Source organism: Streptomyces africanus (genome assembly GCF_030816955.1).
Taxonomy (GTDB): domain Bacteria; phylum Actinomycetota; class Actinomycetes; order Streptomycetales; family Streptomycetaceae; genus Streptomyces; species Streptomyces africanus.
In genome coordinates this window covers 1,531,145-1,645,083 of the sequence record NZ_JAUSYP010000001.1, presented here as the reverse complement: position 1 = coordinate 1,645,083, position 113,939 = coordinate 1,531,145, and the positions used below count along the sequence as shown (strand labels likewise).

Annotated in this window: 105 protein-coding genes and 1 pseudogene (2 of these 106 running past the window's edge); 76 read left to right on the top strand and 30 right to left on the bottom strand. The window is 71.3% G+C overall.

All coding sequences use genetic code 11. The features are described from left to right. Both QF034_RS07735 and QF034_RS07730 read right to left on the bottom strand, forming a co-directional pair. On the bottom strand, nt 1–774 hold the 5' portion of the coding sequence (locus QF034_RS07735; protein ID WP_307174218.1) for an MIP/aquaporin family protein. The gene continues 18 nt to the left of window position 1, outside the view; only the first 774 of its 792 coding nucleotides appear in the window; it begins with the start codon at nt 772–774; its stop codon lies beyond the left edge, outside the window. Nucleotides 775–1,052: 278 nt separating this feature from the next. Beyond that, nucleotides 1,053–1,826 (bottom strand): IclR family transcriptional regulator, encoded by a 774-nt coding sequence (locus tag QF034_RS07730; protein ID WP_307174217.1) that lies wholly within the window; start codon nt 1,824–1,826, stop codon nt 1,053–1,055. 340 nt (nt 1,827–2,166) lie between these two features. Between QF034_RS07730 and metH the strand changes: the two genes are divergently transcribed. The 4 genes from metH to QF034_RS07710 all read left to right on the top strand — a co-directional run bounded on the left by metH (nt 2,167) and on the right by QF034_RS07710 (nt 10,255). Further along, a complete protein-coding gene (gene metH, locus QF034_RS07725) occupies nt 2,167–5,679 on the top strand; it encodes a methionine synthase (RefSeq protein WP_307174216.1) in 3,513 nt (1,170 codons plus the stop codon). A 170-nt stretch (nt 5,680–5,849) separates the two neighbouring features. Next, nucleotides 5,850–6,551: an HAD family hydrolase gene (locus QF034_RS07720; RefSeq protein ID WP_307174215.1), complete on the top strand. Its 702-nt coding sequence runs from the start codon at nt 5,850–5,852 to the stop codon at nt 6,549–6,551. A 408-nt stretch (nt 6,552–6,959) separates the two neighbouring features. Then, nucleotides 6,960–8,564 (top strand): ABC transporter substrate-binding protein, encoded by a 1,605-nt coding sequence (locus tag QF034_RS07715; protein ID WP_307174214.1) that lies wholly within the window; start codon nt 6,960–6,962, stop codon nt 8,562–8,564. 107 nt (nt 8,565–8,671) lie between these two features. Further along, nucleotides 8,672–10,255, top strand: a complete 1,584-nt coding sequence (locus QF034_RS07710; protein WP_307174213.1) for an ABC transporter substrate-binding protein — start codon at nt 8,672–8,674, stop codon at nt 10,253–10,255. A gap of 75 nt (nt 10,256–10,330) precedes the next feature. Here QF034_RS07710 and QF034_RS07705 read toward each other — a convergent pair whose 3' ends face one another. Continuing rightward, the gene (locus QF034_RS07705) at nt 10,331–11,002 is read right to left on the bottom strand and encodes a response regulator (RefSeq protein ID WP_010045368.1); all 672 of its coding nucleotides are present in this window, start codon (nt 11,000–11,002) and stop codon (nt 10,331–10,333) included. A 14-nt stretch (nt 11,003–11,016) separates the two neighbouring features. Further along, nucleotides 11,017–12,058 (bottom strand): annotated as a pseudogene (locus QF034_RS07700) (RecB family exonuclease). 809 nt (nt 12,059–12,867) lie between these two features. Between QF034_RS07700 and QF034_RS07695 the strand changes: the two are divergent. From QF034_RS07695 to QF034_RS07685, 3 genes are all read left to right on the top strand, one after another. Then, on the top strand, nt 12,868–14,469 hold the full coding sequence (locus tag QF034_RS07695; RefSeq protein ID WP_370880934.1) for a site-2 protease family protein: 1,602 nt from the start codon (nt 12,868–12,870) through the stop codon (nt 14,467–14,469). Nucleotides 14,470–14,518: 49 nt separating this feature from the next. Further along, complete coding sequence (locus tag QF034_RS07690; RefSeq protein WP_020274881.1) at nt 14,519–15,421, top strand: tRNA (adenine-N1)-methyltransferase; 903 nt, start codon at nt 14,519–14,521, stop codon at nt 15,419–15,421. Nucleotides 15,422–15,763: 342 nt separating this feature from the next. After that, complete coding sequence (locus tag QF034_RS07685) at nt 15,764–16,342, top strand: hypothetical protein (RefSeq protein ID WP_307174211.1); 579 nt, start codon at nt 15,764–15,766, stop codon at nt 16,340–16,342. Between the two features lie 59 nt (nt 16,343–16,401). On the opposite strand, the gene QF034_RS07680 is transcribed toward QF034_RS07685, so the two are convergent. Continuing rightward, entirely contained in the window at nt 16,402–16,707 is a 306-nt protein-coding gene (locus tag QF034_RS07680) for a ferredoxin (protein WP_307174210.1), read from the bottom strand. Between the two features lie 246 nt (nt 16,708–16,953). Between QF034_RS07680 and arc the strand changes: the two genes are divergently transcribed. The 5 genes from arc to prcA all read left to right on the top strand — a co-directional run bounded on the left by arc (nt 16,954) and on the right by prcA (nt 22,885). Continuing rightward, a complete protein-coding gene (gene arc / locus QF034_RS07675) occupies nt 16,954–18,720 on the top strand; it encodes a proteasome ATPase (protein ID WP_037671286.1) in 1,767 nt (588 codons plus the stop codon). 234 nt (nt 18,721–18,954) lie between these two features. Next, a complete protein-coding gene (gene dop / locus QF034_RS07670; protein WP_370880771.1) occupies nt 18,955–20,466 on the top strand; it encodes a depupylase/deamidase Dop in 1,512 nt (503 codons plus the stop codon). A 178-nt stretch (nt 20,467–20,644) separates the two neighbouring features. Next, nucleotides 20,645–20,863 carry a ubiquitin-like protein Pup gene (locus QF034_RS07665; protein ID WP_010045349.1) on the top strand — a complete coding sequence of 73 codons (219 nt, stop codon included), beginning with the start codon at nt 20,645–20,647 and terminating at the stop codon, nt 20,861–20,863. Nucleotides 20,864–21,199: 336 nt separating this feature from the next. Continuing rightward, nucleotides 21,200–22,045, top strand: a complete 846-nt coding sequence (gene prcB, locus QF034_RS07660) for a proteasome subunit beta (protein ID WP_307174208.1) — start codon at nt 21,200–21,202, stop codon at nt 22,043–22,045. A gap of 69 nt (nt 22,046–22,114) precedes the next feature. Then, complete coding sequence (gene prcA, locus QF034_RS07655; protein ID WP_307174207.1) at nt 22,115–22,885, top strand: proteasome subunit alpha; 771 nt, start codon at nt 22,115–22,117, stop codon at nt 22,883–22,885. 342 nt (nt 22,886–23,227) lie between these two features. Here the strand turns inward: prcA and QF034_RS07650 are convergent, their stop codons facing one another. Next, nucleotides 23,228–24,244: a LacI family DNA-binding transcriptional regulator gene (locus tag QF034_RS07650; protein WP_307174206.1), complete on the bottom strand. Its 1,017-nt coding sequence runs from the start codon at nt 24,242–24,244 to the stop codon at nt 23,228–23,230. Nucleotides 24,245–24,332: 88 nt separating this feature from the next. On the opposite strand from QF034_RS07650, the gene QF034_RS07645 reads away from it, so the two are divergent. The 17 genes from QF034_RS07645 to QF034_RS07565 all read left to right on the top strand — a co-directional run bounded on the left by QF034_RS07645 (nt 24,333) and on the right by QF034_RS07565 (nt 41,784). Then, nucleotides 24,333–25,592 (top strand): MFS transporter, encoded by a 1,260-nt coding sequence (locus QF034_RS07645; RefSeq protein WP_307174205.1) that lies wholly within the window; start codon nt 24,333–24,335, stop codon nt 25,590–25,592. Nucleotides 25,593–25,601: 9 nt separating this feature from the next. Further along, complete coding sequence (gene pafA, locus QF034_RS07640) at nt 25,602–26,963, top strand: Pup--protein ligase (RefSeq protein ID WP_086564699.1); 1,362 nt, start codon at nt 25,602–25,604, stop codon at nt 26,961–26,963. 192 nt (nt 26,964–27,155) lie between these two features. Then, entirely contained in the window at nt 27,156–28,136 is a 981-nt protein-coding gene (locus tag QF034_RS07635; protein ID WP_307174204.1) for an FKBP-type peptidyl-prolyl cis-trans isomerase, read from the top strand. 56 nt (nt 28,137–28,192) lie between these two features. Beyond that, nucleotides 28,193–28,564, top strand: coding sequence for an FKBP-type peptidyl-prolyl cis-trans isomerase (locus tag QF034_RS07630; protein WP_020274869.1), 372 nt, complete (start codon nt 28,193–28,195; stop codon nt 28,562–28,564). A gap of 129 nt (nt 28,565–28,693) precedes the next feature. Beyond that, on the top strand, nt 28,694–29,671 hold the full coding sequence (locus QF034_RS07625) for a helix-turn-helix transcriptional regulator (protein ID WP_307174203.1): 978 nt from the start codon (nt 28,694–28,696) through the stop codon (nt 29,669–29,671). 18 nt (nt 29,672–29,689) lie between these two features. Next, entirely contained in the window at nt 29,690–30,745 is a 1,056-nt protein-coding gene (locus QF034_RS07620; protein WP_307174202.1) for a helix-turn-helix transcriptional regulator, read from the top strand. A gap of 100 nt (nt 30,746–30,845) precedes the next feature. Beyond that, nucleotides 30,846–31,139, top strand: coding sequence for a hypothetical protein (locus QF034_RS07615; RefSeq protein WP_307174201.1), 294 nt, complete (start codon nt 30,846–30,848; stop codon nt 31,137–31,139). Nucleotides 31,140–31,184: 45 nt separating this feature from the next. Next, nucleotides 31,185–31,379: a hypothetical protein gene (locus QF034_RS07610; RefSeq protein ID WP_059419435.1), complete on the top strand. Its 195-nt coding sequence runs from the start codon at nt 31,185–31,187 to the stop codon at nt 31,377–31,379. Nucleotides 31,380–31,638: 259 nt separating this feature from the next. Continuing rightward, on the top strand, nt 31,639–31,920 hold the full coding sequence (gene tatA, locus QF034_RS07605; protein ID WP_020271424.1) for a Sec-independent protein translocase subunit TatA: 282 nt from the start codon (nt 31,639–31,641) through the stop codon (nt 31,918–31,920). A 47-nt stretch (nt 31,921–31,967) separates the two neighbouring features. Next, the gene (tatC, locus tag QF034_RS07600) at nt 31,968–32,930 is read left to right on the top strand and encodes a twin-arginine translocase subunit TatC (RefSeq protein WP_307174200.1); all 963 of its coding nucleotides are present in this window, start codon (nt 31,968–31,970) and stop codon (nt 32,928–32,930) included. A 31-nt stretch (nt 32,931–32,961) separates the two neighbouring features. Continuing rightward, entirely contained in the window at nt 32,962–33,852 is an 891-nt protein-coding gene (locus QF034_RS07595; protein WP_307174199.1) for a diacylglycerol kinase, read from the top strand. A 56-nt stretch (nt 33,853–33,908) separates the two neighbouring features. Then, nucleotides 33,909–36,755, top strand: coding sequence for a DEAD/DEAH box helicase (locus tag QF034_RS07590; protein WP_307174198.1), 2,847 nt, complete (start codon nt 33,909–33,911; stop codon nt 36,753–36,755). 396 nt (nt 36,756–37,151) lie between these two features. Beyond that, complete coding sequence (locus tag QF034_RS07585) at nt 37,152–38,792, top strand: sensor histidine kinase (protein WP_307174197.1); 1,641 nt, start codon at nt 37,152–37,154, stop codon at nt 38,790–38,792. Then, nucleotides 38,789–39,196 carry a roadblock/LC7 domain-containing protein gene (locus QF034_RS07580; protein WP_031141974.1) on the top strand — a complete coding sequence of 136 codons (408 nt, stop codon included), beginning with the start codon at nt 38,789–38,791 and terminating at the stop codon, nt 39,194–39,196. The genes QF034_RS07585 and QF034_RS07580 overlap by 4 nt, the downstream gene beginning before the upstream one ends. After that, entirely contained in the window at nt 39,193–39,585 is a 393-nt protein-coding gene (locus QF034_RS07575; RefSeq protein ID WP_307174196.1) for a DUF742 domain-containing protein, read from the top strand. The genes QF034_RS07580 and QF034_RS07575 overlap by 4 nt, the downstream gene beginning before the upstream one ends. Continuing rightward, a complete protein-coding gene (locus tag QF034_RS07570) occupies nt 39,566–40,186 on the top strand; it encodes a GTP-binding protein (RefSeq protein ID WP_010045315.1) in 621 nt (206 codons plus the stop codon). Before QF034_RS07575 ends, QF034_RS07570 begins: the two co-directional genes overlap by 20 nt. Nucleotides 40,187–40,251: 65 nt before the next feature. Beyond that, nucleotides 40,252–41,784 carry a cytochrome P450 gene (locus QF034_RS07565; RefSeq protein ID WP_307174195.1) on the top strand — a complete coding sequence of 511 codons (1,533 nt, stop codon included), beginning with the start codon at nt 40,252–40,254 and terminating at the stop codon, nt 41,782–41,784. Here the strand turns inward: QF034_RS07565 and QF034_RS07560 are convergent. After that, nucleotides 41,778–42,764 carry an RluA family pseudouridine synthase gene (locus tag QF034_RS07560; protein WP_307174194.1) on the bottom strand — a complete coding sequence of 329 codons (987 nt, stop codon included), beginning with the start codon at nt 42,762–42,764 and terminating at the stop codon, nt 41,778–41,780. The two genes, QF034_RS07565 and QF034_RS07560, sit on opposite strands and share 7 nt — an antisense overlap. An 80-nt stretch (nt 42,765–42,844) precedes the next feature. Between QF034_RS07560 and QF034_RS07555 the strand changes: the two genes are divergently transcribed. Beyond that, nucleotides 42,845–43,426, top strand: coding sequence for a GNAT family N-acetyltransferase (locus tag QF034_RS07555; protein WP_307174193.1), 582 nt, complete (start codon nt 42,845–42,847; stop codon nt 43,424–43,426). Nucleotides 43,427–43,890: 464 nt separating this feature from the next. On the opposite strand, the gene QF034_RS07550 is transcribed toward QF034_RS07555, so the two are convergent. Together QF034_RS07550 and QF034_RS07545 are read right to left on the bottom strand one after the other, a co-directional pair. Next, nucleotides 43,891–44,733, bottom strand: coding sequence for a siderophore-interacting protein (locus QF034_RS07550; RefSeq protein ID WP_307174192.1), 843 nt, complete (start codon nt 44,731–44,733; stop codon nt 43,891–43,893). Nucleotides 44,734–44,858: 125 nt separating this feature from the next. Next, complete coding sequence (locus QF034_RS07545; protein WP_307179826.1) at nt 44,859–45,788, bottom strand: 5'-3' exonuclease; 930 nt, start codon at nt 45,786–45,788, stop codon at nt 44,859–44,861. 169 nt (nt 45,789–45,957) lie between these two features. Here QF034_RS07545 and QF034_RS07540 point away from each other — a divergent pair, with 169 nt between their 5' ends. The 4 genes from QF034_RS07540 (at nt 45,958) to QF034_RS07525 (ending at nt 51,315) form a co-directional block, all read left to right on the top strand. Next, nucleotides 45,958–47,049 (top strand): quaternary amine ABC transporter ATP-binding protein, encoded by a 1,092-nt coding sequence (locus QF034_RS07540; RefSeq protein ID WP_307174191.1) that lies wholly within the window; start codon nt 45,958–45,960, stop codon nt 47,047–47,049. Continuing rightward, the gene (locus QF034_RS07535; protein WP_307174190.1) at nt 47,042–49,660 is read left to right on the top strand and encodes an ABC transporter permease/substrate binding protein; all 2,619 of its coding nucleotides are present in this window, start codon (nt 47,042–47,044) and stop codon (nt 49,658–49,660) included. Before QF034_RS07540 ends, QF034_RS07535 begins: the two co-directional genes overlap by 8 nt. Nucleotides 49,661–50,029: 369 nt before the next feature. Continuing rightward, nucleotides 50,030–50,599, top strand: coding sequence for a helix-turn-helix domain-containing protein (locus QF034_RS07530; protein WP_307174189.1), 570 nt, complete (start codon nt 50,030–50,032; stop codon nt 50,597–50,599). Then, on the top strand, nt 50,596–51,315 hold the full coding sequence (locus QF034_RS07525) for a helical backbone metal receptor (protein ID WP_307174188.1): 720 nt from the start codon (nt 50,596–50,598) through the stop codon (nt 51,313–51,315). Before QF034_RS07530 ends, QF034_RS07525 begins: the two co-directional genes overlap by 4 nt. Here QF034_RS07525 and QF034_RS07520 read toward each other — a convergent pair. Beyond that, on the bottom strand, nt 51,227–52,387 hold the full coding sequence (locus QF034_RS07520) for a TDT family transporter (protein ID WP_307174187.1): 1,161 nt from the start codon (nt 52,385–52,387) through the stop codon (nt 51,227–51,229). The genes QF034_RS07525 and QF034_RS07520 overlap by 89 nt on opposite strands. Nucleotides 52,388–52,458: 71 nt before the next feature. Between QF034_RS07520 and QF034_RS07515 the strand changes: the two genes are divergently transcribed. Then, nucleotides 52,459–53,388 (top strand): LysR family transcriptional regulator, encoded by a 930-nt coding sequence (locus QF034_RS07515; protein ID WP_307174186.1) that lies wholly within the window; start codon nt 52,459–52,461, stop codon nt 53,386–53,388. Between the two features lie 356 nt (nt 53,389–53,744). On the opposite strand, the gene QF034_RS07510 is transcribed toward QF034_RS07515, so the two are convergent. From QF034_RS07510 to QF034_RS07500, 3 genes are all read right to left on the bottom strand, one after another. Continuing rightward, nucleotides 53,745–54,437, bottom strand: a complete 693-nt coding sequence (locus tag QF034_RS07510) for a gamma-glutamyl-gamma-aminobutyrate hydrolase family protein (RefSeq protein WP_307174185.1) — start codon at nt 54,435–54,437, stop codon at nt 53,745–53,747. A 22-nt stretch (nt 54,438–54,459) separates the two neighbouring features. Beyond that, a complete protein-coding gene (eat, locus tag QF034_RS07505; RefSeq protein WP_307174184.1) occupies nt 54,460–55,905 on the bottom strand; it encodes an ethanolamine permease in 1,446 nt (481 codons plus the stop codon). Nucleotides 55,906–56,029: 124 nt separating this feature from the next. Further along, nucleotides 56,030–56,764 carry a FadR/GntR family transcriptional regulator gene (locus tag QF034_RS07500; protein WP_307174183.1) on the bottom strand — a complete coding sequence of 245 codons (735 nt, stop codon included), beginning with the start codon at nt 56,762–56,764 and terminating at the stop codon, nt 56,030–56,032. 84 nt (nt 56,765–56,848) lie between these two features. On the opposite strand from QF034_RS07500, the gene QF034_RS07495 reads away from it, so the two are divergent. From QF034_RS07495 to QF034_RS07480, 4 genes are read left to right on the top strand one after another with little or no spacing between them, the layout of a single operon-like run. Next, nucleotides 56,849–58,213, top strand: coding sequence for a glutamine synthetase family protein (locus QF034_RS07495; protein WP_307174182.1), 1,365 nt, complete (start codon nt 56,849–56,851; stop codon nt 58,211–58,213). Between the two features lie 8 nt (nt 58,214–58,221). After that, nucleotides 58,222–59,595: an aldehyde dehydrogenase family protein gene (locus QF034_RS07490; protein WP_307174181.1), complete on the top strand. Its 1,374-nt coding sequence runs from the start codon at nt 58,222–58,224 to the stop codon at nt 59,593–59,595. Continuing rightward, nucleotides 59,592–60,377 (top strand): 3-oxoacyl-ACP reductase, encoded by a 786-nt coding sequence (locus QF034_RS07485; RefSeq protein ID WP_307174180.1) that lies wholly within the window; start codon nt 59,592–59,594, stop codon nt 60,375–60,377. Before QF034_RS07490 ends, QF034_RS07485 begins: the two co-directional genes overlap by 4 nt. A 49-nt stretch (nt 60,378–60,426) precedes the next feature. Further along, nucleotides 60,427–61,338, top strand: coding sequence for a DUF2510 domain-containing protein (locus QF034_RS07480; protein ID WP_307179825.1), 912 nt, complete (start codon nt 60,427–60,429; stop codon nt 61,336–61,338). Nucleotides 61,339–61,341: 3 nt separating this feature from the next. Here QF034_RS07480 and QF034_RS07475 read toward each other — a convergent pair whose 3' ends face one another. Beyond that, nucleotides 61,342–62,544 (bottom strand): amino acid deaminase/aldolase, encoded by a 1,203-nt coding sequence (locus QF034_RS07475; protein ID WP_307174179.1) that lies wholly within the window; start codon nt 62,542–62,544, stop codon nt 61,342–61,344. Nucleotides 62,545–63,854: 1,310 nt separating this feature from the next. Here QF034_RS07475 and QF034_RS07470 point away from each other — a divergent pair. The 3 genes from QF034_RS07470 to QF034_RS07460 all read left to right on the top strand — a co-directional run bounded on the left by QF034_RS07470 (nt 63,855) and on the right by QF034_RS07460 (nt 66,699). Beyond that, nucleotides 63,855–64,667 (top strand): hypothetical protein, encoded by an 813-nt coding sequence (locus QF034_RS07470; RefSeq protein ID WP_307179824.1) that lies wholly within the window; start codon nt 63,855–63,857, stop codon nt 64,665–64,667. Nucleotides 64,668–64,744: 77 nt separating this feature from the next. Next, nucleotides 64,745–65,890 carry a type VII secretion-associated serine protease mycosin gene (gene mycP / locus QF034_RS07465; RefSeq protein ID WP_307179823.1) on the top strand — a complete coding sequence of 382 codons (1,146 nt, stop codon included), beginning with the start codon at nt 64,745–64,747 and terminating at the stop codon, nt 65,888–65,890. A gap of 80 nt (nt 65,891–65,970) precedes the next feature. Further along, nucleotides 65,971–66,699: an SseB family protein gene (locus tag QF034_RS07460; RefSeq protein ID WP_307174178.1), complete on the top strand. Its 729-nt coding sequence runs from the start codon at nt 65,971–65,973 to the stop codon at nt 66,697–66,699. Nucleotides 66,700–66,715: 16 nt separating this feature from the next. On the opposite strand, the gene QF034_RS07455 is transcribed toward QF034_RS07460, so the two are convergent. After that, nucleotides 66,716–67,072, bottom strand: coding sequence for a DUF1844 domain-containing protein (locus tag QF034_RS07455; protein WP_082319848.1), 357 nt, complete (start codon nt 67,070–67,072; stop codon nt 66,716–66,718). Nucleotides 67,073–67,468: 396 nt separating this feature from the next. Between QF034_RS07455 and infC the strand changes: the two genes are divergently transcribed. The 10 genes from infC (at nt 67,469) to QF034_RS07405 (ending at nt 78,240) form a co-directional block, all read left to right on the top strand. After that, nucleotides 67,469–68,125, top strand: coding sequence for a translation initiation factor IF-3 (gene infC / locus QF034_RS07450; RefSeq protein WP_307179822.1), 657 nt, complete (start codon nt 67,469–67,471; stop codon nt 68,123–68,125). 109 nt (nt 68,126–68,234) lie between these two features. Continuing rightward, nucleotides 68,235–68,429 (top strand): 50S ribosomal protein L35, encoded by a 195-nt coding sequence (rpmI, locus tag QF034_RS07445; RefSeq protein WP_306968503.1) that lies wholly within the window; start codon nt 68,235–68,237, stop codon nt 68,427–68,429. A 95-nt stretch (nt 68,430–68,524) separates the two neighbouring features. Further along, entirely contained in the window at nt 68,525–68,908 is a 384-nt protein-coding gene (rplT, locus tag QF034_RS07440; protein WP_010045263.1) for a 50S ribosomal protein L20, read from the top strand. Nucleotides 68,909–68,999: 91 nt separating this feature from the next. Next, nucleotides 69,000–69,860 carry a TrmH family RNA methyltransferase gene (locus tag QF034_RS07435; RefSeq protein WP_307174177.1) on the top strand — a complete coding sequence of 287 codons (861 nt, stop codon included), beginning with the start codon at nt 69,000–69,002 and terminating at the stop codon, nt 69,858–69,860. 54 nt (nt 69,861–69,914) lie between these two features. Further along, entirely contained in the window at nt 69,915–71,057 is a 1,143-nt protein-coding gene (locus QF034_RS07430; RefSeq protein WP_307174175.1) for a sensor histidine kinase, read from the top strand. Nucleotides 71,058–71,186: 129 nt separating this feature from the next. Next, the gene (pheS, locus tag QF034_RS07425) at nt 71,187–72,314 is read left to right on the top strand and encodes a phenylalanine--tRNA ligase subunit alpha (RefSeq protein ID WP_307174173.1); all 1,128 of its coding nucleotides are present in this window, start codon (nt 71,187–71,189) and stop codon (nt 72,312–72,314) included. Continuing rightward, on the top strand, nt 72,314–74,827 hold the full coding sequence (gene pheT / locus QF034_RS07420; RefSeq protein ID WP_307174172.1) for a phenylalanine--tRNA ligase subunit beta: 2,514 nt from the start codon (nt 72,314–72,316) through the stop codon (nt 74,825–74,827). Before pheS ends, pheT begins: the two co-directional genes overlap by 1 nt. A gap of 129 nt (nt 74,828–74,956) precedes the next feature. Further along, a complete protein-coding gene (locus QF034_RS07415) occupies nt 74,957–75,988 on the top strand; it encodes a PP2C family protein-serine/threonine phosphatase (RefSeq protein WP_307174171.1) in 1,032 nt (343 codons plus the stop codon). A 258-nt stretch (nt 75,989–76,246) separates the two neighbouring features. Further along, a complete protein-coding gene (locus QF034_RS07410; protein WP_307174169.1) occupies nt 76,247–77,587 on the top strand; it encodes an NsdA family TPR-like regulatory protein in 1,341 nt (446 codons plus the stop codon). A gap of 107 nt (nt 77,588–77,694) precedes the next feature. Beyond that, entirely contained in the window at nt 77,695–78,240 is a 546-nt protein-coding gene (locus QF034_RS07405) for an NUDIX hydrolase (RefSeq protein ID WP_003989067.1), read from the top strand. 1 nt (nt 78,241) lies between these two features. Here QF034_RS07405 and QF034_RS07400 read toward each other — a convergent pair whose 3' ends face one another. After that, nucleotides 78,242–78,499 (bottom strand): hypothetical protein, encoded by a 258-nt coding sequence (locus tag QF034_RS07400; protein ID WP_010045250.1) that lies wholly within the window; start codon nt 78,497–78,499, stop codon nt 78,242–78,244. Between the two features lie 201 nt (nt 78,500–78,700). Here QF034_RS07400 and QF034_RS07395 point away from each other — a divergent pair, with 201 nt between their 5' ends. Next, complete coding sequence (locus QF034_RS07395; RefSeq protein ID WP_307174168.1) at nt 78,701–78,847, top strand: hypothetical protein; 147 nt, start codon at nt 78,701–78,703, stop codon at nt 78,845–78,847. Between the two features lie 22 nt (nt 78,848–78,869). On the opposite strand, the gene QF034_RS07390 is transcribed toward QF034_RS07395, so the two are convergent. Then, the gene (locus QF034_RS07390) at nt 78,870–79,745 is read right to left on the bottom strand and encodes a 3-hydroxybutyryl-CoA dehydrogenase (protein WP_307174167.1); all 876 of its coding nucleotides are present in this window, start codon (nt 79,743–79,745) and stop codon (nt 78,870–78,872) included. A 180-nt stretch (nt 79,746–79,925) separates the two neighbouring features. On the opposite strand from QF034_RS07390, the gene QF034_RS07385 reads away from it, so the two are divergent. Further along, nucleotides 79,926–81,164: a glycoside hydrolase family 10-like protein gene (locus QF034_RS07385; protein ID WP_307174166.1), complete on the top strand. Its 1,239-nt coding sequence runs from the start codon at nt 79,926–79,928 to the stop codon at nt 81,162–81,164. A gap of 1 nt (nt 81,165) precedes the next feature. Here the strand turns inward: QF034_RS07385 and QF034_RS07380 are convergent, their stop codons facing one another. Beyond that, nucleotides 81,166–81,366: a DUF1918 domain-containing protein gene (locus tag QF034_RS07380; RefSeq protein WP_150479867.1), complete on the bottom strand. Its 201-nt coding sequence runs from the start codon at nt 81,364–81,366 to the stop codon at nt 81,166–81,168. A gap of 96 nt (nt 81,367–81,462) precedes the next feature. Next, on the bottom strand, nt 81,463–82,383 hold the full coding sequence (locus QF034_RS07375; RefSeq protein WP_307174165.1) for a DMT family transporter: 921 nt from the start codon (nt 82,381–82,383) through the stop codon (nt 81,463–81,465). On the opposite strand from QF034_RS07375, the gene QF034_RS07370 reads away from it, so the two are divergent. The 3 genes from QF034_RS07370 (at nt 82,382) to QF034_RS07360 (ending at nt 84,966) form a co-directional block, all read left to right on the top strand. Continuing rightward, nucleotides 82,382–83,818 (top strand): aminotransferase-like domain-containing protein, encoded by a 1,437-nt coding sequence (locus QF034_RS07370; RefSeq protein WP_307174164.1) that lies wholly within the window; start codon nt 82,382–82,384, stop codon nt 83,816–83,818. The genes QF034_RS07375 and QF034_RS07370 overlap by 2 nt on opposite strands. A 40-nt stretch (nt 83,819–83,858) precedes the next feature. Continuing rightward, nucleotides 83,859–84,299, top strand: a complete 441-nt coding sequence (locus QF034_RS07365) for a GNAT family N-acetyltransferase (RefSeq protein ID WP_307174162.1) — start codon at nt 83,859–83,861, stop codon at nt 84,297–84,299. A gap of 73 nt (nt 84,300–84,372) precedes the next feature. Then, entirely contained in the window at nt 84,373–84,966 is a 594-nt protein-coding gene (locus tag QF034_RS07360) for a histidine phosphatase family protein (protein WP_307174161.1), read from the top strand. Here the strand turns inward: QF034_RS07360 and QF034_RS07355 are convergent. Continuing rightward, complete coding sequence (locus QF034_RS07355; RefSeq protein ID WP_307174160.1) at nt 84,948–85,406, bottom strand: DUF6314 family protein; 459 nt, start codon at nt 85,404–85,406, stop codon at nt 84,948–84,950. The genes QF034_RS07360 and QF034_RS07355 overlap by 19 nt on opposite strands. Nucleotides 85,407–85,543: 137 nt before the next feature. Between QF034_RS07355 and QF034_RS07350 the strand changes: the two genes are divergently transcribed. Next, entirely contained in the window at nt 85,544–88,027 is a 2,484-nt protein-coding gene (locus QF034_RS07350) for an alpha-L-arabinofuranosidase family protein (RefSeq protein WP_307174159.1), read from the top strand. A 75-nt stretch (nt 88,028–88,102) separates the two neighbouring features. Here QF034_RS07350 and QF034_RS07345 read toward each other — a convergent pair whose 3' ends face one another. Then, a complete protein-coding gene (locus QF034_RS07345) occupies nt 88,103–88,846 on the bottom strand; it encodes a VOC family protein (protein ID WP_307174158.1) in 744 nt (247 codons plus the stop codon). 86 nt (nt 88,847–88,932) lie between these two features. Between QF034_RS07345 and QF034_RS07340 the strand changes: the two genes are divergently transcribed. The 8 genes from QF034_RS07340 to QF034_RS07305 are packed head-to-tail and all read left to right on the top strand — an operon-like array spanning nt 88,933 to nt 96,305. Beyond that, nucleotides 88,933–89,619, top strand: a complete 687-nt coding sequence (locus QF034_RS07340) for a VanZ family protein (RefSeq protein WP_307174157.1) — start codon at nt 88,933–88,935, stop codon at nt 89,617–89,619. Between the two features lie 9 nt (nt 89,620–89,628). After that, nucleotides 89,629–90,324, top strand: a complete 696-nt coding sequence (locus tag QF034_RS07335; protein ID WP_307174156.1) for a response regulator transcription factor — start codon at nt 89,629–89,631, stop codon at nt 90,322–90,324. Beyond that, nucleotides 90,317–91,414: a sensor histidine kinase gene (locus tag QF034_RS07330; RefSeq protein ID WP_307174155.1), complete on the top strand. Its 1,098-nt coding sequence runs from the start codon at nt 90,317–90,319 to the stop codon at nt 91,412–91,414. The genes QF034_RS07335 and QF034_RS07330 overlap by 8 nt, the downstream gene beginning before the upstream one ends. 45 nt (nt 91,415–91,459) lie before the next feature. Then, nucleotides 91,460–92,488, top strand: a complete 1,029-nt coding sequence (gene argC / locus QF034_RS07325) for an N-acetyl-gamma-glutamyl-phosphate reductase (protein WP_307174154.1) — start codon at nt 91,460–91,462, stop codon at nt 92,486–92,488. After that, the gene (gene argJ, locus QF034_RS07320) at nt 92,485–93,636 is read left to right on the top strand and encodes a bifunctional glutamate N-acetyltransferase/amino-acid acetyltransferase ArgJ (RefSeq protein ID WP_307174153.1); all 1,152 of its coding nucleotides are present in this window, start codon (nt 92,485–92,487) and stop codon (nt 93,634–93,636) included. Before argC ends, argJ begins: the two co-directional genes overlap by 4 nt. Further along, nucleotides 93,633–94,556 (top strand): acetylglutamate kinase, encoded by a 924-nt coding sequence (gene argB / locus QF034_RS07315; protein WP_307174152.1) that lies wholly within the window; start codon nt 93,633–93,635, stop codon nt 94,554–94,556. Before argJ ends, argB begins: the two co-directional genes overlap by 4 nt. Further along, on the top strand, nt 94,553–95,752 hold the full coding sequence (locus QF034_RS07310; protein ID WP_307174151.1) for an acetylornithine transaminase: 1,200 nt from the start codon (nt 94,553–94,555) through the stop codon (nt 95,750–95,752). The genes argB and QF034_RS07310 overlap by 4 nt, the downstream gene beginning before the upstream one ends. A gap of 7 nt (nt 95,753–95,759) precedes the next feature. Next, on the top strand, nt 95,760–96,305 hold the full coding sequence (locus QF034_RS07305) for an arginine repressor (RefSeq protein WP_086561825.1): 546 nt from the start codon (nt 95,760–95,762) through the stop codon (nt 96,303–96,305). 162 nt (nt 96,306–96,467) lie between these two features. Here QF034_RS07305 and QF034_RS07300 read toward each other — a convergent pair whose 3' ends face one another. The 6 genes from QF034_RS07300 to QF034_RS07275 all read right to left on the bottom strand — a co-directional run bounded on the left by QF034_RS07300 (nt 96,468) and on the right by QF034_RS07275 (nt 102,259). Continuing rightward, complete coding sequence (locus QF034_RS07300; RefSeq protein WP_307174150.1) at nt 96,468–97,271, bottom strand: FAD:protein FMN transferase; 804 nt, start codon at nt 97,269–97,271, stop codon at nt 96,468–96,470. Then, complete coding sequence (locus QF034_RS07295; RefSeq protein ID WP_307174149.1) at nt 97,264–98,310, bottom strand: FMN-binding protein; 1,047 nt, start codon at nt 98,308–98,310, stop codon at nt 97,264–97,266. The genes QF034_RS07300 and QF034_RS07295 overlap by 8 nt, the downstream gene beginning before the upstream one ends. 40 nt (nt 98,311–98,350) lie before the next feature. After that, nucleotides 98,351–99,733 carry a ferredoxin reductase family protein gene (locus tag QF034_RS07290; RefSeq protein WP_307174148.1) on the bottom strand — a complete coding sequence of 461 codons (1,383 nt, stop codon included), beginning with the start codon at nt 99,731–99,733 and terminating at the stop codon, nt 98,351–98,353. Nucleotides 99,734–99,866: 133 nt separating this feature from the next. After that, on the bottom strand, nt 99,867–100,565 hold the full coding sequence (locus tag QF034_RS07285; protein WP_307174147.1) for a L,D-transpeptidase family protein: 699 nt from the start codon (nt 100,563–100,565) through the stop codon (nt 99,867–99,869). Nucleotides 100,566–100,568: 3 nt separating this feature from the next. Next, entirely contained in the window at nt 100,569–101,156 is a 588-nt protein-coding gene (locus QF034_RS07280) for a pyridoxamine 5'-phosphate oxidase family protein (RefSeq protein WP_307174146.1), read from the bottom strand. 116 nt (nt 101,157–101,272) lie between these two features. Then, the gene (locus QF034_RS07275; protein WP_307174145.1) at nt 101,273–102,259 is read right to left on the bottom strand and encodes a hypothetical protein; all 987 of its coding nucleotides are present in this window, start codon (nt 102,257–102,259) and stop codon (nt 101,273–101,275) included. Nucleotides 102,260–102,474: 215 nt separating this feature from the next. Between QF034_RS07275 and QF034_RS07270 the strand changes: the two genes are divergently transcribed. The 5 genes from QF034_RS07270 to QF034_RS07250 all read left to right on the top strand — a co-directional run bounded on the left by QF034_RS07270 (nt 102,475) and on the right by QF034_RS07250 (nt 108,461). Next, nucleotides 102,475–103,671 (top strand): argininosuccinate synthase, encoded by a 1,197-nt coding sequence (locus QF034_RS07270; RefSeq protein ID WP_307174144.1) that lies wholly within the window; start codon nt 102,475–102,477, stop codon nt 103,669–103,671. A 69-nt stretch (nt 103,672–103,740) separates the two neighbouring features. Continuing rightward, nucleotides 103,741–105,174: an argininosuccinate lyase gene (argH, locus tag QF034_RS07265; RefSeq protein WP_307174143.1), complete on the top strand. Its 1,434-nt coding sequence runs from the start codon at nt 103,741–103,743 to the stop codon at nt 105,172–105,174. Nucleotides 105,175–105,325: 151 nt separating this feature from the next. Further along, nucleotides 105,326–106,297, top strand: a complete 972-nt coding sequence (locus tag QF034_RS07260) for an aldo/keto reductase (RefSeq protein WP_307174142.1) — start codon at nt 105,326–105,328, stop codon at nt 106,295–106,297. Between the two features lie 92 nt (nt 106,298–106,389). After that, nucleotides 106,390–106,941, top strand: coding sequence for a TetR/AcrR family transcriptional regulator (locus QF034_RS07255; protein ID WP_307174141.1), 552 nt, complete (start codon nt 106,390–106,392; stop codon nt 106,939–106,941). After that, on the top strand, nt 106,938–108,461 hold the full coding sequence (locus tag QF034_RS07250; RefSeq protein ID WP_307174140.1) for an MFS transporter: 1,524 nt from the start codon (nt 106,938–106,940) through the stop codon (nt 108,459–108,461). The genes QF034_RS07255 and QF034_RS07250 overlap by 4 nt, the downstream gene beginning before the upstream one ends. Nucleotides 108,462–108,556: 95 nt before the next feature. Here the strand turns inward: QF034_RS07250 and QF034_RS07245 are convergent, their stop codons facing one another. Then, the gene (locus QF034_RS07245) at nt 108,557–109,231 is read right to left on the bottom strand and encodes a lysophospholipid acyltransferase family protein (protein WP_020269491.1); all 675 of its coding nucleotides are present in this window, start codon (nt 109,229–109,231) and stop codon (nt 108,557–108,559) included. Between the two features lie 403 nt (nt 109,232–109,634). Between QF034_RS07245 and QF034_RS07240 the strand changes: the two genes are divergently transcribed. The 3 genes from QF034_RS07240 to QF034_RS07230 all read left to right on the top strand — a co-directional run bounded on the left by QF034_RS07240 (nt 109,635) and on the right by QF034_RS07230 (nt 111,963). Continuing rightward, a complete protein-coding gene (locus QF034_RS07240; RefSeq protein ID WP_307174139.1) occupies nt 109,635–110,825 on the top strand; it encodes a glycerophosphodiester phosphodiesterase in 1,191 nt (396 codons plus the stop codon). 88 nt (nt 110,826–110,913) lie between these two features. Then, complete coding sequence (locus QF034_RS07235) at nt 110,914–111,408, top strand: RNA polymerase sigma factor (protein WP_307174138.1); 495 nt, start codon at nt 110,914–110,916, stop codon at nt 111,406–111,408. 57 nt (nt 111,409–111,465) lie between these two features. Continuing rightward, a complete protein-coding gene (locus tag QF034_RS07230; RefSeq protein ID WP_020269488.1) occupies nt 111,466–111,963 on the top strand; it encodes a GNAT family N-acetyltransferase in 498 nt (165 codons plus the stop codon). 61 nt (nt 111,964–112,024) lie between these two features. On the opposite strand, the gene QF034_RS07225 is transcribed toward QF034_RS07230, so the two are convergent. Further along, nucleotides 112,025–112,456 carry a hypothetical protein gene (locus tag QF034_RS07225; protein ID WP_307174137.1) on the bottom strand — a complete coding sequence of 144 codons (432 nt, stop codon included), beginning with the start codon at nt 112,454–112,456 and terminating at the stop codon, nt 112,025–112,027. Then, nucleotides 112,437–112,796: a hypothetical protein gene (locus QF034_RS07220; RefSeq protein ID WP_307174136.1), complete on the bottom strand. Its 360-nt coding sequence runs from the start codon at nt 112,794–112,796 to the stop codon at nt 112,437–112,439. Before QF034_RS07220 ends, QF034_RS07225 begins: the two co-directional genes overlap by 20 nt. A 69-nt stretch (nt 112,797–112,865) precedes the next feature. Between QF034_RS07220 and QF034_RS07215 the strand changes: the two genes are divergently transcribed. Together QF034_RS07215 and QF034_RS07210 are read left to right on the top strand one after the other, a co-directional pair. Next, nucleotides 112,866–113,516, top strand: a complete 651-nt coding sequence (locus QF034_RS07215) for an HAD-IA family hydrolase (protein WP_307174135.1) — start codon at nt 112,866–112,868, stop codon at nt 113,514–113,516. Nucleotides 113,517–113,902: 386 nt separating this feature from the next. Then, on the top strand, nt 113,903–113,939 hold the beginning of the coding sequence (locus tag QF034_RS07210; RefSeq protein ID WP_307174134.1) for a methionine ABC transporter ATP-binding protein. Its footprint extends 998 nt past the window's final position; the window shows 37 of its 1,035 coding nt (coding positions 1–37); its start codon is at nt 113,903–113,905; its stop codon lies off the right edge, out of view.

Genomic DNA, 113,939 nt, shown 5'->3' with positions numbered 1-113,939 from the left:
GTAGATGCCTGCCGCGATGGCGCCGCCGATCAGCGGACCGACCACCGGGACCCAGGCGTAGCCCCAGTCGGAGCCGCCCTTGTTGGGCAGGGGAAGCAGGGCGTGCACGATGCGCGGACCGAGGTCACGCGCCGGGTTGATCGCGTAGCCCGTCGGGCCGCCGAGGGACAGGCCGATGGACACCACCACGAGCGCGGTGATCAGCGCGCCCAGCGTGCCCAGGCCGTTGCCCTTGTCGTTCAGGCCCTGGGTGAGCACGGCGAGCACCAGCACGACGGTGCCGATGATCTCCGTGGCGACGTTCTGCCAGGCGACCCGGACCTCGGGCCCGGTGGAGAAGATGCCCAGCACGGGGCCGGCGGCCTTCTCCTGGGCCTCGACGGCCTTGGCCGTGTCCTGCGCGCCCGGACCGCCGACGATCTCCCGGTCGGTGAGGTGGGCGTGGAACTGGCCGTAGTAGGCGATCCAGACCAGGGCGGCACCGATCATGGCGCCGAGGATCTGTCCGGCCCAGTAGACCGGGACGTTCTTCCAGTCGCCGTCCTTGATCGCGATCGCGAGGGTCACGGCGGGGTTCAGATGGGCGCCGGACAGCGGCGCAGTCGTGTAGACCGCCGTGAGCACCGCGAAGCCCCACCCGAAGGTGATGGCGAGCCAGCCGGCGTTACGGGCCTTGGAGGCCTTCAGCGTGACGGCGGCGCAGACTCCGCCGCCGAGGAGGATGAGTATGGCGGTACCGATGGTCTCGCCGATGAAGATGTCGGAGCTGGACACCCGCGACTCCTTTGTCCTTCGTCCAGGGGTGAAGTTCTGTACCGGCCTGGCGTTGTCACACTCTAGCGCGTATTGCCGGTAGCTGTTCGACAATGTCGACCGATGGACGGGAGTCTTGCTTCGGCGTTACGAGCACGTCAAGGGCTGTGTTGTCGAAAACACGATCGTTACTGATCGCCGCGGCCTCGTGGATCTCGAGCGCAGCTCGCCGGTGGCCCGTGCGCGGGCATGCCGAGGACCGGAACGCCCTGTGGCGCCCCGGTCCTCCCGTGTCCCCGTCAGAACCGCCCGGCACCCAGATCCCGCGAGACCGCACGGGCGCAGTCCCGGACCGCCGCGATCAGCTCGGGGCGCAGCGCCCGCTCTTCGTCGGACCGGCACAGCCGCTCCATGGCGCCCGTGATGCCGACCGCGCCGACCGGCATGCGCCGCCGGTCGTGGATGGGCGCGGCGAGGGAGGCGACGCCCTCCCAGGTCTCCTCGACGTCCGCCGCGTACCCACGCGCGCGGGTGACGTCGAGGATGTGCTCGAAGTCCTCCGGCTCGCACACGGTCCGGTCCGTGAACGCCTTGCGGTCGGCCTCCAGGGCCTCGCTGTGCGCCACCGGGTCGTAGGCGGAGAGCACCTTGCCCAGCGCCGTGGAGTGCAGCGGCTGCATGGCCCCGATCTCCAGGACCTGCCGGCTGTCGTCGGGCCGGAAGACGTGGTGCACGATCAGCACGCCCTGCTGGTGCAGCACGCCCAGGTAGACGCTCTCGCCGCTGGAGCGGGCCAGGTCGTCGGTCCACACCAGGGCCCGCGCCCGCAGCTCGTGCACATCGAGGTAGGTGGTGCCCAGGCGCAGCAGCTCCGCGCCGAGCTGGTAGCGCCCGGAGGTGTCGTCCTGCTCCACGAAGCCCTCCTGCTGGAGGGTGCGCAGGATCCCGTGGGCGGTGCCCTTGGCCAGGCCCAGCGACGAGGCGATGTCCGACAGGCCGAGTCGCCGCTCGCCGCCCGCGAGCAGCCGCAGCATCGCGGCCGCCCGTTCGAGCGACTGGATGTTCCGTGCCATCGCCGTACTGCCTCCGTCCCCTTCGACCGCCGACCAGCGGCGCCCGCAGCCTTTGTTCGGCAATGCCGAACACTACCGGTCGATGCCGACCTCTCGCTAATGGCGGGTCACCATTTGTTGCGTCGGCGGGTCGTCACGAATGGCTCACCAGGGGCACAGCACTGGGACATCAGTGGCACAACGGCCGCTCGGGACGCCACGCGCGTCCGTCCCGTGGACGCCCTGCACATCCCGGGCCGCGCCCGGTTACGCTGGCGCCGTGCGCCGTTCCCCCGGATGCCCCCCGTGTGTCCGGGAAGCCGCATAGCCGACAGCCGTCGCACTCGAGGGAGCCCTTTACATGGCCTCGTTGCCACCGACCCCTTCCGACAGCCGGACCCGCGTGTCCGCCCTCCGAGAGGCCCTGGCCAGCCGTGTGGTCGTGGCCGACGGGGCCATGGGCACCATGCTCCAGGCGCAGGACCCGACGCTCGAGGACTTCGAGAATCTCGAAGGCTGTAACGAGATCCTCAACCTGACCCGGCCGGACATCGTCCGTTCCGTCCACGACGCGTACTTCGCGGTCGGCGTCGACTGCGTCGAGACCAACACCTTCGGCGCCAACCACACGGCCGCGGCGGAGTACGAGATCTCCGACCGGGTGCACGAACTGTCCGAGGCGGGTGCCCGGATCGCCCGCGAGGCGGCCGACGAGTACGCCGCCCGGGACGGCCGGCCGCGCTGGGTGCTCGGCTCGATCGGCCCCGGCACCAAGCTGCCCACGCTCGGCCACGTCACCTACGGCACCATCCGCGACGGCTACCAGGCCAACGCCGAGGGCCTGCTCGCCGGCGGCGCCGACGCGCTGCTCGTGGAGACCACGCAGGACCTGCTCCAGACGAAGGCCTCCGTCCTCGGCGCCCGCCGGGCCATGGAGGCCACCGGCGTCGAGGTGCCCCTGCTGTGCTCGATGGCCTTCGAGACCACCGGCACCATGCTGCTCGGCTCCGAGATCGGCGCGGCCCTGACCGCGCTGGAGCCGCTCGGCATCGACATGATCGGCCTGAACTGCTCGACCGGTCCGGCCGAGATGAGCGAGCACCTGCGCTATCTGACGCGCCACTCGCGCATCCCGCTGCTGTGCATGCCGAACGCCGGCCTGCCGATCCTCACCAAGGACGGCGCCCACTTCCCGCTCGACCCCGAGGGCCTGGCCGACGCCCAGCAGAACTTCGTCCGGGACTACGGCCTGTCCCTGGTCGGTGGCTGCTGCGGCACCACGCCGGAGCACCTGCGGCAGCTGGTCGAGCGCGTCCGGGACGTCACCCCGAGCGAGCGCGACCCGCAGCCCGAGCCGGGCGCGGCGTCGCTGTACCAGTCGGTCCCGTTCCGGCAGGACACCTCCTACCTGGCCATCGGCGAGCGCACCAACGCCAACGGCTCGAAGAAGTTCCGCGAGGCCATGCTGGACGGCCGCTGGGACGACTGCGTGGAGATGGCCCGGGAGCAGATCCGCGAGGGCGCGCACATGCTCGACCTGTGCGTGGACTACGTCGGCCGCGACGGCGTCGCCGACATGGAGGAACTGGCCGGCCGCTTCGCCACCGCCTCCACGCTGCCGATCGTGCTGGACTCCACCGAGGTCGAGGTGATCCGGGCCGGTCTGGAGAAGCTCGGCGGCCGCGCGGTGATCAACTCGGTGAACTACGAGGACGGCGCCGGCCCCGAGTCCCGCTTCGCCAAGGTCACCCAGCTCGCCAGGGAGCACGGCGCCGCCCTCATCGCGCTGACCATCGACGAGGAGGGCCAGGCCCGCACGGCCGAGAAGAAGGTCGAGATCGCCGAACGGCTCATCGACGACCTCACGGGCAACTGGGGCATCCACGAGGAGGACATCCTCGTCGACTGCCTGACCTTCACCATCTGCACCGGCCAGGAGGAGTCCCGCAAGGACGGCATCGCCACCATCGAGGGCATCCGCGAGCTGAAGCGGCGCCACCCGAAGGTGCAGACCACCCTGGGCCTGTCCAACATCTCCTTCGGTCTCAACCCGGCCGCCCGCATCCTGCTGAACTCCGTCTTCCTCGACGAGTGCGTCAAGGCGGGCCTGGACTCGGCGATCGTGCACGCGAGCAAGATCCTGCCGATCGCCCGCTTCAGCGAGGAGGAGGTCCAGACGGCTCTGGACCTCATCCACGACCGCCGCGCCGAGGGCTACGACCCCCTCCAGAAGCTCATGCAGCTGTTCGAGGGCGCCACCGCCAAGTCCCTCAAGGCCGGCAAGGCCGAGGAGCTGGCCGCCCTGCCGCTGGACGAGCGCCTGAAGCGGCGCATCATCGACGGCGAGAAGAACGGCCTGGAGGCCGACCTCGACGAGGCCCTGCAGTCCCGCCCGGCCCTGGACATCGTCAACGAGACCCTGCTGGAGGGCATGAAGGTCGTCGGCGAGCTGTTCGGCTCCGGCCAGATGCAGCTGCCGTTCGTCCTGCAATCCGCCGAGGTGATGAAGACGGCCGTCGCCCACCTCGAACCGCACATGGAGAAGACCGACGAGGCCGGCAAGGGCACCATCGTGCTCGCCACCGTGCGCGGCGACGTGCACGACATCGGCAAGAACCTCGTCGACATCATCCTGACCAACAACGGCTACAACGTCGTCAACCTGGGCATCAAGCAGCCGGTCTCCGCGATCCTGGACGCCGCCGAGGAGCACAGGGCCGACGTCATCGGCATGTCCGGTCTCCTGGTCAAGTCCACCGTGATCATGAAGGAGAACCTGGAGGAGCTCAACACCCGGGGACTCGCCGCCCGCTTCCCGGTGATCCTCGGCGGCGCCGCCCTCACCCGCGCCTACGTCGAGCAGGACCTGCACGAGATCTACGAGGGCGAGGTCCGCTACGCCCGCGACGCCTTCGAGGGCCTGCGCCTGATGGACGCCCTGATCGGCGTCAAGCGGGGCGTGCCCGGCGCGAAGCTGCCCGAGCTGAAGCAGCGCCGTGTGCGGGCCACCGCCCCGGCCGCGGCCGAGGAGCGCCCCGAGGAGGGGCACGTCCGCTCCGACGTCGCCACCGACAACCCCGTCCCCGAGCCGCCCTTCCGCGGCACCCGCGTGATCAAGGGCATCCAGCTCAAGGAGTACGCGAGCTGGCTCGACGAGGGCGCCCTGTTCAAGGGCCAGTGGGGCCTGAAGCAGGCCCGCACCGGCGAGGGCCCGTCGTACGAGGAACTCGTCGAGAGCGAGGGCCGGCCCCGGCTGCGCGGGCTGCTGGACAGGCTCCAGACGGAGAACCTCCTGGAGGCGGCCGTGGTCTACGGCTACTTCCCGTGCGTCTCCAAGGACGACGACCTGATCATCCTGGACGAGCAGGGCAACGAGCGCACCCGCTTCACCTTCCCGCGCCAGCGCCGCGGCCGGCGCCTGTGCCTGGCCGACTTCTTCCGCCCGGAGGAGTCCGGCGAGACGGACGTCGTGGGCCTCCAGGTCGTCACCGTCGGCTCGCGCATCGGCGAGGAGACCGCGCGGCTCTTCGAGGCCAACGCCTACCGCGACTACCTCGAACTGCACGGCCTGTCCGTGCAGCTGGCCGAGGCGCTCGCCGAGTACTGGCACGCGCGCGTGCGCTCCGAACTCGGCTTCGCCGGCGAGGACCCGGACGAGATGCAGGCCATGTTCGAGCTGAAGTACCGGGGCGCCCGCTTCTCCCTCGGCTACGGCGCCTGCCCCAACCTGGAGGACCGCGCGAAGATCGCCGACCTGCTCCAGCCGGAGCGCATCGGCGTCCACCTGTCCGAGGAGTTCCAGCTGCACCCCGAGCAGTCCACGGACGCCATCGTGATCCACCACCCGGAGGCGAAGTACTTCAACGCCCGCTGAGCCACCCCACCGGGCACACACCCCATCGCCCCCCGGCGTATGCACGGTGTGCCCGGGGGCACAGCGGTTAAACGAGGCACTTCGCCCGCACACCACGTAGACTGGTCGGTCCACTGCAGGCCGGTTCCCCCGTGGGAACCGGCCTGATCGTCCCTCAAGGAGGTAGGTGGATGACCAGTACGGTCCCCGCGCTCGGTACACGTACGGCCGAGGGCTCGGCCCTGCAGGCCGTGCTCCTCGACATGGACGGCACCCTGGTGGACACGGAGGGCTTCTGGTGGGACGTCGAGGTCGAGGTCTTCGCCTCCCTCGGCCACAGGCTCGACGAGTCCTGGCGTCATGTCGTGGTCGGCGGCCCCATGACCCGCAGCGCGGGGTTCCTGATCGAGGCCACCGGCGCGGACATCACCCTCGACGAGCTCACGGTGCTGCTGAACGACGGCTTCGAGGACCGCATCGGCCGCGACCTGCCGCTGATGCCCGGCGCCGGCCGGCTGCTGGCCGAGCTGTACGAGTACGAGATCCCCACGGCCCTGGTCTCCGCCTCGCACCGGCGCATCATCGACCGGGTGCTGACCTCCCTGGGCGCGCACCACTTCGGCCTCACGGTGGCCGGTGACGAGGTCCCCCGCACCAAGCCCCACCCCGACCCGTACCTGGCGGCCGCCGCCGGACTCGGCGCCCACCCCGCCCGGTGCGCCGTCATCGAGGACACCGCGACCGGAGTCGCCGCGGCCGAGGCCGCGGGCTGCCACGTCGTGGCGGTGCCCTCCGTGGCCCCGATCGCCCCGGCCCTCAGGCGCACGGTTGTCACCTCTCTGGAAGAGGTCGACCTGACATTTCTGCACGGCCTGATGACGGAAATGCGCTAGGTGTTCACCCAGCGTGCAGCGGTGTTAGAACGGTAATTCCGAAGGTGAATTCGAACTCCCCGGAGGATCGAATTCCCGTACCCTCGCACCCGTTTACGGGTGTGACGTTCCCCACGCAGTCCGGGGTCGACAGCCGGTCCGGCGCGTGCTGCGCACCCCCTCAAGGGGGCTGTCGGCGTGCCCTTGTGTCCCGATTGATGGAACGCTGCACCAAAGCTTCCGCTGTCGGGTTTTCGGTGCGTCCACGCCCGGTTCCGCAGCGTGATGGGCCCTCAACTCCGGTGGCGGCGAACCCTCCTGCCGACCGCGACTAATCTCGACGCGAGAACATCGCCCCACCCCCGTGATCCGCTGCGCCACCCCTGCATGCCGGGTACACGGAGTCGACAGCTCTGGAGAAACTCGAGCATGAACCGCAAGACTTTGGTGCTGCCGGCCGTGATCGGCCTGCTCGCGCCGGTGCTCGCCGCCTGCGGCGGGTCCGACAGCGGGAGCGACAACGGCGACGCGATCGTCGTCGGCACCACGGACCGGTTCACCGCCTCGAAGGACGCCCCCGCTCCTCTCGACCCGGCGTACGCCTACGACGTCGGCACCTGGAACATCCTGCGCCAGACCGTGCAGACGCTGATGATCCAGCCGCGCGGCGAGGGCGAGCCGGTCCCCGAGGCCGCCGAGCGCTGCGGCTTCACCGACACCGGCAACGAGCGCTACGCCTGCACCCTGCGCGACGGCCTGAAGTTCGCGAACGGCGACGCCGTCACCGCGGCCGACGTCAAGTACTCCATCGACCGCGCCCGTTCCCTCAAGGCCGACAGCGGCGTCTTCGCGCTGCTGTCCACCATCGACACCGTCGAGACGCAGGGCGACCGCGAGGTCATCTTCCACCTCAAGACCGCCGACGCGACCTTCCCGTACAAGCTGTCGACCCCGGTCGCCGGCATCGTCGACCCCGACGACTACCCGAAGAACAAGCTGCGCGACGGCTTCGACCTCGACGGCTCCGGCCCGTACACGCTCAAGGCCGAGGTCGAGAACAACGAGATGGTCAAGGCCCGGTTCACCCGGAACCCCTCCTACAAGGGGAGCCTGAAGGTGAACAACGACGATGTCGAGATGGTCTCCTTCAAGGACGCCGACGCCATGGGCACCGCGCTGAACAAGGGCGACATCGACCTGATGACCCGTGCGATGTCGCCGGAGCAGATCCGCAAGCTCTCCGGCGACACGGACACCGGCATCGACCTCGTCGAGATGCCCGGCCTGGAGATCCGCTACCTGGGCTTCAACACCGACGCCCCGACCGTGAAGTCCAAGGCCGTACGCCAGGCGATGGCCCAGGTCGTCAACCGCAGCGCGCTGGTCTCCAAGGTCTACGGCTCCCAGGCCGAGCCGCTGTACTCGCTCGTCCCGGCCAGCGTCACCGGCCACTCCAACTCGTTCTTCAACAAGTACGGCGACCCGAGCGTCACCAAGGCGCGTTCGCTGCTGAACCAGGCGAACGTCACCACCCCGGTGAAGCTCACGCTGCACTACACGACCGACCACTACGGTCCGGCCACCAAGCAGGAGTTCGAGGTCCTCCGCGACCAGCTGAACTCCAGCGGCCTGTTCGACGTCAGCATCAAGGGCACACCGTGGGACACCTTCCGCCCGGCTGAGAAGAAGGGCGAGTACGACGTCTACGGCATGGGCTGGTTCCCGGACTTCCCGGACGCCGACAACTTCCTCGCGCCGTTCCTGGACAAGGACAACACCCTCGGCTCGCCGTATGACAACAGCCAGATCCGGGACACCCTGATCCCGGAGTCCCGCCGTGAGGCGGACCGGCTGTCCGCCGCCACCAGCTTGACGGACATTCAGGACATCGTCGCCTCCGACGTGCCGGTGCTGCCGCTCTGGCAGGGCAAGCAGTACGTCGCCGCGCGCGACGACATCACGGGTACCGCGTACGCCCTCAACTCCTCGTCGACGCTCCAGTTGTGGGAGCTCGGCCGGGGTGTGAGCGGCTGACGGACCCATGGGAACCCCGGGGCCGGTGACCGCGGCCCCGGGGAACCGTGCCCCGGAGCCAGGGACATGCTCCGGGCGTTCTCGAGAACCGACGACAGGGCACACACGTGAAGATACGCAACCAGTGGCCGGTCCTGCCCCTCGTGGCGGGGCTCGCCTCCGGCCTGCTGACCGGCTGTGGCACGGAGACCGGAGACTCCGCGGGGGACGGCTCCAACGTGGTGGTGGGGATGTCCGACGACATCCTGGCCACCGACCCGGCCTCCGGCTACGACCCCGGCTCCTGGCTGTTGTTCAACAACGTCTTCCAGTCGCTGCTCAGCTTCCCCAAGGGCGCCACGGAACCCCAGCCGGAGGCCGCCGAGAGCTGCTCCTTCACCGACACGCAGACCACGGTCTACAAGTGCACGCTGAAGGACGGCCTGAAGTTCAGCAACGGTGACGCGCTCACCTCCGAGGACGTCAAGTTCTCCTTCGACCGCATGCTGAAGATCAACGACCCCGACGGGCCCGCGATCATGTTCCCCACGCTGGACAAGGTCGAGACGCCGGACGAGAAGACGGTCGTCTTCCGGCTCAACACGGCCGACGCCACCTTCCCGAGCAAGGTCGCCTCCGGCGCCGGCTCCATCGTCGACCACCGCCAGTACGACGCGGACGGGCTGCGCAAGGACGGCAAGGCCGTCGGCTCCGGTCCCTACCAGCTCGACTCGATCGACGACGAGCAGGCCGTGTTCTCCGTCAACGAGAACTACAAAGGCACCGCCAAGGTGAAGAACGCGGGCGTGACGCTCAAATTCTTCGACGGCGACCAGACCGCCCTGAAGCAGGCGATCCAGGCCGGGGAGGTCGACATCGCCTACCGCGGTCTGACCGCCGGCGACATCGCGGACATGGAGAAGGCCGACGACGGCACCGGCGTGGAGGTCGTCGAAGGCAGCAGCGCCGAGGTCCAGCACCTGGTGTTCAACATGGACGACCCGGTCGCCAAAAAGCCCGGCGTGCGCAAGGCCATCGCCCACCTGCTCGACCGCGAAGCCCTCATCAAGGACGTCTATCAGGGCACCGCGACCCCGCTGTACTCGATCATCCCGGCGGGAATCGCCGGCCACAACACGGCCTTCTTCGACACCTACGGCGCCCGCCCCTCCAGGTCCAAGGCGGCCGACGCGCTGCGCGCCGACGGCATCAACGGCAAGGTGAAGCTGACCCTCTGGTCCACGCCGTCCCGCTACGGCCCCGCCACCGACCAGGAGCTGAACGCCATCGCCGGCCAGCTCAACGCGAGCGGACTGTTCGACGCCACCGTCAAGTCCGTCCCCTTCGGCCAGTACGAGAAGGACATCGCCGCCGGCAAGTACGGCGTCTACGTGAAGGGCTGGGTGCCCGACTACCCGGACGCCGACAACTTCACGGCCCCCTTCTTCGGCAAGGGCAACGTGCTGGGCAACAACTACGACAACAGCACCATCACCGGCACGCTCATCCCGCGCACCGCCGCCGTGACGAACCGCGCCGCCACGGACCAGGAGTTCGGCGAGCTCCAGGACATCGTCGCCGACGAACTGCCCGTCCTGCCGGTGTGGCAGGCCAAGCAGTACGCGGTCGTCCGCGACGGCGTCTACGGACTGGAGTACTGCCTCGACGCGTCCACCGTGTTCCGCTTCTGGGAGCTGAGCAAGGACGCCTGACGCACCCGCGTGCGTGACGGAAGAGGGCGCCCCCTGCCGAGCAGGGGGCGCCCTCTGTGTCCGGCGCGCGGGTGTCTACTGCGCGCCGGGGCGCACCAGTCCGCTCTCGTACGCGTACACCGCGGCCTGCACGCGGTCGCGCAGGCCCAGCTTGGTGAGCACATGCCCGACGTGCGTCTTGACGGTGGTCTCGCTGACGAACAGGTCCGCAGCGATCTCGGCGTTGGACAGCCCGCGCGCCACCAGCTTCAGCACCTCCACCTCGCGGTCGGTGAGCGTGTGCAGCGTGTCCGGCACCGGCTCCTCGCCGGACGGCAGATGCGTGGCGTACTTGTCGAGCAGCCGCCTGGTGATGCTCGGCGCGAGCATCGCCTCGCCCGCGGCCACGACCCGGATCGCCTGCACCAGCTCGTTGGCCGGGGCGTCCTTCAGCAGGAAGCCGCTGGCACCGGCCCGCAGGGCCTCCACCACGTACTCGTCGAGGTCGAAGGTGGTCAGCACCAGGACCTTCGCCGGACCGTCCCGCCCGGGGCCGGTGATCTGACGGGTCGCCTCCACGCCGTCCATCCGCGGCATGCGGATGTCCATCAGGACCACGTCGGGCTGCAGCGCCCGCACCTGGTCCAGAGCCTGGAGGCCGTCACCGGCCTCGCCGACGACCGCGAGGTCCTGCTCGGCCTCCAGGATCATCCGGAAGCCCGTTCGGAGCAGTGGCTGGTCGTCGACCAGTAGGACGCGGATGGCCACGTAAGTCTCCTTCGCTAGTCCGGCCCCATTCTGCCCTGCGCGAGGCCGCCGGACTCAGCCGCCCTGGCCGGTCGCCCGCAGGGGCAGCGGCAGCGGGTACGGCGGGGGAGTGCCGCCGAACTCCGGGCAGTGGGCCTGGTGGTCGCACCAGCCGCACAGCTTCGTGGGGCGCGGCCGCCAGTCGCCCGTCTCGGTCGCCAGCCGGATCGCCTCCCACAGCGCGAGCAGCTTGCGCTCGACCCGCTCCAGGTCGGCGAGGACGGGGTCGTACGTCAGCACCTGGCCGCTGCCGAGATAGACCAGCTGGAGCCGCCTCGGAACCACGTTCTTCAGCCGCCAGACGACGAGGGCGTAGAACTTCATCTGGAACAGGGCGCCCTCGGAGTACTCGGGCCTGGGGGCCTTCCCCGTCTTGTAGTCGACGATCCGGACCTCGCCCGTGGGCGCCACGTCGACCCGGTCGATGATGCCGCGCAGCCGCAGCCCGGACTCCAGCTCGGCCTCGACGAACAGCTCCCGCTCGGCCGGCTCCAGCCGGCTGGGGTCCTCCAGGGTGAACCAGCGCTCGACGAGCTGCTCGGCCTCGCCCAGCCAGCGCGCCAGCCGCTCACCCTCGGGGTCGTCGGCGAACAGCTCCACGACCTCCGGCCGCGTCTCCCGCAGCCGGTCCCACTGGCCCGGGATCAGCGACTTCGCCCGGGGCGCCGTGCGCTCGGCCGCCGGGGCGTCGAAGAGGCGCTCCAGCACCGCGTGCACCAGCGTGCCCCTGGTCGCCGCCTCGCTCGGCTTCTCCGGCAGCCGGTCGATGACCCGGAAGCGGTAGAGCAGCGGGCACTGCATGAAGTCACTGGCACGCGAGGGGGACAGCGAGGCGGGCGGTATGGCCGGGGGCGCGGCCTCGGCCGCGGTCTCGTGCGGCGCGGTCCCGGCCGCCGTCTCCACTGCTGTCTCCGCCGTCTCGACGGCCGCCTCCACAGGCCCGGCCTGGGCCGGCGGATCCACCGCCGCAGCAGGGCTGCTGTCGGGCTGCGCCGCGCCCTCGGTGCTCGTCTCCATGCCCCAGACCATACGGGCCGCCACTGACAGTGACCCAGCCGCGGTCACGCCGTGGGCAGGAGTGAGGTGGCGGGACCGAGGGAAACTCAGGGGTGCCGGGGCGGAAGGCACCTCGACGGACGCATACCATCGACTCGAGACCCTCCCGTCCGGCAGGCGCGGGAGACGATGCGAACGAGGGGACACCGGTGGACGAGAGCGGCGGGCGCGGGCAGCCGCGGTCCGGCAACGAGGAGTCGGCCGAGCGCCACGCAGGGCCTCCGGCCCGGGCCACCGACCCGACCCCCGCCGACGAACAGTCCACGGACGTACGGCGGTTCACCTCCACGAGCGACGACGACGCCCCTGCCGCGACGCCGCCGACCCGGCCGGACGACCGCCCCTCCGGGCAGACACCCGACCCGGCAGCGGACGAGCCCCCCGGGCCCGACCGCCCGGCCGTGCGACCGGGACCCACCACGGACGGCCCGCCGGAAGCTTCACCCGACCCCGCCGAGGCCTCCGCCGGCGGCGGGGACGCCGACAGCCGCCGCTCGCAGGACGACCCGCACGCGGACCGCCCGGAGCGCTCCGCTCACGACGACGCCGGCAGCCACCGTTCCGGGGGCGCCGCGAACCGCCGGGAGACCGAGGCCCTTCGCGAGACTCCCGCCCACGGCGAGGACGACAGCAGCCGTTCGGCGGATGCCGCCGCGCCCGAGGACGGACCCGTGGCCGATGCCCTGCGCGAGTCCCCCGCCCGCGGCGAGGACGACGGCAGTCGCCGGTCGGATGCCGCCGCGCCCGCGGACCGACCCGCGGCCGATGCCCTGCGCGAGTCCTCCGCCCACGGTGAGGACAACGGCGGTCGGCCGGCGGACGGGGACGCGCACCCGGACCGCCCTGCGGCCGCTACCCGCGGCGACGACGACGGCAGTCGCCGGTCGGATGCCGCCGCGCCCGCGGACCGACCCGCGGCCGATGCCCTGCGCGAGGCTCCCGCCCGCGGCGAGCACGACGGCAGCAACCGGTCGGAGGCCCCCGCGCGCCCCGGCCGCCCGGAGGCCGACGCCCTGCGCAAAGCCCCCGCGCACGGTGAGCACGACGGCAGTCGGCCGGCGGAGGGCGACGCGCACCCCGACCGTGCCTATGCCGCCGGTCCGCACTCGGACGCTGCCGCGGGCAACCCCGAGGCGAACAGCCGGCACACCACCCCCGGCACCGGTGACCGCCACCTCGCGCACTCGGCCGACGGCAAGGGTCCCGCGCCCCAGCGCCCGGAGCCGCGAGGCGGGCTGCTGATGGGGCGGCCGTTCGGCGTGCCCGTCTACGTCGCGCCCAGCTGGTTCCTGGTCGCCGCGTTGATCACCTGGGTGTTCGGCGGACAGCTGGAGCGCGTGCTGCCCGAGCTCGGCGCAGCCCGCTACCTGGTCTCCCTGTTCTTCGCGGTCGCCTTCTACGCGTCGGTGCTGGTGCACGAGCTGGCCCACACGGTCGCCGCCCTCCGCTTCAAGCTCCCCGTCCGCCGCATCCAGCTCCAGTTCTTCGGCGGTGTCTCCGAGATCGAGAAGGAGGCCGAGACCCCCGGCCGGGAGTTCGTGCTCGCCTTCGTCGGACCGCTGCTCTCCCTCGTCCTGGCCGGTGTCTTCTACGCCGCCCTGCAGACCGTGGAACCCGGCACGGTTCCGGGCGTCCTGCTGGCCGGCCTGATGATCTCCAACCTCATCGTGGCCGCCTTCAACCTCCTGCCCGGCCTGCCCCTGGACGGCGGCCGCATGCTCCGCGCGGTCGTCTGGAAGATCACCGGCAGGCCCATGACCGGCACCGTCGCCGCCGCCTGGGTCGGCCGCGCCCTCGCCGTCTCCGTCCTGATCGGCCTGCCCCTGCTGACCCAGTCCGGCGCCCTCGGCACCGACGCCGTGGACAACGTCGGCATGGACACCGTCCTGGACGCCCTGCTCGCCGCCATCCTCGCCGCGATCATCTGGACCGGCGCCGGCAACAGCCTGCGCATGGCCCGCCTGCGCGAGCACCTGCCCGAACTGCGCGCCCGCGCGCTCACCCGCCGTGCCGTCCCGGTCGAGACCCACACCCCGCTCTCGGAGGCCCTGCGCCGCGCCAACGCCGCCGGCGCCCGCGCCCTGGTCGTCGTCGACGCCCACGGCAACCCCGTCTCCCTCGTCCGCGAGGCCGCCATCGTCGGCGTACCCGAACACCGCCGCCCCTGGGTCGCGGTCAGCGGCCTCGCCCAGGACCTGACCGACGGCATGCGCGTCTCGGCGGAACTGTCCGGCGAGGAGCTCCTGGACGCGCTCCGGGCGACCCCCGCGACCGAGTACCTGGTGGTCGAGGAGACCGGCGAGATCTACGGCGTGCTGTCCGCGGCCGACGTGGAACGGGCCTTCGTGAAGGCCATGGCCCGCCCCTCCTAGGGGCCGGACCGTGGTCGGAGGCCCTCTCAGGTGCCGGTAGGCTGGTCACATGTCCGAACCGACCGGTGCCGCCCGCAGGCGCGGGCCCTTCAAGGTCGGGGACCAGGTACAGCTGACCGACCCCAAGGGCCGCCACTACACGTTCACGCTCGAGGCCGGGAAGAACTTCCACACCCACAAGGGTTCCTTCCCGCACGACGAACTGATCGGCGCTCCCGAGGGCAGCGTTGTCCGCACCACAGGAAACGTCGCCTACCTCGCGCTGCGCCCCCTGCTCCCCGACTACGTCCTGTCCATGCCCCGCGGGGCAGCCGTCGTCTACCCGAAGGACGCGGGGCAGATCCTCGCCTTCGCCGACATCTTCCCCGGCGCCCGCGTCGTGGAGGCCGGCGTCGGCTCGGGCTCGCTCAGCAGCTTCCTGCTGCGCGCCATCGGCGACCAGGGCATGCTGCACAGCTACGAGCGGCGCGCGGACTTCGCCGAGATCGCCCAGGCGAACGTGGAGCGCTACTTCGGCGGCCCGCACCCCGCCTGGCAGCTCACCGTCGGCGACCTCCAGGACAACCTGTCCGACGCCGACGTCGACCGCGTCATCCTCGACATGCTCGCCCCCTGGGAGTGCCTGGAGGCCGTCTCCAAGGCGCTGGTCCCCGGCGGCATCCTGTGCTGCTACGTGGCGACCACCACCCAGCTCGCCCGGACCGTCGAGTCCATCCGCGAGATCGGCTGCTTCAACGAGCCGACCTCCTGGGAGACGATGATCCGCAACTGGCACATCGAGGGCCTTGCCGTCCGCCCGGACCACCGGATGATCGGCCACACCGGATTCCTGCTCACCGCCCGCCGCCTCGCCGACGGCGTCGAGCCGCCCATGCGCCGCCGCCGCCCCGCCAAGGGCGCCTACGGCGAGGACTACGCCGGCCCCAACGCCGACGGCGGCACCGGCCGCTGACACGGCCCGCCGCCCCGGACAACGCACAAGCGCCGTGGCGGAGTTCCCGGACCCACCGCTGGAACTCCGCCACGGCGCCTTCCTGTTGCCCCGGGCCGCCGCGACGAGTGAACCAGCGCGTGTCCCCCTTGACCTGAAACAGGTCCCCGGCGGCCCGCCCTGCCGACGTGACACGGGCGCCCGTCGGCCCCGCGACGGCACCTGCCCGCTGACACAGCGGCAGGGACCGTAACCCTTCTGACTTCCCCGGCACAGGACCTGCACACCCCGCCGTTCCCTCGAGGTGTGACGTGTGGCACCATCTTGGCCACCCACCGGCACAGCCCTCAGGAGACACTCCTAGTGCAGCCTTCCGCCGTCCCGGAGCTCGCCCACACCCACACCCGCCCCATCCACTGGCTCGCCACCGCGACGGCCGTCGCCGGCGTCGTGGCCCTCTCCTCGCTCTTCCAGCCGGGCGCGGCCACGGCGGCCCAGCCGTCCGCCCCAGAGACCAGAAGCGCACCGGCGAACGTGGCCGCGCCCGACCCGGCCGCGGTGGAGTTCCCCATCGAGTGCGGCCCGGTGAAGGCCGTGGTGGAGAAGAAGGTCTCCGGTGACCTCGACGGCGACGGCACCCCCGAGACGGTGGCCGTGGTCCACTGCGACTCCCCGATGGGCACCCCGCCGGACGGTGTCTACGTCCTCACCCGGGGCCGGGACGGCGGCGCACCGCGTGTGGTGGCGACCCTGCTCGACCCCAAGGACGGCACCACCGTCAGCGACGTCGCCGTGCGCGACGGCGCCGTCACGGCCGCGCTCCTCGGCTACTCGTCGTCCGATGTGCCGCGTTGCTGCCCCGATGTGCACAGCGACGCGAAATGGCGTTGGCGGAACGGCGCGTTCGTGCGCTCGGCACCGGCCGGTGCCCGCAGCGTGTGAGGCCCCTGCGCCCCCACGTGTGAGATATCAGACAGTAGTCACGGAACGTAGAGAAGTAGTCACTCCGCGTCCGGCCCGTAGACCTCGGCCCTGTCCGAAACTCGACGTACGTGGATGCAGTCGCCCGGACACTCCTTCGCCGAGTCGATCACGTCCGTGAGAAGCGGCAGCGGAACGGGCGTTGTCGCGCCCTTGTCCTGGAGCAACTCGTCGTCGGGGCTCTTCACATAGGCCAGACCGTCGATGTCCAGCTCGAACACCTCGGGCGCGTACTGGGCGCAGATGCCGTCGCCGGTACACAGGTCCTGGTCGATCCAGACCTCCAGCGCCTCGGTGTCGACCCCGGCCTCCTGCTGCACGCTCATGTCTCCTGCCGTTTCATGCGTCGAGCCGTATCGGGAATCCGGCCAGCTCTGACGGGTGTTGAACGCTTCGACCGTACCTGAGGCTGGGTTCCAATCATGTTCGCTGGGTATTCCCCTGGCGTGAGGGAGAGCGCAAGGGTGAAGATCGGACACACCCCGACCGTCTTTGTGATCTAGGGGTTTCAATCGACACCCGCCCAGGTAGGGTCTGGAAGCGTCCAGCTCCCCTTGGAGGAGGTGAGGACCGTGGCAGCCCACGACGACGACATGAACCGCGGCATCCGCCCGGGACGCGGGTCCGACGACCCGGCCGGGCAGATCGCCTACCTTGAGCAGGAGATCGCCGTCCTGCGACGCAAGCTCGCCGACTCTCCGCGACACACGAGGATTCTCGAAGAGCGGATCGTCGAGTTGCAGACCAATCTGGCCGGCGTGTCCGCGCAGAACGAGCGGCTCGCCAACACGCTCCGTGAGGCTCGTGACCAGATCGTGGCCCTCAAGGAGGAAGTCGACCGGCTCGCGCAGCCGCCGGCCGGCTTCGGTGTCTTCCTGACGGCCAACGAGGACGGCACCGCCGACATCTTCACCGGCGGCCGCAAGCTCAGGGTGAACGTCAGCCCCAGCGTCGAGCTCGACGAGCTCCGGCGCGGCCAGGAAGTGATGCTCAACGAAGCGCTCAACGTGGTCGACGCCATGGAGTTCGAGCGCGTCGGCGACATCGTCACACTCAAGGAGATCCTCGAGGACGGCGAGCGGGCCCTGGTGCTCGGGCACACCGACGAGGAGCGGGTGGTACGGCTCGCCGAGCCGCTGCTGGACGTCACCATCCGCCCCGGCGACGCCCTCCTGCTCGAACCCCGCTCCGGTTACGTCTACGAGGTCGTGCCCAAGAGCGAGGTCGAGGAGCTCGTCCTCGAAGAGGTCCCCGACATCGGCTACGAGCAGATCGGCGGTCTGGGCGGCCAGATCGAGGCCATCCGCGACGCGGTCGAGCTCCCGTACCTCTACCCGGACCTGTTCAAGGAGCACGAACTGCGGCCGCCGAAGGGTGTCCTGCTGTACGGGCCCCCTGGATGCGGTAAGACCCTGATCGCCAAGGCCGTGGCCAACTCACTGGCCAAGAAGGTCGCCGAGGTGACCGGCCAGGCCGCCGGCAAGAGCTTCTTCCTCAACATCAAGGGCCCCGAGCTCCTGAACAAGTACGTCGGTGAGACGGAGCGGCAGATCCGCCTCGTCTTCCAGCGGGCCCGTGAGAAGGCCAGCGAGGGCACCCCCGTCATCGTCTTCTTCGACGAGATGGAGTCCCTCTTCCGCACCCGTGGCTCCGGTGTCAGCTCGGACGTGGAGAACACCATCGTCCCGCAGCTGCTCGCCGAGATCGACGGTGTGGAAGGCCTGCAGAACGTGGTCGTGATCGGTGCCTCCAACCGTGAGGACATGATCGACCCCGCCATCCTGCGTCCCGGCCGACTGGACGTGAAGATCAAGATCGAGCGTCCGGACGCCGAGGCGGCCAAGGACATCTTCGGCAAGTACCTCACCGAGCGCCTCCCGCTGCACAGCGACGACCTCGCCGAGCACAGCGGATCCAAGGCTTCCACGGTCCAGAGCATGATCCAGACGGCCGTCGAACAAATGTACGCCGAGTCCGAGGAGAACCGCTTCCTGGAGGTCACCTACGCCAACGGCGACAAGGAAGTTCTCTACTTCAAGGACTTCAACTCCGGCGCCATGATCGAGAACATCGTGGGCCGCGCCAAGAAGATGGCGATCAAGGACTTCCTCGAGAAGAACCAGAAGGGACTCAGGGTCTCCCACCTCCTCCAGGCCTGCGTGGACGAGTTCAAGGAGAACGAGGACCTGCCCAACACCACCAACCCGGACGACTGGGCCCGGATCTCCGGAAAGAAGGGCGAACGGATCGTTTACATCCGTACGCTCATCACCGGAAAGCAGGGCGCGGACACCGGACGCTCCATCGACACGGTGGCGAACACCGGTCAGTACCTGTAAAAGGCAGGGCGGCTGCGGGTGCCCTCGGCGGGTACCCGCAGCCGACTGTTTTTCAGGCCACGGCTGGAGCAACGCAATGACGCAAATGATCTCCCCACCAGCGCAAAGGCGTTCTAGGCTCTTGCGTACCGCCAAGTCGCGCAGTGCGGGGACGGGCACCGCACACGCAACCGAGCGCCAGCGGTATCTGAGTGGCGCCCACGACCGAGGGTGCCGCCGGGCAAGGAGGGCCGCATGACCGTACGGCGAGTAATGGGCATCGAGACGGAGTACGGAATCTCCGTCCCCGGCCACCCCAACGCCAATGCCATGCTCACCTCGTCCCAGATCGTGAACGCCTACGCGGCGGCGATGCACCGGGCCCGCCGGGCCCGCTGGGACTTCGAGGAGGAGAACCCGCTGCGGGACGCCCGAGGCTTCGACCTCGCCCGCGAGGCCGCCGACTCCAGCCAGCTCACCGACGAGGACATCGGCCTGGCCAACGTGATCCTCACCAACGGCGCACGGCTCTACGTCGACCACGCACACCCCGAGTACAGCGCCCCCGAGGTCACCAACCCGCGGGACGCCGTCCTCTGGGACAAGGCCGGTGAGCGGATCATGGCGGAGGCCGCGGAACGGGCCGCCCAGCTGCCCGGTGCCCAGCCGATCCACCTGTACAAGAACAACACCGACAACAAGGGCGCGTCCTACGGCACGCACGAGAACTACCTGATGAAGCGGGAGACCCCCTTCTCGGACATCGTGCGCCACCTGACGCCGTTCTTCGTCTCCCGCCAGGTCTTCACCGGCGCGGGCCGCGTCGGCATCGGCCAGGACGGGCACGAGCACGGCTTCCAGCTCAGCCAGCGAGCCGACTACTTCGAGGTCGAGGTCGGCCTCGAGACGACGCTCAAGCGCCCGATCATCAACACCCGCGACGAGCCGCACGCGGACGCCGAGAAGTACCGCCGGCTGCACGTGATCATCGGCGACGCGAACCTGTCGGAGATCTCGACGTATCTCAAGCTGGGGACGACCTCCCTGGTCCTGTCGATGATCGAGGACGGTTTCATCGCCGTCGACCTGGCCGTCGACCAGCCCGTGCGCACCCTCCACCAGGTCTCGCACGACCCGTCCCTGAAGCGTCTGGTCACGCTGCGCAGCGGCCGTACGCTCACGGCGGTCCAGCTTCAGATGGAGTACTACGAGCTCGCGCGCAAGTACGTGGAGGAGCGGTTCGGCGCGGACGCCGACGGCCAGACCAAGGACGTCCTCTCGCGCTGGGAGGACACCCTCACCCGTCTGGAGCACGACCCGATGAGCCTGGCCGGAGAGCTGGACTGGGTCGCCAAGCGGGAGCTCATGGAGGGCTACCGGCGCCGGGACAGCCTCGACTGGGACGCGGCGCGGCTGCACCTGGTCGACCTGCAGTACGCCGACGTACGGCCCGAGAAGGGCCTGTACAACCGTCTGGTGGCCCGCGGGCGCATGAAGCGGCTGCTGGACGAGGCGGACGTCGAGCGGGCCCGTACGGCGCCACCGGAGGACACGCGCGCCTACTTCCGCGGCCGTTGCCTGGAGCAGTACGCGGACGACGTGGCGGCGGCGTCCTGGGACTCGGTGATCTTCGACCTGCCGGGCCGGGACTCCCTCCAGCGCGTTCCAACCCTGGAACCGCTTCGCGGAACGCGTAATCACGTCAAGGAGCTTCTGGACCGCTGCCGCACCGCGGAAGACCTGGTCAGGGTCCTTTCGGGCGGGTGAGCGCGTTCAACGGGTACTCGGGTGGGGCCCGCCGGACAGGGTGGAAAATCCCAGGTCCGGGAATCATCGAGGTGGTCCCCGTACGTTGAAGCAACAGCGGGGCCATTGTCAGACCCGGCGAGTAGGGTCTGATCTTGACCGAGCAACTGTGTCGGGCGAACCGAGCGGGGTGAGGGATATGGCGACCAAGGACACCGGCGGCGGACAGCAGAAGGCCACCCGGTCCACCGAGGAGGTCGAGGAGCAGGCGGCAGAGGCGCAGGCTTCGGAGGACGTCAAGGAGCGTCACGAGAAGCTGAGCGACGACGTGGACTCGGTTCTGGACGAGATCGACGACGTCCTCGAGGAGAACGCCGAGGACTTCGTGCGGTCCTTCGTTCAAAAGGGTGGCCAGTAAGGCGCCTGAGCCTTCGTTCCGAAGGTGAACGGGGTGTCGTGAGTGATGGACGAGCCGAGCGCGGAGCGCTGCGCGCGGGGCACCGCAGGACGTGATGCCCTCGTGTGCGGCGCTCCGGGCGTCGGTGGCGCCCGGGGCCCGGTGGCCCGCCGGGCCAAAGGGCCGGCAAGTGCGGCGCGGCTCCCGCGGAGTTGGTCCCGCCGGGCATGTGGATCACCGCCGCAGGACGGGTAGGGTCCGTGGCATACCGAGCCCCCGGTCGCAACCGGACCGGGATTGTTCCAAGGATCGGCCCGACGTCACAGGGCGGGCTGTCGCATACGTGGAAGGAATCGCGTGGAAGCCAACACTCGTAGCACCGGGCGTCTACCAGCTGCCTTCCTGACGCCAGGGTCTTCCTCCTTCATGGATTTCCTCTCCGATCACCAGCCCGAACTGCTGCCGGGCAACAAGAAGTTGCCGCCGGTGCAGGGCGCGATCGAGGCGCCGCACGGCACGACGATCGTGGCCGTGACGTTCCCCGGCGGCGTCGTCCTCGCCGGTGACCGGCGGGCCACCATGGGCAACGTCATCGCGCAGCGGGACATCGAGAAGGTCTTCCCGGCCGACGAGTACTCGGCCGTGGGCATCGCCGGTACGGCGGGTCTGGCCGTGGAGATGGTGAAGCTGTTCCAGCTGGAGCTGGAGCACTTCGAGAAGGTCGAGGGCGCGCAGCTGTCGCTGGAGGGCAAGGCGAACCGGCTGTCGACGATGATCCGCTCGAATCTCGCCATGGCCATGCAGGGGCTGGCCGTCGTCCCGCTGTTCGCGGGGTACGACGTGGACCGGGAGAAGGGCCGGATCTTCTCCTACGACGTCACGGGCGGGCGCTCCGAGGAGCAGAACTTCGCGGCCACCGGTTCCGGGTCGATCTTCGCTCGCGGCGCCATGAAGAAGCTCTTCCGGGACGACCTGAGCGAGGCCGAGGCCACGACGCTGGTGGTCCAGGCGCTCTACGACGCGGCAGACGACGACTCGGCGACCGGCGGTCCCGATGTCGCCCGCCGGATCTATCCCATCGTCACCGTGATCACCGAGGACGGCTTCCGCCGGATCTCCGAGAACGAGTCGTCCGAGATCGCGCGGTCGATTCTGGAGCGGCGGCTGGAGCAGCCCGACGGTCCGCGGGCCGCGCTGCTGTGAGCAGCGGGCTGTCTTCATGAGGGTGGTCCAGTGAACCGACGGAATCTTCAAGAGAGGGACGGATAACCGGTGTCGACGCCGTTCTATGTCTCACCCCAGCAGGCGATGGCCGACCGGGCGGAGTACGCCCGCAAGGGCATCGCCCGTGGTCGCAGCCTGGTCGTGCTGCAGTACGCCGACGGCATCGTGTTCGTCGGGGAGAACCCGTCCCGTGCGCTGCACAAGTTCAGCGAGATCTATGACCGGATCGGCTTCGCGGCTGCCGGCAAGTACAACGAGTACGAGAACCTGCGGATCGGTGGCGTGCGCTACGCCGACCTGCGGGGTTACACCTACGACCGGGGCGATGTGACGGCCCGGGGCCTGGCGAACGTGTACGCGCAGACGCTGGGCACGATCTTCTCCAGCGCGGCGGAGAAGCCGTACGAGGTGGAGCTGGTCGTCGCGGAGGTCGGGGAGACGCCCGAGGGCGACCAGATCTACCGGTTGCCGCATGACGGCTCCATCGTGGACGAGCACGGCTCGGTCGCGGTGGGGGGCAACGCGGAGCAGATCAGCAGCTATCTGGACCAGCGGCACCAGGACGGTATGACGCTGGCCGAGGCGCTGAGGCTGGCGGTGCAGGCGCTGTCCCGCGACACGAACGGCAGCGAGCGGGAGATTCCCGCGGAGCGGCTGGAAGTGGCGGTGCTGGACCGTACGCGACCGCAGAAGCGGAAGTTCAAGCGGATCAGTGGGCGCCAGCTGGGCCGGCTGCTGGAGGCGGACGGGGCGACCACGGCATCGGAGGCCGAGGCGGACGCCGCGGCCGAGTCGGAGGCGTCCGGCGACAGCGAGTAATCGCCCACAGCCGCGTGCTCCGGCCGTTCTGCGGCTTGGGCGCGCGGCCTTGTGCCTGCGGCGGCCTGCGCGGGTGCGCAGAGGCGTGCGTAGCGCCTGCTCGCCGGTGGTGGGTCGGGGCCGCGCCGGGGGGTGTCCGTCCTCGGAACGGCGCGATGGGGTCGGACGCCGACTGACTGTCCGTTGACGCGTCAACCGCTGCGGGCGGACACCCCCCGACACGTCCCCTTCCGTGCGTGCGGGGGTGCAGGGTGCGTCGTGGCTTAGCTGCCGCAGGCCGTCGCTGCGGGCAGTCGTGCCTCCCCCAGTGTCTTAAGGGCCCGGCCTCAGCGACAACGGGCGCTACCGCGATCCCGGCGGTGCCGTAGAGCCCCGTACCACCAGCCGCACCGGGATGTCCCCGCCCTCGGGCTCGCGGCCCTCCAGGACGGCAAGCAGCGCCGCCATACCCCGTTCACCGAACAACTCGGCGTCCAGGCGGACCGTCGTCAGCTCGGGGTCGATCGCCGTGGCCAGGGCCAGATCGTCCAGGCCGGTGACCGACAGGTCGTCCGGGACGCGCAGGCCCAGGCGGCGAGCCGCCTTGTACGTGCCGGCGGCCAGCAGGTCGTCGTCGCAGACCACCGCCGTGGGGCGGGGGCCGGGTCCCGAGAGGGCGGTTTCGGCCGCGGCCACCGCACCCTCGATGGAGATCGGTGAGCGGGCCGTACGGACGGACGTGCCGGGCACCCCGGCCAGGCGGGCCGCCAGCCCCCGGGCGCGTACGTCGAAGGTCCAGGACGGCACGTCCGCCGCCAGGTGGAGGAACCGGCGGTGGCCGAGGGACAGCAGGTGTTCCGCGACCTGGCGGACACCGTCGGCGATGTCCAGGTTGACCGTCGCCGCTCCCAGGCTGCCCGCCGGGTCACTGTCCAGCATCACCAGCGGCAGCGCCTCCCCGCGGATCGCGCTGAGCGCGTCCGCGGCCATGGAGGACGCGATGACGCCGTCGAGCGCGGCCTGCGCGGAGGCGAAGGGGTCCCGGGCGGGGCCGATGCCCTCGGGGGAGGGGTAGAGCACCACGCCGAAGCCGTGCTCGGCGGCGACGCGGGTGGCGCCCGTGTAGACGCCGGCGAAGAACTCCGTGGTCAGGGCCGGGACCACCAGGAGGACCGTGCGGGTACGGCCCAGGCGCAGATTGCGGGCGGCCAGGTTCGGCCGGTAGCCCAGGTCGCGGGCCGCCTCGCGGACGCGCTGAGCGGTTGCCTGCGAGACGCGGCCGTGCCACTTGTCCCCCAGGACCAGGGAGACCGCCGCCTGGGACACGCCGGCGGCCTGGGCGACGTCCCGGCTCGTGGGGCGGGTGCTGCCTCGTGCCACCGTCGGCCGCTCCTTCGTCTGGACGCCTGAACAGCGGCCATGGTACGTATGGAAGTCGACGTTATACGTAAAACCTAGGGCGGGGGACATGGCCACGGGATACCTGGAGATCCTTCGGGCGCGACACGCCGCCCGGCTGCTCGTCGGCACGCTCGTCGGCCGGCTGCCCAACGCCACGGCGGCCATCGCGATCCTGCTGTTCGTACGGGCCGAAGGCGGCTCGTACAGCCTCGCGGGGGCGCTCGCGGGCGTGTACGGCGTCGCCAACGCCGTGGGGCAGCCGGTGCTGGGCCGGCTCGTGGACCTGCGCGGGCAGCCGCGCGTGCAGTTGCCCGCGGCCGTTCTCTCCGGGCTCGCCATGGCCGTCTTCGCCTTCGCGGGCATCGGGTCGCTGCCCCTCGCGTATGCCGCCGTGGCCGGTGCCGGGCTCTTCACCCCTCCCCTGGAGGGCGGACTGCGGGCCCTGTGGTCGTCGGTCCTCCGCAAGGAGGAGCACGTGCACACCGCGTACGCCATGGACGCAGTGGCCCAGGAGGTGATGTTCACCGTCGGGCCGCTGCTCGTGACGCTGTGCGTCTCCCTGTGGTCCGCCCAGGCCGCGCTGCTCGTGCTGAACGCGGTCGGGGTGCTGGGGGCGCTGTCCGTGGTGGTGTCGCCGCCCTCGCGCGCGTGGCGGTCGGCGCCGCGTGAGGCGCACTGGCTGGGCGCGCTGCGCTCGCCGGGGCTGCTGGCACTGCTGGCGGCGTTCCTGTTCATCGGGATGGCGCTCGGGTCCATCACGGTCGCCTCGGTGCCCTACGCGGACGACCACGGCGGTGACGTCGTGTACGGCTGGCTGATGGCGGCCCTGGGGTTCGGGGCGCTGGTCGGCGGCGCGGTGTACGGGGCCCGGCAGTGGGCCGGTGAGCCCGCGCGGCGACTGCGGGTGCTGGTGGCCCTTCTGGTGGTGTGTTACCTGCCGCTGACGCTCATGCCGGACGCGGTGCCCATGGTGGCGCTGACCGCGCTCGCCGGGGTCTTCCTCGCGCCCGCCATCGCCTGCGCCTTCGTCCTGGTCGACCGGCACGCGCCGCGCGGCACGGTCACCGAGGCGTTCTCCTGGCTGGTGACGACGTTCACCGTGGGCCACTCGGCCGGAACGGGCGTCGCGGGGCCCGTCGTAGAGGTGGGCGGGGCCCTGTGGGGCTTCGCACTGCCGGGGGTCGCGGGTGGCGTGTCCCTGCTGGTTTTGACGGCCACGGGGCGGGTACTCGCAGCTCCCGGTGGGGGAGGGGTGGTTGCCGCCGGTTCGGAAAATGATCCAAACCGTGCCGTCGAACCCCGTTTCAGTTCAGGGGATCGGGCGTAATGTTCCCTCATGGACCGCCGCATTTTCGGGCTGGAGAACGAGTACGGCGTCACGTGCACGTTCAGGGGACAGCGCCGCCTGTCTCCTGACGAGGTGGCGCGGTACCTCTTCCGCCGTGTCGTGTCATGGGGCCGCAGCAGCAATGTCTTTCTGCGAAACGGCGCCCGCCTCTATCTCGACGTGGGTTCACATCCGGAATACGCCACACCGGAATGTGACAACGTGATCGAACTGGTCACCCACGACAAAGCGGGCGAGCGCATTCTCGAAGGACTCCTGGTGGACGCCGAACGACGCCTGCACGAGGAGGGAATCGCGGGCGACGTCTACCTCTTCAAGAACAACACCGATTCGGCGGGCAACTCCTACGGCTGCCACGAGAACTATCTGGTCGCCCGGCACGGGGAGTTCTCCCGGCTCGCGGACATTCTCATTCCGTTCCTGGTCACACGGCAGTTGCTGTGCGGCGCGGGCAAGGTGCTCCAGACGCCGCGTGGTGCCGTGTACTGCGTCAGCCAGCGCGCCGAGCACATCTGGGAGGGCGTCTCCTCGGCGACGACCCGCTCCCGGCCGATCATCAACACGCGTGACGAGCCGCACGCGGACGCCGAGCGCTACCGCCGCCTGCACGTCATCGTGGGCGACTCCAACATGTCCGAGACGACCATGCTGCTCAAGGTCGGCGCCACCGACCTGGTGCTGCGCATGATCGAGGCGGGCACCGTCATGCGGGACCTCACCCTGGAGAACCCGATCCGGGCGATCCGCGAGGTCAGCCACGACATCACCGGCCGCCGCAAGGTCCGCCTGGCCAGCGGACGCGAGGCCTCCGCCCTGGAGGTGCAGCGCGAGTACTACGAGAAGGCCGTGGACTTCTGCGAGCGCCGCGGGATCCGCACCGGCACCGTCGAGCAGGTCCTGGAGCTGTGGGGCCGCACCCTGGACGCGATCGAGACCGAGGACCTCGACCGCATCGGCACCGAGATCGACTGGGTCATGAAGTACAAGCTCCTCGAGCGGTACCGGGCCAAGCACAACATGACCATGTCGCACCCGCGAGTCGCTCAGATAGACCTCGCCTACCACGACATCCACCGCCGTCGTGGCCTGTACTACCTGCTCGAGAAGAAGGGGCAGGCGGCGCGCGTCTGCAACGACTTGAAAATCTTCGAGGGCAAGTCCGTTCCGCCGCAGACCACTCGGGCCCGGCTGCGGGGCGACTTCATCCGGCGCGCGCAGGAACAGCGCCGTGACTTCACGGTCGACTGGGTGCACCTCAAGCTCAATGACCAGGCCCAGCGCACCGTGTTGTGCAAGGACCCGTTCCGTTCCGTGGACGACCGGGTGGAGAAGCTGATCGCCGGAATGTGAGCCGGTTCCGGCCAGTCCGCGAAGCCGATGCCCGGAGGTTTTCGTACCTCCGGGCATCGGCCCTTTCCGTTCCGGACCCGCCCGTACGGGAGCGGCCCGGGTGATGTCGTGTCGCGCGGTGAGGCGAGTGAGGAGCGTGTACGCCGTAGAGTGGCGGCCATTGCCCCCACACCACCGATCCCAGTTGGACTGATGAACTACAACACGAAACGACGCGTGGCCGCGCTGCTGGCCGTTCCTGCCCTGTTGTTCACCGCCGCGTGCGGATCGGACGACGGGAACAACGGCGACACGGTGGAAGGCGTCGCCGAGGTCAAGGGGAAGGTCGGGGCGAAGCCCGAGATCTCCGTGCCCAAGGACGGCAAGCCGTCCGACAAGACCGTGGTCAAGACGGTCTCGGCGGGCAGCGGAACCCCGATCAAGGGCTCGGACTTCGTCCGCCTGGACTGGACCGTCGAGAAGTGGGGCGGTGACCAGGAGCTCGGCGGTACCTGGGCCGCGGGATCGACGGGTGACAAGGCGCCCCGACGGCAGTCCATCGAGCAGATCGGCAAGCCGAGCCAGCAGCTCCCCCCGAAGGTCCTCGACGCGGTGAAGGGCAAGAAGCCCGGCAGCCGGATCCTGGTGCAGGGCACCGCGGGCGACCTGATCGGCCAGAGCCTGAACACCTCCTCCGGGATCGCCGCGAAGGACGTGCTGATCTGGGTGGTCGACCCGGTCGGTGCCGCGAGCGTCGACTCCAAGGGTGAGGTCAAGGGCGAGCAGGTGCCCTCCGAGGCGGGCCTGCCCGAGGTGAAGTCGCCGTCGCAGAAGGCCGCGGTCATCACCGTCCCCAAGGGCGAGAAGGCTCCCAAGGACCTCAAGCAGCAGGTGCTGATCAAGGGCGACGGCAAGAAGGTCGAGGCCGGACAGGGCCTCATCGCCCAGTACACCGGGGTCAAGTGGGAGGACGGCAAGAAGTTCGACTCCTCCTGGGACCACGGCGGCGCCACCGCTTTCCAGATCGGCAACGGCTCCGTGGTGGCGGGCTGGGACAAGGGCCTCGTCGGCAAGCACGTGGGCGACCGCGTGCTGCTGGTGATCCCGCCCTCGCTCGGCTATGGCGCGAGCCCGAGCAGTGAGCTGGCCAAGAACACCCTGGTCTTCACGGTGGACATCCTCGGCACGGTCTGACCCGGCCGGTCTGTGAGACTGTTCCCGACGCAGGTCACGTAACAAGGAGAGATGAAGTGAGCATCGACAAGCCCGAGATCGACTTCCCGGGCGGCGAGCCCCCGGCGGACCTCGAGATCAAGGACATCTGGGAAGGCGACGGCCCGGTCGCGCAGGCGGGTCAGACGGTCACCGTGCACTACGTCGGTGTCGCCTTCAGCACGGGCGAGGAGTTCGACGCCAGCTGGAACCGTGGCACCCCCTTCCGCTTCCCGCTGGGCGGCGGCCGGGTCATCAAGGGCTGGGACCAGGGCGTGCAGGGCATGAAGGTCGGCGGCCGCCGCCAGCTGACCATCCCCGCCCACCTCGCGTACGGCAACCAGAGCCCGTCCCCTCTGATCAAGCCGGGCGAGACGCTGATCTTCGTGGTCGACCTGCTCGGGGTCTGAGCAGGATCCGAACAGACTCGATCACGTGGGGCCCATGCCTGTTCGGGCATGGGCCCTCGGCTTTTGCCGGGCCACCGCGGAGCGGTACGGTCATGCCTCGTAAGCACCATAGGGAGGCGAAGCGCGTCGATGGCCATTGCCAAGGCCGAGCGGCTGATGAATCTGGCGCTGTGTCTGCTCGGGACGCGGCGGCCGCTCAGCAAGCGTGAGCTGCGCGACTCCATCGAGGCCTACGTCGAGGCCTTCGGGCCGGGCAACGGCCCGGGCGGCAACGACGACTCCTTCAACCGCATGTTCGAGCGCGACAAGGACGATCTGCGCGAACTCGGACTGGTCATCGAGACCGTCGAGAGCCTCGACGGCGAGGTCGGCTATCTGGCCCGCCGGGACAGCAACCGCCTCCCGCCCATCACCCTGGACGCCGAGGAGGCCGCCGCCCTCGGACTCGCCGCCAAGGTGTGGCAGCAGGCCCGGCTCGCCGGTGCCGCCAGCGGCGCCCTCCAGAAGCTGCGCGCGGCGGGACTCCCCGAGGACGTCGACCCGTACGGGGCGCACGGCGCGCTGGAGCCGCGCATCCCCGTGCACGAGGCGGCGTTCGAGCCGCTGATGCTCGCCTGCCGGGACCGCCGGCCCGTCGTGTTCGACTACCGCAAGGCCACCGCCGCCCGCCCCGAGCAGCGGCATGTGGAGCCGTGGGCGCTGGAGTGCTGGCGGGGCCACTGGTATCTGGCGGGCTGGGACCGCGACCGGGGCGCCGAGCGGGTCTTCCGGCTGTCGCGGATCACCGGCAAGGTCCGCTCGCGCGGCGGCCGGTACACCGCTGACGTGCCGGACGTCGTCACCGTCCGTGAGACCGTCGCGAGCTGGGCCGGGGAGATCACCGATCGCTCGGCGCGGATCCGGCTGCGCTCGGCCGCGGGGTACCCCCTTCGGGCGAAGGCCACCTCGGTCCGGGAACTCGGTGACGGCTGGGACGAGTTGGAGATTCCGTACGGCCACGGGCTGGACGCCTGGCTGGTGGAGTTCGGGCCGGACGTGGTCGTCCTGGAGCCCGCGGAGCTGCGGGCCGACGTGGTGGACCGGCTGCGGGCCGTGGCCAAGGGCTGAGGGGGAGCGGACGAGACAGTGGCAGGCAAACCGGTCAGGCCCGTGAACGCCATCGACCAGACCAGACGGATGCTCTCCCTGGTGACGTATCTGAGGGAGCGCCCCGGGGCCCGGGTCGAGGACGTCGCGCGCGCCTTCGGCATCACCGAGGACGAGCTGGTCTCGGACCTCGACGTGCTGCCCATGTGCGGCACCAGCTTCCGCGGCGGTGACCTGCTCGACATCGACACCGACGGCGAGCGCATCTGGTGGCACAACCCGGCCGCCCTGGCGGCGGAGGCGGCCGAGCCGCTCAGGCTCGCCGCCGACGAGGCCACCGCCCTGCTCGTCGCCGCCCGGGCCGTGGCCACCCTGCCCGGCCTGCGCGAGAGCGACCGGCAGGCGCTGCTGCGGGCGACGGCCAAGGTGGAGACCGCGGCCGGCGAGGCGGCGGGCGCCAGCTCGCGGCTGTCGGTGACCTTCGAGTCCGAGGGCGGGGTCTTCGCGGACGTCGACCGGGCGATCGCCGAGCGCCGCCGACTGTGGATCCGCTACTACTCGCCCGCGCGCGACGAGGTCACCGAGCGGGAGATCGACCCGATCCGCCTGGTCAGCGTCGGGCACACGTATGTCGAGGCCTGGTGCCGCCGCTCGGAGGCGCGCCGCACCTTCCGGCTCGACCGGGTCGCCGAGATCAAGATCCTGGACGAGCCGTCGGCACCGCCGGAGATCGAGCTGCGGGACCTGTCCGAGGCGCTGGTGCAGCCCGCGGCCGAGGACCCGGAGGTCGTGGTCGAGGTCGGGCCGGGCGGCCGCTGGGTCGCCGAGTACTACCCGCACGACAGTGCGGATGAGCTCCCGGACGGCGGCCTGCGTATCACTTTGCGGACCCCCGAACCGGCGTCGCTGCGGCGCCTGGCGCTGCGGCTCGGGCGGGACGGCCGAATCGTGTCGCCGCACGAGCTGACGGACAGCGCCCGGCAGGCGGCCCGCGAGGCGCTGGCGGCGTACGACGGGATCGACACCGTGGAGGCGGCCGGCGGGCCGCGTGTGGTGCACGCCGTCGCGGACGGGCCGGACGGCAGACGCGCGTGAGCCGCGGGTGCCACCGCCGTCGACGGCCGGAGACGGCCGTCCCGCGACACCGGCCGTGGCGCTCCGGAGGCGAACGACCCGAGAAAGAGGAGCCAGGGCTGTGAGCGAGTCGGTGACGTCCGGTGCGATGGGCATGACGGTGGAGTCCGCGTTCGCCGGGATGAGAAGCGTGGCCCCCGTGGTGTTCCGGGCGGGCTGCCCGGACTGCCGGGAACGCTTCGAGCTCACCGCGGGCGCCCTGCGCCTCGCCATCGGCGCGACGAGCCGCACCACGTTCTACTCCTTCACCTGCCCGGAGTGCGGCGCCGCCGTCCGCAAGCCCGCGGGGGAGCGGATCGTGGAACTGCTCACGGACGGCGGGGTACGCACCCTGCGGCTGCACTCCACCGTCTAGTGGGCCGGGGAATCCGGCCCGTCGGAAGGGTCTAGGCTCGGCGTCATGTTCTGGCCGATGTTCGCGATTGCCGTGGGATTCGTGGGTCTCGCCGTGCTCGGGGTGCTCGCCGTGCGGGTCTTCGTCGAGGCACAGCGCCTGGGCAGCCAGGTCACGGACTCGGCGCGCCGTATCAACCGGGCCGCGGAGGACCTGGAACGGGCGGCGGAGAGCGCGGCCCGGTCCGTCGACGCCCTGTGAGGTGTCCGGCCGGTGGCTGTGAGTCCGGCATTGGGACACTTCGCCCTGTCACCTCGGCGGTTCGGACAGGTACTCTGCTGGTCGCGGCCCGGTTAACGAGGCACTGGCCGCGGACGGGAGTACGCACAGGGGATGCAGAGGGATTGCCCCACGTTCACCCCTGAGCGTTACGATCGCTGTCGACACGATCGTTCGGACACATGTCCGACCGGTCGGACAGCACCCCACCACAGCCGCCTCGGTGAGAAGGTAAAGACTTATGTTCGGAAGGCTCGGAGCCCCCGAGATCATTCTCATCCTCGTCGTCATCATCCTGCTGTTCGGCGCGAAGAAGCTTCCGGACATGGCTCGGTCGCTCGGCAAGTCGGCCCGCATCCTCAAGAGCGAGGCCAAGGCCATGAAGGATGAAGGCAAGTCGTCCACCACCCCGGCCGGCCCACCCAACACCGACGAGCCCTCGCAGCGCACCATCCAGGCCGCCCCCGGTGACGTGACCAGCTCGCGTCCGGTCAACGAGCCGACGGACACGACCAAGCGCTGACGCAGGGCCGGTGACCTCCGGCCCGCCGCACGAGATGGGAACGTGGGTTGCTGAAGTCTGCCCGCAAAAAGGAGAGGGATCCCGAGGGGCGGATGCCCCTCGCGGAGCACCTTCGCGAGCTCCGCAACCGGCTCGCCAAGGCGATTCTGGCGATCGTCGTCGTCACGGTCTTCGCCGCCTTCTTCTACAACGACATCATCAACTTGATCACCAAGCCGATCCTCGACTCGGTCGGCTGTGACAAGACCTTCGCGGAACTGGCCCAGTCTCAGCCGGGCTCCAAGCCGTGCGCGCAGATCACCATCAACGGCCTGCTCACCCCCTTCACGCTGGCGCTGAAGGTCTCCCTGATGGCCGGTGTCGTACTGGCCTCGCCGATCTGGCTCTACCAGCTGTGGGCCTTCGTCGCGCCCGGTCTGCACCGGCACGAGAGGAAGTACGCCTACGCCTTCGTCGGCACGGGCGCACCGTTGTTCGTCGCCGGTGCCTACTTCGCCTACACGGTCCTGCCCACCACGGCGAAGGTGCTCCTCGAGTTCACCCCGGGCGGCACGTCCAACCTCCTCCCGCTGGACGACCTGCTCGACCTGGTCATGCGGATGGTGCTCGTCTTCGGCCTCTCGTTCGAGCTGCCCCTGCTGCTGGTCATGCTCAACCTCACCGGGGTGCTCACCGGCAAGCGCATGCTCGGCTGGTGGCGCGGCATGATCATGGCCATCACGGTCTTCGCGGCCATCGCCACACCCAGCACCGACCCGCTGACCATGCTGGCGCTCGCCGGGCCGATCTGGCTTCTGTACTTCGCCGCCGTCGCCTTCTCCCTGCTCAACGACCGCCGTCGCAGCCGCCGCGACGCCCTGGGCCCCGCCGACGACGAGGCCTCCGAGCTGGACCTCACCCCCGAGGACATCGGCGAGATCGAGCCCGTGACGACCGGCCGCGCCGCCCTGCCCGAGCAGGCGAGCGGGGACCGCACGGACCGGGTCAACGGTTATGACGACGTGACCTGAAGACCGGCGGGCAGCTCATAGGGTCGGTCGCGTGACCAGCGAGATCACCCTCTTCGTCAACCCCACCGCGGGTCGCGGCCGGGGCGCCCGCGCGGCGCAGCCGGCCGCTTCCGCTCTGCGGGCGGCCGGTTTCTCGGTGCGTACGGTGCTCGGGGAGGACGCCGAGGACGCCCTCACCCGCGCGCGTGCCGCCGTCGCGGGCGGCACCGGAGCGCTGATAGCCGTCGGCGGCGACGGCATGGCCCATCTCGCCCTGCGGGCGGTCGCGGGCACGAGCACCCCGCTCGGCCTGGTCGCGGTCGGCACCGGCAACGACTTCGCCCGCGCTCTCGGTCTGCCCGTGCGCGAGCCGGCCGCCGCGGGCCGCATGATCGCCGACGCCCTCAAGTGCGGCCGGCTCCGCGACATCGACCTCGGTCAGGTGGGAGACCGCTGGTTCGGCACGGTCCTCGCCTCCGGCTTCGACTCCCGGGTCAACGACCGGGGCAACCGCATGCGGTGGCCCTCCGGCCGCTTCAGGTACGAGCTCGCGATGATCGCCGAACTCGCCGCGTTCCGGCCCGTCCCGTACCGGATCCGCCTCGACGACGGTGAGGTGCGCGAGGTCGAGGCGACCCTCGTCGCCGTCGGCAACGGCTCGTCGTACGGCGGCGGCATGCGGATCTGCCCCGGAGCCGACCTGACCGACGGGCTGTTCGACATCACCGTGGTCGGGGACTGCGACCGTACGACGCTGCTGCGGGTGTTTCCGCGGGTGTACCGGGGGACGCACGTCGAGCATCCGAAGGTGACCGTGCTGCGGGCGGCCCGGGTCGAGATCGCCGCGGAGGGGATCACCGGGTACGCGGACGGGGAACCGCTGGGCCCGCTGCCGCTGACCGCGCGCTGTGTGCGCGGGGGCGTGCGGGTCGTCGGCCCCTGAGCCGCGCTGCCCCTGAGCTGCGCCGATCCCCGGTTTCACGGGAACGGATCCGGATAATGATCGTCCTGTTGTCAGTGCGGCCCGGTACGCTCGAAAGCACGATGACAGAGGACCTCTCACCGGCCGAGCGGTACGCGGCAGCCCGTAAGCGTGCTGCCGAGCAGGCCACCGCGCTCGCCTCATTCCGCGAGATGTACGACTTCGGCCTCGACCCCTTTCAGATCGAGGCCTGCCAGGCGCTCGAGGCGGGGAAGGGCGTGCTGGTCGCGGCGCCCACCGGATCCGGCAAGACGATCGTCGGCGAGTTCGCCGTCCACCTCGCCCTTCAGCAGGGCAAGAAGTGCTTCTACACGACACCCATCAAGGCACTGTCGAACCAGAAGTACGCCGATCTGTGCCGCCGCTACGGCACGGACAAGGTGGGCCTGCTCACCGGCGACAACAGCGTCAACTCCGACGCCCCCGTGGTCGTGATGACCACCGAGGTGCTGCGGAACATGCTGTACGCCGGTTCCCAGACCCTCCTGGGCCTCGGCTACGTGGTCATGGACGAGGTGCACTACCTCTCCGACCGGTTCCGCGGCGCCGTCTGGGAAGAGGTGATCATTCACCTCCCCGAGTCGGTCACGCTCGTCTCCCTCTCGGCGACCGTGTCGAACGCCGAGGAGTTCGGCGACTGGCTCGACACGGTCCGCGGCGACACCGAGGTGATCGTCTCCGAGCACCGGCCCGTGCCGCTGTTCCAGCACGTGCTGGCCGGGCGGCGGATGTACGACCTGTTCGAGGAGGGCGAGGGCCACAAGAAGGCCGTCAACCCCGACCTCACGCGCATGGCGCGCATGGAGGCGACCCGGCCGTCGTACCAGGACCGCCGGCGAGGCCGGCTGCGCGAGGCCGACCGCGAGCGTGAGCGCAGACAGCGTTCCCGGGTGTGGACGCCGAGCCGGCCCGAGGTCATCGAGCGGCTCGACGCCGAGGGCCTGCTGCCCGCCATCACGTTCATCTTCAGCCGCGCCGCCTGCGAGGCCGCCGTCCAGCAGTGCCTGTACGCGGGGCTCCGGCTGAACGACGAGGAGGCACGCGAGCAGGTCCGCTCCCTCGTCGAGGAGCGCACGGCGTCCATCCCGCGCGAGGACCTGCACGTCCTCGGCTACTACGAGTGGCTGGAGGGCCTGGAGCGCGGTATCGCCGCCCACCACGCGGGCATGCTGCCGACCTTCAAGGAGGTCGTCGAGGAACTGTTCGTACGCGGCCTGGTCAAGGCCGTGTTCGCGACCGAGACCCTCGCCCTCGGCATCAACATGCCCGCCCGTTCGGTGGTGCTGGAGAAGCTCGTCAAGTGGAACGGCGAGCAGCACGCGGACATCACCCCGGGCGAGTTCACACAGCTGACCGGCCGGGCCGGACGGCGCGGCATCGACGTCGAGGGCCACGCCGTGGTGCTGTGGCAGCGCGGCATGAGCCCCGAGCACCTGGCAGGCCTGGCCGGCACGCGCACGTACCCGCTGCGGTCCAGCTTCAAGCCCTCGTACAACATGGCGGTCAACCTGGTCGAGCAGTTCGGCCGGCACCGCTCGCGCGAGTTGCTGGAGACGTCCTTCGCGCAGTTCCAGGCGGACAAGTCGGTCGTCGGGATCTCCCGGCAGGTACAGCGCAACGAGGAGGGGCTCGAGGGCTACAAGGCCTCCATGACCTGCCACCTCGGCGACTTCGAGGAGTACGCGCGGCTGCGCCGCGAACTCAAGGACCGGGAGAACGAGCTGGCCCGGCAGGGCGCGGCACAGCGGCGTGCGGAGGCCGCGGTCGCGCTGGAGAAGCTGAAACCCGGTGACGTCATCCACGTGCCCACCGGCAAGTACGCGGGCCTGGCCCTGGTGCTGGACCCGGGCCTGCCCGCAGGCCGTTCGAACGGCCATCGCGGCTTCGAGCACCACGACGGGCCGCGCCCGCTGGTGCTGACCGCCGAGCGGCAGGTGAAGCGGCTGGCGGCCATCGACTTCCCGGTGCCGGTCGAGCCGCTGGAGCGGATGCGGATCCCGAAGTCCTTCAACCCCCGTTCCCCGCAGTCCCGTCGGGACCTCGCGTCCGCGCTGCGCACCAAGGCCGGGCACATCCCGGCCGACCGGCACCGCAAGCGGCGCTCCCAGGCAGCCGACGACCGCGAGATCACCCGGCTGCGGACCGCGCTGCGCGCGCACCCCTGCCACGGGTGCAACGACCGTGAGGACCACGCCCGTTGGGCCGAGCGCTACCACCGGCTGCTGCGGGACACCTCGCAGCTGGAGCGGCGTATCGAGGGCCGTACGAACACGATCGCGCGGACGTTCGACCGGATCGTGGCGCTGCTGACCGAGATGGACTACCTGCGCGGTGACGAGGTCACCGAGCACGGCAAGCGGCTCGCGCGACTGTACGGCGAGCTGGACCTGCTCGCCAGCGAGTGCCTGCGCGAGGGCGTCTGGGAGGGGCTCGGCCCGGCCGAACTGGCCGGGTGTGTCTCGGCGTTGGTGTACGAGGCGCGGGTCGGGGACGACGCGCTGGTGCCCAAGCTGCCGTCGGGCAAGGCCAAGGCCGCGCTGGGCGAGACGGTGCGGATCTGGGGGCGGCTGGACGCGCTGGAGGAGGAGTTCCGGATCAGCCAGACCGAGGGGGTCGGGCAGCGGGAGCCGGACCTCGGGTTCGCCTGGGCCGCGTACATGTGGGCCTCTGGGAAGGGGCTCGACGAGGTGCTGCGCGAGGCGGAGATGCCGGCGGGGGACTTCGTGCGGTGGTGCAAGCAGGTCATTGACGTGCTGGGGCAGATCGCTGCGGCTGCGCCGCAGGGCTCCAGTGTCGTGAAGAACGCCCGTAAGGCCGTTGATCTGTTGCTGCGGGGAGTAGTCGCCTACTCGTCGGTGGGGTGAGCTTGCTGCGCGGGTGCCCGTGGTTTGTGGTTGCTCGCGCCCACGCGGCGGAGCCGCACATCGGCACAGCCCCGCGCCCCTGAGGGTGCGTTGTTCTGAAGGTCCCTCACTCGTGACGGTGAGGGACTTTCGTATACCCGTTCGCAACTACCCTTCGTATTCGAACGGTGTCGCAGCGTGTAAACGACTGAGCGTACTATCCCTTCGCGTCCGGTTTCCGGCAGTTGCTGAATATGACACAGCGATGATCCGGTCGGACTAAGCTCGCCCGCAGCGCACCGGCTTGAGCTGAATTCGTGCGTTTGTTCCCCAATGTGCGGAAGAGTCCTACAGCTTCATGACATACCCCCCTGCAAGTCCTTCCGAACCCCAGCCGACTCCTTTCAGAAGGCCCACATGGTGAGTGTTCAATCCCCTCCTGGTCGCGGTGAACTTCCCTACGCGCGCGTGCTGCTGCTGCCGGCCATAGCGATGGCCGCGGCGACCGGAGCCGCTGTCGCCCTGGTGACGGCGCCGGCCCGGCTCGCCGTCGGCTGGTGCGGTGGTATCGCCACCGTGCTGGTGATCGCGACGGCGGCCGAGGCGGTGCGCCGCGGCCGTGCCCTGCGCAAGCAGCGGGGTGAGCACGCCCGTCACACCGCGCATCTGGAACAGCGGATCGCGGCCCACGAGAACGAGTTGGTCCGCTTCTCGCGGCAGATCATCCCCGCGGCGCTCCGGCTGCTGAGCACCGGAGAATCCCCCAGGGAGGTGATTCGCAAGCTCGGCCTCGCCAACCCCGAGTACCGCGACCTGCCCGAGCCGCAGGCCGAGACGCTGCTGACGGTGCTGAAGATCGTCGACCGCGAAGTGACCATGCGTGACGCCGCCGCGCGCTCCTTCGTCAGTGTCGCCCGCCGCGTCCAGGCGATCATCCATCAGCAGGCCGAGGAACTCAGGGAGATGGAGGAGGACCACGGCCGCAACCCCGAGGTCTTCGACGACCTGCTGCGCATCGACCACGGCAACGCCCTGATCGGCCGCCTCGCCGACTCGGTCTCCGTCCTCGGCGGCGGCCGCCCCGGACGGCAGTGGCCCGAGCCGGTGTCCCTCTACAGCACCTTGCGCGGCGCCATGTCCCGCATCCTGGAGTACCGGCGCATCCAGCTGTCCTCCATCGCCAAGGTCAGCGTCAAGGGCATCTACGTCGAGCCGGTCATCCACGCCGCCGCCGAACTCCTCGACAACGCCACGCGCTACTCGCCGCCGCAGACCAAGGTGCACGTCACCGCCACCGAGGTGCAGACCGGCGTCTGCATCGAGATCGAGGACGGCGGTGTCAACCTCAACGAGGAGGCCCGCGCCCGGATCGAGGGCATGCTGGAGGCCGCCAAGGCGGGCGTCGACCTCCAGGACATCGGAGAGCACCCGCGCCTCGGCCTCGCCGTCGTCGGTCGCCTCTGCGCGGCGTACAACATGCAGGTCTCGCTGCGCGCCTCCGCGTACGGCGGAGTCCGCGCCATCCTCATCGTGCCGAGCGAGATGATCACCCACGAGCCCGGCGTCGGACTCGCCCACGGCATCGGCGCCACCGGCATCCCCATGCCGGTCGGCCTCCCCGAGGGGCCGAAGCGCACGCCGAAGAAGCGCCGCCCCACCAACCCGCGCATCCCGGAGACGGTCTCCCTGGAGGACGACGACGTCCCCGTGGTCACCGAGTGGACGCCGAACGGCCTGCCGCAGCGTCGCAGCCGGGTGAAGACGTCCCTCACCGAGCGGATCGCCCAGCAGGCCGCCTACGACCGGGAAGACCGGGAGGCCGCGGCACGAGGCGAGGCGAACCCCTGGGCTACACCCGAGCCCGAGCCCGCGCCCCTGCGCGACATGAACGCCCCCGACGCCCCCGGCAAGGGCCTCGAGGCGTTCTGGGAGGGGCTCAAGCAAGGCATCGAGCCCGGCACCCACCCCACCGACTTCATCCGGAACCCGACCAAGTACCTGCATCTGCTCAACGACCCGGCCCCCACCGAGGCCGATGACGAGGGGGACCTCAAGTGATCCAGCAGCGAGGCAACTTCGACTGGATGCTCAAGCAACTCGCCGACGGCGTACCGGGCATCGAGATGATCGTGGTGCTGTCGGCCGACGGTCTGCGCATCGCCCGCTACGGCGGCGAGCCCGACGCGGCCGACCGGGTCGCCGCGGCCTGCGCCGGCCTGCAGTCCCTCGCGGGCAGCGTCTGCCAGGAACTCACCGTCGGCGACGGCGAGATGAAGCTCGTCATGATCGAGATCGACCGCGGCTACTTCTACCTGATGAGCGCCGGAGCCAACGCCTTCCTCGCGGTGCTCTCCGACGTGCGGTGCGAACCCGGCCGGATGAGCGCGATGATGCGCGACCTCGTCGTCCGCATCGGCGGCCATCTGACCAGTCCGCCCCGGCGGAACGGGCAGATCGTATGACGCCTCCCCAACGCCAGAGGCGCGAGCCCGCCCCGGAACCGCCCAAGCCCCAGGAGGGCGAGGACAGGAACCCGGAGCGCATGTACGTGGTGGCCGGCCCGGACGGTGAACGGGCCGAGCTGGACCTGGTGACGTTAATCGTGGCGCGTGCCGCGGACCCACCGCCCTCAGCCTCGCCCGAGCAGGCGGCGTTGCTCCGGCTCTGCGCCGCCCCCCTGTCCGTGGCCGAGCTGTCGGCCTACCTCAGCCTGCCGTTCAGCGCGATGGGTGTGCTGATCACCGAGCTGCTGACGGCGGATCTGGTGACGGCACGCTCCCCGATCGTCCGCCAGGCGCTCCCCGACCGTTCCCTCCTCGAAGCGGTGATGAATGGACTTCAAAGGCTCTGACACCATCCCGGGCCCCCGGGCCGAGGACCAGTTGCCACACACGGCACAGGCCGCGGCCAAGATCGTGATCGTGGGCGGCTTCGGTGTCGGAAAGACGACCATGGTCGGCTCGGTCAGCGAGATCAAACCGCTGACCACCGAGGAGACCATGACGCAGGCGGGCATCGGTGTCGACGACAACTTCGGTTCCGCGTCCAAGACGGCCACCACCGTGGCGATGGACTTCGGCCGGATCAGCATCACCGACCAGCTCGTGCTGTACCTCTTCGGCACCCCCGGCCAGCAGCGCTTCTGGTTCCTGTGGAACGGCCTGTTCGAGGGCGCGCTCGGCGCGGTGGTGCTGGTCGACACCCGCCGTCTGGAGGTCAGCTTCGACGTCATGGGGCGCCTGGAGGAACGCGGCGTGCCGTTCGTGGTCGCCATCAACTCCTTCCCGGACGCGCCCCGTTACCCCATCGAGGAGCTGCGCACGGCGCTCGACCTCTCCCCGGACATTCCGATCATGGAGTGCGACGCGCGGCGGCGGGCCTCCAGCCGCGACGTCCTGATGACCCTCATGCGCTTCCTGCACTCGCTCGCCATGACGGGCTCGCTCACCTGATCCGTGTCCGTCCCACCCCACACCTCCCCCCCCCCAGACACCTGGAAAGCTTCGGAGCGACCACTGTGACGCCTGAATCCCACGCCTCGACGGGTACGGACACCCCTCTGCCCGGCCCGCCCCCCGGCTGCCCCGCGCACGGCCTCGGGCCCGGAGGGCTGCACCGGCTGCACGAGTCGGAGGACCTGGCAGGGCTGTACGAGCAGCTGCGGAAGGAGCACGGCCCCGTGGCGCCCGTGCTGCTCCACGACGACGTACCGATCTGGATCGTGCTCGGCCACGCCGAGAACCTGCACATGGTGCGCTCGCCCACGCAGTTCTGCCGGGACAGCCGGATCTGGACCCCGCTCAAGGACGGTCTGGTCAAGCCCGATCACCCGCTGATGCCGCACATCGCCTGGCAGCCCATCGCCTCGCATGCCGAGGGCGACGAGCACAAGCGGCTGCGCGGCGCGGTCCAGGGCGCCATCTCGACCATCGACTTCCGCAGCCTGCGCCGCTACATCAACCGCAGCACGCAGGCCATCGTCAACCGGTTCTGCGAGGAGGGCGAGGCCGACCTCGTCGGTCAGTTCGCCGAGCACCTGCCGATGGCGGTGATGTGCGAGATCCTCGGCATGCCCGACGAGTACAACGACCGTCTCGTCGAGGCCGCCCGTGACGCGCTCAAGGGCACCGACACGGCGATCGCCAGCCACTCCTACGTCATGGGCGCCCTGAGCCGGCTCACCGCCCGGCGCCGCGCCCGGCCGGAGGAGGACCTGGCCAGCTACCTGATCACCCACCCGGCCCGGCTGACCGACGACGAGGTCAGGGAGCACCTGCGCCTGGTGCTCTTCGCCGCCTACGAGGCCACCACCAACCTGCTGTCCAACGTGCTGCTCACGGTGCTGATCGACCCGCGCTTCCGGGCCCAGCTCAACGGTGGCCAGATGACGGTGCCGGAGGCGGTGGAGCAGTCGCTGTGGAACGAGCCGCCGTTCAGCACCGTCTTCGCCTACTTCGCCAAGCAGGAGACCGAGCTGGGCGGGCAGCGCATCCGCCGGGGCGACGGGCTGCTGTTCGCCCCGCTGCCGGCCAACGTCGACCCGCGGGTGCGGCCGGACCTGAAGGCGAGCATGCAGGGCAACCGGTCGCACCTCGCGTTCGGCGGCGGCCCGCACGAGTGCCCCGGCCAGGACATCGGCCGCTCCATCGCGGACGTCGGCGTCGACGCGCTGCTGATGCGGCTGCCGGACGTCGAACTCGACTGTGACGAGGACGAGTTGCACTGGACGGCGTCCATCGCCTCCCGGCACCTCGTGTCACTGCCGGTGACGTTCGCGCCCAAGCCGCCGCAGGACATCACGGAGACGCCGAACCACAACCACATCCCCGCCCAGCGCTCCGACTGGCAGATCGGCATCACGCAGCCGCAGCCGCAGCCGCAGCCGCAGCCGCAGCCCCAGCCCGTACAGGTCGCCGCCGCGCAGCCGCAGCCGGTCCCGGCCCAACCCCAGCCGGCCCCCGTACCGCCGCAGGCCCAGCCGGGCGCGGGGGAACCGGCCCGCCCCAAGGGCGTCTGGCAGCGCTTCCTGAGCTGGTGGCGCGGTTACTGACCGTCCGACGGGCCGTCGGACATCCCGGCGGCCCACCGGTCGTACGACGCCCAGGCTGCGAGCACCCGGCCGCTGCGGAACCGGTGTTCCTCGCCCGTGACCGGGTCGGTGAACTCCAGGGCCCGGGCCAGCAGTTGCAGCGGGCGCCGGAAGTCACCGGCCGGCACGGGAGCGGTGACCTCGGGGTAGAACGGGTCGCCGAGGATCGGCACGCCCAGCACGGTCATGTGCACGCGCAGCTGGTGGGTCTGCCCGGTGCCGGGCACGAGCCGGTACCGGGCGAGTCCGCCGGCCCTGTCCGGGCGGTGGTCGAGGAGCTCGACGCGGCTGACGGCGTTGGGCTCGCCCGGCACCTCCCGGGCGGTGAGCTCGCCGCGCTCCTTCACGATCCGGCTGCGCACGGTCCGGGGCAGGACGAGGCCGGGATCGTACGGGGCGACGGCCTCGTACTCCTTGCGCACGAGCCGGTCGCGGAAGAGTGTCTGGTACGCGCCGCGCTCCTCGGGGCGCACGGTGAACAGCACGAGTCCTGCGGTGAGCCGGTCCAGGCGGTGCGCGGCGGCGAGCGTGGGGATGTCCAGCTCGCGGCGCAGCCGGGCCAGCGCGGTCTCGGCGACATGGCTGCCGCGCGGGGTGGTGGCGAGGAAGTGGGGTTTGTCCACGACGACGATGTGCTCGTCCCGGTGCACGACCTCCAGCGGGAACGGCACCGGCACCTCGTCGGGCAGCTCCCGGTGGAACCACACGAACATCCCGGGCACGTACGGCGCGTCCGCCGGCACGGCCCGTCCGTCCGCCCTGACGACCAGCCCCGCGTCGAACATTCCGTCGACGACACCGTCACCGGCGCCCGAGAGCCGCTCCACCAGATGCTCACGCACCGTGGCCCACGCCCCCGCGGCGGGCAGCCGTACCCGCACCGGGTCCACCCCGTGGCGCTGCGGCAGGGGAGCGGGCGGGATACGCGTCTTCCGTCTCATCGCGGCCCAGCGTACGAGGCGGCCGGGCACCGGCGGAAAACCACTGGGGCCGCCCACCGCCCCCTTGACAGGATGTGGGCATGCCCTTCCTGATCAGCCCGGTCCTGACGGCCGAGGTCCTCACCGCCCGGCCCCAGCCCACCCTCGCCACCGGCGACGGACTCCTCCTGCGCCCCTGGCGGGCCGGAGACGCGCCCGCGGTGTACGAGGTCTTCCAGGACCCCGTGATGCACCAGTGGCACGCCCGGACCGCCGACTCCGAGGAGGAGGTCGCCGACTGGATCCGCGACTGGCATCAGGCGTGGGAGGAGCAGCGGGAGGCGCAGTGGGCCGTCGTCGACGCGGACTCCGACCGGCTGCTGGGGCGGGTGGCGCTGCGCGAGATACGGCTCGGCGACGGCACGGCGGAGGTGGCGTACTGGACCGTCCCGGCGGCACGCGGCCGGGGCGTCGCGGCCCGGGCCACGACCGCACTCGCCCACTGGGCGCTCGACGAGACCGGTTTCCACCGACTCGAACTGCTGCACGCCGTACGCAACGAGGCCTCCTGCAGGGTCGCCTCGCGGACCGGTTTCGCCCTCGAAGGCACGAAACGCAGCGCCATCCTGCACCCGGACGGCTGGCACGACATGCACCTGCACGCGCGCGTGCGGGGCGACTGACTGCGGCTTGCCAGGGGGGAGGGGGCTGGGTCACTGGCCTCGGCATCCGGGAGGGCCGGGGGAGTGGCCGAGGCATGCCTGGGGGGTCGGGGCCACGGGCTCCGGCACGCCGGAAGGGCCGGGGTGACCGACTGCGGCTTGCCGGGGGCGGAGCGACGGGTTGCGGCATGCCGGGATGGCTGGGCGACTGACCTGGCCACGCCCGGGATGGCCGGGGCGGCTCGACCGCCGCATGCGGGGGGGGGGGGGGGGGGGGGGGACTGGCCGCAGCAGGCTCCGGGGCCGGGGCCAGGGGCTGCAGCATGCCGGGCCAGCTGGGGCGACTGACCACGCCACGCCAGGATGGGACCGAGACGGCTGGGCGCAGCATGTCCGGAGGCCGGGCGGGGAACTGACCCTCAGATGCCGACAGGCACACCGTCAGACCGCACACGCCCGGCCCGGAGGGGACGCGCTGGCGTCGCTCAGGCGGCCGGGGTGTTCTCCTGCTCCGCCTCGATGCGGGCGTTCCACTCCCGCTTCGACGCCTGCCAGCCGTCCTCGTTGTGGCCGCGGCGCCAGTAGCCGGAGATCGACAGGTCCTCGCGCGCGATGCCGCGCTCGACGCGGAGCAGCCGGCGCAGCTCCTTCACGAAGTGCGCCTCGCCGTGCACGAAGGCGTGCACCCGGCCCTCGGGGAACGCGAGGCCCCGCACGGCCTCGACGAGTGCCTCGCCGAGCGGCCGGTCACCGCGGTGCAGCCAGACGACCTCCACGTCGGAGTCGATCTTCTGCTCCTCCTCGGGGCCGGAGACCTCGATGAAGGCGTGGGCCCTCGCCCCGCGCGGCAGTGCCTCCAGGGAGCGGGCGATCGCGGGCAGCGCGCTCTCGTCGCCGACGAGCAGGTGCCAGTCGGCGTCCGGGTCGGGCGCGTACGCCCCGCCGGGGCCCATGAACCACACGGTCTCGCCCGGCTGGACGCGCGCCGCCCACGGGCCGGCCAGGCCCTCGTCGCCGTGGATGACGAAGTCCAGCGTCAGCTCGCGGTGTTCGGCGTCCCACTGGCGCACCGTGTACGTCCGGGTCACCGGCCACTGGTCGCGCGGCAGCTCGTCGCGGACGCGCTGCATGTCGAAGGGCTCGGGATAGGTCACGCCCTCCGGCGGGAACAGCAGCTTCACATAGTGGTCGGTGCACGCGCCCACCGCGAAGTCGGCGAGGCCCTCGCCACCGAGCACCACGCGCTGCATGTGCGGGGTCAGCCGCTCGGTGCGGACGACCTGAGCGGAGTGGGGCTTGCGCGGCTGGCGTCCCGGTCGCTCTGCCATGAGGACCTCCCTGATTCGCATAGTTAGGCTTACCTAAGCTAGCACCTCGCCCCCGCGTGACACCTCTCGGACGCCAAGTTGCTGGGGGCCACCGGTCTCAGGAGAGTCGTCGGCCCCAGCACCGGTCACACCGCGAGCGTCGTCAGCAGGCGCTCCAGTGACCCGCCCAGTCCCCAGCGGGCCGCCAGTGCCTCCAGCTCCGCAGGGTCGCGCGGCGTCCGCGGCACCGCCGTCGTGACGTCCGGCAGCGGCACGTCGGCCGCGACCCGGACCACCTTCGGCGCGACCGCGAGATACGGGCGCGCCTCGTCCAGCCGCCTGCGCTGCGTCGGCGTCAGCTTCGACCCCCGGTCCTCCACCGCCGCCAGGATCCCGGCCAGATCCCCGAACTCCGCCAGCAGCTTGGCGGCCGTCTTCTCGCCGATGCCCGGCACGCCCGGCAGGCCGTCGCTGGGGTCGCCGCGCAGCAGGGCCAGATCCGCGTACCCGCTGCCGTCGACCCCATACTTCCCACGGAGCCATGCCTCATCGGTGAGCTGCAGCGTGCCCACGCCCTTCAGCGGGTACAGCACGCGCACCCCGCGCGCGTCGTCCACCAGCTGGTACAGGTCGCGGTCGCCCGTGACGATGTCGACCGGGCCCTTCGCCCGCGCCGTGAACGTGCCGATCACGTCGTCGGCCTCGTATCCCGCGACGCCCACGCGCGCGATGCCCACCGCGTCCAGCACCGCCTCGATGACCGGGACCTGCGGTGACAGCGTGTCCGGCACCTCCTCCTCGTCCGGGCCGGCCGCGTGCTCCTCGGCGACGCGGTGGGCCTTGTAGGAGGGGATCAGCTCCACCCGCCAGTGCGGCCGCCAGTCGGCGTCCATGCAGGCCACGAGGTGGTCCGGGCGGTGGTCCCGGACCAGGCGGTCGATGAAGTCGAGCAGCCCGCGCACGGCGTTCACCGGCGTGCCGTCCGGTGCCTTCACCGAGTCCGGGACGCCGAAGTAGGCGCGGAAGTACAACGAGGCGGTGTCGAGGAGCATCAGTCGTCCGGTCACGTCACGCATCATGCCGTACGCCACCGACAGCGACATGCCTCATATGTGACGCGCCCCACTTGTGCGTTTGGGATCCGGAATCGAGGGGAGGCGCCGCCCCGCAGCGAGGCTGGTTGCGCAATTCAACTTTTGCGCCCTGCCCTCGCTCTGTTCTATTGCCGTCCAAATCGAGGTGCACGTGTCCGCAAGGCTTCAGGCAGAGAGCCTGTACAAAGTGTTCGGCAGGAGACCGGATCAGGCGGTCGAGCGGCTCCGCGCCGGGGCCGGCCGGGAGGAGCTGCGCGCCGAGGGCGCGACCGCCGCCGTCATCGACGCGTCCTTCACCGTCGAGCCCGGCCAGATCTTCGTCGTCATGGGCCTGTCCGGCTCCGGCAAGTCCACCCTGCTGCGCATGCTGAACGGCCTGCTGGAGCCGACCGCCGGACATGTGCGCTTCGACGGCCAGGACCTGACCACGCTCGGCGACCGCGAGCTGCGCGCCGTCCGCTCCAAGAAGATCAGCATGGTGTTCCAGCACTTCGCGCTCTTCCCGCACCGCAGCGTCCGCGAGAACGCCGCCTACGGTCTGGAAGTGCAGGGCGTGCCCCGCGCCGAGCGCGTACGCCGCGCCGACGAGGCGCTCGCCCTGTGCGGCCTGGCCGGCTGGGAGAAGTCCTGGCCCGACGAGCTGTCCGGCGGCATGCAGCAGCGCGTCGGTCTCGCCCGCGCGCTCGCCACCGACGCCGACCTGCTGCTGATGGACGAGTCCTTCAGCGCCCTCGACCCGCTGATCCGCCGCGACATGCAGGACCAGCTGCTGGAGCTCCAGCAGAAGCTGAAGAAGACGATCGTCTTCATCACCCACGACCTGAACGAGGCCATGCGCCTCGGCGACCGCATCGCCGTCATGCGCGACGGCGAGATCGTGCAGATCGGCACCGCGCAGGACATCCTGCTGCGGCCGGAGAACGACTACGTCGCCTCCTTCACCCAGGACGTCGACCGCTCCCGCGTGCTGACCACCGGCGAGCTCATGGACACCTCGGTCACCGGCGACGACCCCGGCTGCCACTGCGAGACCGCCACGGCCGACACCCCGTTCACGGAGCTGTGCGCGATCAGCGCCCGGCTCTCCCACCCCGTCTCGGTCGTGGACGAGGACAACAAGCTGATCGGTGTCGTCCCCCGGCAGCGCCTGGTCGGCTTCCTCGGAGACGAGCAGGACACCACCCCGGAGCCCTGCGACTCCCCGCGGGACGCGGGCGGAGAGAAGGTGACCGCCCGTGCCTAGGATTCAGCTCGGCACCTGGGTCAACGACGCTGTCGACTGGCTCACCACCCACATGGGGTGGCTGTTCGACTTCTGCAAGACCGTCTTCCTCGGCCTCTACGACGGCATCAACGCCGTCCTTCAGGCTCCCCAACCGCTGCTCCTCGCGGGCATCTTCGCCGTGATCGCCTTCTGGCTGCGCGGCACCCTCGCCGGTGTCCTCACCTTCGCGGGATTCGCGTTCATCGACTCCCTCGACCTGTGGGAGAACGCGATGATCACCCTGACGCTCGTCCTCGTGGCGACCGTCATCGCGCTGGTGATCTCCATACCGGTGGGCATCTGGGCGGCCCGCTCGGACCGCGTCAGCGGTCTGGTCCGGCCCGTCCTGGACTTCATGCAGACGCTGCCCGCGATGGTCTACCTCATCCCGGCGATCCTCTTCTTCGGCACCGGCGCCTCCGCCGGCATCGTCGCCACCCTGATCTTCGCGCTCGCCCCGGGCGTGCGCATGACCGAACTCGGCATCCGCCAGGTCGACAGGGAACTGGTCGAGGCCGCCGACGCGTTCGGCACCACACCCCGCAACATCCTGCTGCGCGTCCAGCTGCCCCTCGCCCTGCCCACGGTCATGGCCGGCGTCAACCAGGTCATCATGCTCGGCCTGTCCATGGCCGCCATCGCCGGCATGGTCGGCACCGGCGGTCTCGGCGGCGACGTCAACCAGGCCATCGGCCAGCTCAACGTCGGCCTGGGCGCCGAGGCCGGTGTCGGCATCGTGATCCTGGCGATCTACCTCGACCGCATGACCAGCGCGCTGGGCACCCAGGTCTCCCCGCTCGGCCGCCGCGCCGCCGCCCGGCTGCGCGCCGCCCAGGGGCTGAAGATCTGGTCGTACCGGCCCCGCCCGGCCGTCGCCGTGATCGGCGTCGTCGTGCTCGCCCTCGTCTCCGGCGGCATGGGCGTCTTCGGCAGTGCCGGCACCGGCTCCACCGCCGCGGCCGGCAGCAAGGACGTCGGCCAGGGCAAGAAGATCAGCATCGGCTACATCCCCTGGGACGAGGGCGTCGCCTCCACCTTCCTCTGGAAGGAGGTCCTGGAGCAGCGCGGCTACCAGGTCGAGGCCAAGCAGCTCGACGCCGGCCCGCTGTACACCTCGCTCGCGCAGGGCGACGTCGACTTCCAGACGGACGCCTGGCTGCCGACGACCCACGCCCAGTACTGGAAGAAGTACGGCAAGCAGCTCGACGACCTGGGCGCCTGGTACGACAAGACGTCCCTGGAGCTCTCCGTGCCCTCCTACATGAAGGGCGTCGACTCCCTGGCGGACCTCAAGGGCAAGGCGTCCGAGTTCGGCGGCAAGATCACCGGCATCGAGTCCAGCGCCGGCGAGATGGCCCTGCTCAAGAGCAAGGTCCTCAAGGAGTACGGCCTGGACAAGGAGTACAAGGTCGTCGACAGCTCCACGCCCGCGATGCTGGCCGAGCTGAAGCGCGCGTACGCCGAGAAGGAGCCGATCGTCGTCACGCTCTGGTCGCCGCACTGGGCGTACAACGACTACAAGCTGAAGAAGCTCAAGGACACCAAGGGCGCCTGGGGTGCAGGCGACGGCGTGCACACGCTGGCCCGCAAGGGCTTCGCGGACGACGACCCGACGGTCGCCGGCTGGCTGAAGAAGTTCAAGATGAGCGAGAAGGAGCTCACCAGCCTCGAAGCCGAGATCAACAAGGCCGGCAAGGGCAATCAGCAGGAGGCCGTCCGCGCCTGGCTGAAGCAGCACCCCGGCTACGTCGACAAGCTCGCCCCGGTGAAGGGAGCCGGCGGCGGCACGCCCGCCGAGGCGAAGCGACCGCTGGACGTGGCGTGGTTCCCCTGGGACGAGGACATCGCCGTCACCTACCTGTGGAAGAACGTCCTGGAGCGGCGCGGCTACAAGCTGAACCTCAAGCAGATGGACGTCGGCCCCGTCTACACGGGTCTGGCCTCGGGCGACCTCGACCTCAACTTCGACGCCTGGCTGCCCTACGCCCAGAAGAACTACTGGGACAAGAACAAGGACCGGCTCAAGGACCTCGGCACCTGGTACGAACCGACCTCCCTGGAGATCGCCGTACCGTCCTACGTCAAGGGCGTCGACTCCCTGGAGGACCTCAAGGGCAAGGCCGGCACCTTCGACGGGAAGATCATCGGCATCGAGCCCGGCACCGGCGAGATGGACCTGCTGAAGAACAAGGTCCTGCCCGGCTACGGCCTCGACAAGGAGTACGAGGCCGTCGACGGCTCCACCCCGGCCATGCTGGCCGAGCTGAAGCGCGCGTACGCCAAGAAGGAGCCGATCGCCGTCACGCTCTGGTCGCCCCACTGGGCATACAGCGACTACGAGCTGACCAAGCTGAAGGACCCCAAGAAGGCCTTCGGCGAGGGCAACACGATCCGCACCATCTCCAACGAGAAGTTCCCCGAGGAGTACCCGCAGCTCACGAAGTGGATCAAGAACTTCAAGATGAGCGAGGCCGAGCTCGGCAGCCTGGAGAGCGAGATCAAGAACCGCGGCCAGGGCCATGAGGAAGAGGCCGTCGCCGCGTGGCTGAAGCAGCACCCCGACATGGTGGAGCGCATGACGCCGCAGTGAGGCCCGGTACGGGGCGGGACGCGACACACCGCGTCCCGCCCCGTACGCGTACCCTCATCCGTACCCGGACCCGACCCGGGGCAGGACCCACGAACAGGATCCGGACAACCACAGAACGCTACGCCACCCCCTGAACCCCTTCTCCCCGCCTGTTCCTCCCGTAGGGGGAACGCGCGCGTCGCCCCCGAGGACGGCGCAGCCCCTGGCGCGAAGTGTGAGGTCGCACGCCGTCCGTTCCGGCGTCGATGTGACAGGCGCATGCACCGGTTCGCCGAACATGCGTAGGGTGCAGACAACTCAACACGAGCAGTGCGCCGGACCACCGGCGTACCGGGACCGGATCGACGGGCGAAGGAGGGAGCCGGAGCGATGGGCGACCACAAAGAGCAGCCCCTTCGGGTGGGCGCGGCCGTGCGGCGGCGCCGCCGCGCGCTGGAGCTCACTCTCGCCGTCGTGGCCGAGCGCAGCGGCCTGTCGGTCCCGTTCCTCAGCCAGGTCGAGAACGACCGGGCGCGGCCCAGCACGAGTTCCCTGGAGAAGGTCGCCGACGCCCTGCGCACCACGGCGGTCGAGCTCCTCGCCGCGGCCGACCCGGCGTGCAGCGTGGACGTCGTGCGCGCCGACGACACCGAACCGCTGCCCCGTCCCCGGACCCGGTCCCTGGTGCGCGGCCACCACCAGATGCACGCCTCCGAGTTCACCGGCGACCACGACGCCGGCCGTGAATTCCAGTACCGCAACGACCAGTTGATGTACGTCGCCGACGGCGCCGTGGAGATCGAGGCGGAGGGCCGCGCCTACCGGCTCGGCCGCGGGGACACGCTGTACCTCACCGGCGGTGTGCGGCACCGCTGGCGGGCGGCGGAGTCCGACACCCGGGTGATCGTCGTCGCCGTGGCCGAACACATCGAGGCGGTCCGGGACCGGCCCCGCCGGTGAGGGTCGTCTCGCTGGTCCCGTCGCTGACCGAGGCCGTGACCCGGTCGGCGCCCGGCGCCCTGGCCGGCGCCACCGACTGGTGCACGCATCCGCCCGGCCTCGACGTCGTACGCGTCGGCGGCACGAAGAACCCGAAGACCGACCGGATCGTCTCCCTCGCTCCCGACCTGGTGATCGCCAACGAGGAGGAGAACCGCGCACCCGACCTCGCGGCCCTGCGCGCGGCGGGCGTCGAGGTCCTGGTGACGGAGATCCGGGACGTGCCGCAGGCCTTCCGGGAACTGGCCCGGGTCCTGGACGCCTGCGGGGTGGCGGCCCGCCCGCGCTGGCTGGACGAGGCGGAGGAGACCTGGTCGTCCCTGCCGCCGCCTCCGGCCCGTCTGACGGCGGTCGTGCCGATCTGGCGCCGTCCGTGGATGGTGCTGGGCCGTGACACCTTCGCGGGCGACGTCCTGGCCCGTCTCGGCGTCGACCACGTGCACGCGACGCACCCCGACCGCTACCCGCGCGTCCCGCTGGAGGAACTCCGCGCCGCCGCGCCGGACATGGTGGTCCTTCCTGACGAGCCCTACCGCTTCACCGCGGACGACGGCCCGGAGGCCTTCCCCGGCCTGCCCTGCGCGCTCGTCAGCGGACGGCACCTGACGTGGTACGGACCGTCGCTGGCCGAGGCGCCACGGGTACTGGGCCGGGCCCTGCGAGCAGCTCGCCCCTGAGCAGCCCGCGCACGGTGCCCACGGCGGCCGTGGCCCACGCGGCGACCAGCAGCGCGTACAGCGCGAGAGCCGGCCCCGTGTAGGCCACGAGTCCGGTGTGGCGGCCGAGTGCCTCGGCGCCCGTGACACAGGTGCCGACCGGGAAGGTGAACGACCACCAGGTCATCGAGAACCGCATCCCGTGCCGCCGGGCGCGCAGCACATGGGCGGTGGCGAGGCAGAACCACAGCAGCGCGAACCCCATCACGGGCACGCCGTACAGCACGGCGAGGACACCGAAACCCTGGCTGTACGGCGCCGGCACGACCCCGGGGGCGACGTCCGCGAACGCGCCGACGGCGGTCGTGGACTGCCCGAGCGGCCCGAGCACCAGGAACAGCGTCGGGGTGAGGGCGAGCGGCAGCGGACCGCCGGTGATCAGCCGCCCGAAGACCAGCGGCAGCATGACCAGGGTCGCGAGCAGGCTCAGCCCGAACAGCGCGACGCAGCCGAGGAGCAGCGTCTCCCGGGCCTGACCGGGCGGCAGATGCGGCACCAGCGGCGGCCCGACGGCGGCCGACACCATCGGCGCGACCAGCGGCAGCAGCCACACGGGCGTGGCCTGTCCCGGCTCGGCCCGGTGGCGTACGGCCATCAGATACGGCACCGCGACGGCGGCGGCCAGCCCGAGCGCCGTACCGGCGCCGAACAGGACGGCGTCGAGCGCCACGGCCGCCCGCACGCCGATCCAGTCCCGGCCGACGCCGAGGGCACCGCCGCCGACGGCGAGCAGGGCCATGGCGAGGCAGCCGTAGAAGGGAGCCGTCGCCGGGTCGAGAAGGTGGGCGCGAGCCTGGTCCCGGTGGTGGACCCAGTGCGCGGCCCGGGCGCAGAGCAGGGTGACGAGGAGGACCAGCGAGAGAGCCCAGACACCGGCCGGCGCGCCACGCAGGCCGGGGTGGTGCGGCGACAGGGCGGTCCCGGCGGTGGCGACGACGGCGGTGCCCATGACCGTGGCGTACCAGTTGGGTCCGAGGTGACGGACGGAGACAGCGCGCGGAAGGGGCCGGGCCGGCTGGGCTGCGGTGACCATGACTCCCACGGTCGGGCCGTGGGCACCCCACCGCCAGGGAGCATGTCTCTATGGCGACATAAGCTGGATTTATGAGCAGGAGCGAAGAGCAGGGTGAGGTCCCGGCCGGAGGGTCTCTCGCGCACCGGGTGCCGGATCTGGGCGGCCTTGAGCTGCTGCTGGCGGTGGCCCGGCTCGGGAGCCTCGGCGGGGCGGCGCGGGAACTCGGCATCACCCAGCCCGCGGCCAGCAGCCGGATCCGGTCGATGGAGCGGCAGCTCGGCGTGGCGCTGGTCGACCGCTCACCGCGCGGGTCCCGGCTCACGGACGCCGGTGCGCTGGTGACGGACTGGGCGCGGCGGATCGTCGAGGCGGCGGAGGCGTTCGACGTGGGGGCGCAAGCGCTGCGCGACCGGCGCGACTCGCGGTTGCGGGTGGCGGCGAGCATGACGATCGCCGAGTATCTGCTGCCCGGCTGGCTGCTCGCGCTGCGCGCCCAGCGGCCCGACACGGCGGTGTCCCTGCATGCCGGGAACTCGACGGTGGTCGCGGAGCGGCTGCTGGCGGACGAGGCGGACCTGGGGTTCGTCGAGGGGCTGACGGTCCCCACGGGGCTGGACTCGGTGGTCATCGCCCATGACCGGCTGATCGTGGTCACGGCTCCTGCCCATCCGTGGGCCCGGCGGCGGCGTTCCCTGGCCGCGGAGGAACTGGCGTCGACGCCGCTGATCCTGCGCGAGAAGGGCTCCGGCACCCGTCAGGTCCTGGACGCGGCGTTGGGCGGGCTGGCCCGGCCGCTGATCGAGTTGTCGTCCACGACGGCGGTCAAGGCGGCGGCGGTGAGTGGGGCGGGGCCGGCGGTGCTGAGTGAACTGGCGGTGGGGGAGGAGTTGGCGATGCGGCGGCTGGTGCGGGTGCCGGTGGAGGGGGTCGCGCTGGCGCGGGACCTCCGGGCGGTGTGGCCGACGGGGCATCGCCCTACCGGGCCGGCGCGGGATCTGCTGTCGCTGACGCGCGGGTAGTTTCCTCGCCCCCGCCGCCCCTACCCGTCCCATCCCCAGGGGCTCCGCCCCTTCGACCCCGCCAGGGGGCTCCGCCCCCTGGACCCCCATCGGCCTGAACGGCCTCGTCCTCAATCGCCGGACGGGCTGGGGGGGAGTGACTCAGCCCGGCGCTTCAAGCCCGGCCACCCGGCCACCCGGCCACCCGGCCACCCGGCCACCCGGCCACCCGGCCGGCCGGCCGGTTCGCCGACAGCCTGGGTGTGGCTCCGCTTGGCGATTCGAGCCCGGCCTCCTGGCCGACCGTTTCGGGTGGTGGGTGGGCATAGGCCGGGGGTCCAGGGGGCGGGGCCCCCTGGGTGTGTGCGGGCACCGGGTCAGGCCGGACCCGCCGTCTCCACCAGCGCCCGCATCACCCGTACGTCCTCGCCCATCTCCGGATGCCACTGCACTCCCAGCACCCACCCCTCCCCGGACGGCAGTTCCAGCGCCTCCACCGTGCCGTCGTCCGCGTAGGCCGACGGCACGAGCCCCTCGCCCAGGCGGTCCACGGCCTGGTGGTGGTACGACGGCACCGCCGTCTCCTCCGGCACGACAGCGGCGTACAGACTCCCCGGCACCGGCTTGACCGCATGGCTGCCGAAGACGCCCACGACCTCCGCATGACCGTCGAGGTGCTGCACCAGCGTCCCGCCCAGGGCGACGTTCAGCAGTTGCATGCCCCGGCAGATGCCGAGCAGCGGAACCCGCGCCGAGAGGGCCGCGTCGATCAGGGCCAGCTCCCAGGCGTCCCGCTCTCGCGCGGGCGGCCCGGTGCGGGGATGCGGCTCGGCGCCGTACCGTACGGGCTCCACATCCGGCCCGCCCGCGATGACCAGCCCGTCCAGCCGGGCCACGGCCTCGGCCGCGTACGCGGGGTCGTCCGGCGGAAGCATCGCCGCCAGGCCGCCCGCCCGCTGCACGAGCCGGGGATAGCCGACCGGCAGCAGCGCGGCCTCCAGTTCCCATACCCCCCAGCGCGCACCGGACTCCAGGTAGGTGCTGACACCGATCAACGGCCTGGCCACCACAACTCCCTCAACGATCGACGCCTCAGTCCCGTGTCAACTCTGCCTCGGCCGCGGCGAGCGCCGCGAACTCCTCCTCCGGCGCCTTCGCCACCAGCCGCTTCCGGCTGTACAGACCGAAGTACGCGAGGGCCACGACGTACACCGCGAGGGCGATGAACGCCGCCGTCACATCCACCAGGAACGTCGCCACCAGCGCCGCACAGGCCAGCACCAGGGCGACGGAGGAGGTCAGCACCCCGCCGGGCGTGCGGTACGGCCGCGGCAGCTCCGGCTCGCGGCGGCGCAGCACGATGTGCGACAGCGACATCAGCGCGTAGGAGATGGTCGCGCCGAAGACCGCGATGTTCAGCATCCGGGCGCCGTTCCCGGACACCGCCGCCAGCAGGAAGCCGATCGTGCCGGGCACCAGCAGGCCCAGGTACGGCGCCTTGCGGCGGCTGGTGAGGGACAGGAAGCGGGGCAGATAGCCCGCGCGGGACAGGGCGAACAGCTGGCGCGAGCCCGCGTAGATCAGGGAGAAGAACGACGCCACGAGGCCGGCCAGGCCCGCGTAGTTCACGATCCGGCTCAGCGTCGTCGCCCTGCCGTCCGGCTGGAGCGCCTCGACGAGCGGGTTGCCCGCCTCCTGGATCGCGGCCGAGCCGCGTGCTCCCGCCGCCGCGACGAAGGTCACCACCGCCAGGACGACCAGGATGCCCATCGACCAGCGGATCGCCTTCGGCAGCGTGCGGGCCGGGTCCCTGGTCTCCTCGGCGGCCAGCGGCACGCCCTCGACGCCCAGGAAGAACCACATGCCGAACGGGAACGCCGCCCAGATGCCGAGCAGGCCGAACGGAAGCCAGGAGTTCGACCCCGCGGCGGAGGAGTCGACCGGGATGTCGTCCAGCGAGGCGACCGAGAAGTCCGGCAGCGCCGCCAGCGCGAACACGATCAGGGCGGCCACCGCGATGCCGGTGACGACGAAGCTGAAGCGCAGCGCCTCGCCGACGCCCCAGAGGTGGATGCCGAGGAAGATCGCGAAGCAGACCAGGTACATCGGCCAGCCGGACTCCAGGCCGAACAGGCCCAGCGACTCGACGTAGTCGCCGATGAAGATGACGATGGCGGCGGGCGCGAGGACGTACTCGATGAGGATCGCCGTACCGGTCAGGAACCCGCCCCACGGGCCGAGCGCCCGGCGGGCGAAGCCATAGCCGCCGCCCGCCGCCGGCAGGATCGAGGACAGCTCGGCGAGGGCGAAGACCATGCACGCGTACATGGCGCCCATGAGCACCATGGCGATCGCCAGGCCCCCGAAGCCGCCCTCGGCCAGGCCGAAGTTCCAGCCCGAGTAGTCACCGGAGACGACGTAGGCGACGCCGAGTCCGGTCAGCAGCACCCAGCCGGCGCTGCCGCGGCGGAGCGCCCTGCGTTCCAGATAGTCGTCCGCCTGCGCGGCGGCGGGTGGGCTGGTGGATTCCTGGGACATGGGCAGACTCCCGAGCTCCGGCTCAATGGAATGGATCCATACCTTTTCGGTGCCGGCCCGGGGATGGCAAGACCCCTGCGTTAATCGCCCGTAAATCCTCACGTCGCCCACGGCCGGCCACGGCTCAGCCGAGAAAGCCGCGCAGCAGCGCCGCCGTCCCCGCGCAGTGCTCGCGCGTGATCTCCCGCGCCTGGTCGGCGTCGCCCTCGATCACAGCCTCCACCAGGGCCGTGTGCTGCCGCTGCGAGTGCTCCAGGTTGCGCACGAGCAGCGGGATGCAGTCGAGCAGGTCGTTCACCGTGGCCCGTACCGCCGCGTACTGCGCGGTCAGCGTCGGCGAGCCGCACAGCTCGGCCAGCGTGAGGTGCAGCAGCGTGTCCAGGCGGCGGTAGTCGGCGAGCGGCGCCTCGTGCGTGCGCGCCAGGGCCTCCCGGAGCCGCCGCGCCTGCTTGTCCTCCAGTCCGTGCACCGCGCACAGCCCGGCCGCGCCCACCTCCAGCACCTCCCGGAACCGCAGCACGTCCTCTATGTCGATCTCGGCGATCCGGCGCCGCAGCTCGTCCTCGCCGCCGGCGTCCGTGCGGGGCAGCACGAACGTGCCGCCGTACCGGCCCCGCCGCGACTCCACCAGCCCCTGGTCCTGGAGCACCTTCAGCACCTCGCGCAGCGTCACCCGGCTGATCCCCAGCCGCTCCGCCAGCTCCCGCTCGGCCGGCAGCCGCTCGCCCCCCGGCACCAGGCCCAGCCGTACGACCTGGAGGATCTGCTCCAGTGCCTCCTCGAAGCCGTTGCCCGCGCGCACCGGCCGCAGCACCGGCGTCAGCCCGTCCCGCATCTCGCCGCCAGCTTCCTCCGGCATGTGGCCGTACCCCCTTCCCAAGCAATGGTTCTCAGGAATACCTTATGGCTCCCGGCGGACCCAAGGAGCCAAGGAGGCCCTCCCGTGGCAGACCGCACACCCCCGCTGAGCGTCGAGGAACTGCACGCCCTCGTCGCCGGCGGTGAGATCGACACTGTCGTCCTGGCCTTCCCCGACATGCAAGGGCGGCTCCAGGGCAAGCGGTTCGCCGCGCGCTTCTTCCTCGACGAGGTCCTCCAGCACGGCACGGAGGGCTGCAACTACCTGCTCGCCGTCGACACCGAGATGAACACCGTCGACGGCTACGCGATGTCCTCCTGGGACCGCGGCTACGGCGACTTCGCCATGCACCCGGACCTGAGCACCCTGCGCCGCGTCCCCTGGAACGAGGGCACGGCCATGCTCCACGCCGACCTCGCCTGGAACGATGGCTCGCCCGTGGTCGCCGCACCCCGCCAGATCCTGCGCCGCCAGCTGGAGCGCCTCGCCGACCTCGGCTACACCGCCCAGGTCGGCACCGAGCTGGAGTTCATCGTCTTCAAGGACACCTACGAACAGGCCTGGGACGCCGACTACAGAGGCCTCACCCCGGCCAACCAGTACAACATCGACTACTCGGTCCTCGGCACCGGCCGCATCGAGCCTCTGCTGCGCCGCATCCGCAACGAGATGGCGGCCGCCGGCCTCACCGTGGAGTCCGCCAAGGGCGAGTGCAACCCCGGCCAGCACGAGATCGCCTTCCGCTACGACGAGGCCCTGGTCACCTGCGACCAGCACGCCGTCTACAAGACCGGCGCCAAGGAGATCGCCGCCCAGGAGGGCATGTCGATCACCTTCATGGCCAAGTACAACGAGCGCGAGGGCAACTCCTGCCACATCCACCTCTCGCTCGCCGACGCCGACGGCACCAACGCCATGGCAGGCGACGGCGAGGACGGCATGTCGGACGTCATGCGCCACTTCCTCGCCGGCCAGCTCGCCGCGCTGCGCGACTTCTCCCTCCTCTACGCCCCCAACATCAACTCCTACAAGCGGTTCCAGCCCGGCTCCTTCGCCCCGACCGCCGTCGCCTGGGGCCATGACAACCGCACCTGCGCGCTGCGCGTGGTCGGCCACGGCCGCTCGATGCGCTTCGAGAACCGGCTGCCCGGCGGCGACGTCAACCCCTACCTCGCCGTGGCCGGGCTGGTCGCGGCCGGACTGCACGGCATCGAGCAGAAGCTGGAACTGCCCGAGCCCTGCCCCGGCAACGCCTACGCCGCCGACTTCGCCCACGTCCCCACCACCCTGCGCGAGGCGGCCGAGCTCTGGGAGAACAGCCCCATCGCCCGCTCCGCCTTCGGGGACGAGGTCGTCGCGCACTACCGCAACATGGCGCGCGTCGAACTGGACGCCTTCGACGCCGCGGTGACCGACTGGGAGCTGCGCCGCTCCTTCGAACGCATGTGAGGTCCTCCTTGTCTTCCGAGCACCTTCTGGAAGTACTGAACCCCGCGACCGAGGAAGTCGTCGCCGCCATCGCCGGGGCGACCCCGGCGGACATCGACGCGGCCGTCACCCATGCCGCCAGGGCACAGCGGATCTGGGCCGCGCTCACCCCCGGCGACCGCGCCCGGCTGCTGCGCCGCTTCGCGGCCACCGTCGACGAGCACCTGGAGGAACTGGCCCGCCTGGAAGTCCGGGAGGCCGGCCACACCATCGGCAACGCCCGCTGGGAGGCCGGCAACGTCCGGGACCTGCTGGACTACGCGGCCGGGGGAGTGGAGCGGCTCACCGGCCGGCAGATCCCGGTGCCCGGCGGCCTCGACGTCACGATCCTCGAACCGCTCGGCGTCGTCGGCGTGATCGCGCCCTGGAACTTCCCCATGCCGATCGCCGCCTGGGGTACCGCCCCCGCCCTGGCGGCCGGGAACGCAGTGCTCCTCAAGCCCGCCGAGACCACCCCGCTCACCGCCCTGCGCCTGGCCGAACTCGCCCTGGAGGCCGGGCTCCCGGAGCACCTCTTCCAGGTCCTGCCCGGACACGGCGCCGTCACCGGCGACGCGCTGGTACGCCACCCAGGGGTCGCCAAGATCGTCTTCACCGGCTCCACCAGGACCGGCCGGCGGGTCGCGGCGCTCGGCGCCGAGCAGATCAAGCCGGTCACCCTCGAACTCGGCGGCAAGAGCCCGAACATCGTCTTCGCCGACGCCGACCTGAAGGCCGCCGTCGACCCCTTCTCCTTCCTGGACAACTCCGGCCAGGACTGCTGCGCCCGCACCCGCATCCTGGTCCAGGAGACGGTGTACGACGAGGTCCGCGAGCTGCTCGCCGAGACGCTGGCCGCCGTGGTGGTGGGCGACCCGGCCGACGAGAAGACCCAGATGGGCCCGCTGATCTCCCGGCAGCAACTCGACCGTGTCAAGGGGTTCGTGCCCGAGGACGCCCCGGCCCTGCGCGGCAGCGCGCCCGAGGGGCCCGGCTTCTGGTTCCCGCCGACCGTCCTCACCGAGGAGCGGCCCGACTCGGCGGCGGCCTGCGAGGAGATCTTCGGCCCGGTCGCCGTCCTGCTGCCCTTCACCGACGAGGCCGACGCGATCCGCCTCGCCAACGACACCCCGTACGGCCTCTCCGGCTCCATCTGGACCCGGGACGTCGGCCGCGCCCTGCGCGTCTCCCAGGCCGTCCGCGCCGGCAACCTGTCCGTCAACTCCCATGCCAGCGTCCGCTACTGGACCCCCTTCGGCGGCTACAAGCAGTCGGGCGTCGGCCGCGAGCTCGGCCCCGAGGCCCTGGCCGCCTTCACCGAAACCAAGAACGTCTTCATCAGCACGGAGGGCCCCGCACAGTGACCGCTCAGGAAAGCATCTGCCGCCGGCTGGTCGGCCGCACCGCCGTCGTCACCGGAGCCGGCAGCGGCATCGGCCTCGCCGCCGCCCGCCGCCTCGCCTCCGAAGGAGCGCACGTCGTCTGCGGCGACGTCGACGACGCACGCGGCAAGGCGGCCGCCGAGGAGACCGGCGGCATCTTCGTGAAGGTGGACGTCACCGACCCCGAGCAGGTCGAGGCCCTCTTCAGGACGGCCCACGACACCTACGGCAGCGTCGACATCGCCTTCAACAACGCCGGCATCTCCCCGCCCGACGACGACTCCATCCTGGAGACCGGCCTGGAGGCCTGGAAGCGCGTCCAGGAGGTCAACCTCACCTCCGTCTACCTCTGCTGCAAGGCCGCCATCCCGTACATGCAACGCCAGGGCAGGGGCTCGATCATCAACACGGCGTCCTTCGTGGCCAGGATGGGCGCCGCCACCAGCCAGATCTCGTACACGGCGTCCAAGGGCGGCGTCCTCGCCATGTCCCGTGAGCTGGGCGTGCAGTTCGCCCGCGAGGGCATCCGGGTCAACGCCCTGTGCCCCGGCCCGGTCAACACCCCGCTCCTCCAGGAGCTGTTCGCCAAGGACCCGGAGCGTGCCGCGCGCCGCCTGGTGCACATCCCGCTGGGCCGGTTCGCCGAGGCCGAGGAGATCGCCGCGGCCGTGGCCTTCCTCGCCAGCGACGACTCCTCCTTCGTGAACGCCACCGACTTCCTGGTCGACGGCGGGATCGCGGGGGCGTACGTCACACCCCTGTAGGAGCCGTGCCCGGACGGCCGGGCTCTCGCTCTACAGTGCCGGGATGAGCATGACGCCACCGCCCGGCTGGTACCCCGACCCGCACGGCCCCCATCTGGAACGCTGGTGGGACGGCACGGCCTGGACCGAGCACCGCCGCGCGCCCGAGGCCCCCACGGTCCCGGTGCCTCCGCCCCCGGGCGGCGGCACCGGCCGCGCCAAGGCCGTCGCCCTCATCGCCGCCGGAGCCGTCCTCGTCGCGGCGATCGTCACCGGAGCCGTCGTGCTGAGCGACGACGGGGAGGGCGCGCAGACACGGACGGCCCCGACGTCCGCGCCCCCGGCCCCGAACGGCCCGTCGGCGACGACCCCCGAGGCGTCCCCGTCCACGTCCGAGCCGTCCGCCGACGACCCGGCCGTCGTCGAGGACCAGCTCAACGGCGTCACCTACCCGCTGCTCGACGGCTGGGTCCGGCCGCAGTACGTGGCCCAGGACGACGTCGTCATGACGACCGACGGCACCTACGACTGCCCCGGCGGCGTCGGCCTGTGCCGCCACGGCATGGTCTTCTCCCGCACGGTGACCGAGAACGACGAGAAGTCCCCCGAGGCTCTCGCCAAGGCGGACATCGAGGACGCGGCCGACGAGGCCTACGACCGCGACACGCTCGGCCGCGAGCTCTACGGGGGCATCGAGTCGCACCAGCAGGTCAAGTCCGGGCCGGTCGCGGTGGCGGGCCGCGCCGGGTACCTCGTGCGCTGGCGCGTGCGGACCGCCAAGGGGCCGGGCGGCTACGTCCAGTCGCTCGTCTTCCCGTCCAGCGTCGGCACCGAGTCGCCCGTCCTCGTCCGCTACGTCTTCGACGCGGGCGAGGACGGACCGCCGCTCGCCGACATGGACCGCATCACCAAGGGCATCCGGCCGTTCGGCGACGCGGACCCGGGCGGCGGCGTGGGCAGCAGCATCGGCCCGTCTGACTGACGCCTAGAGGAACGTGAGGCCCTCGCCGCGGTACGTCGGCACGGTCGCCGTCACCGCGTCGCCCTCGACCAGGTGCAGCACGTCGAACCGCTCGCACAGTTCACCGGCCTTCGCGTGCCGGAACCACACCTTGTCACCGATCAGCAGGTCGTCGGCGGGCGAGCCGAGCAGCGGGGTCTGCACCTCACCGGCCCCCTCCTGAGGGTCGTAGCGCAGCCCCTCCGGCAGATACGGCACGGGCAGCCGGTCGGGCCCGGCCGCGCCGGAGGCGGGATACCCGCCACCGAGGACCGTCACCACTCCCACCCCCGGCCGCCGTACGACGGGCTGGGCGAAGAGGGCCGCCGGACGGCCGCTGAACGACGTGTAGTTGTCGAACAGCCGCGGCACGTACAGCCCCGACCCGGCGCCGATCTCGGTCACCGCGTCCTCGGCCGCCGTGTGCTGCACCGAGCCGGTGCCACCGCCGTTGACGAACTCCAGCCCCGGCGCGACGGCGCGCACCGCCCGCACCACCTCCGCCCGCCTCTCGGCGAGTTCACGCTTGGCGGCGGCCTGCATCAGCCGGATGGCACGGGACCGCAGCGGACGCCCGGCCACGGCGTCCCCGACACCGGCGACATGCCCCTCGTACGCCATGATCCCCACAACCTCGAAGCCCGGCCGGCGGGCCACGGCCCGCGCCACGTCGGCGACCTGGGCGGGGGAGTGCAGCGGCGAACGCCGGGCCCCGACCCGCACCCGCCCGCCGAGCAGCTTCAGGGAGGTGTCCAACTCCAGGCAGACGCGCACGACTTCACGCCCGCCGCCCCGCGAGGCGTCGATCAGATCCAGCTGGGCGACGTCGTCGACCATCACGGTCACGGCGGCGGCGAGCTTGGGATCACCGGCGAGTTCGGCGTACGCGGACCGGTCGGCGGACGGGTAGGCGAGCAGCACGTCGTCGAACCCCGAGCGCGCCAGCCACAGCGACTCGGCGAGGGTGAACGACATGATCCCCGCGAAACCGTCCCGGGCCAGGACGCGTTCCAGCAGCGCCCGGCACCGCACGGACTTGCTGGCGACCCGGACGGGCTTGCCCCCGGCGCGACGGACCAGGTCGGCGGCGTTGGCGTCGAAGGCGTCCAGGTCCACGATCGCGAGGGGGGCGTCGAGATGGGCGGTGGCCCGGTCGTAACGGGCCCGGTCGGAGGCGCGCGCAGTCATGAACGCAGCCTGCCAGACAGGATTACCGCAGGGTAGGGGGACGTTCCGGGCAGATGCCCCGGGCTCGCGGACTGGTTCCCGTTCGCGCAGGAACAAGCCGTAGAGTGACGCGCACGTACGGCGGAGCGACGCCGGCCGGATTTCCGCGCCGGGATGACGCTCCATCCGTACGGGTATGTGTGCCCGGGACGACTCAGTGCCGGGCCTCGGGCAGGACGACACGGCCCGCGCGGTACGCAGCGGCCCGGGTACGAGGAAACGGGGGGTGCATGAGCACGGAAGCGCAGCGTGCCTCTTTCCCCCCACGCCCTTCACACCCCCCCGCCCCGGCCGAGAACGCCCAGGCGGCACCTTCCGACCCCTCGCCCGGGCGCGACACGGACTCGTCGGGTCCTCGGGGCGACGGCACGGCTCCCTCCGACAGGGCCGGCACCTCGAACAGCGGCCGCCCTCGTTTCCCCAGCTTCAGCGACATGACCCGGCACGCGGAGCCGACTGCGCCCCGGCGCCCCGAGCCAACTGCGCCCTGGCGTACCGAGCCTGCTGCTCCCAGCGGGAGCGAGCCTGCTGGGCCCCGGCGTGGCGAGTCCGGCGCTGCTGGGCGTGGCAAGTCTGGGGCTCCCCGCGGTGGCGAGTCTCCCGGCCATGGCGCGTCCGACGTTCCCCGTGGTGGCGAGTCCGCTGCTCCCCGGCGTGACGAGCCCGCCGCGTTCCGGCGTACTGAGCCCGACGCTCCCCGCGGTGGCGAGCCTGTTGTCCCCGGGCGTGGCGAGTACGGCACGTCCTGGCGTGCCCAGTCCGCTGCTCCCCGCAGTAGCGAGCCTGCTGCTCCACGCCAGAGCGAGCCCACCGCCCCCCGGCGTGCCGAGCCGGCCGCTCCGCCCCCGCCCCGCGCCTCCGACCGGTTCCCGGATGCGGAGCCCGGCGTCGGTCGCGTGACGCGACCCGCGTCGAACAGGTCGTCCACGCCGCCCGACGCCCCTCCGCGGCCGCGTCACCTGCCCACACAGGGCTCGCCCGGCCGGCCGGGGTACGCCCCTGCGTCACGCCGTACCGGCGCCCCTGGCGAGAACTCCTCCGAGACGACCGCACGCCTGCGACCGGTCCCCGGCGACCCGTCGCCCTCCGGGCCTGCTGAATCCTTCGGCCGCCCCGGTTCCACGCGGCCCGTTGTTCCGCCGCGCCCCTCGCGGGCGCCAGAGGCCACTGCCGACCCCACCACCGGGCGTGGCATGCGTAGGCCCACCGGCGTCTCTCCCGACCCGTCCCTCTCCTGGAACGCACCCGCGACCTCCGGGACGCGCCCCGTCGTGTCCTTCGGGGAGCCCGAGGGATACGACGGCGTCGCGCGGCCCCGGCCGCTCGGGCGGCGCGGGGCGTCCCAGGCCGCCGCTGCCGCCGTCTGTCTCGTGCTCGGGCTGGGACTCATCTCGGGCGCGGTCACCGGGAGCTGGCTCGTGGGGGACCCCGGGGAGGAGGGCACGCGCAGCACCTTCGCCGCGGCCGGCAGCCTCTGGCACAGCGTGCCCGTCGACCAGCTGTTCCCGCCCACCGTGCAGGGCCAGGGCGCCGGCCCCGGCGGAGCCGACCGCACCTGGACCCGGATCGCCGTCGCCCCGGACAGCGGCTGCAAGGACGCCTTCGCCCCCCTGCTGCGCAAGGCCCTCGCCCCCGTCGGCTGCGAACGCCTCCTGCGTGCCACCTACACCGACGCCACCGAGAGCTACGTGACCACCGTCGGCCTCCTCTTCACCACGGCCGACGCCCCGGGCATGACCGCCCTCGCGAACCGTTTCCGCAAGGAGCGCCTGGACCGCCGCAGCGACCTGATGCCGCTGCCGTACGCCGCGAAGGACACGCCCGCCGCCCGCTTCGGCCCGGAGCAGCGCGCCGCCTGGACCGTCTCCGTGCTGACCGAGGCCCCGGTCGTCGTCTACGCCGTCTCCGGCTGGGCCGACGGCCGTAGCGTCGACGACCCGCAGCCCGCCGGGGACGCCATGGAGTCCGGCGCCACCACCGCCCCCGCCCAGGCCGGCCTCGGCAACGAGGCCCGGGGCCTCGCCGACCGCGTCGAACGCGGCCTGCGCAAGAACGTCCGCTCGGCCACGGAGCAGCCGTCGTGAAAACCACCAGGAAACCGGCCGGGAAAACCACCAGGAAACCGGCCGGCAGAGCCGCCGGGGCCGGCCGGTCCGCGGCGCTGAGCGTGCTGCTCGCCGCCGGGCTCGTCCTCCTGCCCGCCACCACCGCTCACGCCGACGGCATCCGCGCCCAGCAGTGGGCCCTGGACGCTATGCACACCCAGGAGGCCTGGCGGACCACGAAGGGCGACGGCGTCACGGTCGCCGTCCTGGACACCGGCGTCGAGGCCGACCACCCCGACCTGATCGGCAACGTCCTCACCGGCAAGGACCTGGTCGGCTTCGGAGCCGAACCCGGCGACCGCGCCTGGGCCCGGCACGGCACGGCCATGGCCGGCATCATCGCCGGGCACGGCCACGGCCCGGGCGACGCGGACGGCGTCCTCGGCATCGCCCCCGAGGCGAAGATCCTCCCCGTCCGCGTGATCCTGGAGGACGGCGACCCCTCCCGCGCCAAGGCCCGCAGCACCCGCGGCAACGCCCTCGCCGACGGCATCCGCTGGGCCGCCGACCACGGCGCCGACGTCATCAACCTCTCCCTCGGCGACGACTCCGCCTCCGCGCACCCGGAACCCGCCGAGGACCAGGCCATCCAGTACGCCCTGAAGAAGGGCGTGATCGTCGTCGCCTCCGCAGGCAACGGCGGCGAGAAGGGCGACCGCATCTCCTACCCGGCCGCCTACCCGGGCGTCATCGCCGCCACCGCCGTCGACCGCGCCGGAACCCGCGCCCCCTTCTCCACCCGCCGCTGGTACGCCACGGTCAGCGCCCCCGGCGTCGACGTCGTCATCGCCGACCCCGACCACAAGTACTACGAGGGCTGGGGCACCAGCGCCGCCGCCGCCTTCGTCTCCGGCGCCGCCGCCCTGGTCAAGGCCGCCCACCCCGATCTGACCCCGGCCCAGGTCAAGTCGCTCCTGGAGGACACCGCCCGCAACGCCCCGGCCGCGGGCCGCGACGACTCCCGCGGCTTCGGCTTCGTCGACCCGGCCGCCGCCATCAAGGCCGCCGGCCGGCTGAAGCCGCAGGGCCTCCACTCGGCGGCGTACGGCGCGACGTACTTCGGCAGCGGCCCGGACGCCACCGGCACCGGCGACGACACCGCCGACTGGGCCGCCCCCCTCGCGGGCAGCGCCGGCGGCGTCCTGCTGGTCGCCGCCGTGGTCCTGTGGCGCGGCCGCCGCACGCGCCCCGACGCGTTCTAGCCGGGCACGAGACCCTCCGGCCGCCGCCCGGCAGGACCGCCCGCCGAAGCGGCGGCACCCGGCCTATAGGGTCGACGATCGTGGCGAACAAGAACATCCCCGACTCCGGCTTCTCCGACGACGACGGTTCCGCCGACCCCCGGCTGAGCGCGGCACTCGCCGCCTGGTCGGAAGACCGCAGTGCCGTGGGCCCGGTCCTCGACGCCCTCAAGGGCGCCCGGCTGCTCGTCCCCGTCGTGGCCGTGCTCGGCGAGGTCGAGGAGGACGAGCGGGGACTGCGCCGCGAGAAGACCAGCGACATGGCCGTACCGACCCTGAAGGCCGGGAACCGCACCGCGCTGCCCGCCTTCACCTCCACCGACTCCCTCGCCCGCTGGGACCCGGCGGCCCGCCCCGTCGCCGTACCCCTGCACCAGGCCCTCCAGGCCGCCGCTCACGAGAAGGCGGACACGGTCGTGCTCGACCTGGCCGGGCCCGTGCCCTTCGAACTGACCGGGCCCGCCCTGCTCGCCCTCGCGGAGGGCCGTGCGACCACCGACCCGCTCGCCGACCCGGCCGTCGTCGGGGCCGTACGCGACGCCGTGGCCGCCGAGCCCGCCGTCCTGCGCGCCCACCTCGGCCCGGGCCAGGCCGACGGCACCCTCGCCCTGGTCCTGGACCCGGCCGCCGCCCCCGCCGAAACCGCCCAGGCGGTCGCCCGGCGTCTCGCCGCCGACGAGACACTGAGGGCCCGCCTGGTACGCGGCCTCGACCTGGCACTGCTGCCGGCCGGGGCGACGCCACCGGGCGAGCCCTTGTACGAACGCTGAAGGACCTGCGTACCGGCTAGCCGTAGACCGGTCCCGTGTACTTCTCGCCCGGCCCCTTGCCCGGCTCGTCCGGGACGAGCGACGCCTCGCGGAACGCCAGCTGGAGCGACTTCAGGCCGTCGCGCAGGGGCGACGCGTGGAACGAGCTGATCTCGGTGGCGGACGCGTCCAGCAGGCCGGCCAGCGCGTGCACCAGCTTGCGGGCCTCGTCCAGGTCCTTGTGCTGGGCGCCCTCCTCGGTCAGACCGAGCTTCACCGCGGCGGCGCTCATCAGGTTGACGGCGACCGTCACGATCACCTCGACCGCCGGGACCTCGGCGATGTCGCGGGCCATGGCGTCGAAGTCGGGGGACTCAGGAGGGGTCTCACTCATGCCCCACACGATAGGCGCAGGCCGGGCGTGCGCCGTACCGGGCCCCGGGGCGCCACGATTGGCCGTTCCTGGCCCATGCTGGTAATCTCGTGTAACGACCGGTCGGACCCGTATGCCTCCTGGCCCGCGAGCCCGACCCACAAGTGGAGGCTTTCGAACTCCCACCTGACCGCCCCCAGGGCGGCGGGTCACCGGTCAGACGGTCCCGTCCCAGCGGCGGCGATCCGTCCGAAATCGCGCCCCGCGGCTCCCCGCGGCGGTGCTCCGGTAGTTCGAGGAGCCCCGCCTGGGAATCGTCCGGGGCATTTTTTGTGCTTCGACGCGGTTAGGTCTATCGAATAGAGACGTTACGCGGCCGTCCGCCAGACCGTCGCGTGGTGCTACCGAGGAGGATCCATCAGCGCCGAGCCCCGCATCAACGACCGGATTCGCGTTCCCGAGGTGCGACTTGTCGGTCCCAGTGGCGAGCAGGTGGGCATCGTCCCCCTGGCCAAGGCACTGGAGCTTGCGCAGGAGTACGACCTGGACCTGGTCGAGGTCGCGGCGAACGCCCGTCCGCCCGTGTGCAAGCTCATGGACTACGGGAAGTTCAAGTACGAGTCGGCCATGAAGGCCCGTGAGGCGCGCAAGAACCAGGCGCACACGGTCATCAAGGAGATGAAGCTCCGGCCGAAGATCGACCCGCACGACTATGACACCAAGAAGGGTCACGTCGTTCGGTTCCTCAAGCAGGGCGACAAGGTCAAGATCACGATCATGTTCCGTGGTCGCGAGCAGTCCCGGCCCGAGCTGGGCTACCGACTGCTCCAGCGGCTCGCGGAGGACGTCCAGGACCTCGGTTTCGTCGAGTCGAACCCGAAGCAGGACGGCCGAAACATGATCATGGTTCTCGGTCCGCACAAGAAGAAGACCGAGGCGATGGCCGAGGCTCGCCAGGCGCAGGAGGCCCGCAAGGCTGAGGCGAAGGCCAACCCCGGCAAGTCGCAGAACGCCGCTGAGGCCGAGTTCGCCGAGGACACCGAGGCTCCGGCCGAGGCTTCCGCCGACGCGTGATCCCGGGGGACGCGAGTCCCCAGGAAGCAACCGAAACAAGACGACGCTCCACCGTGCCCGGTTTCGCGACCGGGCACCGGAGCGCCACCGACGAGGAGAGTACGGCGCTATGCCGAAGAACAAGTCGCACAGCGGGTCCAGGAAGCGCTTCAAGGTCACCGGCTCCGGCAAGGTGCTCCGTGAGCGCGCCGGCAAGCGCCACCTGCTCGAGCACAAGTCGTCCCGTGTGACGCGTCGCCTCACCGGCAACGCCGAGATGGCCCCGGGCGACGCCAAGAAGATCAAGAAGCTTCTCGGCAAGTGACGTTCCGGCGCGCAAGCGCCGTACGTCAGGACCGGGACCCAATCGATACCGGGCCGTGTGAGGACCACCGCGGCCCCGCTACAAGGAGTTAAAAAGTGGCACGCGTCAAGCGGGCAGTGAACGCCCACAAGAAGCGCCGGGCGATCCTCGAGCAGGCCTCCGGCTACCGCGGTCAGCGTTCGCGTCTGTACCGCAAGGCCAAGGAGCAGGTCACCCACTCGCTGGTCTACAACTACAACGACCGCAAGAAGCGCAAGGGTGACTTCCGCCAGCTGTGGATCCAGCGCATCAACGCCGCTGCCCGCGCCAACGGCATGACCTACAACCGCTTCATCCAGGGTCTCAAGGCCGCGAACATCGAGGTCGACCGCAAGATCCTGGCGGAGCTGGCCGTCAACGACGCCGGTGCGTTCGCCGCGCTCGTCGAGGTCGCCCAGAAGGCGCTGCCGAGCGACGTCAACGCCCCCAAGGCGGCCTGACGCGGCTCCGAGCCGATGTGACGAAAGGACCCGCAGGCCCGAGCGGCCTGCGGGTCCTGCTGTGCAGCCAGCTACTGAGAAAGCGAACGCAATGCCCCCCGCCACTCCCGAGCTCATCTCTCCCCGTTCCCCCCGCGTCCTGGCGGCGCGGCGGCTGGCGAAGCGGAACTTCCGGGGGAAGGAGCGGCTGTTCCTCGCCGAGGGGCCGCAAGCGGTGCGGGAAGCGGCCGGGCACCTGGCCGGGGGCGCGGCCACGCTCGTGGAGCTGTTCGCCACGCTGGAGGCCGCCGAGCGGTACGCCGACATCGTGGGGGCGGCCCGGGACGCCGGCGCCCGGGTGCACCTCGCCGCCGAGCAGGTCATCGCCGACATCTCCACCACCGTCACCCCGCAGGGCCTCGTCGGCGTCTGCCGGTTCCTGGACACACCCTTCGAGGAGGTCCTCGCGGCGCGCCCCCGGCTCGTCGCCCTCCTCGCCAACGTCCGCGACCCGGGCAACGCCGGGACCGTGCTGCGCTGCGCCGACGCCGCCGGTGCCGAGGCCGTCGTCCTGACCGACGCCTCCGTCGACGTGTACAACCCCAAGGCCGTCCGCGCCTCCGTCGGCTCCCTGTTCCACCTGCCCGTCGCCGTCGGCGTCCCCGTGGCGCACGCTGTCGAAGGACTGCGGGCCGCCGGTGTGCGCGTCCTCGCCGCCGACGGGGCCGGCGACCGCGACCTCGACGACGAGCTCGACAAGGGCACCATGGGCGGGCCGACCGCCTGGGTCTTCGGGAACGAGGCCTGGGGCCTGCCGGAGGAGACCCGTGCCCTCACGGACGCCGTCGTCCGCGTCCCGATCCACGGGAAGGCCGAGAGTCTGAACCTCGCCACCGCCGCCGCCGTATGTCTCTATGCGTCGGCGCGTGCACAGCGCGCCGCCGGAGGGTGCCGCTCCGTCACCGGGAACTAGTAGGGTGACCAGCTCAGGGACCCCTCTGCGGAGCCTTGGAGGTGGGGTACGGGGATGAGCGTCGGCACGAGCAGCGCACCAGGGGCCCAGGACGCCGGGAGCCCGCCCGCCGCGTCCCGGCCGCCCGGTGATCGCGCCGACCTCGGCATCGACCCCGACATGCTGCCCGACGGACTCGTCGTCGCCGACGAGCAGGGCCGGGTCGTCTGCTTCAACGCCGCCGCCGAGCGCATCACCGCCGTCCCCGCCCGGGACGCCCTCGGACAGCCCTTGGAGAAGGCCCTGCCATTAGAGGATCTGGAGGGGCGACGCTGGTGGCAGCTGACCGACCCGTACGGCGGCCTCGCGATCCGGGTCGGACAGCCCGAGCGCAACCTCCTCCTCCCCGGCGGCCGTGAGGTGCTGGTCTCCGCGCGCTACGTCCGCACCAGGCCCACCGGGCCCCTGAGGCGCCTCGTCGTCACCCTGCGCGACACCGAGGCCCGCCGCCGCACCGAGCGCAGCCACGCCGAGCTGATCGCCACCGTCGCCCACGAACTGCGCTCCCCGCTCACCTCCGTCAAGGGCTTCACCGCCACCCTGCTCGCCAAGTGGGAACGCTTCACCGACGACCAGAAGCGGCTGATGCTGGAGACCGTCGACGCCGACGCCGACCGGGTCACCCGGCTCATCGCCGAGCTGCTCGACATCTCCCGGATCGACTCCGGCCGGCTGGAGGTGCGGCGCCAGCCCGTCGACATCGGCGCCGCCGTGGGCCGTCACATCCAGGCCTACGTCGCCGCCGGGCAGCCCGCCGACCGCTTCCTGCTGCGCGTCCAGCAGCCGCTGCCCGACCTGTGGGCCGACCCCGACAAGATCGACCAGGTGCTCAGCAACCTCCTGGAAAATGCCGTGCGGCACGGCGAGGGAACTGTCACGATCGACGTCACGGCCACGGCGTCCCCCCGCGAGGGCGAGGACATCGGCACGTCGGTCACGGTGAGCGACGAGGGGCCGGGCATCCCGGAGGAGTCCATGAACCGCGTCTTCACCCGCTTCTGGCGGGGCAGCAAGCGCGGTGGCACGGGCCTCGGGCTCTACATCGTCAAGGGCATCGTCGAGGCCCACGGCGGCACCATCACGGTCGGCCGCGCACCCGGCGCCGGCGCCGAGTTCCGATTTACGTTGCCCGTGAGCGCTCCGGCCTATCTCGCCTGAGCAGCCCGCGGGCGCATTCGTACACCTCCACCCCGTTAGACTCGGCCCTTGGCACCTTTGTGTCCCGCAGACGGCCGTCGGAGTCGGTGACGGGGACCTCCAGCCAGCCAATCGGAAGCACGGGAAGAGATGTCGGCACCGAATAAGTCGTACGACCCTGTAGAGGTCGAGGCGTTGAAACCGGAAGAGATCGAGCGCATGCGGGACGAGGCGCTCGCCGCCTTCGCCGCCGCGGACTCCCTCGACGCGCTCCACGAGGCCAAGGTCGCCCACACCGGCCCCGCCTCCCCGCTGGCCCTCGCCAACCGCGAGATCGGCGCCCTGCCCCCGCACGCCAAGGCCGACGCCGGCAAGCGCGTCGGGCAGGCCCGCGGCGCCGTGAACAAGGGCCTCGCCGCCCGCCAGGCCGAGCTGGAAGCCGAGCGGGACACCCGCGTGCTGGTCGAGGAGGCGGTGGACGTCACGCTGCCCTACGACCGCGTACCGGCCGGCGCCCGGCACCCGCTCACCACGATGATGGAGCGGGTCGCGGACGTCTTCGTGGCCATGGGCTACGAGATCGCCGAAGGGCCGGAGGCCGAGGCGGAGTGGTTCAACTTCGACGCCCTGAACTTCCTGCCCGACCACCCGGCCCGGCAGATGCAGGACACGTTCTTCGTGCAGGGCCCCAAGGGCACCGAGGAGTCCGGCTCCGGCGTCGTGCTGCGCACCCACACCTCCCCGGTGCAGGCCCGCGCCCTGCTCGACCGTGAGCTGCCGGTGTACATCGTCTGCCCCGGCCGGGTGTTCCGCACGGACGAGCTGGACGCCACGCACACGCCCGTCTTCCACCAGATCGAGCTGCTCGCGATCGACGAGGGCCTGACCATGGCGGACCTCAAGGGCACCCTGGACCACATGGTCCAGTCCCTGTTCGGCGCGGACATGAAGACGCGGCTGCGGCCGAACTACTTCCCCTTCACCGAGCCGAGCGCCGAGATGGACATGCTCTGCTACGTGTGCAAGGGCGAGTCCATCGGCAACCCCGACCGGCCCTGCCGCACCTGCTCGTCCGAGGGCTGGATCGAGCTCGGCGGCTGCGGCATGGTCAACCCGCGGGTGCTGACCGCCTGCGGCGTCGACCCCGAGAAGTACAGCGGCTTCGCCTTCGGGTTCGGTATCGAGCGGATGCTGATGTTCCGCCACAACGTCGAGGACATGCGAGACATGGTCGAGGGTGACGTCCGGTTCACCCGGCCGTTCGGGATGGAGATCTGATGCGGGTCCCGCTTTCTTGGCTGCGGGAGTACGTCGACCTGCCGGCCACCGAGACCGGCCGCGACGTCCAGGCCAAGCTCATTTCGGCCGGTCTGGAGGTCGAGACGGTCGAGCAGCTCGGCGCCGACCTCAAGGGACCCCTGGTGGTCGGCCAGGTCGCGACCATCGAGGAGCTGACGGAGTTCAAGAAGCCGATCCGCTTCTGCACCGTCGACGTCGGCCAGGCCAACGGTACGGGCGAGCCCCAGGAGATCGTCTGCGGCGCCCGCAACTTCGCCGTCGGCGACAAGGTCGTTGTGGCCCTGCCCGGCGCCGTCCTGCCCGGTGACTTCCAGATCGCCGAGCGCAAGACCTACGGCAAGATGTCCCGCGGCATGATCTGCTCCAGCGACGAGCTGAACATGGGCGACGACGGCACCAAGGGCATCATCGTGCTGCCCCCGGAGACCGAGGTCGGCAAGGACGCGATCGAGCTGCTGGAGCTGGTCGACGAGGTCCTCGACATCGCCGTCACGCCCGACCGCGGCTACTGCCTGTCGATGCGCGGTGTCGCCCGCGAGACCGCCATCGCCTACGGCCTGCCGCTGCGCGACCCGGCCCTGCTCGACGTGCCCGGCCCGAACGCGTACGGCTACCCGGTGCGGATCTCCGACCCCACCGGCTGCGACCGCTTCACGGCCCGCACGGTGACCGGCCTGAGCGCCGAAGCCCGCTCGCCGATCTGGCTCCAGCGCCGGCTCCAGAAGGTCGGCATGCGCCCGATCTCGCTCGCCGTCGACGTCACCAACTACGTGATGATGGAGCTCGGCCAGCCGCTGCACGCCTACGACCGCGGCCTGGTCCAGGGCACGATCGGCGTGCGCAGGGCCGAGCCGGGCGAGAAGCTCACCACCCTCGACGGTGTCGAGCGCACGCTGGACGCCGAGGACCTGGTGATCACCGACGACCGCGGCCCCATCGGTCTCGCCGGTGTCATGGGCGGCGCCAACACGGAGATCGCCGACCACGACGACACCGAGAACGCCACGGCCGACATCGTCATCGAGGCCGCCCACTTCGACGCGGTGTCGATCGCGCGCACGGCCCGCCGCCACAAGCTGTCCTCCGAGGCGTCCCGGCGCTTCGAGCGCGGTGTCGACCCGCAGGCCGCCGCTGCCGCCGCGCAGCGCACGGTGGATCTGCTGGTCCTGCTCGCGGGCGGCACCGCCGAGGCCGGCGTCACCGAGGTCCTCGCCCCGACCGCGCCCCGCACCATCACGATCCCGGCCGACCACCCGGACAAGGTCGCGGGCGTCGCCTACGGCCGCGAAACCGTCGTACGGCGGCTCCAGGAGATCGGCTGCGACGTGTACGGGCAGGACGAGCTGATCGTCACCGTGCCGTCCTGGCGCCCCGACCTCACCGACCCGAACGACCTGGCCGAAGAGGTCATCCGCCTGGAGGGCTACGAGAACCTGCCCTCCACGCTGCCCAAGCCGCCGGCCGGTCTAGGCCTGACCAGCCGGCAGCGGCTGCACCGCCGCGTCGGCCGGGCCCTGGCCGGTTCCGGGTACGTCGAGGCGCTGAACTACCCGTTCATCGGCGAGCAGGTCTTCGACCAGCTCGGCCTCGAAGCCGACGACCCGGCCCGCCGCGTCGTCAAGCTCAGCAACCCGCTGAGCGACGAGGAGCCCGCGCTGCGCACGACGCTGCTGCCGGGCCTGCTCACCGCTCTGCGGCGCAACGACGGCCGGGGCTCGCACGACCTCGCGCTGTTCGAGACCGGACTGGTCTTCCGGCCGCGCGAGGAGCAGCGGATCGCCGCCGTGCTGCCCGTCGACCGCCGCCCGACGGACGAGGAGCTCGCCGAGCTGAACGCGGCGCTGCCCGAGCAGCCGCGGCACGCCGCCGTCGTCCTCGCCGGTGCGCGGGAGCAGGCCGGCTGGTGGGGCAAGGGCCGTCCGGCCGACTGGGCCGACGCGGTGGAGGCGGCGCGGTCCGTCGCCCGTGAGGCCGGTGCCGAGCTGATCATCCGCAAGGGGCAGTACGGGCCCTGGCACCCGGGGCGGTGCGCCGAACTGGCCGTCACCGTGGACGGTGCCGAGCGGGTCGTGGGGCATGCCGGTGAGCTGCATCCGCGGGTCGTGAAGGCGCTGGGCCTGCCCGCGCGCACCTGCGCGATGGAGATCGACCTGGACGCGGTGGAGGCGGCGGGTGACGCCACGGCGCGGGCGCCGCGGATCTCCACGTTCCCCGTCGCCACCCAGGACGTCGCCCTGGTCGTCGACGCGGTCGTTCCGGCGGCGGAGGTCGAGGAGGCCCTGCGTGAGGGGGCCGGGGAACTGCTGGAGTCGATCCGCCTGTTCGACGTGTACGAGAACGCCGAGCAGTTGGGGGAGGGGCGCAAGTCACTGGCGTACGCGCTGCGGTTCCGGGCGCCTGACCGGACGCTGACCGTCGATGAGGCTTCCGCGGCTCGGGATGCGGCCGTGGCTCTTGCCGGTGAGCGTGTCGGGGCTGAGCTGCGGAGTTAGTGCCGCCTCACTCGTTTGAGTGGTAAAGATAGGTAAGCCTGCCCTTCCGGGCGTGCTGTCGACAGAATCGGACCGGCCTTATACGGGCCGGTCCGATTCTGTGTCAGGGCCTATTGGGGGGCCATCGGCATGATCCGCATCAGGGGTCGGGTGCGAAGTCTCGGTCTGCCGACGGTGTGGGGCGCGGCGGCCGTCACGTACAAGCTGGCCTGTCCGCTCGCCCAGGAGACCGGCCTCGAAGCGCGGATCGTCACCAGTGCCGTGTTCTTCGCGGTCGGCACCGGGCTGATCCTCCATGTGCGGCAGACGCTGATGCGCGAGCTGCGGCAGTTGCGCCGCGTCGCGGGTGCCGCGCAGAGCGCGCTGCTGAGGCCGCCGCCCTCGTGTGTCGACGGACTGGACGTCGCCGCCGCCCAGTTGTCCTCGGAGCGTGGGGCGGCCATGGGCGGTGACCTGTACGAGGTCGTCGCCACCGAGTACGGCGTACGGGCCGTGATGGGTGACGTCCGCGGGCACGGGATCGGGACGTTCGGGACCGTCGCCGCCGTGCTCGGCTGTTTCCGTGAGGCCGCGCACGACGAGAAGGATCTCGGCAGTGTGCTGCACCGGCTGGAACGCGCCCTGGCCCGGCATCTGCGCCAGGAACAACCGGCGGGCGGCGCCGAGGAGTTCGTGACCCTGCTGCTCGTGGAGATCCGCGCCGAGGGCGAGATGACCGCCCTGAACTGCGGGCACCCGTGGCCGTACCGGCTGAGCGGCACGGACGTCGACCAACTCGCCCCGGCCGATCCGCACCCGCCGCTGGGCCTGTTCCCGCTTCCGGCCGACCTGTCCACCGAAGGGCTGGGGTATCTGGAGCCCGGTGACGCCCTGTTCCTCTTCACGGACGGTGCCCAGGACGCGAGGGACGCCCGTGGCCGGTTCTTTCCCCTGTCGAGCGTTGTGTCGAACGTCGTGCAGGAGGAGGCCCTTTCCTCGCAGACCGTTCTGCGCGGGATTCTCGCCGCCCTTCAGCACCACACCGGGGGTACATCGTCGGACGACATCGCCCTGATGGTTCTCAGGAACGGTCGGGGCAGGTCCTTGAGGGGCGCGGGGAACTGCGCGACCAGCCACAACCCACCCACAGCCGACGACGCACCTCTGACACCACGGCGATGACTCGCCCCGCCCGGCCGGCGGAGCCGTCCGCCCCGCCACGGAGTGTCGGGCAGGCAGCTGGGCGGACGGCGGAAGCGGGCCGCCGCACTGTACGAGGGGGAGCCGGCGGCCCGGCCGGCCTCTTGCGAGGCATTTCAGTCAACCGGCTGACGACTCTCCGCGACAGTGCGCACACAGTGCGGATTCGAGCACTCCGTTCACACCCCGTGTGAAGGCGGAGCCACTAATCTGGCCGCACCGAGCCACCGGGGGGCCCACATGCAGCCCAACACTCTGCTCGACGCGATCCTGGACGAGGCCGGGATCTCGCACGCGGGGCTGGCCGCACATGTCAACCAGGCGGGACGGGCACGTGGCCTGTCCCTGAGGTACGAACACACCGCCGTCGCCCGGTGGTTGAAGGGGCAGCGTCCCCGGGGCCAGGTGCCCGACCTGATCTGCGAGGTGCTCGCCGCCCGGTTGCGGCGGCAGGTGACCCTCGACGACATCGGCCTGGGCGTGCCCGGTGAGCCGTCCGCTCCGCACACCGGCACCCTCTCCGGTTTCGTCGAGCGGGCCACCGCCCTGTGGCGCTCCGACCAGCAGCAGCGCCCGCACATCCTGGGCGCACCCGCGCTCACCGGCACGCCCGCCGTCATGCCGGTGTGGGAGTGGGAGAACCCGCCCGAGGACGTGGACGTCTCGCGCGGCGGCCGGCACCGGGTCACCCCGGGCGACCTCGACATGCTGCGGGCCGCCCGCACGCACTACGAGCAGTTGTACCGCAAGGCCGGGGGCATCGCGACGCGAGCCCGCATCGTCGGCTTCCTCAACTCCGAGGCCGCGCCGCTGCTGCGCGGCAGCTACACCGACGAGACGGGCCGTCAACTCCACCGCGCCACGGGCGGACTGGTGGCCGTCGCGGGGATCTGCGCCTACGACTCCGACGCGCATGGCCTCGCGCAGCGCTACTTCCACCAGGCCCTGCGGCTCGCCAAGGCCAGCGGGGACCGGGGGCTCGGCGCCTACGTCATCGCGCTGCTGGTCAACCAGTCGCTGTTCATGCGGGAGTACCGGCAGGCCGTGGCCTTCGCGGAGGCCGCGCTGCGGGCCGCCGGCAAGCACATCACCCCGGCTCTCGCCTCGGACCTGTACGCGATGCAGGCCAAGGCGTACGCGCATCTCGGCGACGGCACGAGCGCCCTGGCCTGCATCGGGCGGGCCGAGCAGGCCGCGGCCCGCATCCGGCGTGGCCACGAGCCCGACGAGACCGGTTACGTCCAGCCGGGGCTGGTCAACGTCCAGGTGGCGGAGGCTCTGCTGAGCCTCGGGGAGATCGCGGCCGCCGGCGAGCACGCCGCGGCCGCGGTCGACAACCCGGCGCACGACCGCGGCCGGGTGCACCGGCTGGCCATGCTCAGCACGATCGAGCTGCGGCAGGGCAACGCGGACAAGGCCGTGGCCATCGCCGTGCAGATGGCCGAGCAGGCCCGCGGCATGGAGTCCCAGCGGTTGCGCGACCGGCTGCGCGCGGTGCGGGAGCACCTGGTGCGCAGCGGCTGCGCCGGCACCGCCGAGGCGGCCGAACTCATCGACGGAGCCCTGCGCGTACCGTTGTAGACCCCGGGCGCCGTCGCCCGCGTCATCCCGAGCGACGTCCTGTGCGCCTGCTGTCAGTACGTCCCTACTGCGATATTGCCACTTACTCGACGGAAGGTGGCAGAACCGTGCAGTGGACGAAACACAACGAACAAGCTGTGTACTCAAACCGCTGGTTCAGCGTCAATCTCGCGGATGTCGAACTGCCGGACGGCCGGCACCTCGACCACTTCCTCATACGGCTGCGGCCCGTTGCCGTGGCCACGGTCGTGAACGAGGCCAACGAGGTGCTGCTGCTCTGGCGGCACCGCTTCATCACCGACAGCTGGGGCTGGGAACTCGCGGCGGGCGTCGTCGAGGACGGCGAGGACGTCGCCCGGGCGGCCGCCAGGGAACTGGAGGAGGAGACGGGCTGGCGGCCGGGACCCCTGCACCACCTCATGAGCGTGGAGCCGTCCAACGGGCTCACCGACGCCCGGCACCACGTGTACTGGGCCGACGAGGGCGAGTACGTCGGGCACCCCGTGGACGACTTCGAGTCGGACCGCCGGGAATGGGTTCCCCTCAAGCTCGTCCCCGACATGGTCGCCCGCGGGGAGGTCCCGGCCGCCAACATGGCGGCCGCGTTACTGCTGCTGCACCATCTCAGGCTCGGGCAGGACACCTTGCCCTGAGCTAACGTCCCAGTGCCTGCCAGATCGCCACGACGAGGGCACCCACGGCGGTGAGGGCGGCGACCGCGGGAAGCGGCCAGCGCGCGTGTTCCAGTGAGTTGATCCGGGTGTTGAGCTCGTCGAGTTCCTTGGCGGTCTCCTCGGTGCGGTGGCTGAGCAGAGCCAGCCCGCCCTCTACTCGGGCGTACGCCACATCGAGGCGGCGTCGTAACTCTGCGAGTTCTCCATGTACGACCGGATGCTCGGGATCGACGGTCACGAGTCCGTTCCTTTCCGTAGTCGTTGCGCATCCCTTGCATGCGCATGAGGAGTCAACTCGCCTGGTGGGCGGCTGGGGAGAGTGTGCGACGGGCATATGCGAGCCCGGCGCGCACACGGTGTGTGAATGCCACGGGCCCGGCACCAACTGTGGTGCCGGGCCCGTGGGCTGGCCGAAATATGACCGCCCGTAACCGGCCTCGTGGGTACCCGGACCGCGCTGCCGCTCGCCCTCGTGACCACTCCGCTCGCCCTGTGGATGGGCCGGCTGCGCGGCCGCCTCAACGAGCAGGCGGCGGAATGGGGACGCCGCCGGTTCCGGCCGTGGCCGGAGGAGCGGCGGCGCTGAGGTGGCGGCCCGGGCCGGGCGGTCAGTCGTACGTGTAGAAGCCCGACCCCGTCTTGCGGCCCAGCCGGCCCGCGTCGACCATGCGCTGCAGGAGCGGGGGAGCGGCGTACAGGGGCTCCTTGTACTCCTCGTACATCGACTGGGCCACCGAGGCGACCGTGTCCAGGCCGATGAGGTCGGAGAGCTTCAGGGGGCCCATCGGGTGGGCGCAGCCCATCTCCATGCCGTTGTCGATGTCCTCGCGGCTGGCGATGCCCGTCTCGAACATCCGGATCGCGGAGAGCAGGTACGGGATCAGCAGTGCGTTCACCACGAAGCCGGAGCGGTCCTGGGCGCGGATCGCGTGCTTGCCCAGCACCTTCTCGGTGAACAGCTGGGCCCGGCTCAGCGTGCCCTCGGACGTGGTGAGGGCCGGGATCAGCTCGACCAGCTTCTGCACGGGAGCCGGGTTGAAGAAGTGGATGCCGATGACCTGGTCGGGCCGCGAGGTCGCCACCGCCAGCTTCACCAGCGGGATGGAGGAGGTGTTGGAGGCCAGGATGGCGTCGGGCCGGGTCACGACCTGGTCGAGCACCTGGAAGATCTCGGTCTTGACCTGCTCGTTCTCGACGACGGCCTCGATCACCAGGTCGCGGTCGGCGAACTCGCCGAGGTCCGTGGTGAAGCTCAGACGGGCCTGGGTGGCCTCCAGCTCCTCCTCGGTGATCTTGCCGCGCTCGGCTGCCTTGGCCAGGGAGTTGAACAGCCGGGTCCGGCCGATCTCCAGGGCCTCGCCGGTGGTCTCGGCGACCATGACGTCCAGACCGGCCCGGGCGCACACCTCGGCGATCCCCGCGCCCATCTGACCGCAGCCCACGACTCCGACGCGTGCAATGTCTCCCGCTGGGGTGTCCGTCACATCGTCCCTTTCGCTGCTGATCCACTTCCGGGCAGGTGCTCCGGGTCCCGGTGCCTGCTCCGTTCGAGCACGTTACTCCCAAGTATCGATGATCGATCGCGGGGGTCGCGCCCGCTTCGGGCATGCTGGGCGCGGAGCGATCCGCGACCGGGCGGATCCGCGGCTTTTTGGGGCATGCGGATGGGACGAGTGTCACGCAGGGCGTTCGCGGTGGCGGCGCTGTCGGCTTTCACGATGGTGCCTCCGGCGTCGGCCGCGCCCAAGCGGAACGGCAGGGGCGACGACCGGGCGGCCTCCGAGATGCGGGGCGTCTGGCTGGCCACCGTGGCCAACCGCGACTGGCCGTCGAAGCCGGGGCTGACGGCCGCGCGGCAGCGGGCCGAGCTGATCGCCCACCTCGACAGGGCGGTCCGCGACCGGCTCAACACCGTGATCTTCCAGGTCCGGCCCACGGCGGACGCCCTGTGGCCCTCGCCGTACGAGCCGTGGTCGCAGTACCTCACCGGCACCCAGGGCAAGGACCCCGGCTGGGACCCGCTGGGCACGGCCGTTCAGGAGGCCCACGCCCGCGGTCTGAAACTGCACGCCTGGTTCAACCCGTACCGGGTGGCCGGGCACGCCGACCCGACCCGGCTGGCCGCCGGCCACCCCGCCCGTGACAACCCGGACTGGGTGGTGACGTACGGCGGGAAGCTCTACTACAACCCCGGGCTGCCGGAGGTGCGGAGCTTCGTGCAGGAAGCGATGCTCGACGCGGTGGAGAAGTACGCCGTGGACGGCGTCCACTTCGACGACTACTTCTACCCGTACCCGGTGGCGGGCCAGAGCTTCGACGACGACGAGGCCTACGAGGAGTACGGCGCCGGCTTCCCGAACCGGGCGGCGTGGCGGCGGGACAACATCGACAAGCTGGTGCGGGAGACGGCGGAGCGCGTCAAGCAGGTCCGGCCCGGCACCCCCTTCGGCGTCAGCCCGTTCGGAGTGTGGCGCAACGCCGCCACCGACGCGCGCGGCTCGGACACCCGGGCGGGCGTGCAGACCTACGACGACCTGCACGCGGACACGCGCAAGTGGGTGCGCGAGGGCTGGATCGACTACATCGTCCCGCAGCTGTACTGGAACATCGGTTTCGCCGCCGCCGACTACGCGAAACTCCTGCCCTGGTGGGCGGAGGTCGCGCGCGGCAGCTCGACCCGGCTGTACGCGGGGGAGGCGCTGTACAAGGCCGGTGACCCGGCGCAGCCCGCGGCCTGGCAGGACCCGGCCGAGCTGTCCCGGCACCTGACGCTGGCCGGCGATCACGCGCAGGTGCGCGGGCACGTCTTCTTCGCCGCCAAGGACATGGCGAACGATCGGATCGGTGCGATGGCGAGGGTGGTCGCCGACCACTACGGGCAGCCGGCGCCGCCGCCGCGCTGAATCACGGCCCGGTGGTGGTCTCCCGGTGCCGGATCTCGGTGTCGGGTCCCGGCGAGCACACGCCCTCGTGCCCGTCCTCGAACCGGACGCGGTACGGGGGGTTGCCCTCCCGGCCCAGCACTTCGACGATCTCGCCGACCTTGTCGTGCTGACCGACCACCCTGCCGTGCTGGACAAGCTGGTCGCCCACGGTTGCGCGCATCTGGGGCCTCCTCGCGATCTGCGGAGCAGCGGTGGTCCGTGGCCTTTCGAGTCTACGGCCGGGGGCGCCGCTCGGCAGGGGCCGCGTGTGCCCCGCTCAGCCGCGCGCCCGTTGTGTGACGGCGATGCAGACCAGCACCGCCACGGCTGTCAGCGGGGCGGCCACGGGCAGGTGCTCGCCCAGCAGCAGCACCGACCACACCAGTGTGAGCAGGGGCTGGGCGAGCTGCAACTGGCTGGCCTTGGGGATGCCGATGGCCGCCATGCCCCGGTACCAGACGACCAGTCCGAGGAACTGCGAGCCCGCCGCGACCCACAGCAGGCCGGTGACGCTGTGCGCGGTCAGCCGCACGGGTTCCTGCGCCAGGGCGAACGCGGCGACGGGCACGGTCAGCGGCAGGCACAGCACCAGCGCCCAGCCGATGACGTGCCAGCCCGGCATGATCCGGGCCAGCCGGCCGCCCTCGGTGTAGCCGGCCGCGCACACCAGCAGCGCCGCGAAGAGGTACACGTCGGCCGTGTTCAGGGCGCCGCCGCTCTGCTGAACGGTGAAGGCCAGGACCGCCGCCGCGCCGGCGACGGCCGCCGCCCAGAACGTGCGCGAGGGCCGGGTGCCGACGCGCAGGGCGGACAGGAGCGCGGTGGTCAGGGGGAGCAGTCCGACCACGACGGCGGCGTGCGCGGTGGTCGAGGTCTCCAGCGCGAGCGTGGTGAGCAGCGGGAAACCGAGCACGACACCGGCCGCCACGATCGCGAGGCCGGACCAGTGGCGGCGGGCGGGCAGCGGAACGCGAAGGGCGAGCAGACAGCCGCCCGCGATCACCGCGGCCAGGACGCTGCGGACGGCGACCAGCGACCAGGGCCCGAAGCCCTCCAGACCCCAGGCGGTGGCCGGGAAGGTGAGGGAGAAGGCGATGACGCCCAGGGCGGCCTGGAGGGTGCCGAGGCCGGGCTGCTGCTCTCGCGCTGCGGCGACTGCTATCCGGGAAGCGGTAGTAGCGCTACTCTGTACTCTCATGCAAGAGCGTAGCAGCGTCGGTGACCTGGTGGAACAGCTGCGGCGGGAGCTGGACCGCTACTCGCCGGGTGGAAAGCTGCCGTCGAGCAGGGCCCTGGTCGAGCGGTTCCGGGTGAGTCCCGTGACCGTGTCGCGGGCGCTGGCGCAGCTCGCCGCCGAGGGACTGGTCGTCACCCGGCCCGGCGCGGGCGCGTTCCGCGCGCAGGCCCGGACGGCACCGGCCCCCGCCGGGGACACCTCCTGGCAGGAGGTCGCGCTCAGCGCGGACGGTGCCGCCGATCTCGTGCCGCGCTCGGTGGACGCCTCCGGGGTGCTCGTCTCGCTGGCCGCGCCGCCGCCCGGCGTGATCGAGTTCAACGGCGGCTATCTGCACCCCTCGTTGCAGCCGGAGCGCGCGATGGCCGCCGCCCTGTCGCGCGCCGGACGCCGCCCCGGCGCCTGGGGACGCCCGCCCGTGGAGGGGCTGCCGGAGCTGCGCGAGTGGTTCGCGCGGGGCATCGGCGGATCCTTCACGGCCGCCGAGGTGCTGGTCACCGCGGGCGGACAGTCCGCGCTCACCACCGCCCTGCGCGCCCTCGCCCCGCCCGGCGCCCCCGTCCTCGTCGAGTCGCCGACCTACCCGGGCATGCTCGCCATCGCCCGTGCCGCGGGCCTGCGCCCGGTGCCCGTCCCGGTCGACCCGGACGGGGTGAAACCGGCGCTGCTCGCCGACGCCTTCCGGGCCACCGGCGCCCCGGCCTTCGTCTGCCAGCCGCTCTTCCAGAACCCCACCGGTGCCGTGCTCGCGCCCGAGCGGCGCCACGAGGTGCTGTCCATCGCCCGCGCGGCGGGCGCGTTCGTCGTCGAGGACGACTTCGTGCGGCGGCTCGTGCACGAGGACGCGGGACCGCTGCCGCGCTCGCTGGCCGCCGACGACCCCGACGGTGTCGTCGTCCACGTCTGCTCGCTCACCAAGGCGACCTCGCCGAGCTTCCGGGTGAGCGCCCTGGCCGCGCGCGGCCCGGTCCTGGAGCGGCTGCGCGCGATCCAGGTCGTCGACACCTTCTTCGTGCCCCGGCCCCTGCAGGAGGCGGCACTCGAACTCGTCGGCTCGCCCGCCTGGCCGCGCCATCTGCGAGCGGTCGCCGCCGCGTTGAAGGCGCGCCGGGACGCGCTGACCGCCGCGCTCGCGCTGCACCTGCCGGAACTCGCTCTGGCGCACGTGCCGTCCGGCGGCTACCACCTGTGGCCGCGTCTGCCGGACGGGACGGACGAGCCGGCTCTCGTGGCGGCCGCCCTGCGCGCGGGCGTCGCGATCACCCCCGGCCGCCCCTACTTCAGCGCCGAGCCGCCGGCCGCGCACATCCGGCTGAGTTTCGCGGCGGTCGCGGGGACCGGGGAGATCGCCGAGGGCGTACGGCGGCTGCGCACGGCCTGCGACGAGGTGCTGGGATAAGAGTTCGACGCACAGGCCGCCGACCTGCCAGCATCCCGTCATGACCGACACACCGAGCCTGCCCGAGGGCTACGAGATCTCCACGGACCCCGCCCGCGTCGACGCCGAGCGGGTCCACCACTGGCTTTCCACCGACGCGTACTGGGCGCTGGGCCGCCCCCGCGAGAAGCAGGACCGGGCGATCGAGGGGTCGCTCAACTTCGGGGTGTACGAGACGGTGTCGGGGGAGCAGGTGGCGTATGCCCGGGTGATCACGGACCGGGCGACCTTCGGGTGGCTGTGCGACGTGTACGTCGACCCGTCGGTGCGCGGCAAGGGGGTCGGCAGCGCGCTCGTGGCGGCCGTGCGGGAGGAGCTGCGGCAGTACGGGGTGCGCCGGGTCCTGCTCGCCACGCACGACGCGCACGGGGTCTACGAGAAGCTCGGGTTCGCCGCACTGGAGCGGCCCGAGCACTGGATGGCGCTCATCTTCGGCCCGTGAGGGTCGGTGCACCCTGGGTAACTCCCTGGTAACACCTCTTGACCTGCGTACTTGCGACCACCACCATCGCCGCATGCCACTTCGGGTCACGTTCGTCGCCGCCGCGCGCAGCTCCCCGTTGCTCGCCGAGCGCTTCGAGGACGACCGGCCGCTGGACCAGGCCGGCTGGGGTGAGGTGGAGCGCGTCGCCCGCGAACTGCTGCCGCTCGCCGCGGCCGAGCTGCGCTACTGCTCGCCGACCCCGCGCAGCCGTGCGACGGGAGAGGGGCTCGGGTACGCGCCGCTCGTGCAACTCGGCCTGCGGGACTGCGACATGGGCCGGTGGCGCGGGCTGACCCTCGGTGAGGCGATGGCCCGGGAGCCGGAGGCCGTGGACGCCTGGCTCGCCGATCCGCGCGCCACACCGCACGGCGGTGAGTCGCTGGTGGACTTCATCACCCGCGTCGGCGGCTGGCTGGACACCCGGCCCGTCGATGACGGCTGCCGGGTGGTTGCGGTGGCCGAGCCGTCCGTGATCCGCGCCGCCCTGGTGTACGCCCTGAAGGCGCCGCCCTCGACGTACTGGAACATCGACGTCCGCCCGCTGTCGACGACCGCCGTGTCGGGCCGGGCGGGGCGCTGGAACCTGCGCTTCGACGGGGTGCCGTCTCAGACGTCGCGCGCGTAGTCCGTGCGCAGCACCAGGTCCTTGGCCGGGCCGCGCACGTGCCACACCGTCCGCCAGTGGTCCGGGTCGCGGACGGTGAACTCGCCGCGGTAGAGATCCGCCGCGCAGGGGTGGTCGGCCACATGCCGTCCGGACGTCAGGTCCAGGTCGTGGAACGGCCGGCCGTCCGCGAACCGCACGTCCGCCGTGCCGCCCGGGCCCGGCAGGAACCGCAGCGTCCGCTCGGCGGGCCGGGCGACGCCCTGCCAGACGAAGGTGCCGGACTCGTGGTGCAGCAGCCCGCCGTCCTCCGGCAGCCTGCCGCCCTCTTCCGCGGTGAACACGGTGGTCCCGGTGAACTCTCCCTGCTCGCCGCTCGCGAGATCCCGCACCGACCGGGCCACGCGCCAGCGCCCCGCCAGATACGCCAGTGCGTCCGGCACTGGCCAGAACTCGCCCATTCCGTCCCGCTCTCCGTAACAACCGTCACTGCGCGACCCATTGACGCGCATCAGCCTCCTCCCTATCTTGCCGTTCGAAGTGCTGATCAATGTCTGATATTTCGAACACTCCTCTACCAGAGAGCCGCGGAGTATCCATGCCACGCACCGCCCGCACCCGATGGAGAATCGGTCTCACGACCACCGCCCTCCTGACGGCAGCAGCCCTCGTACCGGCCCCCGCGCACGCCGAGGACATCACCGACTACGCGATCACCGTCGACCCGTCCGCCCAGGGCGCGAAGATCGACGACACGATGTACGGCGTCTTCTTCGAGGACATCAACCGGGCCGCCGACGGCGGTCTGTACGCCGAGCTCGTGCAGAACCGCTCCTTCGAGTACTCCACCGCCGACAACGGCTCCTACACGCCCCTGACCTCCTGGACGGCCGGCGGCACGGCCGAGGTCGTGAACGACTCGGGCCGCCTCAACGACCGCAACCGCAACTACCTCTCTTTGGGCGCCGGTTCCTCCGTGACGAACGCCGGCTACAACACCGGCATCCGGGTCGAGCAGGGCAAGAAGTACGACTTCTCCGTGTGGGCCCGCGCGGAGAGCGGCAGCACGCTCACCGTCTCCCTCAAGGACGCGGCGGGCACGCTGGCGACCGCCCGGCAGGTGGCCGTCAAGGGCGGCTGGGCCAAGTACAAGGCCACCTTCACCGCGAGCCGCACCAGCAACCGCGGCCGCCTCGCCGTGGCCTCGACGAACCCTGCCGCGCTCGACATGGTGTCGCTGTTCCCGCGCGAGACGTACAAGAACCAGCCGAACGGCCTGCGCAAGGACCTCGCCGAGAAGATCGCCGCGCTGAAGCCGGGCTTCGTGCGCTTCCCCGGCGGCTGCCTGGTCAACACCGGCTCCATGGAGGACTACAGCGAGGCGAGCGGCTGGGAGCGCAAGCGCAGCTACCAGTGGAAGGACACCATCGGTCCGGTCGAGCAGCGCGCCACCAACGCCAACTTCTGGGGCTACAACCAGAGCTACGGCCTCGGCTACTACGAGTACTTCCGCTTCGCCGAGGACATCGGCGCCATGCCGCTGCCCGTCGTGCCCGCCCTGGTGACCGGCTGCGGCCAGAACAAGGCCACCGACGACGACGCCCTGCTCAAGCGGCACATCCAGGACACCCTCGACCTCATCGAGTTCGCCAACGGCCCGGCGACCTCCACGTGGGGCAAGGTCCGCGCGCGGATGGGCCACCCCAAGCCCTTCCACCTCACCCACCTCGGCGTCGGCAACGAGGAGAACCTCCCCAAGGAGTTCTTCGCCCGCTTCCAGCAGTTCCGGGCCGCCATCGAGGCCAAGTACCCGGACATCACCGTCATCTCGAACTCGGGCCCGGACGACGCCGGCACGACCTTCGACACCGCCTGGCAGCTCAACCGCGAGCACGACGTCGACCTGGTCGACGAGCACTACTACAACAGCCCGAACTGGTTCCTCCAGAACAACGACCGCTACGACTCCTACGACCGCAAGGGCCCCAAGGTCTTCCTCGGCGAGTACGCCTCCCAGGGCAACGCCTGGAAGAACGGCCTCTCCGAAGCCGCGTACATGACCGGCCTGGAGCGCAACGCGGACATCGTCAAGCTCGCCTCGTACGCCCCGCTGCTCGCCAACGAGGACTACGTCCAGTGGCGGCCGGACATGATCTGGTTCAACAACCACGCCTCCTGGAACTCGGCCAACTACGAGGTCCAGAAGCTGTTCATGACCAACGTCGGCGACCGCGTCGTCCCGTCGAAGGCCACGACCACGCCGAACGTCAGCGGCCCGATCACGGGTGCCGTCGGCCTGTCCACGTGGGCGACCAGCGCCGCGTACGACGACGTGAAGGTCACTTCGGCGGACGGCTCGACCCTGCTCAGCGACGACTTCTCCGGTGACGCCTCGAAGTGGACCACCAGCGGCCGGGGCAGCTGGAGCATCCAGGACGGCCAGTACGTCCAGACCGACACGGCCGCCGAGAACACCATGGTCACGGCGGGCGACCCGGCCTGGAAGGACTACGACCTGCATGTGAAGGCCACCAAGAAGTCCGGCAAGGAGGGCTTCCTCGTCGCCTTCGGCGTCAAGGACACCGGCAACTACTACTGGTGGAACCTGGGCGGCTGGAACAACACCCAGTCCGCGATCGAGCAGGCCGTGGACGGCGGCAAGGGCACGCTGATGACCAAGGCCGGGTCGATCGAGACGGGCCGCGCCTACGACATCGACATCAAGGTGCGCGGCCGTCAGGTCACCCTGTTCCTGGACGGCAAGGAGTGGGGCAGCTTCAAGGACGACAAGCCGGCCGAGCCGTTCCGCCAGGTCGTCACCAAGGACGCGAAGACCGGTGACCTGATCGTCAAGGTCGTCAACGCCCAGTCCGCCGAGGCCCGTACGGCCGTCGACCTGGGTGGCGCAAAGGTCGCCTCCACGGCCCGCGTGACCACGCTGGCCGCCGACGAGGACGCGGTGAACACCGAGACGGACACGCCGGTGACACCGGTGACGTCCACATTCCGGGGGGTGGACCGGACGTTCACCTACACCTTCCCGGCGAACTCCGTCACGTTCCTGCGGATCAAGCAGAGGTAGCAGGCACCTCGCGTGGGCCGCTGCCCCCTGGGGTGGCGGCCCACGCGCGTGCCTGCGTGTCGTCGAGGATCCGCGTCAGTGCGAGCCGAGGACGCAGAACTCATGGCCCTCCGGGTCGGACAGGCACGTCCACGGGACATCGCCCTGGCCGAGGTCGAGGTCGGTGGCGCCGAGGGTTTTCAGCCGGGCCACCTCCGCTGCCTTGTCGTCACCGGGGTACGGCAGCAGGTCGAGATGGACGCGGTCCGGCACGGTCTTCGCGTCGGACGAGCGGCGGAACTCGAGGTACGGGCCGACACCCTGGGCGGAGCGCAGCACCGCGTGTTCGCCGGTCACCTCGTGCACGGTCCAGTCCGTCGCCCCGCCCCAGAACCCGGCCATGGCCCGCGGATCGGCGCAGTCGACCACCACCCGGGCGATCGGCCCGGTGTCCCGGTAGCTCTCCCGAGGGTCCAGCACACAGAACTCGTTGCCCTCGGGATCGGCGAGGACCGTCCACGGCACATCGCCCTGGCCCACGTCGGCGGGCGTCGCACCGAGAGCCTTCAGACGCGCGACCAGCTCCGCCTGATGGGCCGCGGAGGTGGTGGCGAGATCGAGATGCACACGGTTCTTCGTCGCTGTCTTGGGCTCCGGGACGGTGACGACGTCGATGCACACGGCGACCGGGTCCGGCCAGACGAAGCCGTCGCCGGGTTCCACGTTGGTCACGCCGGGCCCCTCGCTGGAGACACTCCAGCCGAGCGCCTCCGCCCAGAAGCGGCCGACCGCCGAGTCGTCAAGGGCCTTGATGTTCACCTGAACAGGTCGCAGTGCCATACCGGCGATCTTATTTCCGCGTGTATCGCGGGCGTATGGAAAATCGCATACGCCGCCGCAACGGCCCTTCGTCTCCCATGGAGGGCATGACTCCCAACGCATCCCTGTCGGCACCGCCCCGCCGCACGCGCGGGTTCGTGCTCCTCGGCCTGGCCGTCCTCGGCCTGGCGAGCGCCGTGTTCGCCGTACGGCGGCCGCTCATGATGTCCGCTCCGGTGTGCATGGCCGGGCGGTGGCACGGCTGCTTCGACACGTTCAACGGCGTGGTGCTCATGACCCTGGTCGCGCTGCCGCTCGCCGCGCTGGTGGCGTGGGCCCTGGCGCGCCGTCGGCGTGCCGCCGGCGTCACGTCGGCATGGCGGATGTCGCTGGCCGAGGTGGGCATCGTCCACGGGACCGTGCCGTTCCTGTGGCTGACCATGATGCCGGGCGCCGGTGCCGGCGTCGTCCCCGGCCGGCTGAGCCTGGTACCGCTGCGGGACCTGGTCACGATGGGGCCGCTCGGGATCGCCGGGAACCTGCTGGTCTTCGCGTCGCTGGGCTTCTTCGCCCCGATGCGGTTCGCGGCGCTGGCGTCCCTGCCGCGGATCCTGGCGCTCGCGGCGGGCTGCTCGGTCCTGGTCGAGACCGCGCAGTACGTGCTGCGCCTGGACCGGGTGTCCTCCGTGGACGACGTCCTGGTCAACACCGCCGGCGCCGTGCTGGCCGCGCTGGCGTCGCGCCGCTGGTGGCACACGTCCTCGCATACGTCCGCGATATGCCGTGCTGCCTAGGCTTCGGGCATGCGCGTACTGATCGTGGAGGACGAGCCCTACCTGGCCGAAGCCGTCCGTGACGGTCTGCGGCTGGAGGCGATCGCCGCCGACATCGCCGGTGACGGCGACACCGCCCTGGAACTGCTCAGCGTCCACTCCTACGACCTCGCGGTCCTCGACCGCGACATCCCGGGCCCCTCCGGCGACGAGGTGGCCCGGCGCATCGTCGCCTCCGGCAGCGGCATCCCGATCCTCATGCTCACCGCCGCCGACCGGATCGACGACAAGGCCTCCGGGTTCGAGCTCGGCGCCGACGACTACCTCACCAAACCGTTCGAGCTGCGGGAGCTCGTCCTGCGGCTGAGGGCGCTCGACCGCAGACGCGCCTACGCCCGGCCCCCGGTCCGCGAGATCGCGGGCCTGCGGCTGGACCCCTTCCGCCGGGAGGTCTTCCGCGACGGGCGCTACGTCCCGCTCACCCGCAAGCAGTTCGCGGTCCTGGACGTCCTCGTCGCCGCCGAGGGCGGGGTCGTCAGCGCCGAGGAGCTGCTGGAACGGGCCTGGGACGAGAACGCCGACCCCCTCACCAACGCCGTGCGCATCACCGTCTCCGCACTGCGCAAAAGACTCGGCGAGCCCTGGATCATCACCACGGTGCCCGGCGTCGGCTACCGGATCGACACCGGCAGGGACACCACCGGCCCCGGCAGGACGCATGCGTAGACGCCCCGGGCTCAGCGCCCGGCTGAAACTCACCCTCAGCTACGCCGGATTCCTCGCCGTCGCCGGCGCTCTCCTGCTGGCCGTGGTGTGGATGTACCTGCTGCGCTACGTGCCCGACAACTCCCAGGGCCTGCTCTGGACCTCGCCCAACCGCTACCTCCTGGTGCGCACCTTCGCCCCCGCCGCGGCCGTGGCGATGGTCTTCCTGCTCGTGTTCGGCCTCGTCGGGGGGTGGATCCTCGCCGGCCGGATGCTCGCACCGCTCACACAGATCACGGCCGCGGCGCGCAGGGCAGGCAAGGGGTCGCTGTCCCACCGCATCCGCATGGCGGGCCGCCAGGACGAGTTCCGTGAACTGGCCGACACCTTCGACACCATGCTCGAACAACTCGAGTCGCACGTCGCCGAGCAACAGAGGTTCGCCGCGAACGCCTCCCACGAGCTGCGCACCCCGCTGGCCGTCTCGCAGACGCTGCTCGAGGTCGCCCGCAAGGACCCCACGCGGGACCGGGGCGAACTCATCGAACGCCTGCACGCGGTCAACACGCGCGCGATCGGCCTCACCGAGGCCCTCCTGCTGCTCAGCCGCAGCGACCGCGGGACCTTCACCCGGGAGAGCGTCGACCTCTCCCTCATCGCCGAAGAGGCCGCCGAAACCCTGCTCCCCCTCGCCGAACAGCGCGGGATCACGCTCGACGTCACCGGCGGGGCGGCCCGGGCGAGCGGCTCCGCGGAACTCCTGCTGCGGATGGTGACGAACCTCGTCCAGAACGCCCTCGTCCACAACCTCCCCGCGTGCGGCACCGTGACGGTCCACACCGAGGCGCACGGTGGCACGAGCGTGCTGCGGGTCGAGAACACGGGCCGCCGGCTCCCGCCGGAGCTGGTACCGACCCTCACCGAACCCTTCCAGCGCGGAACGGAACGCGCCCGCACCGACGAGCACGCCGGCGTCGGCCTCGGCCTGGCCATAGTGGACAGTGTCGTCCGCGCCCACGACGGCACCCTCGACCTCGTCCCCCGCCCCGCCGGCGGCCTCCTGGTGACGGTCCGGCTTCCCGGTACGCCGCAGGGCGGAGCGATTGCATAAAACTGCAGAGAAACGTATAGTCATGCCCTCTAAGGAGGAGGTTCCATGGCGGTACGTGCGGCAGTGGCCGGAGCGAGTGGATACGCGGGCGGGGAACTGCTGCGTCTGCTCCTGGCGCACCCCGAGGTCGAGATCGGCGCCCTGACCGGCAACTCCAACGCGGGGCAGAAGCTCGGTGCGCTCCAGCCGCACCTGCTGCCCCTGGCCGGCCGAGTGCTCCAGGAGACCACGCCGGAGGTGCTCGACGGCCACGACGTCGTGTTTCTCGCGCTGCCCCATGGGCAGTCCGCCGCCGTCGCCGAGCGGCTCGGGCCGGACGTGCTGGTGATCGACATGGGCGCCGACTTCCGGCTCACGGACGCCGCCGCCTGGGAGCGGTTCTACGGCTCGCCGCACGCCGGAACCTGGCCCTACGGCCTTCCCGAACTGCCGGGCGCCCGCGCCGCGCTGGAGGGGTCCAAGCGCGTCGCGGTGCCCGGCTGCTACCCCACGGCCGTCTCGCTGGCGCTCTTCCCGGCGTACGCGGCCGGGCTCGCCGAGGCCGAGGCCGTGATCGTCGCCGCGTCCGGCACCTCCGGCGCGGGCAAGGCACCCAAGCCGCACCTGCTGGGCAGCGAGGTCATGGGCTCGATGTCCCCGTACGGCGTCGGCGGCGGGCACCGGCACACTCCCGAGATCACCCAGAACCTCAGCGCGGCCGCCGGCGAGCCGGTCTCCGTCTCCTTCACACCGACCCTCGCGCCGATGCCCCGCGGCATCCTCGCCACGTGCAGCGCGAAGGCGAAGGACGGGATCACCGCCGAGTCCCTGCGCGCCGCCTACGAGAAGGCCTTCGCCGACGAGCCCTTCGTGCACCTGCTGCCCGAGGGCCAGTGGCCCGCCACGGCGTCCGTCTACGGTTCGAACGCCGTTCAGGTGCAGGTCGCGCATGACACGGCCGCCGGACGGATCATCGTGATCAGCGCCATCGACAACCTCACCAAGGGCACCGCGGGCGGTGCCGTCCAGAGCATGAACATCGCCCTGGGGCTCGACGAGACCACCGGACTGACGACGATCGGAGTTGCGCCGTGAGTGTGACGGCAGCGAAGGGATTCACGGCGGCGGGCATCGCCGCCGGGATCAAGGAGAACGGCAACCCGGACCTGGCCCTCGTGGTCAACACCGGGCCCCGCCGCGCCGCCGCCGGCGTCTTCACCTCCAACCGCGTGAAGGCCGCCCCGGTGCTGTGGTCCGAGCAGGTTCTCAAGAGCGGCCAGGTGTCCGCCGTCGTCCTCAACTCCGGCGGCGCCAACGCCTGCACGGGCCCCAAGGGCTTCCAGGACGCGCACGCCACGGCCGAGAAGGTCGCCGAGGTCCTCGGGCGGGGCGCCATCGAGGTCGCCGTCTGCTCGACCGGCCTGATCGGACTGCTCCTGCCGATGGACAAGCTGCTGCCGGGCGTCGAGACGGCCGCCGCCCAGCTCTCCGAGCACGGCGGTGAGAAGGCCGCCATCGCCATCAAGACCACCGACACCGTCCACAAGACGTCCGTCGTCACCAAGGACGGCTGGACCGTCGGCGGCATGGCCAAGGGCGCGGGCATGCTCGCCCCCGGCCTCGCCACCATGCTCGTCGTCCTCACCACCGACGCGGACGTGGACAACGACGTACTCGACAAGGCCCTGCGGGCGGCCACCCGCACGACCTTCGACCGGGTCGACTCCGACGGCTGCATGTCCACCAACGACACCGTGCTGCTGCTCGCCTCCGGCTCGGCCGGAGTCACGCCGGAGTACGCGGAGTTCGCCGAGGCCGTACGGCAGGTCTGCGACGACCTCGGTCAGCAGCTCATCCGGGACGCCGAGGGCGCCAGCAAGGACATCAAGGTCGAGGTGATCAACGCCGCGACCGAGGACGACGCCGTCGAGGTGGGCCGCTCCATCGCCCGCAACAACCTCCTCAAGTGCGCGATCCACGGCGAGGACCCCAACTGGGGCCGCGTCCTGTCCGCCATCGGCACCACGCGGGCCGCCTTCGAGCCCGACCGGCTGGGCGTCGCCATCAACGGCGTCTGGGTGTGCAAGAACGGCGGTGTCGGCGAGGACCGCGACAAGGTCGACATGCGCTTCCGCGAGGTGCACATCGTCGCCGACCTCGCCGCCGGGTCCGAGACCGCCACGATCTGGACCAACGACCTCACCGCGGACTACGTCCACGAGAACAGCGCGTACTCGTCATGAGCACCACCCGCAAACACACCGCGCTGCCCAAGGCCCAGATCCTCATCGAGGCGCTGCCGTGGCTGGTCCGGCACAACGGCAAGACCGTCGTCATCAAGTTCGGCGGCAACGCCATGATCGACGAGGACCTGAAGGCCGCCTTCGCCCAGGACGTGGTGTTCCTGCACCACGCCGGCCTCAAGCCCGTCGTCGTGCACGGCGGCGGCCCGCAGATCAGCGCCGCCCTCGACCAGCACGGCATCGTCAGCGAGTTCAAGGCGGGCCTCAGGGTGACCACCGAGGACGCCATGGACGTCGTACGGATGGTGCTGGCCGGCCAGGTGCAGCGCGAGCTGGTCGGGCTGCTCAACCAGCACGGCCCGCTCGCCGTCGGCCTGACGGGCGAGGACGCGCACACCATCACCGCCACCAAGCACCAGCCCGAGATCGACGGCGAACTGGTCGACATCGGGCGGGTGGGCGAGATCACCGCGATCGACACGGGCGCGATCGAGGCGCTGCTCGCCGACGGCCGCATCCCGGTCGTCTCCTCGATCGCCCGCTCACAGGACGACGGACATGTCTACAACGTCAATGCTGATACGGCGGCTGCGGCACTCGCTGCTGCACTGGGCGCCGAAACCCTCATGGTCCTCACGGACGTCGAGGGACTCTACGAGGACTGGCCGAACAGCGACGAGGTGATCAGCCGCCTCACGGCCGCCGAACTGGAGCGGCTGCTGCCGGACCTGTCCTCCGGCATGGTGCCGAAGATGGAGGGCTGCCTGCACGCCGTTCGCAATGGCGTCACCACCGCCCGGGTCATCGACGGCCGGGTCCAGCACTCGATCCTGCTGGAGATCTTCACCGACGAGGGGGTCGGCACGATGGTCGTGCCCGACGAGAAGCCCGAGGGACCGGGCGAACAGGGGGAGTCGTGAGCAACCAGGAACTGACCGCGCGGTGGCAGAACGCGCTCATGAACAACTACGGCACTCCGAGGCTCCCGCTCGTGCGCGGCGAGGGCACCAAGCTGTGGGACGCCGACGGCAAGCAGTACCTGGACTTCGTCGGCGGCATCGCGGTCAACGCGCTCGGCCACGCCCACCCGGCCGTCGTCGAGGCCGTGAGCCGGCAGATCGCCTCCCTCGGCCATGTCTCCAACCTGTTCGTGGCCGAGCCGCCGGTCGCGCTCGCCGAACGGCTGATCCAGCTCTTCGGCCGCGACGGCAAGGTCTACTTCTGCAACTCCGGCGCCGAGGCCAACGAGGGCGCCTTCAAGATCGGCCGGCTCACCGGGCGGACGCACATGGTCGCGACCCAGGGCGGCTTCCACGGCCGCACCATGGGCGCCCTCGCGCTCACCGGCCAGCCCGGCAAGCGGGAACCCTTCCTGCCGCTGCCCGGCGACGTCACACACGTCCCCTACGGCGACGCCCAGGCGCTGGCCGCCGCGGTGACCGAGGAGACGGCCCTCGTCGTCATCGAGCCGGTCCAGGGCGAGAACGGGGCCGTGGTCCCGCCCGCCGGCTACCTGAAGGCTGCCCGGGCCATCACCGCCGCCACCGGCGCGCTGCTCGTCCTCGACGAGGTGCAGACGGGCATCGGCCGGACCGGGCACTGGTTCGAGTACCAGGCCCACGAGGGCGTGCTGCCCGACGTCGTCACCCTTGCCAAGGGCCTGGGCGGCGGACTGCCGCTCGGCGCGACCGTCGCCTTCGGGCGCGCCGCCGAGCTGCTCCAGCCCGGCCACCACGGCACGACCTTCGGCGGCAACCCCGTCGCCTGCGCCGCCGGGCTCGCCGTCCTCGACACCATCGAGAACGAGGGGTTGCTGCAGAACGTCAAGCGGCAGAGCGAGAAGTTGCGGGACGGGATCGAGGGCCTCGGTCACGAGTTGATCGATTTCGTCCGGGGCGCGGGTCTCCTCCTGGGTATCGTGCTCACCGAGCCGCTCGCGCCCCAGGTGCAGCAGGCGGCTCAGGACGCCGGCCTCCTGGTGAACGCGCCCGCCCCCGATGTCGTACGGCTCATGCCGCCGCTGAACATCGGCGACGACGAGGTGGACGCCTTCCTCCGGGCGCTGCCCGGCGTCCTCGACGCAAGTGCCGACGGGGACGGACGATCCGGGGAATGAGACGACGATGAGCCAGGCGCAGGACCACGAGCAGCCGGGGGCGAACGGGCCCGCCGTGCCGCAGACCCGCACCGCACGCCACCGCCGGATCGTGGACATCCTCAACCGGCAGCCCGTGCGGTCGCAGAGCCAGCTGGCGAAGCTGCTCGCCGACGACGGGCTGAGCGTCACGCAGGCGACGCTCTCCCGGGACCTGGACGAGCTGAACGCGGTGAAGATCCGCAACGCCGACGGCGACCTGATCTACGCGGTGCCGAGCGAGGGCGGTTTCCGCACGCCGCGCGCGCCGCTGGGCGGGTCGGCGAAGGAGGAGCGGATGCGGCGGCTCTCGCAGGAGCTGCTGATCTCAGCGGAGGCTTCGGCGAACCTCGTGGTCCTGCGGACCCCTCCGGGAGCCGCGCAGTTCCTGGCGTCGGCGATCGACCAGGCCGAGCTGCACGACATCCTGGGGACGATCGCCGGGGACGACACGTTGCTGTTGATCAGCCGGAACCCTGACGGGGGGCAGGCGCTGGCCGACCATTTGCTGCGGCTGGCGCAGAACGGGCATTGAGCGCCGTTGTCGGGTGCGGGTGCGCTGTGGCCGTTCGCGCAGTTCCCCGCGCCCCCAAAAAGGTCCGCTTAGCTGCGGGCAGTCGTGCCGCTGGGGCGGCACGGGTGGGCGCAGCGGCACCCCGCCGGCGCGGTGAGCGACACGCCCCGACCCCAGCCCGACTCACCCCAGCCGTGCCGCCAACCCCCCAGTACAGCGCACCTCGTCGCCAGCGGTGATCAACAGCGCCTCAACCCCCGGCAGCGACTCCAGCCAAGCCAGCCCCTCCCGCGAGCCCATCGCGAACGCCGCCGTGGCCCAGCAGTCCGCCCACGTCAGCCGAGGCCCCACCACGGTCACGGCGACCAGGTCGGTCACGGCGGAACGCCCGGTCCGCGGATCGACGATATGCGCCCCCCGCTCCGCGGTCCCGGACGTGGCCACGGCCAGTTCGTCCACCCCCGCCGCGGAGATCACCGCCGCGAGACCCCCCGGCCGCAGGGGATCCGAAACCCCGACCCGCCACGGCCGCTGCGCCCCCGGCACCCCGAGCAGCTGCACATCACCGCCGCCGTTGACGCTCACCCCGCTCACCCCGGGCACCGCGGCCAGCTGCCGCGCCGCCCGCTCGACCGCCCAGCCCTTCACGATGCCGGTCGGATCGAGCCGGCCCCCGTACGACGTGCTGAACCAGCCGTCGCTCAGCCGCTCCGCCTCGGCCGCCAGCTCCAGGACCTCGGCGACCTCGGGATCACACTCCTCGACCGTCAGCCGACCGCGTTGCAGCCGGGAGATCTGGCTGTCCTCGCGGTAGGTGCTGAACACCTCGTCGACCCGGTGCAGCCCGGCGACGGCATCGTCCACCGCCGCGCGCACGGCGCCGGGATCCCCGCCGCGGACGTCGAAGGAGAAGACGGTCCCCATCGTCTCCTCCGCGTGACGTACCGCGGCGGGAGCCTGTGCGGAGTCGGCCACCGTGTCAGCCACCGGCCTGGTCCAGCGCCGACTGGAGGGACTGCTTGTAGCCGGCGCTGGTGTAGGTGGCACCCGAGACCGCGTCGATGTCCGCGCTGCCCGCCGCGACGGCCGCCTGGTTGAGGCGGGGGACGGAGGCGGAGGTGACCTGGTCGCTGCGGCCGCCCTTGGGGGCCTGGACGGCTTCGGCCTTGGTGATTTTCCCGCCGGCGACGGTGATCCGGACCTGCACCGGCCCGTACTGCGTCTGCGCGACGCTGCCGGTGACGGTCTTGGCCTGGGCGTTGCCCGAGCCCTGCGCGGCGCCGGCCGGGGCCTTGGCCTTGTCCAGGGCGGACTGGAGGGACTGCTTGTAGCCGGCGCTGGTGTAGGTGGCGCCCGAGACCGCGTCGATGTCCGCGCTGCCCGCCGCGACCGCTGCCTGGTTGAGGCGGGGGACGGAGGCGGAGGTGACCTGGTCGCTGCGGCCGCCCTTGGGTGCCTGGACGGCTTCGGCCTTGGTGATTTTCCCGCCGGCGACGGTGATCCGGACCTGCACCGGCCCGTACTGCGTCTGCGCCACGTCGCCGGTCAGCGTCTGGGCGTTGCCCGAGCCCTGCGCGGCGCCGGCCGAGGCCTTGGCCTTGTCCAGGGCGGACTGGAGGGACTTCTTGTAGCCGGCGCTGGTGTACGTCGCCCCGGACACGGCGTCGATGTCCGCGCTCTGGGCGGCGACCACCGCCTGGTTGAGGCGCGGCACGGAGCCGGCGGTGATCTGGTCACTGCGGCCGCCCTTGGGGGCCTGGACCGCCTCGGCCTGAGTGATCTTGCCATTGCTCATGGTCAGGCGGACCTGGACCGCGCCGTACTGCGTCTGCGCCGCGTCACCGGTGACCGCGCCGTTCACGCCGCCCTGCGGGGCCTGCCCGGCGGCCGCGGGCGGGAGCTGACCGCCCGCGGCCTGGGCGGAGCCCGGGTCGGAGGCCGGCTTCAGTGACAGCAGCAGCACGATCCCGGAGACGGTGGCTGCGCCGGCGAGCACGGCACGCCGGACGGGGTGAGACTTCCTCATCGTTTCTCAAGCTCCTGAAGGGCCGTTGATGTCCCGTCGCTCACATCTCGAACGACTCGTGATGGATACGGCGGGCGGGGACTCCCGCACCGCGCAGTGCCTCGTACACCGACTGCGCGAAGCCGGGCGGCCCGCACATGAAGACGTCGTGGTCGCGGATGTCCGGGATCTTCCGCTGGAGGGACTCCGCGGAGATGTCCGGGCGTTCACCGTCGGGGCTGTTGACCGCGTACATCAGCCGGGCACCGCGCTCGTCGGCGATCTTGGCGAGCTCGCCCCACAGCGCCAGGTCCTGGGTGCTGTTGGCCCGGTAGAGCAGCGTGATGTCCCCGGACGCGCCCGGCAGGGTCTCGAACAGGGCCCGCATCGGGGTGATGCCGACACCGCCCGCGACCAGCAGCACCTTGCCGCGGCTGCGGCGCTGCGCGGTCATCGCGCCGTACGGACCCTCCGCCCACACCTTGGTGCCGGGTTCGAGCTCGCGCAGCCGGGAGGTGTGGTCACCGATCGCCTTGACGGTGATCCGCAGCATGTCCGGGCGGGGCGCGGCAGACAGCGAGTACGGGTGCGAACTGAAGCGCATGCCGGGCGCCTTGAACCGCCAGCGGAAGAACTGGCCCGCCTCCGCGCCCATCCGGTGCAGCTTGCGCCCGCCGATCAGCACGGACACGATGCCCGGGGTCTCCTCGATGACCGCCTCGACCCGCATCCGGTGCCGCAGGTTCAGCCGGATCGGCGTGAGGATCCGGTACCAGAGGACGAGCGCGGTCACCACGCCGTACAGCCCGTACCAGAAGGTCTTCGCGGTGGGCTCGACGGCGAACTCGTTGCCGGTCGCGATCTGGTGCCAGAACGTCAGGTACACGGCCGCGTAGGTGAGCAGGTGCACGTGGTACCAGGTGTCGTACCCGATCAGACGACGGACGCCGCCGATCGAGAGGATCCCGATGACGAACAGCAGGCCCGTGCCGATGGCGGCCTTGCCCATGTCCGGCAGCTGGTTGATGGAGTCGGTCGTCTGCTGGACGATGTCGCCGAGCGTCTTGCCCGCCTGGAGGGCGTAGCCCCACATGGTGAGGAAGACGTGCGCGAGGACCAGACAGAGCGTGTAGCGCCCGGTCATGGCGTGCCAGCGCGCGACCCGGTCGGTACCCACCCGCCGCTCCAGCGCGGGCACCCGGGCCATCTGGAGCACCACCAACGCCATGAGGTAGCCGGCGAGCAGGCCGGTGATCCGGCCCGCGGCCAGGATCTTGCTCGTGGTGTCCGCGAGGGACGGTGTGTTGTCCCACCACAGCCACAGCACGGCCGCCGCACCCGCCCACAGGGCGATCAGCAGCGGTACGGCCGGGGAGCGGCGCGGGCGGATGCGGCGCATCGTCTGGCGGCGGGCGGCACGGCCGCCTGCGAGCGTGGTGGTCACGGTTCCTCCGTGGGGACTTGACCCTTGGCCCACAGATACGTGCCGGGACACGGGAGTGTTCAGCCACGTACCGAGTCGTGTGCGCACAGACGTGACCAGCGGTAACCCCGACGGCGCCGGAGCGGCCTCCCGGCTAGTAGCGCGTGACGGCGGTGGTCCCGCTCGCCGTCCCCACGGCGATGTGGGGGCGCTTCGCCGGGTCGGCCCAGGCGAGGATCGCGCGCATCGCGCGCTTCGGCACGGACACGCAACCGGCCGTCGCCCCACGCCCGTTGACATGGAGGAAGATGCCCGCGCCGCGTCCCCGCACCGGACGCTCGTAGTTGAAGCCGATGACGAGCGCGTGCGCGTACCGCTCGCCGTAGCTGATCAGATGCTCGGACTCGGCGGCCCGGCAGTCGGCCGCGCGGGGCTCGGTCCAGCGGTTGTAGGAGCGGGAGCCGGTGTCCTGGCACCACCAGGAGTCCCGGTGCACCCGGCGGTACCTGTACGCCGTCCCGCGCGGCGCCGCCTTGATGCCGAAGGCGTACGGCAGGCCGTACAGACCCGTGGGTGTCGTGTTCGTGCCCTGCCTGCGGGACGCGCCCTCCACCAGCCCGTTCGCTCCGAAACGCGCGGGCGCCGAACCCGCCCGCAGCCACCGCCCGTCCTTGCGGTCCCACCAGCTGACCGTGCCCGTCGTAGAGGCCGCCCTCGGGGCCACCGCGGTGATCAGCTGGGTGCCGCCGCCGGTGTCCGTCATCCGGGCCGGCAGCGGAGGCGAGGGGGCGGGCGGCCCGGCGCCGAGCACGACGAGGGAGGAGACGGCGAGGGCGACGGCACCGGGGCGCATGCCTCAGACGGTAGAGGGGGGCAGCGGCAACGGCAGCCCGGGTAGTCCGTCCAGGCTGGTCGCGATGTGCTCCTTCTTGGTGAAGTAGGCACTGAGCGAGGCGTCGTCCTCGCGGGCGAAACGCTTGCCGTGCAGGTCGCGGTCCGCCTCGTACGCCATGAAGGGCACGGCGTAGCCGCAGGTGTCGCGGACGAGTTCGGCCGTGACGACGATGATCGCGCGCAGCCCGTGCTGGGCCGGGTCGATCTCCGGGAAGTGGCCGAGCAGCTCCCCGAAACGGGGGTCGTCCCGGAAGACCGGCTCCCCGCGGCCGTGCACCCGGACGATGTTCGGCGGGCCCTGGAAGGCGCACCACATCAGGGTGATCCGCCCGTTCTCCCGCAGATGGGCGATGGTCTCGGCGTTGGAGCCGGCGAAGTCGAGGTAGGCGACGGTGTGGTCGTCGAGCACCGCGAAGGAGCCCTTGAGCCCCTTGGGGGAGAGGTTGACCGTGCCGTCGGCGGACAGGGGAGCGGTGGCGGTGAAGAAGACCGGCTGTGCCTCGATGAACGAGCGGAGCCGGCCTTCTATGCACTCATGAGTTTTTCCCATGCGACCGATTATGGCGCAGGTCTTTCGACTGTCTAAAGAATGGCGTGTCCAGGAATTGCTGGACCCGTGGCCGCCCCGGCCGGCGCTCACGCGGGGCGGCCACAACGCCTGTCACCTCACTTGGTGAGCGTGCAGGCGGCCAGGGAGTCCAGACCGGCCGGCTTCTCGGCCGTGCGGCCGATGGCCGTGGCGATGCGGTTGACGGTCGAGATCCGCTTGTCCTCCAGCGGGCCGAGGATGGCGTTCTGGACGAAGTTCGGTCCACCCTGGCCGACGGTGTCGACGAGACGCTTGTTGGCCTCCGCGACCTGCGTGTCCAGCAGCGCCAGGTTGCGGTCGACCTCGGCCTGGGCGGAGGCCGGGATCGCCGGGAGCTGGGAAGCGACGTCCGGGCAGCTGATCGTGCCGGCACCGGCGTTGCCCGCCTCGCCCGCACCCGCGTCCTCCCCGGCGCCCGCACCGGCCTCCGCGCCCCCGCCCGCTTCGGCACCGGCTTCGGCGCCCGCGCCCGCTTCGGCACCGGCTTCGGCGCCCGCGCCCGCTTCGGCACCGGCTTCGGCGCCCGCGCCCGCTTCGGCACCGGCTTCGGCGCCCGCACCGGCTTCCTCGCCGGCACCCGCCTCTCCGCCCGCCGCCTCGCCCGCTCCGGCGCCGCCGTCGGCGTTGAGCTGGCAGGCGGCGAAGGCCTCCAGCCCCTCCGGCTTCTCGGCGGCACGCCCGATCGCGGTCTCGATGCGGTTCAGGGCGGCGACGCGCTTGTCCTCCAGCGGGCCGAGGATGGCGTTCTGGACGAAGTTGGGCCCGCCCTGGCCGACGGTGTCGACGAGGCGCTTGTTGGCCTCCTCGATCTGGGTGGCCAGATCGCCGAGATTGCGGTCGACCTCCGCCTGCGCCGAGGCGGGGATGTCCGGCAGCTGGCCGGTGACGTCCGGGCACGTGATCGTGCCGGGGCCCGCCAGCGTCCGGGCGTTCGTCCCGCCGCTGTCGGGCGTCTCCCCGGCGAGTGCGAAGCCGGCGATCACCGTGCCGGACAGTGCCACCGCGGCGGCGCCGCCGATGAAGCCGACGCGGCGCTTGTTGTACTTCGGAAGAGCCCTGGACATGCGGATGCCTCACTAGGGGTCGGGGGATCGTCGGTGTCAAAACGCGGCGCCTGCGTTCGGCGAGAGGTACGGGTAAGCGGTTTCGCGCGTTCAAAGGATCTTCAAAGCCATCTCGCATGGCCGGAATCAGCCCTCGATCCGAGACCGATTGACGAATCATGCATACCTCTGCATAATCATGCAGGTCAGTGTTCGCAGTATGAGGGGAAGAACCCGTGACCGAGCGCGTCGTACTCGCCTACTCCGGCGGTCTTGACACCTCCGTCGCCATCGGCTGGATCGCCGAGGAGACGGGCGCCGAGGTCATCGCGGTCGCGGTGGACGTCGGCCAGGGCGGCGAGGACCTGGACGTCATCCGCAAGCGCGCTCTCGCGTGCGGCGCGGTGGAGGCCGAAGTGGCCGACGCCAGGGACGAGTTCGCCGAGGAGTACTGCCTCCCGGCGATCAAGGCCAACGCCCTCTACATGGACCGCTACCCCCTGGTCTCCGCCCTGTCCCGGCCGGCGATCGTCCAGCATCTCGTCGCCGCCGCCCACAAGCACGGCGCCACGACCGTCGCCCACGGCTGCACCGGCAAGGGCAACGACCAGGTCCGCTTCGAAGCCGGCATCGCCGCCCTCGCCCCCGACCTGAAGTGCATCGCCCCGGTCCGCGACTACGCCATGACCCGCGACAAGGCCATCGCCTTCTGCGAGGACAAGGGCCTGCCGATCGCGACCACCAAGAAGTCGCCGTACTCCATCGACCAGAACGTCTTCGGCCGCGCCATCGAGACCGGCTTCCTGGAGGACATCTGGAACGCGCCGATCGAGGACATCTACGAGTACACCCAGAACCCGGCCGCCGCCCGGGAGCCCGACGAGGTGATCATCTCCTTCGAGGAGGGCGCCCCGGTCGCCATCGACGGCAAGCCCGTCACGGTCCTCCAGGCCGTCCAGCAGCTCAACGAGCGCGCCGGGGCCCAGGGCATCGGCCGGATCGACATGGTCGAGGACCGGCTCGTCGGCATCAAGTCGCGCGAGGTCTACGAGGCTCCGGGCGCGATCGCCCTGATCACCGCCCACCAGGAGCTGGAGAACGTCACCGTCGAGCGTGAACTCGCCCGCTACAAGCGGGGCGTCGAGCAGCGCTGGAGCGAGCTGGTCTACGACGGCCTGTGGTTCTCCCCGCTCAAGCGCGCCCTGGACGGCTTCGTCAACGAGGCGAACCAGCACGTCACCGGCGACATCCGGATGACCCTCCACGGCGGCCGCGCGGTCGTCACCGGCCGGCGCTCCGAGCAGTCGCTGTACGACTTCGACCTCGCCACGTACGACACGGGCGACACCTTCGACCAGTCCGCCGCCAAGGGCTTCATCGACATCTACAGCCTGTCGTCGAAGATCGCGGCACAGCGTCAGCCGCGGACGTAGCACGACGGGAACCCGGCGTGGGCATATAAAGGTCCGCGTCACATCCACACCTCTCTAGGAGCAACGCAAGTGAGCAGCAACAGCGGTGACGTACGGCTCTGGGGCGGCCGTTTCGCCGACGGTCCCGCCGAGGCCCTGGCCAAGCTGTCCGCGTCCGTCCACTTCGACTGGCGGCTCGCGCCGTACGACATCGCCGGTTCGCGTGCGCACGCGCGCGTGCTCCACAAGGCCGGCCTGCTCACCGAGGACGAGCTGACCCGGATGATCGCCGGGCTCGACCAGCTGGAGGCGGACGTCGCCGACGGCTCCTTCGTGGGGACCATCGCCGACGAGGACGTGCACACCGCCCTGGAGCGCGGCCTGCTGGAGCGGCTCGGCCCCGACCTCGGCGGCAAGCTGCGCGCCGGCCGCTCCCGCAACGACCAGGTCGCGACCCTGTTCCGGATGTACCTGCGCGACCACGCCCGCGTCATCGGCGGCCTGATCGCCGAGCTCCAGGACGCGCTGATCGGCCTCGCGGAGGCCCACCCCGACGTGGCGATGCCCGGCCGCACGCACCTCCAGCACGCCCAGCCGGTCCTCTTCGCGCACCACGTCCTCGCCCACGTCCAGTCGCTGTCCCGGGACGCGGAGCGGCTGCGCCAGTGGGACGCGCGCACGGCGGTGTCGCCCTACGGCTCGGGCGCGCTGGCGGGCTCCTCCCTGGGCCTGGACCCGGAAGCGGTCGCGAAGGACCTCGGCTTCGAGCACGGCAGCGCCGGCAACTCCATCGACGGCACGGCGTCGCGGGACTTCGTCGCCGAGTTCGCCTTCATCACGGCGATGATCGGCGTCAACCTCTCCCGGATCGCCGAGGAGGTCATCCTCTGGAACACGAAGGAGTTCTCCTTCGTGACCCTGCACGACGCGTTCTCGACGGGCTCGTCGATCATGCCGCAGAAGAAGAACCCGGACATCGCCGAACTGGCCCGTGGCAAGTCCGGCCGCCTGATCGGCAACCTGACGGGCCTGCTGGCCACGCTCAAGGCCCTCCCGCTCGCCTACAACCGCGACCTCCAGGAGGACAAGGAGCCGGTCTTCGACTCCATCGACCAGCTGGAGATCCTGCTCCCGGCCTTCACCGGCATGATGGCCACACTCACGGTCCACCGCGAGCGCATGGAGGAACTGGCCCCCGCCGGCTTCTCCCTCGCCACGGACATCGCCGAATGGCTGGTCAAGCAGGGCGTCCCGTTCCGCGTCGCCCACGAGGTGGCGGGCGAGTGCGTGAAGGTCGCCGAGGGCGAGGGCAAGGAACTGGACGAGCTGACGGACGAGCAGTTCGCCAAGATCTCGTCCCACCTGACTCCCGAGGTCCGCACGGTCCTGAACGTCCCGGGCGCCCTGGCTTCCCGCAACGGCAGGGGGGGCACGGCCCCGAGCGCGGTCGCGATCCAGTTGGCTGAGGTGAAGGCGGACGTGACGGCCCAGCACGCATGGGCCGTGGCCAAGAACAAGGGCTGAGGGGAACGTACCCAAGGGGCGCGGGGAACCGCGCGAGCAACCACACACAACCCGCACCCGCGAACACACAACAAGCCCCGAGCTCAGAGGCGAAGGTCATCCCGGGGGTTACGTTGGTCGAAAGCCACAGCCGACCGAACGGAGCCCCCGGATGCCCTTCGCCCGCCTGGCCACAGCAACAACCCCCACCTGCCACATCGGCCTCGGCCTCGCCGCCGTCGGACGCCCCGGCTACATCAACCTCGGCCGAGACGAAGACCTCGGAGACGACCGCAGCGTCGAGACGCTGCGCACCCGCACACATGAACTCCTCGACGCCGCCTACGCCCAAGGCGTCCGCTACTTCGACGCCGCCCGCTCCTACGGCCGCTCGGAAGAGTTTCTCGCCGACTGGCTGAACACAAGGCCCGGCCTCGACGACATCGTCGTAGGCAGCAAGTGGGGTTACACCTACACCGCCGACTGGTCCACCGACGCCGAGACACACGAGGTCAAGGACCACACCCTCGCCACCTACGAACGGCAGCGCGCCGAGAGCGACGCCCTGCTCGGCGACCGGCTCGACCTCTACCAGATCCACTCGGTGACCCCGGACAGCCCGGCCCTCACCGACAAGGAACTGCACGCGAAGCTCGCGGAAGCCGCCGCCCAGGGACTCACCATCGGCTTCTCCACCAGCGGTCCGGCCCAGGCGGACGCCATCCGCGCCGCCCTCGCCGTGACGGTCGACGGCGAACCCCTCTTCCGTACCGTCCAGTCGACGTACAACGCGCTGGAGACCTCCGCCGCGCCCGCCCTCGCCGAGGCCCACGACGCCGGGCTCACCGTGATCGTCAAGGAGGCCATGGCCAACGGCCGGCTCGCCGGGCCGCACGCGCCGGACGTCCTCAAGGAGATCGCCGAGGAGACCGGCCTTGGCTGTGACGCCGTCGCCCTGGCCGTGGTCCTGCGGCAGCCCTGGGCCGGTGTCGTCCTCTCCGGCGCGGCCACCACCAACCAGCTCGCCTCCAACCTGCACGCGGCGGTCGTCGACCTCGACGACGACCAGCTGACCCGCCTCGCCACGCTGGCCGAGGAATCGCAGGCGTACTGGGAGCGGCGCGGGCAGCTGCCCTGGCACTGATCACTCCGTTCCTCTCCGACCTGAACCGACAGCCGTGAGCCACGCATGCCCAGCATGAGACATTCACGTCTCATATGGTCTATGGTTGTCTCATGGCTGTCGATCCTGACCATGTGCTGCGCACCGCCGCGGCCCTGCTGACCCGCAAATCCACCGCGACCATGGACGAGGTCGCGAAGGCCGCCGGGATCAGCCGCGCCACGCTGCACCGCCATTTCGCCGGGCGGGACGCCCTCGTCCGCGCGCTGGAGTCGCTGGGCATCGCCGAGTGCGAGGCCGCGCTGGACGCCGCCCGGCTCGACGAGGGCATGGCGAGCGAGGCCGTCCGCCGGCTGGTGGGGGCCATCGAGCCCGCCGCCGGACTGCTCGGGTTCCTCTACACGGAGAACCAGCTGTTCGAGGGCGAGGAGCAGAACGCGGGCTGGACCCTGATCGACGACCGGATCTCCGCCCTGTTCCGGCGCGGCCAGCTCAGCGGCGAGTTCCGCATCGACCTCACGCCGGCCTGGCTCACCGAGGCGCTCTACGGCCTGCTGGCCTCCGGCGCCTGGATGGTGCAGAGCGGCAAGGGCGCCCCCAAGGACTTCCAGCACATGATCGTCGAGCTGCTGCTCGGCGGCGCACTCCGGAGAGAGGAATCATGACCAGCACCCTGCAGCCGGCCCAGACGGCCGAGGCGGCGCAGCGCCCGGGCCGTTGGCTCGCGCTCGGCGTCCTCGTGCTCGCCGTGCTGCTCGTGGCCGTCGACGCGACCGTCCTCGGTCTCGCGACGCCCTACATCAGCGAGGACCTCAAGCCCTCCGGCACGCAGCTGCTGTGGATCGGCGACGTCTACTCGTTCGTCATCGCCGGCCTGCTCGTCTCCATGGGCAGCCTCGGCGACCGTATCGGCCGCAAGCGGATCCTGCTGGTCGGGGCCACGGCGTTCGGTGCGATATCCGTGGTCAACGCCTACGCCACGACGCCTGAGATGATGATCGTGGCGCGGGCACTGCTCGGCGTCGCCGGCGCGACCCTGATGCCGGCCACGCTCGCCCTGATCCGCAACCTCTTCCACGACCCGCGCGAACGCAGTCTCGCCGTCGGCGTCTGGGGCGCCACCGCCTCCGCCGGAACGGCCGTCGGCCCGATCGTCGGCGGGTTCCTGCTGGAGCACTTCTGGTGGGGCTCGGTCTTCCTGATCAACCTGCCCGTGATGGCCGTCCTGGTCCTCGTCGGCATCAGGCTGCTGCCCGAGTCGCGCACCGCGAACCCCGGCCCCTGGGACCTGGTCAGCGTCCTGCTGTCGCTGGTCGGCATGGTCGGTGTCGTGTACGCGGTCAAGGAGGCCGCCGCGCACGGCTTCGCATGGGGCCCTGCGGCCGCGGGTCTGCTGGGCGTGGCCGCCCTCTACGGGTTCGTACGCCGTCAGCTCACGCTTGAGGCCCCGCTGCTGGACATGCGGCTGTTCCGCAACCGCGGCTTCAGCGGGGCGGTGCTGGCCGACCTGCTGACCATCTTCGGCCTGTCCGGGCTGGTGTTCTTCCTCTCCCAGTACCTGCAGCTCGTCCAGGGCAGGCGCCCGTTCGAGGCGGGCCTGGCGGAACTGCCCGCCGCGATCGGCGCGGTGGCGGCCGGTCTGCTCGCGGGGCGTGCGGCCCGGCGCTTCTCCGTGCGCGCCGTCGTCTCCGGGGGACTCGCGGCGATCGGCCTCGCGCTGGCCGCGCTCACGGTGATCGGCCAGTCCACCGGCTACCCGCTGCTCGGGGCCGCGCTCCTGGTGGTCGGCGTCGGAGCCGGTCTCTCGTTCACCGTGACCGCCGACGTGATTCTGTCCAGCGTGCCCAAGGAGCACGCGGGTTCCGCGTCCGCCGTGTCCGAGACGGCGTACGAACTCGGCGCGGCCCTCGGCATCGCCGTGCTCGGGTCCATCGTGACCGGCGTCTACAGCGACTTCACCGGCCCGGCGGGTACGCCGGCCGCGGCCCACGAGTCGCTGGGGGGCGCCGTCGAGGCGGCCGGGAGCATGCCCGCCCACACCTCCGCCGTGATGCTGGACGCGGCCCGCGCGTCCTTCGTGGACGGCTTGGCGCTGGCGGCGGGAGCAGGCGCGGCGGTGCTGCTCGCCGCGGCCGTGGCAGCATGGTTCATGCTGCGCGGCGGGCGGCTCGACAGCCGGCCTTGAGGGGCGCGGGACTGTATCGATATTGCGGCCCCGCCGCGTGGGCGCGACAAGCCACGTCCGACCCGCTGCCGCCGTACCTGAGAAGCCGAACGGCGCTACGCGGCCTCTTTGGCCTTGCTGGCGTACATGTCGACGTACTCCTGACCGGACAGCCGCATGACCTCGCTCATCACCGAGTCGGTCACGGCCCGCAGCACGTACCGGTCCCGGTCCATCCCCTCGTACCGGGAGAACTCCATCGCCTCACCGAAGCGGACCGTGACCTTCCCCGGCCGCGGCAGCCCCGCACCGCCCGGCTGAAGCCGGTCCGTACCGATCATCGCGAACGGCACCACCGGCGCTCCCGTCATCAGCGTGAGCCGGGCGATCCCGGTACGCCCGCGGTACAGCCGGCCGTCGGGCGAGCGCGTGCCCTCCGGGTAGATGCCGAAGACCTTGCCCTCCTCCAGCACCCGGCGCCCGGTCATCAGCGCGGCGACCCCGCCCCGGCCGCCGTCACGGTCCACGGGGATCATGCCGACGCCGGTGAAGAACCAGGCCATCAGCCGGCCCTTGAAGCCCTTCCCGGTCACGTACTCGTCCTTGCCGATGAAGAAGACCTGGCGGTCGCAGACCAGCGGAAGGATCATCGAGTCGATGAACGTCAGGTGGTTGCCGGCGAGGATGACCGGACCGTCGCCGGGAATGTGCTCCGCGCCTTCCACCTGAGGGCGGAACATCAGGCGCATGATCGGGCCGAGCACTGCCTTGATGAGCGCGAAGCGGGACAACGGACCCTCCGGTGTCAAGGATTCTGTATGAGTCTGTGCAGGTGAGGACGATACTCGCGGCCCGGGCGATCGCGCACATCGGGCACGGCGACTTAACCGAGGTCTTACGTACTGTTGACGCGTGTTTACCTGCGGTGACGCGCCGTGGACGGTGCGTGACCCGGCCGCCCCATGTGACGGACGTCGCTCCCCGGACGTACCGGACGCGTTCCCAGAACCGCCGCACCGAATCGCCGGGACGCGACGAACCCGACGCGCCGCCGACGAGCCGTCAGTTCGCCGCCCCCACCAGCCCCTACGACATCCGTCGTCACCCGCGTGTTCCGCCCGGCGTCTCCCACTCGTCATGTACGCGCCCGTACGATCGGCCCGCACGGACGAGCTCACGGCAGGGAGGGCGCTCATGGGTACGCAGAGGCCGAACGAGGAAACGAGCGGAACCGGACGGCGGGCCCTGCTCGGCGCGGCGGTCCTCGGCGCCGGGGGAGCGGTCCTCGGCATGGCCGGCACGGCGAGAGCCGACGGCGCCCGGCCCGGCGGCGGACAGGACGGACACGGCGGGCACGGCGGGCTGAAGAGCCTGCCCAAGCCGACGATCGTCGGCCACCGCGGGGCCAGCGGCTACCGCCCGGAGCACACCTTCGGCTCGTACCAGCTGGCCCTCGACCTGGGCGCCGACATCGTCGAGGCGGGCGACCTGGTGCCGACGAAGGACGGTCACCTCGTCTGCCGTCACGAGCCGGAGATCGGCGGCACCACGGACGTCGCCGACCACCCGGAGTTCGCCGACCGCAAGACGACCAAGCTCCTCGACGGCGTCTCCACCACCGGCTGGTTCACCGAGGACTTCACGCTCGCCGAGCTGAAGACCCTGCGGGCGATCGAGCGCATCCCGGCCAACCGCCCGCACAACACCCTCTACAACGGCCGCTGGGAGATCCCCACCTTCGAAGAGGTCCTGAAGTGGCAGGACGAGCAGACCCGCGAGCGCGGCAAGCAGGTGTGGATCTACCCCGAGCTCAAGCACCCCACCTACTTCCGCAAGCAGGGCCTCCCCCTGGAGGAGCGGGTCGCCAAGCTGCTGCGCAAGCACCGCAAGGACCGGCGCACCTCCCCGGTCATCATCCAGTCCTTCGAGCCGACCAGCATCGAGCGCCTCGACAAGCTCGTCGACAATCCCCTGGTCGTCCTGCTGTCCTCGGCGGACAGCCGCCCCTGGGACTTCGTCGAGACGGGCGACCCGCGCACCGTCGCCGACCTGGTCAAGCCGGCCGGCCTGCGGGAGATGGCCTCCTACGCGCAGGGCATCGGCCCGACCCTGGACCTGGTCATCCCGCGCGACGCCAAGGGCAACCTCACGCAGCCGACGGCACTCGTCCGGGACGCGCACAAGGTGGGTCTGATCCTGCACCCCTGGACAATGCGCAACGAGAACCCGTTCCTGCCCGCGAACTTCCGCAAGGGCACGGACGCGGACGCCTACGGCGACGTCTTCGGCGCCTACAAGGCGTATTTCGCGACCGGTATCGACGGCGTCTTCACCGACCAGCCCGACACCGGTGTGCTGGCCCGCGAGGACTTCGTCGGCGACTGAGCGTCAACAGGTGAGCTCACACCCCCCGGTCGAGTGAGCTTCGGCCGCCCGGGCAACCCACGGCCCGGGCGGCCGCGTCGCTCCGCATATGACGCCCGACCTGGTCGCCGCCCTGCGTCCGCTGCTCACCGCCGAGGCCTCCGCGGAGGCATATGCCGAAGGAGTCGAGGCGAGTGACCTGGAGCAGGCGGTCTGGCTCCGCCTGCTGGAGCGCCTCCACGCCGAGGGCCCGCCGCTCGACCCGCAGGAATGGCTCCGCCGGGCCGTCCGCTCGGAAGCGCGCCGCACGCGCCGTACGAGTCGCCTCGAACAGCCGTATGCCGTCGAACCGGCCGACGACGGCGACGACGGCCCCGAGCAGCTCGCCCTCTCCGCGGCCCGCGGCCGTGCCCTGCGCGCGGCGGTCCGCCGCCTCCCGGGCCGGTGCCCCCGCCTCATGGAGGCCCTGCTCTCTCCCGATGACCTGACATACCGGGAAATCGCAGGGGAGTTGGGTATCTCACAGGGCAGTCTTGGCCCGGAACGTTCCAGATGCCTGGGATGTCTGCGGAGATTGCTCACGCCGGAGGTTGCGGCCCGCTGAGGACGGGGATAGGAGTGAGGAACGACAGGTGATCAGATGAGCGGGAGGCGTGCGCACATGGGCATGAGCGTGACCATCTCTGCGGCGGCCGAGCAGGACGCGGAGCAGATCTTCAGGCTGCAGTACCTGTGCTTCCAGTCGGAGGCGGCGCTGTACGGGAACTACCGCATCGACCCGCTCGTCCAAACCCTCGACTCGGTCCGCGAGGAGGTCGCCCGGGACTGCGTCTTCGTGGCCCGGCTCGGCGACGAGGTCGTCGGCTCGGTCCGCGGCTCGGTCACCGAGGACGGCGCCGCCGCGATCGGCAAGCTCTGCGTCCACCCCCGCCTCCAGGGGCACGGCATCGGCGCCCGCCTCCTCCGCGCCGCCGAATCGGCCCTCGCCGACCAGCACGGCGCCACCCGCTTCCGCCTCCACACCGGCCACCGCAGCGAGGGCAACCTCCGCCTCTACCGCAAGGTGGGGTACGAGACCGTGGGCACGTCCCAGGGCGCGGACGGCGTACCGATGATCGTCCTGGAGAAGCCGGCCAGTACGTACGCAGCGACGGCTTGATTCTCAGGGGCGCGGGGAACTGCGCGAACAACCCCCCACGATCCGCACTCGCCGACGCCCCTCAGCCGGCATCCTCCTGCCGCGCACGCGACTTCCGCAGCCAGTAGATCGCCGACACCGGCAACAGAACCGGGATGAACACATACCCCATCCCGAAGTCCGACCACACGGTCGCGTCGGGAAACGCCGACGGCTCGACCAGCGTCCAGGTCCCCACCGTCAGCACGCCCACCAACTCCGCGACACAGCACACGAGCGCCGCCCGCCGAGCCGTCTCTCCACCCCGCACCAGCGAGTACGTGATGAACCCGTACACCACACCGGCCACCGCCGACAGCGCGTACGCGAGCGGCGCCCGGTCGAACTCGGTCGCGATCTGGTAGGCCGATCGCGACACCGCGCCCACGACCATCACGCCGTACAGCCACACCAGCAGCGTGCCCGGCCCACTGGTCAGCCGCCGCCGGCTCACCTCAAGCTCCCCAGATGTCATAGAGCCGCACCTCCAGCACAGCCAGCACCACACCGCCGGCGGCGACCGTCACCGAACCCCACCGGGTGCGCTCCGCCAGCGACATGAACCCCGACGCCGGGACACACGCGAACGCCCCGAGCAGATACGCCACGAAGATCGTCGTGCCCTGCTCCGGCTTCTCGCCCTGCGCCAGCAGCACGATCCCCACCGCCAGCTGGACCAGCGTCAGCAGGGTAACCACGGCCATCCCCATGAAGTGCCAGTCCTTCGTCGGCTGGTCACGGTAGGCGGCCCAGCCGCACCAGGCGGCGAGCAGCAGCGCGGCGACGCCGGTCACCAGCGTCAGGGCATCAACCATGCTGCGACCTTATTACGGCCGAAACGGCCCGGTGCTTCCGGCCCTGGCCTGCACCGTAGGGTCGAGGGCATGAAGATCCACGCGCATGCCCTGCTGTTCGACAACGACGGAACCCTGGTCTCCTCCCTCGCCTCGGTGGACCGCTGCTGGACGCGGTGGGCCACGGAGTACGGGATCACGGCCGAGGAGTTCGCCCGGGTCGAGCTGCACGGCCGGCCGGCCGCCGAGATAGCCGCCGACCTGCTGCCCGCCGACGTGGTGCCGGAGGCCGTCGCGCGCATCGAGGACCTGGAGGTGGAGGACGTGCCAGGCGGCGGGGTGCACCTGCTGCCGGGGACCCGCGCCTTCCTCGACGCCCTGCCCGCCGAGCGCTGGGCCGTCGTCACCTCCGCCACCCGGCGGCTGGCCGAGGCCCGGCTCGACGCCGTCGGCATCCTGCCCAAGACGCTCGTCGCCGCCGATGACGTCACCCGCGGCAAGCCCGACCCCGAGCCCTATCTGCTCGCGGCCCGCACCCTCGGTGTCGACCCCGCCCGGTGCGTCGTCTTCGAGGACGCCCCCGCGGGTCTCGCGGCCGGCCGCGCCGCCGGCATGACCACCGTGGCGTTGACCACAACCCACCAGGCCCACGAACTCCAGGCCGACTTGGTGGTCGAGAACCTGTCGGCCCTGTCGGCACTGGTCACCGAGCAGGGTGTGGAGATCTCCCTCCGCGACTGACGCGAGCCGGCGGATCCCGGCCCCTGTCCACCGTTGTCCAGCATCCGGACAGCGGCGGCCGGTCAGGACCGTACGCATGTTTTACTGACGGCATGACCACGACGAGCGACCGCATCCCCGCGACCGAGGCGACCATGACGCCCGGTGCTCGTTGTATGTGTCGAATGTGCGCCTTCTAGAGGGCCCCCGCACCACCCCCTGAGCTCGCGCCCCGAAGCGAGACAGCGGCATGTCCGCACGCCCCGAGCGGTGCGTGACAGCAAGCCGCCCGCGCGCATGTTCTCCCCGGTTCCCCGCCCCAGCGAGAACCGTGTCGCGTCCCTGAACGAATGCCTCTGTGCCCGGGCACACCCACGCCCGCGCACTCGACAGTGACGGAAACCCACGTGATCACCACAACGGACCTGACCAAGGTCTACCGTT

What these genes read in the sequence shown, in the direction of transcription:
- QF034_RS07730 (WP_307174217.1), bottom strand. Translation starts at nt 1,826, where the DNA reads ATGGCACGGAACATCCAGTCGCTCGAACGGGCGGCCGCGATGCTGCGG.
- metH (WP_307174216.1), top strand. Translation starts at nt 2,167, where the DNA reads ATGGCCTCGTTGCCACCGACCCCTTCCGACAGCCGGACCCGCGTGTCC.
- QF034_RS07720 (WP_307174215.1), top strand. Translation starts at nt 5,850, where the DNA reads ATGACCAGTACGGTCCCCGCGCTCGGTACACGTACGGCCGAGGGCTCG.
- QF034_RS07715 (WP_307174214.1), top strand. Translation starts at nt 6,960, where the DNA reads ATGAACCGCAAGACTTTGGTGCTGCCGGCCGTGATCGGCCTGCTCGCG.
- QF034_RS07690 (WP_020274881.1), top strand. Translation starts at nt 14,519, where the DNA reads ATGTCCGAACCGACCGGTGCCGCCCGCAGGCGCGGGCCCTTCAAGGTC.
- QF034_RS07680 (WP_307174210.1), bottom strand. Translation starts at nt 16,707, where the DNA reads ATGAGCGTGCAGCAGGAGGCCGGGGTCGACACCGAGGCGCTGGAGGTC.
- dop (WP_370880771.1), top strand. Translation starts at nt 18,955, where the DNA reads ATGACCGTACGGCGAGTAATGGGCATCGAGACGGAGTACGGAATCTCC.
- QF034_RS07665 (WP_010045349.1), top strand. Translation starts at nt 20,645, where the DNA reads ATGGCGACCAAGGACACCGGCGGCGGACAGCAGAAGGCCACCCGGTCC.
- QF034_RS07645 (WP_307174205.1), top strand. Translation starts at nt 24,333, where the DNA reads ATGGCCACGGGATACCTGGAGATCCTTCGGGCGCGACACGCCGCCCGG.
- pafA (WP_086564699.1), top strand. Translation starts at nt 25,602, where the DNA reads ATGGACCGCCGCATTTTCGGGCTGGAGAACGAGTACGGCGTCACGTGC.
- QF034_RS07635 (WP_307174204.1), top strand. Translation starts at nt 27,156, where the DNA reads ATGAACTACAACACGAAACGACGCGTGGCCGCGCTGCTGGCCGTTCCT.
- QF034_RS07625 (WP_307174203.1), top strand. Translation starts at nt 28,694, where the DNA reads ATGGCCATTGCCAAGGCCGAGCGGCTGATGAATCTGGCGCTGTGTCTG.
- QF034_RS07610 (WP_059419435.1), top strand. Translation starts at nt 31,185, where the DNA reads ATGTTCTGGCCGATGTTCGCGATTGCCGTGGGATTCGTGGGTCTCGCC.
- tatA (WP_020271424.1), top strand. Translation starts at nt 31,639, where the DNA reads ATGTTCGGAAGGCTCGGAGCCCCCGAGATCATTCTCATCCTCGTCGTC.
- QF034_RS07590 (WP_307174198.1), top strand. Translation starts at nt 33,909, where the DNA reads ATGATCGTCCTGTTGTCAGTGCGGCCCGGTACGCTCGAAAGCACGATG.
- QF034_RS07585 (WP_307174197.1), top strand. Translation starts at nt 37,152, where the DNA reads ATGGTGAGTGTTCAATCCCCTCCTGGTCGCGGTGAACTTCCCTACGCG.
- QF034_RS07575 (WP_307174196.1), top strand. Translation starts at nt 39,193, where the DNA reads ATGACGCCTCCCCAACGCCAGAGGCGCGAGCCCGCCCCGGAACCGCCC.
- QF034_RS07570 (WP_010045315.1), top strand. Translation starts at nt 39,566, where the DNA reads ATGGACTTCAAAGGCTCTGACACCATCCCGGGCCCCCGGGCCGAGGAC.
- QF034_RS07560 (WP_307174194.1), bottom strand. Translation starts at nt 42,764, where the DNA reads ATGAGACGGAAGACGCGTATCCCGCCCGCTCCCCTGCCGCAGCGCCAC.
- QF034_RS07555 (WP_307174193.1), top strand. Translation starts at nt 42,845, where the DNA reads ATGCCCTTCCTGATCAGCCCGGTCCTGACGGCCGAGGTCCTCACCGCC.
- QF034_RS07550 (WP_307174192.1), bottom strand. Translation starts at nt 44,733, where the DNA reads ATGGCAGAGCGACCGGGACGCCAGCCGCGCAAGCCCCACTCCGCTCAG.
- QF034_RS07545 (WP_307179826.1), bottom strand. Translation starts at nt 45,788, where the DNA reads ATGCGTGACGTGACCGGACGACTGATGCTCCTCGACACCGCCTCGTTG.
- QF034_RS07530 (WP_307174189.1), top strand. Translation starts at nt 50,030, where the DNA reads ATGGGCGACCACAAAGAGCAGCCCCTTCGGGTGGGCGCGGCCGTGCGG.
- QF034_RS07520 (WP_307174187.1), bottom strand. Translation starts at nt 52,387, where the DNA reads ATGGTCACCGCAGCCCAGCCGGCCCGGCCCCTTCCGCGCGCTGTCTCC.
- QF034_RS07515 (WP_307174186.1), top strand. Translation starts at nt 52,459, where the DNA reads ATGAGCAGGAGCGAAGAGCAGGGTGAGGTCCCGGCCGGAGGGTCTCTC.
- eat (WP_307174184.1), bottom strand. Translation starts at nt 55,905, where the DNA reads ATGTCCCAGGAATCCACCAGCCCACCCGCCGCCGCGCAGGCGGACGAC.
- QF034_RS07500 (WP_307174183.1), bottom strand. Translation starts at nt 56,764, where the DNA reads ATGCCGGAGGAAGCTGGCGGCGAGATGCGGGACGGGCTGACGCCGGTG.
- QF034_RS07480 (WP_307179825.1), top strand. Translation starts at nt 60,427, where the DNA reads ATGACGCCACCGCCCGGCTGGTACCCCGACCCGCACGGCCCCCATCTG.
- QF034_RS07475 (WP_307174179.1), bottom strand. Translation starts at nt 62,544, where the DNA reads ATGACTGCGCGCGCCTCCGACCGGGCCCGTTACGACCGGGCCACCGCC.
- QF034_RS07455 (WP_082319848.1), bottom strand. Translation starts at nt 67,072, where the DNA reads ATGAGTGAGACCCCTCCTGAGTCCCCCGACTTCGACGCCATGGCCCGC.
- rpmI (WP_306968503.1), top strand. Translation starts at nt 68,235, where the DNA reads ATGCCGAAGAACAAGTCGCACAGCGGGTCCAGGAAGCGCTTCAAGGTC.
- QF034_RS07435 (WP_307174177.1), top strand. Translation starts at nt 69,000, where the DNA reads ATGCCCCCCGCCACTCCCGAGCTCATCTCTCCCCGTTCCCCCCGCGTC.
- QF034_RS07430 (WP_307174175.1), top strand. Translation starts at nt 69,915, where the DNA reads ATGAGCGTCGGCACGAGCAGCGCACCAGGGGCCCAGGACGCCGGGAGC.
- pheS (WP_307174173.1), top strand. Translation starts at nt 71,187, where the DNA reads ATGTCGGCACCGAATAAGTCGTACGACCCTGTAGAGGTCGAGGCGTTG.
- pheT (WP_307174172.1), top strand. Translation starts at nt 72,314, where the DNA reads ATGCGGGTCCCGCTTTCTTGGCTGCGGGAGTACGTCGACCTGCCGGCC.
- QF034_RS07415 (WP_307174171.1), top strand. Translation starts at nt 74,957, where the DNA reads ATGATCCGCATCAGGGGTCGGGTGCGAAGTCTCGGTCTGCCGACGGTG.
- QF034_RS07410 (WP_307174169.1), top strand. Translation starts at nt 76,247, where the DNA reads ATGCAGCCCAACACTCTGCTCGACGCGATCCTGGACGAGGCCGGGATC.
- QF034_RS07385 (WP_307174166.1), top strand. Translation starts at nt 79,926, where the DNA reads ATGGGACGAGTGTCACGCAGGGCGTTCGCGGTGGCGGCGCTGTCGGCT.
- QF034_RS07380 (WP_150479867.1), bottom strand. Translation starts at nt 81,366, where the DNA reads ATGCGCGCAACCGTGGGCGACCAGCTTGTCCAGCACGGCAGGGTGGTC.
- QF034_RS07370 (WP_307174164.1), top strand. Translation starts at nt 82,382, where the DNA reads ATGCAAGAGCGTAGCAGCGTCGGTGACCTGGTGGAACAGCTGCGGCGG.
- QF034_RS07375 (WP_307174165.1), bottom strand. Translation starts at nt 82,383, where the DNA reads ATGAGAGTACAGAGTAGCGCTACTACCGCTTCCCGGATAGCAGTCGCC.
- QF034_RS07365 (WP_307174162.1), top strand. Translation starts at nt 83,859, where the DNA reads ATGACCGACACACCGAGCCTGCCCGAGGGCTACGAGATCTCCACGGAC.
- QF034_RS07360 (WP_307174161.1), top strand. Translation starts at nt 84,373, where the DNA reads ATGCCACTTCGGGTCACGTTCGTCGCCGCCGCGCGCAGCTCCCCGTTG.
- QF034_RS07355 (WP_307174160.1), bottom strand. Translation starts at nt 85,406, where the DNA reads ATGGGCGAGTTCTGGCCAGTGCCGGACGCACTGGCGTATCTGGCGGGG.
- QF034_RS07350 (WP_307174159.1), top strand. Translation starts at nt 85,544, where the DNA reads ATGCCACGCACCGCCCGCACCCGATGGAGAATCGGTCTCACGACCACC.
- QF034_RS07345 (WP_307174158.1), bottom strand. Translation starts at nt 88,846, where the DNA reads ATGGCACTGCGACCTGTTCAGGTGAACATCAAGGCCCTTGACGACTCG.
- QF034_RS07340 (WP_307174157.1), top strand. Translation starts at nt 88,933, where the DNA reads ATGACTCCCAACGCATCCCTGTCGGCACCGCCCCGCCGCACGCGCGGG.
- QF034_RS07335 (WP_307174156.1), top strand. Translation starts at nt 89,629, where the DNA reads ATGCGCGTACTGATCGTGGAGGACGAGCCCTACCTGGCCGAAGCCGTC.
- QF034_RS07330 (WP_307174155.1), top strand. Translation starts at nt 90,317, where the DNA reads ATGCGTAGACGCCCCGGGCTCAGCGCCCGGCTGAAACTCACCCTCAGC.
- argC (WP_307174154.1), top strand. Translation starts at nt 91,460, where the DNA reads ATGGCGGTACGTGCGGCAGTGGCCGGAGCGAGTGGATACGCGGGCGGG.
- argB (WP_307174152.1), top strand. Translation starts at nt 93,633, where the DNA reads ATGAGCACCACCCGCAAACACACCGCGCTGCCCAAGGCCCAGATCCTC.
- QF034_RS07305 (WP_086561825.1), top strand. Translation starts at nt 95,760, where the DNA reads ATGAGCCAGGCGCAGGACCACGAGCAGCCGGGGGCGAACGGGCCCGCC.
- QF034_RS07295 (WP_307174149.1), bottom strand. Translation starts at nt 98,310, where the DNA reads ATGAGGAAGTCTCACCCCGTCCGGCGTGCCGTGCTCGCCGGCGCAGCC.
- QF034_RS07285 (WP_307174147.1), bottom strand. Translation starts at nt 100,565, where the DNA reads ATGCGCCCCGGTGCCGTCGCCCTCGCCGTCTCCTCCCTCGTCGTGCTC.
- QF034_RS07280 (WP_307174146.1), bottom strand. Translation starts at nt 101,156, where the DNA reads ATGGGAAAAACTCATGAGTGCATAGAAGGCCGGCTCCGCTCGTTCATC.
- QF034_RS07275 (WP_307174145.1), bottom strand. Translation starts at nt 102,259, where the DNA reads ATGTCCAGGGCTCTTCCGAAGTACAACAAGCGCCGCGTCGGCTTCATC.
- QF034_RS07260 (WP_307174142.1), top strand. Translation starts at nt 105,326, where the DNA reads ATGCCCTTCGCCCGCCTGGCCACAGCAACAACCCCCACCTGCCACATC.
- QF034_RS07255 (WP_307174141.1), top strand. Translation starts at nt 106,390, where the DNA reads ATGGCTGTCGATCCTGACCATGTGCTGCGCACCGCCGCGGCCCTGCTG.
- QF034_RS07250 (WP_307174140.1), top strand. Translation starts at nt 106,938, where the DNA reads ATGACCAGCACCCTGCAGCCGGCCCAGACGGCCGAGGCGGCGCAGCGC.
- QF034_RS07240 (WP_307174139.1), top strand. Translation starts at nt 109,635, where the DNA reads ATGGGTACGCAGAGGCCGAACGAGGAAACGAGCGGAACCGGACGGCGG.
- QF034_RS07235 (WP_307174138.1), top strand. Translation starts at nt 110,914, where the DNA reads ATGACGCCCGACCTGGTCGCCGCCCTGCGTCCGCTGCTCACCGCCGAG.
- QF034_RS07230 (WP_020269488.1), top strand. Translation starts at nt 111,466, where the DNA reads ATGGGCATGAGCGTGACCATCTCTGCGGCGGCCGAGCAGGACGCGGAG.
- QF034_RS07225 (WP_307174137.1), bottom strand. Translation starts at nt 112,456, where the DNA reads ATGACATCTGGGGAGCTTGAGGTGAGCCGGCGGCGGCTGACCAGTGGG.
- QF034_RS07220 (WP_307174136.1), bottom strand. Translation starts at nt 112,796, where the DNA reads ATGGTTGATGCCCTGACGCTGGTGACCGGCGTCGCCGCGCTGCTGCTC.
- QF034_RS07215 (WP_307174135.1), top strand. Translation starts at nt 112,866, where the DNA reads ATGAAGATCCACGCGCATGCCCTGCTGTTCGACAACGACGGAACCCTG.